This is a genomic window from Paenibacillus phytohabitans, assembly GCF_013141775.1.
GTDB classification, from domain to species: Bacteria; Bacillota; Bacilli; order Paenibacillales; family Paenibacillaceae; genus Paenibacillus_AQ; species Paenibacillus_AQ phytohabitans.
In genome coordinates, this window is sequence record NZ_WHOB01000059.1 from 1 (window position 1) to 115343 (window position 115343).

Here is a 115343-nt window from a genome sequence, read left to right on the forward strand (position 1 = left end):
GGATATCACAACCCATTTCATAATACTACTGAATAGTTTTATTGTTATATTTTAGGTTGTATTTGTCTATGAGAAAGACCGCTGACATTCATCCCGCCACTTAGAGAAGTGGGGGAATTCTGACAGCTAACTGTTAAACTAACTCCCCAAAACATATAAATTATCTTTTAAGAAACCTTTGCCCCGCGGCGGTCGGCTTCAAGAATCGCCTCCAGCACCTGCTGCGGTGTCACGGCAAACGGCATGTTGGCCATCGGACTGCCCTCGCTGCAGCTCGCCTCAGCGGCATAGAGCAGCCGGTCCTGTGCAACACCTGCCAACCCCAGCTCCGCCAGCGTTACAGGCAGACCTGCCCCCCGGCAGAAATCCACCGCCCCGGTGATCTCGGCTTCCGCTGCTCCTTCAAGGATCAGCTGCACCAGTGTGGTGAACGCCACTTTCTCCCCGTGAAGCACGGTCCGGCATTCCTCAAGCAGCGTCAGCCCGTTATGAATGGCATGGGCCGCTGCCAGTCCGCCGCTCTCAAAGCCGATGCCGCTGAGATATATATTGGCTTCGACAATATGTTCAACTGCGGCTGTGGCGCGTCCGTCAGCGGCATCCTGCAGCGCCTGCGCACCGTCGGCGAGCAGCGTATCCAGACATGTACGGGCTAGCGCCAGGGCAGCCAAAGTGCCTGTACCTCCCGCGCTGGTAACTGCTCCGGATCTGCTGCAGGCTCTTGCTTCGTAATACGTCGACAAGGCATCGCCCATTCCGGCAGCAAGCAGTCTTACCGGAGCTTTGGCGATAATCTCCACATCCGCGACCACGATATCCGGACTGCGGCGCAGCGGCAGATACCGGTCGAATTCGCCTGATTCGCTGTAGAGAACCGACAGGGCGCTGCAAGGCGCATCCGTTGACGCTACGGTCGGCACCAGCATCACCGGGAGCCCGGCGAAATGACTGACGGCTTTTGCCGTATCCAGTGTCTTGCCCCCGCCAATGCCCACGATGACATCCACACTACCGCTATCCAGCTCCGCCACAATCTGGTCCACCTGCGCAAGACTGCACTCGCCCTTGAATTCACGCAGCAGCAGCGGAATCTGCTCCAACGCGAAGCCCTTGCTGATCTCTTGTCCGTACAAGGAGAGAATATAGGGATCTACTATTGCGTAGGCTCCTTTCGCCCCCATCTGCAGGCAATACACACCCAGCCTTGTAATCTCCCCGCTGCCCTGAATATATTTCGACGGTGAATAGATAATCTGTGACATGACGAATTCCTCCTGTTCTAATTCATTTCATTCTAAGGAAGAATCTGGGATCCGGCAATGACCAAACTCCGCTAATCCCTATGTTAATAGCAGATACATAAATAGTAGTTATATACAATGTCGTTCACAGGGGCCGCATCCGCTCTGCAAAATTAACAATTGGAAAAACGTATCTTAATTCTGATCTTTTGGAGCATCTGAGGCAAGTAAGTGGATAAACATCAGTTAATCTCATGCATTCCCTCTATGCTGAACGATTTGCCGCATATTAAGTGCCGGTTTTCCAACTGTTGTCTGGGAGGGGCTCTTCCGGTCATGAGCAAGTGTTGAAAATCCACCTAATTCCTGCCGCCGACTTAGCAAGTCCATATTAATGCTGCTGTTCCCGGCGCTTTAGCCGCTTCATAGGAGTTATACACATTGTTCCATTGTATTATTTCCTGATAGGTGAGTTATCACGTGAAACAGCTGCATGCCTGCGTAATATTAGCAAAAAGCCCCACTCCAAAGTGATTTGGAATGAGGCTGTGCGGTAATAAGGTCAGCGTTTGCGGCGTTCAGGCATTTTGCGGGTATCGCCGGTCAGCTCACATGTCTGCGGTCCAAGATTGCCATGCTCAATCTTAGTGTCAATAAAATCCACAATCTGCTGCAGCGAAGCGATCTGTTCCAGGATCTTCTGTTTATGATTCAGGATCATCTCATGCAGCTCCGGATATTCGGACAGGTCTGAATCAAGAGACAGGTTGAGATATGGACGCATGTCGTCCAGCGACATCCCCGTCTTCTTGAGGCAACTGATCAGCTTCATCATCTCCAGATCCTGATCGCTGTAGATGCGGTGGCTGTTTCCCTTGCGCTGCGCCCGCGGCAGCAGTCCGATCTTCTCGTAATACCGGATGGTATCTTCCGGGATCCCGGTCCGCTCGGCTGTTTCTTTGATTGAATATCCTTGAATGATATTAGCATCAGCCAGACTCATAGGCCCACCTCATTTGAATTGTATGGTCTTCAGTTCATTCTATTGTATAACTTGGAGTCAGCTCCAAGTCAATCGTTAATTTCCGGCCTTGACTTGGAGTCGGCTCCAAGTTATACAATGGGCACCATTCACCATTACATTTCCAAAGGAGCCTTTATTATGACTATACAACAAGCACAACGCACTGCGCTGATCACCGGCGCGAATAATGGAATCGGACTCGCCTTGACCCGACGAATGCTGGGCGAAGGCTGGGAGATTATCGCGCTCATCCGTTCAGGTTTTCCAGAGGACGATTCCCTTATCCGTGAGGCGCTCAGCAGCAGACAGCTGCGGACGTACAAGGCGGACCTCTCCGATTTCGCCCAGTTGAAGCGTGCCTTGCAGGATATTACAAGCCATGAAAAGCAGATTGATCTGCTGTTCAATAATGCCGGCGGCAGCTTCCCGGAGTTAAGCTTCTCCAAGCAGGGACGTGAGCTGCACTACGAGCTGCAGACGGTTGTTCCGTATATCCTCACGATGGAGCTGAAGCCGCTGATCCTGAACGGCACACTGCGCACAGTGATTAATACCTCTTCCAACGCTTTTATGATGAAACGCAAATTCGACCCGGCCGCCCTGGAGCATCCTGCCAAGTTCCAAAAGCTGACCGGGCCTTATGCGGACACCAAGCTTGCCCTATCCTTGTGGACCAGCGAGATTGCCCCGGCGCTTGCGGCGGAAGGCATCCTGATCCGCAGTGCCGATCCCGGAGGTAACAATACGATCCGCGGGGGCAAGAAATCCGGAATTCCTTTTTGGCTGAGACCGGTTATCCGTATGTTCTTCCCTGAACCCACTCATGGAGCAGGCTTGTTATATCAGGCTGCACTCGGCGAGCACAGCCGCAAGCCCGGTGTGTTCCTGATCAAGAATCAGGTGACCCCGCTTAAATTCACAGAGCACAGCAGCACTATTCTGAAGAACGTCCAGACCATTTATCAGCAGGAGTTCCGCACGGCCGGCAGCAGCTCCTGATTCATTGGGAATGCTGCACATACCAAAGAGGCTGTCCCAAAATCCATAAAAACGGATGCTCGGGACAGCCCTCTGTTTTTAAGTAGGATCAACGTGAGCACGTAGGTGGACGCTCCACGAACGGACCGTTGTTACAATCGCTGTTGTGCCCAGATTCTATTTATTCTCCTTAGCGGTAAAAATCCGGGCACAAAGGCGAACGCTCCGCTTTTTCACAATCAGTCCGTCCTCTCCGCTGTTTAAGCGGAAAAAGCCTCCCTCTTAAAATCACAAAAAGAAATCGCCCCTCAAAAGGAGCGATTTCTTTGTACTTCAATAGTCAATGGACCAACTTTACTTACCGCTTGAGCTCGGGAGAATCTTCTGAGCGGTGAGAAACGCTATTGGACAAACCCAAAGATAAAGCCCTGAAAAAAGCCCCCGGAAGTTCGTCAGGATCAGCTGCTCTTTTGGTCCCTAATGCTCAGCTATCCGTCCAAACTCCCGCAGCAGCAGCATATTCTCTATAACAATATGTGCCTTCCACCAGTTCTCGCTGATAGCAAACTCCCGCTCATAACCGGCCCAGGTCCAGGTCAGGTTCCAGACCCCTTCGGGATTTCGGGTCTCCAGCAGATGATCCAGCTCCTGGTGCATCAGCCCGGCAAGCTCTGCATAACCCGGACTTTGCGGCGACTTCAGGAAAAAGGACGGTCTGCAGCTGTACCCGTTCCATTGCCCCTCATCGCTGCTGATGAGCTGAATGGTCTGCACCTTGACCGCTTCCTTCAAGGAAACATAGGGGAACTGCTCCTGCAGCTCCGCCCAGGCGATACATTCCAGCAGCGTGGCAACACATCTCAGCGGATGCATCTCAAGTGCGGGATCTTGCAGGAATAAATCAGTCAATTCACGGGCGATGCCCATCCCCCGTCCATACAGTGCACTGTCCCTGTCAGCATACTTCAGGATGAATCCGGCCAATATGGCTGTCGGATTATAGATACTGCGTGCGGTACTGTTCGAATCCGTGTGCCACCAAGGAGCATGCGGGTAATCATTGTTAGAGGCTACCACATTCCTCCAGGTCCGGTCTTCCATGTCCGCGCCGCTGTCCAGATACTTCAGAATGCCCTGCACCACCGGATGGCCACCATTTTCAAATTCCAATTCCAGCAGTCTCTCCACAGCCGTTGCCGCCATGACCGGTGTGGAATCCGGATTCCAGGCATCCGCTTCCAGGGCATGTCCGAAGCCCCCGTCTTCATTCTGATAGGCTGATAATGCTTCCAGCACAGGCGGTATTCCGCCCTTTTCAAAGTGAAACTTCCATCTCGCCAGGTCCAGCGGGCGGGCATTGCGGTACATCCATCGCCGTATAACCTCGTAATCCTCCAGCAGCAGCTTCATGAACAATCTCCTTTTGGCAAAATAGTAATGAACCGGCTCTCAGCAAGTGCTATGATTTCACACATATAATTCTAAGAGATTTCCAGTAAAATACAAGAGGACACTCATTGCCAAGGAGGATACATATGACTGAAGATTTCTACTGTGATGAAGTATTAAGCGGTAAAACAGTTGTGCAAAAAGTAATCGAAACGGACAATGTGCTAGCCTACCACCACACCAGGCCCTTTTATCCCGTTCATATTGTGGCTATCCCTAAGCGGCATATCTCCTCACTTATGACTCTTCAAGACAGCGATAATGACCTGCTGCTTGAGCTTATTGGAGTCATTAAGCAGGTGGCCGCCCAGGTAACCGGGGAATATGGGGCTTGCAGAGTGAGCACGAACCTTGGGAACTATCAGGATTCGAAGCATCTGCACTGGCATATCAGCTATGGCGAGCCGCTGAGATAAGTTCTACAGCTTCTCCGGATATTCATCCATCTCCCCCCAGCGGCTGCGCAGCATACGGGCGGCGGCTTTGGGCTGGCGCTGGCGGGTGAACACGCCTTTTTTGTTGCCGTTAATTCTAGTGATGCCCTGCTTGGTGGCAAAATCGGCAAAAGCCCAGACATGCTCCCCGATCACGAAATCCAGCCGGTCAAACACATTGTGGTAGCGGGTGAGCAGCTCTTCCTGATATTCCTCGGTGAACATCACCGGAGGGTCCTGATGAAATCCGGCGATGGCATCGGCGCCATATTCGGTCATGATGACCGGCTTGCCGAAATTCCGGTACCAGTTCGTCAGCTCCCATTCCACCTGATGCTCCACCAGCTCCAGGGCGCCCGGGTCCTGATACCAGGAGTAGTAACGGTTCACACAGATGACGTCAAAAAACTGCGCCACCTTACACTTATCCGGCAGCGGCCATTGCACAATCGTAATCGGACGCTGCGGGTCCAGCCTGCGGGCGGTATCGGCCAATTGGCGGAAATATGGCACCGCCTCGTCCTGGAAGGTGGCCGCTTCGTTAGCAAGACTCCACATGACTACGGATGGATGATTTTTGTCGCGGGCAATCAGATCGCTGAGAACGTCATGATGATGTGCCAGCGTCTCCTCATTGGCCTGATCCGGTGTATACACCTTGTCGTTATAATTGAAGAAAGTGAAGCCTACAGCCGGGACCTCGCCGATCACCACGATGCCTTCACGGTCTGCCAGCTCCAGCAGCTCTTCGGCATACGGATAGTGGGAGGTGCGGAAGGAATTGGCGTTAATCCACTTGAGCAGATTGAAGTCCTTCACGTTAACCGCATGATCCAGTCCCTTGCCCCTGATATCACTGTCCTCATGCTTCCCGAAGCCCTTGAAATAGAACGGCTCGCCGTTGATCAGGAACCGGGTCCCTTCCACCTTAACCGTGCGTATGCCCACCTGCAGCAGATAATGGTCAGCAAGTTGTCCGTCAGGATGAAGGAGCTCTACGTGAAGCGTATACAGATAAGCCTGCAGCGGCTTCCACAGTCTGGCTTTCTCCACCAGCAAGGTGCCTGAGCTTCCCTTCCCTGTTGCAGCTTCCTTGCCGTCCTCGTCCAGCAGCCTGACTCTTACCTCTCCTTCCGGCTGAGAGCAATCAACGGTGTATCCGATAAGCCCTGACTCACCTTGCACATCTGTAGTTACGGTTATATCCTGAATGAACAATCCGGAAGTCCGGTACAGCTTCACCGGCCGGTGTAGTCCCGCATAGTTGAAGAAATCATGAAAATATTCCTGCACCCGGTAACCCTCAGGATGCTTCTCATCCTCGAAGGTCTTGATCCGTCCCGGCGGCAGTGTCTGCCAGTTAAGCACATTGTTGACCACGATCGTTACGCGGTTCTCCCGCCCGGGCACTGCAATCCCTGTAATATCCGCTTCAAAAGGCAGGAAGCCTCCTTTGTGGGAGGCCACTTCCACTCCGTTCACCCAGACAACTGCATGATGGCAGGCACTGCCGACCCAGAGCATCATCCGGTCACCCGACCAGGAACGGGGGACGATGAAGGTCTGCTCATACCACACATCACCGATATGGTCGCGCAGCGCCGCATCCTGAGTAATGTCGTTATAGCTGGCGGGAACCGGCATAGGAATGGTATCCTGAAGCGGCTGATGATGCCACTTCTCTTCCCGGCCCCGGTTGCCGGGATCTGCCTTAAAGCGCCAGATGCCGGACAGATCCTTGATTTCGCGCGTCAATGTATCCTTTGGAAACAGCATGGTTTGTCCACTCCGATCTTCTATATATTATCTCTGACTTTCACTTATGCTCAGACTCATGCCCATGCTAGAACAGGCGTCACTGCTCAAGCCGAACAGTAACCCGATACTCTCTTCCTGCTTCATAAGGAAGCGTTGCATCCGCCCAGGCCTCTCCATCAACCGTCACCTTCACCGTTCCCCGGCTGATCCGGGCGGGATTGAGCACATGAATCCGGTATGATGCGGACCGGTATTTCCGTTCCACTATATACTCCGGCCATTCAGCGGGAATGCAGGGGTCGATCACCAGTCCATGAGCCGTAGCTCTGATTCCAAGCGCATATTCGAGCGTAGTCCAGAGCATCCAGCCTACCGTTCCGGTAGAGACATGATGGCTGGACTTGCCGTAGTTCGGGGAATCCGCCAGGCCGAAATAATAATTCGGCACAAAAATCGGCACCTGCCCGTTCTGCCCGGGCGGATTGTCCGGGTTCGTCGGCAGCGTCCGGCTGATCGTCTGCCAGGCTTCGCTTCCCCGGCCGGCGATGCAGTCGGCGAATGCTTTGAACATGGACGCATGGCAATAGACGGAGCCATTCTCGGTAGTGCCCGCCAGCTTAAGGCTGATCCGTCCCCATTTGGGATTCCAGCCGCTGAACGGCGGCTCCAGCAGCCGGGGGCCGAACGGTGTATCCAGGCTGTCGATCGCAGCCAGGCATTGCTCCAGCCTCTCTCCACCGGCAATACCGCTCATGATCGCCCAGGTCTGGGTGTTCAGGAACAGCTTGCCCTCTTCATCCTGCGCGGTTCCGAACGGCGTACCATCATCATCGAATCCGGCCACATACCAGGCTCCGTCCCAGCAGGTGCGGTTAACGGTATCCGCCAGCCGCCCGGCGATAGTATTCAGATGCTCTGCATTCTCCTTATCGCCAAGCTGCCAGCAGAAGGGAAGTAACGCCTGAATGGCATAGACCAGCGCCATGGTATTCCAGGCGGATTCCCCGCGGCCCAGCCGCCCCGGTCCGTTAATCGGGTCATTCCAGTCCCCGTCTCCCATCAGGCACAGTCCATGCGCTCCGGTCTCACCGGCCATATAATCCACTGCCAGCAGCAGGTGCTGATAGATGGTAGCGCTATCAGAAGATCCTTTGAAGCCCACCTGCCGCAACAGCAGCTCCGGATCTCCACACTGGTTCAGCAGTGCCGTCATACAGATGACCAGCCAGACCGGGCCGTCCGTATGCTTCAGCAGGCACAGATTCTTGGGCGGAGAGCCGTCGGTCATAATCCACTGCTGGATGAAGCCGCTGCGCTCCTGGCCCTGAAGCACAGAGATCATATACTCTGCCGCCCCGGCAGGATCAACCAGTGCATAGCCGAGGGCATCCTGAAGCTGGTTACGGACCGGGCAATAGCTGGACATACGGTTCGTACGGGTCTGCATGACGATCTGTTTTTTGAGCCAGATATTCATGAATGCATTCACATCCGAGTCCGGTGTCTCCACCCGGAACATGCCGGTGATCCCCTCCCAGTAGTCCTCAGTTTCCTGGAGCAGAACAGCATACCCCTTGGCTGACAGCTCCGCCTTGCTGCTGCGGATCTCTTCCAGGGAAGAGGTGCAGCCCACTACAAAATGACGCACTGCCTGTTCACCCGGCTGAAGAGTCATGGTCTGCTGGAGGGCTCCAAGCGGATTCTCCGCTTCTGCCTGCCGGCCCGAACAGCGCCCCTTCTGCACGGCTGCCGGAAGCTCGTAAATATCGTCGCCCCCGAAGAATGTGCGCTGGCTGCAATCATAGGAATCCGCCGGATAATCCGGGTACACGTACACCACGTTGGGATGGTCGTCGCACCCGGCCTTCTGCCCGTAAGTAACGTGATACGGGAAGGAATAGGAGGACAAGATTTGCGATTCCTGATCGAACTGGCATTTGCTGCCCATCACACCCCCATTCTCCAGCGAGAACGCGGTGAACAGCGATAGGCTCCTCGGCTTAACGCCCGTATTCGTAAGCGTTACTGTCCAGATCTCCTGCTGACCCGCGCGGGGTACAAAAACATGAATAGAGGACGCAATCTCCTGTGATACAGAGCGGATTTCGGTACTCCCCAAGCTATGAATACACTCATACGCCTCCGGCTCGGTCTTCAGCGGCTGATAGAGCGGCGACCAGGCTTCCCCCGTTTCCTGATCCTTCAGATAAATGTAGCGGAAGCCTCTGCTGATCGTTCGGTTATGGGGCTGAAATGCAATACTGTCCCCCTGTCCCGTCTGGGATACCTCCATATAATAAGTATCGTTAAACAAATAGTTGAACCATCTTGCCGGTGTCTGGGGAGTGGTAATGACATACTCTCTCCCCTGGTTCCGGAAATACCCGTAAGCACCGTTTGTGTTCAAATGAATTACACACCTTTCCTGTTCTCCTTAAGCTCCTGCTGCTTTTCCCTACACAACACAAACTGCTATTCCACCAGATTGGTCCGGTACTGTCCCGGAGTAATCCCTTCCATCTTACGGAAATAACGGATGAAATTTGCCGGATTATTGTATTTCAGTTTCATTGCGATCTCGGTGATCGTCAGATCGGTATCCTTAAGCCATCTTTTGGCCACGGTAAGCCGGTATTGCGCCAGATAATCGGTGAAGCTGGTCCCTGTCTCCTGACGGAACACACGGCTGATATACTGCGGATGATAATTCAGCCTGGCTGAGCATTTCTCCAGCGTCAGATCTGTGTCGAAGGCTTCAGCAATCAGCTGCTTCACCTCTTCTGAGATACTGTTGAACTGCGTCTCCTGCCGCTCTTTCAGCAGCCCGATAGCCGGCGAAACAATGACCTTTCCGAACCAGGCTTCTATATCACCGGGACTATGCATGGCAAGCAGCTCCTCGAACAGGGAATCCTCCCCTGCCCTCAGCAGGTGGTGGGAGATGCCTGCGTCCTGCAGCAGGCGGATCAGATCCATCAGCAGTCGGACCAGCGACATCTGATATTCCTGATGATCGGATTCCTCGCTTGCGAGCGCATTCATCACCAGGGACAGGAGTTCTTCTGCACGGCCGCTGTCATGTGATTTAATCGCTTCGCACAGCTCATCGGCGATTTTCTTAGGATAGACAATTTCCTTACGGCTTGCCGGCTGCACATCTTCAATGAACAGAATGACCTCTTCCCCGAGACGGGCCCGGTACTTCAGTGCATTCTCCCCTTCTTCATACCCCCGGCCCACTTCAGGCCAGGCTGTACAGGAGCGGCTGATACCGATGCTGGTCTGCAGCTCCAGGTAACGTTTCACGGAAGCCTGTACTTCAGCAGCCCTGGCATACACGGATTCCTTGAAGGCTTCTTCGGACTGCGTACTCGTGCCGGTCAGAATCACCACGGACTCCCGGATGACAATCGGCGGAAGGCGGTCCCCTTCCGGGACCACCTCCAGCGCGATATTGCTGATGGCAAACAGCAGCAGATCGCGGTCCTGCTCCGTAAACCGGCAGCTGTCCAGCCGGTCTATCTGCACAAGCAGCACCCGCATGACTGTCCACTGGCTGGTGTGCCCGTAACCATAGTCCATGAGCCGCTCCTGAATACCCTGGGATCGCGCTTCACCCAGCATCATTTTGCGGACCAGAAACTCCGCCAGCTGCTGCTGCTGTCCTGCAAGCTCAAACTGCAGCTTGGTCTGATCCGAGAGAATGCCCTGTATCCGGTCGGAGATGGCGATGAACTCATCCTTTCGGGGCCTCTGCTCCTTGTCAGGCAGCAAGGACGAGTAGATATGCCGCACGGGACTGTACATCCGGCGTGACCCGACCAGAGCCGTAAGCACCGTCGCTGCAAGCACACAGAGGCTAATCAGGATCGAGGTCCTGCCAATGGCAGTAGCCTGACGGGTAACCGCCTGGGTTGGAACGACCGATACATACGTCCAGCCGTTATAAGCTGACTTCCGGTAAGAGATGGAGGCTTTGCTCCCATCCGCTATGCCATTGAACACACCGGCGGTATCTTCCTTGTCCCGGATTGCAGCGATATAAGCTTCGGCTGACAGATCCTTATCCAGCAGGGAAGGGTTGGAATGGCTAATCGCCCGGCCATCCTCATCCAGTATGAATACGCTGCCCATGCCCGGCTCATTGGCGATCAGATCGTTCAGCTGCTGGGAGGACAGCACCACCGCGATCATGCCCCGGGGTCTGCTCGAATTAATCGGCCATTTCTTGATATTAATGACGGCGTGGTTCAGTTCAACCATGCCGTCGGCCCCCTGGATGCTGGCTGAATTGCCGCTGATCCACACCGATCCGTTAGGCATTCCGGCGAACGGCCGCAGCTTCTCCTTCAGACCCGGCTGGCTGTAAGCATCCATGCCGGAATTGGTAATCAGCCAGTCCTGTTCCAGACTGAACAAATAGACATCCTTAATCCCTAGCTCGAACGTCTGGATCGAGGAGAGATTTTTATACAGCTCATGGATCATTTCCATATCTTGTATGCCGAGCTTAGTCGCAATTGCATTGGTCACTGTCGGCAGACCCAGAAGCTGCGTGGTGGAGAAATCAATCATTTTAAGCGTCTGCTCCACCCGCAGCTGGCTCTGCCGGAGTACCTGGGAGTTGCGTTCTTCAACCTGCTGAAGCACCGACTGCGAGGAGTAGTGATAGGAATACCACCCTAAGATCAGCACCGGAAAAGCACCGATTACCAAGGTAAGAATGATTAATTTCAATAAATAACTGGATATCCGTATTCGCATGAATCCCTACCCCCGCAATCGTATGTTGCTTTTATTCTAGCATATGGGGTTTCTCAGGCACGCTTATTGCGCATTCGCTTTGTTGTACGCCGCAGTATATTCTTCAATCACCTTCGCGCCGCCGTCCTGCTCCCATTTCGCAACAGCCTGATTCCACCCGTTCTCGTCCAGATCCCCCATGATAAAGCGGACGCGGGCATCATCAATAATTTTGCTAAGCTCCGAGCCCCGTTCGCTGTAGGTATCGGAAATGAAAGGCTGAACCGGGTTGACCACGGCGATTTCCGCATTCTTTTTCCACATCTCATCACGCAGATGCACCAGCGGATTACCATAGGTCACCACTTTATCCCTTAGGACAGCCAGCTGGGAGGAGTCGCCCATGCCGTATTCAGCCAGCAGCTTGGAGTCTGTGGTCTTGACGTAATTCCCGTTATCCAGCGTGAACTGGCGTCCTTCCAGCCCGTTGACCAGCATATTCTGCATATCCTCATCCGACACTTTGTCAAAAAAGTTCAGGACCGCCTTGAGATCTTCCTCTGTCTTCACCGAAGTCTTGGGAATCATGAAGATGCCGTATGAGCCTGAACCGCCGGGACTGCGGAGTCCTTCCGGACCTTCCAGCGCGTTGACCATCGTAATCGAACCGGCTGGCGTAACCTTCTTCACACTCTCTTCAATGCCGTTGGCATCATTCAGATTCGCAATCCACGAGCCTGCTTTGCCTGCGTTAATCATCTGCTTGCCGTCTTTCACCACAGCGAAATCCAGGTTGATGAGCTTCTCATCATACAGCTTCTTGTAGAACTCCATCGTTTCCAAAAAGGCAGGGGACAGATGAGCCGGACTCGCCTTCCCGTCCTTGATCTCCCAGTCCGCCGGACCGCCCATCCAGGTCAGCATAGCCCGCCAGCCCGCTGCCACCTGCTGCTCAGCCAGGCCGATCGTATCGGCTTTGCCGTTCTGATCCGGATCCTCCTTCACGAATGCCTGCAGCACTTTATAGAAATCATCGACCGTCTTCGGCTCCTGCAGCCCGAGATTCTCCAGCCAGTCCTTGCGCAGCATCAGGCCGTCACGCGCCAGATCCCGTTCGCGGTAGATCCCGTACACTTTTCCGTCAATGGAAATAGCATTCAAGGCTACTTCGTTCATCCGGCTTAAGTTGGGATAATCCTTCAGGAAAGGACCCAGCTCCCAGAACATGCCGGAGCGTACCGAATTGACAATGTAGGGCAGCTTCTGGTCGAGCACAAGCACGGTGCTGGGCAGCTCGCCCGAAGCGATGGTGGCGCTGAGTTTATCCGAATAGGTGGTCGAAGGGACCCAGGTGATTTTGAGATCGGTATTCGTGCGCTCCTCCAGCTGCTTGTAAATCTCACCTTCCGGGTCCATCGGCTCCGGATTGTAGCTGGTCAGCATCATGGACATTTTGTAGGGTCCGGCAGGTGATGCGGTTCCGTCTGCGCCTTGAACGGCATTCTCTTCATTCTTGCTGTTACTGCCGCAGCCGGCTAATGCACCCAGCACCAGAGCTGCCGAGAATGTCGTCAGCGCCAGTCTTTTAAAGCCTTTTGCCCCTTTGGTTGTTTGCATGATTGATGTTCCTTCCTTAATATGAGGTGTGGTGGTGTAATGCGTCGAACTTAGAATTTTGTAAAAGGACTGGTCGCGGCTGCAGGGAATGTTTGGACTTCCGGCCGCTGTTAGGTTTGGATTTCCTGATTTTATACCGCTGGCTGCGGTTGAAATCCAAACCTAAAGGCGGACGCTACCGCTCCTACAGTTCCAAACTTCCCCTCCGCACTCCTGCCTTTTTATTATTTTCTCATGTTCTCCTTATTTGGGTGTGTGATAGCAATTTCAAGTGCAGGGCCGGAGCTGCAGGGAATGTTTGGTCCTCCGGCCGCTGTTCGCGGTGGGAATCCGCAGACAAAGGCGGACGCTGATGCTCCTACAGTTCCAAAATTCTCCTCCGCCACTTTTCCCTGTCTGTATGTTTTCAAGTTCAATCTATATAGCGGTTGAAATCCAAACCTAAAGGCGGACGCTACCGCTCCTACAGTTCCAAACTTCCCCTCCGCACTCCTGCCTTTTATTATTTTCTCATGTTCTCCTTATTTGGGTGTTGTGATAGCAATTTCAAGTGCAGGGCCATAGCTGCAAGGAATGTTTGGCCCTCCGGCCGCTGCCCGTCTGCAGATTCCCTGAATTGTACCGCTCTTCGCGGTGGGAATCCGCAGACTGATGAGGCTTCCGTAGCGATCCGGTAACTCTCCAGAAATCTTGCACATAATACAACATTCCCCTCACGAAATCGGTCAAAATCCAAAATTGTTGTACAAAATACAGGATTTCACCTTTTCCAAGCGGCTTTGCCGGATTATTATTGTATTTCGTACAACAATCGTCCCAAACACCTGGCTATCCGTGAATCAAAGTTGTACAACGTACAACATTTCTCTCTACACTGCCTCCTAAGAGGACTCAAATCAGCCGGTAACGCATCAAGTGTACTGAATTTCCGTGCTGCCAGTATCACAGCGACTGACCGGTAACGTGTATTGTTATTGTCCAGCTCACCGGCGGCTTCAAACTCCCCCTCCGCACTCCTGCCCTTCATGAACCTTCAGACCTCAGCCCTTAACCGATCCCAGCAAAGCGCCTTTGGCGAAATGCTTCTGCAGGAACGGGTATACGATCAGAATCGGAATCGTGGAGACTACGATGACCGCCATTTTGACAGCCTGGTCCGGAGGCACAAAGTTACTCTCCAGCGAAGACGTATCTCCCAGACTGCCGCCCTGGGACAGCATGACAATCTGCCGCAGCAGCACCTGAATCGGCCACTTGGTTGAATCGTTAATATAGAGAATGGAGCTGAAGTAAGTATTCCAGTGGCCTACGGCATAGAACAGCGAGAACGTAGCCAGCACCGGCAGGGACAAAGGTATGACAATCCGCACCAGAATGCCGGGATCGCTGGCACCGTCGATTTTGGCCGATTCCTCCAGATCCGGCGGAAGCTGCTGGAAGAAGCTGCGGACAATAATCAGGTTGAAGGCACTGATGGCACCCGGCAGCAGCAGCGACCAGTACGTATCCAGCATGCCCAGCTCCTTGACGACCAGGAAGGTCGGGATCATCCCGCCGCTGAACAGCATGGTGAAGATGACCATGAGCTGGATCGGTGAGCGGTAATCCATATCCCTGCGGGATAACGGATAGGCCATCAGGCAGGTCAGTGTAATGTTGATCAACGTACCTGCGACTGTGATGAAGATGGTTACTCCCAAGCTTCGCATCAGCGTATTGGTGGAGAAGATATAGTTGTACGCCTCCAGTGAAAACTCTGTAGGGAAGAGAATAAAACCTTTCTCCAGCAGCTCCCGCTGCGTTGCGAATGAACCGGCCACCACATAAATGAACGGAACAATAGTAATGAGCGCAATGACTGCCAGCACGATGATATTCAACAGATCAAACAGGCGGCTCGGCCATGATGTTTCTTTTACCACAATTCTACCTCCTTTCGCTGTTTATCCTAGAGAATTCCTTCCTCACCGAACCGTTTGGCCAGGAAGTTGGAGCCGAAGACCAGCACAAGCCCGACTACAGACTTGAACAATCCGACGGCAGTACTGTAGCTGTACTCTCCCTGCGAGATCCCCGTGGTATACACATAGGTATCGAAGACTTCGCCAACCTCCCGGTTGAGCGGATTCAGCATCAGGAAAATCTGTTCAAACCCCGTATCGAGGAAATTGCCCAGCCGCAGGATCAGCAGAATCACAATGGTCGAGCGGATCGCCGGAAGTGTAATATGCCATAGCTGGCGCATCCGCCCGGCTCCGTCTATTTTGGCAGCTTCGTAGAGCTGCGTGTCTACACCAGCCAGCGCCGCCAGGAAGATGATCGTTCCCCAGCCCGTTTCCTTCCACATAACTTCACCGGTGATGAAGGTCCGGAACCAGCCGGGACTAAGCAGGAACTGGATTTTCTCGCCCCCTACAGAGGCAATCGCTTCATTGACCAGCCCTCCCTCGGTTGTGAAGAACAGGTAGGCAATGGAGACGATAACCACCCAGGACATGAAGTGGGGGATATAGACCAGGGTCTGAATTGTCTTCTTGTACGTCTGCGATCTTAATTCATTCAGCATCAGTGCCAGCACAATCGGCAGCGGAAAAAAGAACAGAATATTGTAGGCCGCCAGCACGAACGTATTCTTCAGCAGCTTCCAGAACAGCGGGTCCCCGAAAAAGCGGTCAAAATGCTTCATCCCCACCCATTCGCTGTCGACAAACCCCAGGAAGGGCTGATAGTTCTTGAAGGCCAGCAGGATCCCATACATCGGTACATATTTAAAAGTGATAAAATACAGCAGTCCCGGCAGCAGCATGATATACAGCCAGCGGTTGCGGGCCAGACGCTTCAGCTTCTGCCTGCGGAATACAGCAGACATTGACGGCTTCGAAGCCGCTAATGGATTTCCCATGTTCCTTCCCCATTTCCGGCACCCTTGGATCAGTTATTTATGTTTATATAAGTGCACTTAAGATTTGAACTTGAAGCTTCATCGTCACTGCGGTGAACATTTGGACTTCCGGCCGCTGTTGTCTCCAGATTTCTTAATTTTGAACCGCTGTTAGCGGTAGAAATCCGGTGACAAAGGCGGTCGCTACCGCTCCTACAGTTCCAAATTTCCCCTCCGCTTCTTTTGCTTTTTGTTTATTTCTTTAGTGCTTATCTAGAACCTGATCCTTAAGTGCATTGAATTGCCCGGTTGCCCGGTTATAAATTTGATACCAGCCATTGTCGTCCCATACGGAGAAAGCAAACTGTCCAGCGATAGCCTTGTTCGCGATCTGCCGGTACGAATCCAGCAGCGTGTCCGTAATCACTCCCCGGTGCTCGTACCCGAATTCGCCCAGATACACCGGAATGTCATGCACATCGGAGAATTCCCGCTTCACATCGTCCACACGCTTCAGATGATCCGCCAGATTCTGAAAATACGAGTGATAAGTCCCCATAATATAGCGGTCCGTCCCCCCGCCCGGCAGGTCCTGCGGATTGCGGTACGTATCGTACAGCCCCCATCCGCTGTTGTAGTTGTACCCGCCGAAGATCACAATCCGTTTGGCATGCGGCTGCATGCCGCCCAAGGTGTAGCCGCGGATCGCCGCATAAGCCCGCTTGTTCAGCTCAATGACGCTAGCTTTGGCGGCTGCCCCCGTATTCAGGCTCAGATGCGGTTCATTGAACAATTCGAACACCAGCGTGTCCGGTTCATCCTTGAACAGTTCCGCGATCCCCGTCCAAATGGTCTCCAGCCGCTGCATGTTCGTTTCGAAGGCAGGCTCGCCCTGCACCGCGTTCATTGCCCATTCCTCATGATGTGCATTCACAATCAGAATGACAGGCGGCTTGCCCACGCTTGCCCGCTGAACATTCACATCCTTCAGTACATAATCCACCAGACGTTTCACCGTGGCCACATTCGGAGCGCTGAAGGAGAAATGCCCCGCTTCATCTGCCGTCGAAGCATATTTATCACCCCGTCCGCCCCAGTTGACCGGAATCCGGATGTTGGTATACCCCGCCGCAATAAAAGCGTCCACGGCCGCCTTCACATCCTCGTAACTCTGGCTGTTCCAGTTCCCTTCAAACGTGTTGCCCAGATTGGTTCCCCTGCCCATAAGACCGGCCATTTCCTCCGCCGTCAACGGAGTGGAAACGGCGGCTTCAGACGATGTCTCCGCCTTCGCACTGGCTCCACCGGTCAGCAGTGCAATCAACAGAATGGCACAGACCGGCCAGATCATTGCAGATTTGATGCTAATCGGGAATCTCATTAATCATGCCTCCTCAGGATGGTAATGGTTCAATAGAACGGTATACATCTAATGGAAAGCGTATTCATTTCACAGCTGGCAAGAGAGCGTTTTCTCCGGTCCAGCAGGTTCAGGCAGCAGCTGCTTGCTCTGCCACCAATATAGAGGAGCCTGTGAATTGCCGTCTATAGTCATCTTAGTACCACTGTGTGAAGCCTTGCTGCTACAGGCTTTGCGGCGCCCGGTTATTCATTACAGACTCTGCTGTTGTCATTATCTGACCTGACCTTTGGCTTCCCTGGAGGCGGTCCGTTTGCAGATATCTCTTCCCAAACGCCTATATGTCTTCTGCCGGACAGCAAAAAGGACCGGCCCGGCCATTCCCTGGCTCCGGGTCAGTCCTTGTCCATTCGATTACTTCAGATTGATCTCTTTAATCTTATCCAGCGGAATTTTCGGCTCGCGTGCCTCTGTCAGCAGACCGTTGATTTCCTGCTGCACATCGGTGAGCTGGGTATAGCAGTACCCGCAGATATAATCTACACTCTTGATCGCCTGAGTCAGGCTTGCGAAGCGGTTCAGGAATTCTTCCTCCGATGCCACCTGATGCCCGTATCCCCAGCCTTTATCGGACTGGAAGGCGATCCCGCCGAATTCCGATATAATGATGGGCTGGCCTCTGTACGCATACCCCTCCGCGAATGCATATTTCCATTGATTGCAGGTGATGTCTTTATTGACAATAGCTGCTTTATTGTCCGCATACCTGCTTAAGAGGCCGTCACCCATTTCAACGTAGTCATGCAGGGTCAGAATATCCGACACAGTATGCTCCCAGCCGTCATTCGTAATCACCGGTCGGTAGGGGTCAATCGCTTTGGTTAAGTGATAAATACCTTCTGTGAATTTCTGCTGCCTCTGGTCGTGCAGAATGTTCGGGACGCCCCACGACTCATTGAACGGCACCCAGGTAATAATGCTGGGGTGATTATACTGCTGCCGGACGATCTCCAGCCATTCATTCGTAAATCTCTCAACGGCGCGGTCATGAAATTCGAATGTTGCCGCCATTTCCGACCATACCAGCAGGCCCTTTACATCGCACCAGTACAGGAAGCGGGCATCTTCAATTTTCATATGCTTGCGTACGCTGTTGTAGCCCATCGCCAGAATATAATCAATATCTGCAACTATCGCTTCCTCGCTCGGCGGTGTCAGGTGGCTCTCTGTCCAGTAGCCTTGATCCAGAATAAGCCTTTGATAGATTGGCGCATTATTAAGCAGCACCTTGCCGTTCCCGATCGATACCTTCCGCATCCCGAAATAGGAATGCACGCGGTCCGCGACTTTGCCGTCCACATAGAGTATAAACTCGACATCATACAGATTGGGCTGTGCCGGTGACCAGTAGCTCCGCTTCCAGGGACCGCTTGCCTCATGCAGCAGATCGATTTCCATCGTCTGGCGGGGCCGGTCTATAATCTGGCTTGTGGTCTTAACCGGGACTCCCTTTAAAGTAACTGCGGCCTCCAGCAGGATCTTTCCTGCTGCCGTCTCCAGTCCGTGTACCTGAACATCGAACGAGACGCTGGAGCGGTCGATATCCGGAGTGATTTTCACAGAATCCAGCCTCTGTTCTTCCACATATTCCAGCCAGACGGTCTGCCAGATTCCGGTGCTCTGCACATAAAAGCATTCAAAATTATCCTTCGTCCAGCGCTGCTTCCCGCGGGGCTGGGTACAGTCATTACTGTCTTCTGCCTTTAACGTAATGTTATTATCCTTCCCGGACACAATGTAGGGGGTAATGTCGAAGGAAAAAGCAGCATATCCTCCCTGATGACTGCCTGCCAGTATGCCGTTCACCCATACTTTGGCGTAATAATCCACCGCCTGAAAGTGAAGGATCACCCGTCTCCCGGCAGCAGCCTCCGGAATGGACACGGATTTGTTGTACCATACCCGGGGATGAAATTCCTGAAGACCGACTCCGCTTGCCTGCGTCTCGTAAGTATAGGGAACGGTAATGGTATGGGTTGCGTTCAGCTGTTCCTGCCATTTCCCGCTTTCTCCGGTATTCTGGTCATCGAACCGGAAGCCCCATTCCCCGTTAAGTGTCTGCCACTCCCTGCGGACGAACTGCGGTCTGGGATAATCCTTGATATAAGCCTTGGTTGTCATTGTACTCCCCCGTCCTGTCTGGCGGACCCGGTTCTGAACTCCAGTGCATAGACTGATGCCGGACGCAGCAGCCAGCCCTTCCCCCATTCTTCAGCGGGAACCTTGCTTGCCTTGCAGGAGATGCGGTCTGGCGCAAAGACAGAATTAATCTCCTGTTCAGATTCTCCCGTTATTTCATATACAACTACAGTATCGTCAGCCTCGAATCCGTGCAGTGTGAAGGAAGCCTTCACTTCCTGCAGGCTCCGGTTAACGGCAAACACGGTGACGGTATCGCCGGACCCGTTCGTGAAGGCTGCGATATCCAGATCCGGCAGGGCGTCCAGATTGATTGGCGCCGGTTTGCCGGAGCTTACGGAGAAAGTGCCGCACTCCGTATCCACGGGCAGCAGGCGGGAAATATCACGGCCCGCATAGAGCTTCATGACTTCATAAGTTGGCGTGCCATAGACGGTTAACGGGTGCCCGCTCCAGCCCGGCAGCTTGCCGCAGTATTGATCGGCATAATAATCCCCCACCCGGATACAGCCGCCGAGCCATCCGTTCACCAGATCGGAGAAGCTGCCGATATGTACCATCTCACTGGCACGGAGCATCTCGTTCAAATTGGCAGCATTGGCTACCGCAGCGCCCAGCGTATGCTCGTCCGGCAGCCCTTTGCGTACCGTGTTGGGATAGTACATCGTATTGTATTCGGTAATTGCCAGCTTCACATGACCATGCTTCGGATTGGACCGGATCTGTCCCGCCGTCTGTTCTATATTGTAGCGGGTCCATTCCGGGAATGAAGCTATGGCTTTATAGCGTTCTTCTTCCGGAGTATCCTGGTCCATTGCAAAACGGTAGTAGCCATGATAGAGATGCAGGGTCAAATAATCGATCTGCTCACCTGCGATATCCAGTACGGCCCGGTTCCATTCCTGATCCGTATGTCCGCAGGCCAGAATAACAAGGGAAGGATCTGCCTGTTTCATGGCTTGAATGAAGGACACAGTCCGCTTGGCGAACGGCTCCGCCGTGGTTGTTCCGACCTGCCATGGTCCCCACACCTCGTTGCCGATCTCCCAATACTTCACATTATAGGGCTCCGCATACCCGTTCGCGGCCCGCTTCGCTCCCATGGGAGTTTCGATCCCGCCATTGCAGTATTCCACCCACCTCGCTGCCTCCTCCGGCGAGCCGGAGCCGTCATTCACACAGATGAGCGGTTCCACACCGAGCTCCCGGCAGAACCGGATGAATTCATCCGTGCCGAAGTATTTGCTGGTCCATCCTCCCCATGCCTCATTGAACATGACCGGACGCTCCAGCACCGGACCGACGCCGTGCTCGAAATGATAGGCGCTGATATAGTTGCCCGCCAGCCGCATCATCCCGGCGTTCAGGTCTTTCGTCATTTCGACCACCTCACGTTTTACGGTGCCGATGTGGTCTTCCGGGAGCAGAGAGACATGATCAATCCATAACATGCCGGTAGATACATGATCCCTCCATCTGGGGTGTTCGGCCGGCACATAGACACGAAACTCTGCATCTGCACTGTCCCGGCTGACGGGAAGCCGGGCTTCATACAGCTGCCAATTATGGCCCGCCAGTCCGACACGCTCAAGCCCCAGCCGGGCCTGGGTAATCCGGTCTATTGCTTCTATAATAATGTAATCCAGCTCAACGGAAGCTCTCAGCACCAGCTTAACCGTATACCTTCCTTCTTGGAGCGCGGTCCTCTGGGCGATGCCGGCATAGGCCTCATCATCACTCAGCAGCCGGATGCGCTGGGCGCGTCCCGAATGCTTCGGGGCGGGCGCTTCGAGTGCATATCCGGTATTCCGTCCATTCGTATAGGCATACCAGCTTCCCGGCACCCCTGCCGTACTCCCCGGCTCACTTTCGAAATCCATATCCTTCAGCGGATACGCCAGCATGGCTTCCATATGATCGCGGATATCCTCCACGAAATGTCCGAACAGGTACGGGTTGACCGTATGCTCGCTTGGTTGGCTGCAGTCGATCCTTATCGTTGCTTGGTTAGACAATTTCAACCCTCCGTTTCCGATTAACCTTTAATTGAACCAATCATTACCCCTTTAACGAAGTGCTTCTGAACAAAAGGATACATCAGCAGCACCGGCAGGCTGGACACGATAATGACCGCGTATTTAATGCTCTCGGAGAGCAGGATTTTATCCTCCAGCCCGACATTCCCCCCGTCTACAGAGGCAGCCTGGCTGATCATCAGTATTTCGCGCAGCACCAGCTGCAGCGGGTACCGGTCCTCGCTGCGGATATAAATCAGCGCATTGAAGAATGAATTCCAGTGTCCAACGGCATAGAACAGAACCATTACGGCAATAATCGGCTTCGACAACGGCAGAATGATAGTGATCAGCAGCCTCCAGTTGGAGCAGCCGTCGATGTGAGCCGCCTCCTGCAGCTCCCACGGGATACTGGATTCAAAGTAAGTTCTCATAACAATGAGATTGTACGTAGAAATGGCTCCGGGAATAATGAGCGCCCACATTGTATCGACCATCCCGAGGTTTTTGACCAGCAGATAACTGGGGATCAATCCTCCGCTGAAGAACATGGTCAGGGTCACAATCAGCATCAGCAGCTTGCGTCCGGGAAGATCCGGTCTGGACAACGGGTATGCGGCAAGCAGAGTCATCATAATATTGACACTTGTTCCAACAACTGTGTAGATCAACGTATTGCGGTATCCGGTCCAAATTTTATCGTTGTGCAAAATATTGCTGTAGGCTTCCAGTGTCACGCCCTTGGGCAGCAGCCATACTTCCCCGTTCAGGACCCTGGCGGGATCACTGAACGAAGCGCTGACCACAAATAGTAATGGATAGAGCACTAAAATAATGATTACCGCTGCGAGCAGGTATACGATAACGTCGAACCGCTTATCATCGGGTGGGGCTTTTATAATTACATCCTTAGGCATTGCCCGTCTCCTCCTCCATTACCACAGGCTCGTATCCGACGTTTTGCGCGCAAACCGGTTCACCAGCAGGAGCAGCGTCAGGTTAATCAGGGAGTTGAAAAGCCCTATTGCGGCAGTATAGCTGTATTCGCCCTTTAGAATTCCGGTAGTGTATACAAAAGTGGAAATCACGTCGCTTGATTCAAGATTCAAATTATTCTGCATCAGCAATATTTTCTCGAACCCGATGTTCATGAACTGCCCAATATCCAGAATCAGTAAAATAACGATCACCGGAATGATTCCGGGCAGAGAGACATGCCAGATACGCCGGATACGTGACGCACCGTCCATCTTGGCCGCTTCGTACAGCTGCGGATTAATTCCGCTAAGCGCAGCGATGTATATAATGGATTGCCAGCCCATGTTCTGCCAAATATTTGAGCTGATGAAGATCGTTTTGAACCATGCGGCCGATTCCATGAAGCGGGTCGGCGTACCGCCAAGCGCCTGAATCAGCATGTTGACCGGGCCGCTTGGTGACAGGAGCACAGTCAGAATGCCCACGATAACAACAACAGAGATAAAGTGCGGGATATAAGTGACGTTCTGCAGTAATTTACTGTATCTCTTGCTGCCGATTTCGTTGATCAGCAGTGCCAGCATAATCGGAACCGGAAAAGCAATCAGCAGGGAGAACAGGTTGATGGACAGCGTATTCCAGAGAAGCCTCCAGAAATAATAGGAGTCAAAAAACCGCTGAAAATGCTCGAATCCCACCCAGCTGCTGCCGAGAATCCCTTTGCCCGGATTGAAATTTTTGAAGGCAATCTGCAGCCCGTAGAGCGGGCCGTAATGGAACACTAAATACCAGGTGACCGGGATCAGCAGCATAAGATACAAGTCGTATCTTCTGGCAATTTGCCTGACCAGGCGGCGCCCCGGTTCCCGGCGGAACCGGGGCGCTGCAGCCGTATTATGAATCTCCGCCTTATTCATGAACATCCGCTCCTATCCAATAGGATCAGCCTATTTCTCCATCTTGTCGTAGGCTTCCTGATAAATTTGCTGAAGCTCTTCGACATTCATCTTTTGCAGGGTTGCCTGGAATTCATCCCATTTGTCGAAGCTGAGCGCACCCGCGATGAATTTGGTGCTTTGTTCTTCATAATATTTGTCGATGTCATTGCGCAGCATGTTCACCTTCTGGGCCGTTGCTTCGTCAAACATTGGAGCGGCATAGCGGATTGCGGGCATGTACGGATCCAGCGCCTTTTGCGCTTCCTGCACTTGAGGCGGATTGATATAAGAAGCTACATGCTCACTGATCAGATGCGGTGCCCCTCCGCCGGCGTACGGTGTGATTTTCGGCTGGGTCTCGGAAGTAGAATACTCTTCCTTGTAATAGGGAATCCCGTCCTTCAGCTCATAATGTTCGCCTTCCCGCCCGAACCGCAGCAGCGTCGAGCCTTCGTCGCTATAGAAATAGTCGACCCAGCGCATGGAGATTTCCGGATATTTATTGACTGAAGTAATGGCATACGCCCCAAAGTCACGCGGGATCGGAGCCGTCTGGCTCTGCATCCGGTCTCCGTGCGGACCTGCCGGCGGCGCAATGCCGATATATTGATCCGAGATCGGCAGGAAATTGTTATTCGTCTGGTCGAAGAACATGCCCGTTTTGCCTGAGCCCTGCTTGGCCAGGAACTGGGCCTCCGTATGGGAGAATACTTCCTGGTCCAGCAGCTTATCTGCATACAGCTTGCTCAAGTACATGAGCATTTCCTTGTTCTGTTCGCTGCCCATCCAGATTTCAACCTTATCATTCTCAAGATTGATGTTGTAACCGAACTGCTGATCCAGTCCGAACGATCCGCTCATCATCGTCACGACGCTGAGGCCGACGCGCGCGGTCAGCGGCAGCTCATCCTTTTGGCCGTTGCCGTTCGGGTCCTGATCGCGGAAGGCGACCAGCACATCGTACAGCTCATCCGTCGTCTCCGGCACCTTCAGGTTGAGCTTCTCCAGCCAGGCCTGGTTAATCCACTTCTTGTCTGTCCGTGCCGCACTCAGGGTAACGATGCCCGGAATCGCGTAAATATGGCCTTCCGGAGTCGTGATGCCCGCACGGATCTCCGGATACTCATCCATCAGCTTGTTGAAATTCGGGGCATAGTCGCGGATCAGATCCTCCAGCGGAATGAGCTGGCCGCCCGAGCCGTAACGGATGGCCTCCAGTTGGGTGATTCCGGAGCGGTACATCACATCTGGAAGCTCATTGGAGGCGAATAGGAGATTCTTTTTCTCCTGAAAGCCATCGGTTGGTGCTTCAGTGAACTCCACCTGCACATTGCTCAGCTTCTCGTAATCCTGAAAGACCGGCATATCCTTGAAGGGTCCGTTGACGGGAGCGATCCGGGTGAACATACTCAGCTTCACCGGTTCCTGCACGATCGGAAACCCGTCCTTGCTCACCGATTGGTCTGCGGTCGCCTTAGGTGCAGCCTCATTGCCGTTGCCTGCTCCTGAATTGCACCCCGCCATTGCCAGTGCGGCAATGACCATCAGGCTTAGCGCCGTTTTAGTTCGTTGTTTACGCATGTCTGTATAACCTCCTTTTAGATCTCGCTCAACTCATCGTTGTAAGCGCTTCCCTTGATGTGACTTTATTATAGCCGGGCCCGCAAAGAGGGGAATTCCACATATATGACTTTTTACTACACTTATCTTACTGTTTCATTTCGCAGCAGGCGGACGGCTCACAAAGGCATGCGGCGTCGTGCCGGTCAGCTCCTTGAATACTTTGAAAAAATAATTGTACGTAGTGAACCCGACCTGAATACTAATTTGCTTAACCGTGTATTTTCCGCTTTCGAGCAGTCTGCAGCTTGCATCAATACGGACACGGTTCAAATATTCGGAGAAGGTCGTCCGCGTCTCTTCTTTGAAAATCCGGCTTAAATAAGACGGGTTAAGCCCGATCAGGTCAGCGGTCAGCTCCAGCGTAATGTAACTCTGATAACGTTCCAGAATAAGCTGAACCGCCTGGGACACATGCCTCGAATAGGAGCCTTGCGCCTGTCTCCGGCGGAGCCGGTCCAGCAGACCTTCGTAATAAATTATCAGCCACCGTTCCAGCCCTGCTACGCTATTGATATTGCCGAGTTCTTCCCGGGACGGCAGTCCGCCATCTCCAGCTTCATCTCTTGTTAAGGTCTTTTCCCCTATGGCCAGCAGCTCGCTGACAATCATCTGCACACTTTGCGAATGAAGCGGATGCTTCTGGACAGAGGCGAACGCACCGGTAATTGACCGCTCTACCTCTTCCATATCCAGCCGCTCAATGGCTAGAAGCAGCTGCTTCTGATTCCCGATCGTCATCAGGAGGCGGGGATCGTTAAGACTGCTATCCGGCTCCTGCCGTGTAGCAGCGTTATCGAGGACACGTTCGGCCGAACGGTAACTGTCTTCGAGCTTGGACAGGCTGCTGCACATATGGCCTATGGCATAAGTGCATTTCAAATTCAGGAATAGCTCAAGCGAATGGCTGACATTGCTCATCAGCCGGCCAGCTTCGCTGGCGGCAGCCTGCTCGCTCCGTTCTCTGAAGGCGAACAGGATGGCCAAACGGCCATTTTCCACATAAACGGCCATCCGCTCGGGCAGATCGCCGAGACTCTGCTGCATTAGTTCTACTGCCTGCCGGACCAGACCGTTAATCTGCACATCACTGCGTGTCTGGGTCAACAGCAGGAAGGGGACGATTTGGACAGCGGCGGCCATATAACAGACCACACCAGGCGAAAGTCCGCTCAGCCGCATGCTCTTGTCAAGTATGGCGGCAGCCTCCGGCTGGCCGGCCAGCAGCCGGAGCGTCTGCTCACGTAAACTTTCAGTTCTGCTGCCCGCATCCAGGCTCCCGTCCTCCAGCCGCAGACCCGATGTTTCGGTCTCCTCCTCCAGCTCCCGGGCAGCCTTCTTCAGAATGGCGATCAGGGATTGGTCATTCAGGCGGTGCTTCAGCAAATAGTCGGCAGCCCCGTTCCTCAGGCATTCCCGTACATAATCATAATCATCATAGCTGCTGAGCATAATTGTCTTTACAGCCGGATACCGCTCCCGGATAGTCCGCTGCAGCTCCACTCCGTCCATACCGGGCATGCTTACATCTATAATTGCGATATGCGCCTGCAATTCTTCAAGAGCCTGGAGCGCCATCGGCCCGCTATAGGCTTCTCCGCAAATCTCAAAACCATGATTCCGCCAATCCGTCATCGTTGACAGATGATGATGTACCAGCGGTTCATCATCCACCAGCAGTACTTGAATCAACATTCAACCTGCCTCCTCTGCGGATCGTTCATCCGTACGAATCTCCGGCAAACGAATGACCACCTTGGTATACAATCCTTCTTCACTGAACAGCGTGATACCGTACGGCTCCCCGTACATTCTGCAGATTCGTTCATGCACATTCCGCACGCCGATTCCGCTGAAGCGCGACGCGCTTCCCTCCCTGCCGGATTCCAGAAGCAGCCGCATTTTCTCCCGCGACATCCCCGGCCCGTTATCCATGATTTCTATGAACAGATCCCCGCCCTCCCCGTATACTCTGATCAGAATAAGTCCGCCTCTGGCCGACGGGACAACCCCGTGCAGGATGGCATTCTCCACAATAGGCTGGAGCATCAGCTTAAGCACCCGGCATTCCAGCAACTCATCATCTTCCACTTGAACCTGAACCGTTATCGGCTCCATATACTTGTATTTCACAATCGACATATAGCAGTTCACATAATCCAGCTCTTCCCTGACGGTAAGAAATTCACTTGAATTCCCCAGCACCCCGCGCATAAGCTCGATTAAAGATCCAGAGACCTCTTCAATATTCGGCACACCGTTCAGATTAGCCAAATACTTGATGGTATTGAGCGTGTTGTACAAAAAATGAGGACGGATCTGCGCCTGCAGTGCCGTTAGCTCAGCTTCACGTTTCGCCTGCTCGCTGATCCGGATATCCTGCATCAGCCGCTTCAGATCATCAATCATGCTGATGAACACAGTGTAGAGTTCACCGATTTCGTCTTTCGAGTTAATCTCCATACGCGGAAAGGATAAATTACCGTCCTTCACCCGCATCATCATCGTTTTGAGCCGCCGGATTTGCAGTGTAGTCCGGGAGGACATCTGCATGGCTCCCAGCAAAACTGCGACAAAGACGATAACTGATACTTCAACCATCAGATTCCGGACCTTCACCGATTCACTCACGAGAGAATCCAGAGGAATAAGCGCCCGGGTAATCCAGCCGGTGTGCCCGGAGCGGCGGCTGACGACAATATAGGACTTACCGTCAATCTTCTGCTCTGCCGCCTCTTGAACAGCTGTTCCATCAAGCTGCGGAGCGGTATATATCGTTCTTGTCATTTGCGGCGAGAGTGATGCAGGGGCAGAATCAGACTGGTATACCAGCTCCATCTGTTCATCCAGTACATACAGGACACTGTCCGCTGTCGGCTTGACGCCATACGTGTTGCGGATGAAATCATAGTTCAAATCCACCATCACCACACCAATGGATTCCCTGTTATACCGGATGACACGGCCGACGGAAATCACATCCGGGCTGCCCTCTTGTTTGAAATAAGCGTGGCGTTCCCCGTTGTTTAACATGTAGTCCATCGCCTGCGTCTGCAGGAAATTACGGTCAATCCAAGGTCCCCCGGTGAAGAAAACCTTACCGTTCAGGCCTATTACAGCGATGCGTGTTATATAAGGCTTATAACCGATCAGACCTGACAGAAATTCATTAATCCGCTTTTGCTCCAGAAACCACTCGTAGCTGATTTCCTCGCTGGGGCTCAGCAATATATCAATTACCGTATTTTTATTCGTAACGGCAACCGTGTTCAGACGATCGATCTCCTCAAACATAAGATTCAGGGATTCGTCGGCTTGACGGATACTGTCCGCAACCGAAGTAATGGCGTTATGCTTAATCGTCTCACGCATATTCAGATAGATAATAGAGGTGATCGTTACAATAGAGAATAGACTGAGCAGTCCGAACGCGATGAATATTTTCCCCTGAATCCCCAGCTTCGGTGATATTTTATTGCGCAGAGCTGCAAATCTCATCTCGGTCTCTCCTTCACATGAGGGAAATGACTTTCGGTAAGCGCTATCATATTATGAGAAAACAAAACCGTGCCGTTATCCGCCTCCAGCCGAACGGGTATGCAGCGGTGAAGTCTTGTAATAGGACTTGAAAGCCCGGGTAAACGTATACAGGTTGGGATAGCCGAGTGACAAAGCGATTTCCGTGATTGAAGCATCGGTTTCGGCAAGCAGCCGTTTAGCCTTACCCATACGGATGTTCTGGATGTACTTTTGCGGAGATACGCCGGTCTGGCTTGTAAAAGCACTGGTGAAGTAGGATCGGTGTACACCCGCATACGATGCAACCTGCTGAACGGATATCCCTTCAGTAGCATGGAGGTTCATAAATTCCATACACTCCCCTACCCAGCCTGAAGGTGATGGTGTATCAGCGGGGAATGCTCCAGGCATCAGGCCGGCCAGCAACTCGCAGGTCTGTCCCTGAAGCTCCAAGGACACAGCCGGGTCCCACCGCCCGTACCTTGTCATTGCCCCGAATATACGTTCCAGCATATCCTTTATACGGGATGTCACCTTGCCAAGAGCAAACGGCTTCTCAGGCACCATCCCGGTCAGCCTCAGCAGCGGCAACACCCTGCTTCCATCCAGCGCAAGCCAGCTCATCTGCAGCGGTGATTCCGCGGGAATAATGTAATAATGATACGTCTGATCCGGAAACAGACAGAACATGTCGCCCTTTTGCAGTTCAATGTGCTCATCTCCATAGTTAAGGCCAACCTTTCCTTCATACACGAAATGAAGGCTATAGCACTCGATCCTTTTGGGACCCACCCTGTAGTTCGGCTTAGCCTGACTGCGGCCGGCACGGACAGGCCATAGCTGTCCCTCCCTATCCAAATAGCCGGGTGAATAATAGATAAACTCGGCATATTCATATTCGTATTCCTGCAGATTGCGCAACACTCCTGACATATCCCCACTCCCTCCATCTAACAAAATGACAATTCAGATCTAACATCAGGCTATTTAAAAAATGTTGTTTTTTCAATATTATCATAATAGGAGGCGATAACCATTGTCCAGTAGACCTAACATTTTACTAATTACCAGCGATCAACAGCATTGGAATACCATCGGTGCCTTCCAGCCCGAGATCTCCACCCCGAATCTGGACCGGCTGGCACAGCAAGGGACAACTTTCGGCCGGGCTTATTGCCCGAATCCAACCTGTACGCCAAGCCGTTCCTCTATCATCACGGGAATGTACCCGAGCCAGCATGGGGCATGGACACTCGGAACGAAGCTATTGGAGGACCGCCACACGGTAGGGGAAGACTTCAGTGAAGCGGGTTATCAGACCTCGCTGATCGGCAAAGCCCATTTTCAGCCCCTGAAGTCCACGGAGGAATATGAATCGAAGGAGGCTTACCCGCTGTTGCAGGATTTGGATTACTGGAGCGGTTTCCACGAGTCCTTCTACGGATTCGACCATGTGGAGCTTGCCCGGAACCATACGAACGAAGCTCATGTCGGCCAGCATTATGCCTTATGGCTGGAAGAACAGGGATGTCACAATTGGCGGGATTATTTCCTCCCTCCAACAGGGACAATGGACCCGTCTGTAACCTACACATGGCCCATTCCGGAGAAATACCATTACAACACCTGGATTGCAGAGCGGAGCAAGGCCCGCCTGGAAGAGCATCAACAATCAGGAGATCCGTTCTTTCTCTGGGCCAGCTTCTTTGATCCGCATCCTGAATATCTGGTGCCGGAGCCCTGGGATTCGATGTATAACCCTGACACGCTGACTATTCCTTCACTGACGCCCGGGGAACATGACCGGAATCCGCCGCATTTCGGCATGACACAGGAAGACAACCCCGACTTCTCGCAGTTCATGGAAACAGGCTTCGGCATTCACGGGTACCGCTCCCACCTGTATTATGAATACGGGGATAAAGCGCTCCTGACGGATTACGACAAAAAGAAACTGGTAGCGGTCTATTACGGAATGATCAGCATGATGGATAAGTATATTGGCAGCATTCTTGATAAGCTCGATGAACTGGGACTCGCCGAGAACACACTCGTCGTCTTTACAACCGATCACGGGCATTTCTTCGGACAACATGGTCTGCAGGCCAAAGGAGGATTTCATTACGAGGATTTAATTAAGCTTCCGTTCATCGTCAGATACCCCGGGCATGTTCCGGCAGGCAGACAGTCGGATGCAATCCAGTCACTTGTTGACCTGGCGCCTACCTTCTTATCCTTTGCCAATCTTCCTGTTCCTTCGTCGATGACCGGTGTGGATCAGAAGGACGTATGGCTGGGCCGCAAGAATCAGGCGCGTGACCATGCCATTTGTGAATTCCGGCATGAGCCCACGACCATTCACCAGAAGACTTATATTGATGCAAGATATAAAATTACGGTCTACTTCAATCAGCAGTACGGCGAAATCTTCGATTTAGTGCAGGACCCGCACGAACTTCATAATCTGTGGGACGAGCCGGAACACGGGCAGCTGAAGTCTGAGCTTCTGCTGAAATATATTTGGGCGGAGCTGGGCAAGGAACCGCTGCCTATGCCGAGAATACATCATGCCTGAAGCAGGCCGGTGCATGAAGAAATAAGAAAGCGTGAGCAAGGGTTCCTCCCTTCGCTCACGCTTTTTTTTGGAATAATATATTTAGTCAGAAAATAACAATGCCTGCTACCGCCGACAGGAGGATCACCGCAAACGGATGCACCTTATATTTGGCAACAAGAACGAGACATCCGCCGCAGATCAGCAGCGAGCCCGCCATAGTCCAGCTTAACCAGGACCCGCTTTGTCCGCTAAATGCGAAATGAACCGCCGCATAGAGAATCAAGCCGGTTACAATCGGACGCAGTCCGTAGAATGAAGATCTGACCCAGTCATTGCTCTGCAGCTTCAGAAAGAAGACAGCGATACAAATGACGATAATAAGCGATGGCAGAATAATGCCGACCGTTGCCGCTATCGCTCCCCCTAGCCCGGCTTTGGAGTATCCGATCAGGGTCGCGGTATTCGTCGCGATGGAGCCCGGAGCCATCCCTGCCAAAGAAACAATTTCCTGAAAAGCGCCGCTGCCCATCCATCCTTTTTCGGAAACCTCCCGCTGAATCAGCGTAATAACCGCATAACCGCCCCCAAAAGAAACTAACCCCACTTTTATAAAAACCAGCAACAGCTCCCACAGCATAAGATAATCACCCTTCAGATGTAGTATTCAGGAAACTGCAGGTCACGGCGTTCCTCCGTTCTCACCTTTTCCGTAACTACGCTCATCCCCTGTTTCTTTTTGTACAGAACCACCAGGACCCCGGCTGTCAGCCCGCCCACAATCAGGTAAAACGGATGAATCTGCGTGAACAACAGCAAGGCCAGCGATACAGCTACAAGCACAAACGTCGCCGCGTCCAGAACAGAAGCTTTCCACATCTTACCGGCCGCAACAATAATCAAGGCTGCTACCGCGGCATGAATGCCCTTCAAAGCAGCTTCTACCTTGACGTTGTCTTTGAATAAAAGCCTGAGCCCGCTGAGGAGGAACACGATCAGGAAGGTAGGCAGGGTTATTGCAGTGACGGCAGCCACGGCTCCCGCCACTCCGCCAAGACGATAGCCGATAAACGTTGCGCTATTGACGGCAACCCCTCCAGGAGCGGAACCGGACACGGATATCATGTCACCCATTTCCTCTTCATTCATCCAGCCCTTTTTTCGTACAATTTCTTCTTCGATGGTTGCAATCATGGCATAACCGCCTCCAAAGGTGGAGGGTCCAATTTTGAAAAATACGCAAAAAATACTCCAAAGCAAATTCATTTTCCTGCCGACTCTTTGCTTCATTCCCGTTCACCCTTACATTCTTTTCTGCTCTCCCAAGAGATGTCACTTGTATTTTAGCATAATTAATTTCATTTTGGATTAAAGTCATGAATTTTATTGTAAATATTCTGTTATTACTTCATAATCAGAGTGTATATAGACTTATTTTCGTTGTATAAATATCATTTTGGAATTATCTTAGGTATTCCTACTAATAAACTTGGAAATGGAGATAAGCCTGATGCTGCCCCACCCTAATACGTCTATCAAAAAACAGGTCTATGACCGCATATCCTATCTGGGAACTGCCTCCAAAGCCGATTTGTTGAATGATTTTGCACTGACCAGCAGCAGTATGACACGTCTTCTTGATGAGATGTCATCCCAGGGGTTAATTATTGCCTCCGGGCTGGGAACCTCCAAAGGCGGGAGGAAGCCCATCCTGTTCCAGTGTAACCCGGCATACAGGTATCTGTTCGGGCTGGAAATTTCCCGCATTCATTCTTCACTTGGCTTGTATGATATGCATTTCAATCTGCTGTCTATGACCCGGTGGACAATGGATGATAGCATGACGCCCCCGCTTTTCGCGGATCATGTTGCTGACAGTGCCCGGGCTCTTCTGTCGGAGTATGGAATATCGCCAGGCAGCGTTCTGGGGTTGGGGATAGGCTCTGTCGGTCCCTTGAACTCTGAACGCGGGATTATTCTGGAGCCGGAGCACTTTCCGGCCGCCTCCTGGACAAATGTCCCCATCTGCGAAATGCTGGAGGCACGGCTTGAAATACCGGTCAAGCTTGACAATGGCGCAAACTGCGCCCTCATCGGTGAGCACCGGGCTCTTAAGTCCAACAATTATCAGCACATCCTGTATGTACATGCCGGAACAACTATAAGATTCGCGATGATGTCCGGCGGCCATATCGTTCGGGGCGCCTCCGGGGCAGAGGGAGCGCTGGGACAGATGATTATCCAGACCAACGGCCCCAGACTGCACGGCAAAGGAAACTACGGAGCCCTTGAAGCCTTCGTGTCTGTTCCGGCGCTGGAAGAGCGTGTACGCACACAGTTAAAGATTGGACGCAGCAGCTTACTAGCGGAGATTTCTCCGGAACAGGTCACCTTTAACTCCATATCTGAAGCTCTCCAACAAGGGGACAAGCTCGTTACTGAACAATTCACGGAATCGTCTGCGTACCTGGGGATCGGGCTGGCTAATCTGATTAATACCCTTCATCCGGAGTGTGTCGTTCTGGGCGGCCCCCTGGTCCGGGCTCATCAGCTTGTATTCGACACATCAGTTGAGGTCGCCAGGAAGAACACTTATCCCTCCCCCGAGAACATTCCGTTTTTTACGCAAGGACATCTTAAAGAAGAGGCCGTAGCCACCGGAGCGGCCATCATGCTGCTAAATGACTGGTATGTGGAATAAATAGGAAGACAGGAGGGGATTGCTGTGTCTCTCAATTGCGCTGCCGGTTCTCAGTCCGGTTTAGGTGTCATGTGGAAGACGGTATCAGAGGATTGTAATCTGGCTTGTGACTATTGTTATTACAGTACCTGTGGAGGGAAGCCCGGACCGGCAATTAACCGGATCGATTCTTTCATTCTGGATAAATTCATCCAGGATTATATGCAGCACAGCTCAGGCAGTGCCACCTTCGCCTGGCAGGGCGGAGAACCGCTGCTGGCAGGCTACGAATTCTTCGAAGAAGTCGTATACCGCCAGGCTCTGCATGCCCCGCCGCATACGGTTATCAGTAATTCCCTGCAGACCAACGCCACACTGATCAACGGGCGGTGGGCTGCCTTCTTCAAAACTTATCATTTCCTGATCGGAGTCAGTCTGGACGGCCCGCAGCAGATTCATGACTCACGCCGGGTGAATGCCGCAGGCAAAGGCAGTTATAGCCAGGTGATGAACGGCATCGGCCATCTTCGCCGGCACCAGGTTGACTTTAATATTTTGACAGTAATTCATAAAGGCAATGTGGGCAAAGCCCGGGAACTGATGGCGTTCTACCGGGAGCAGGACTTCCGGTTCATTCAGTTTATCCCCTGCATGGACTTCAGAGCCCAGCAGGTTGATCAGCCGGGGGAATATGAAATTTCAGCGGACGAATACGGGGAGTTCCTGTGTGAAGCCTTCGACGAATGGTATCAGGACGGCAAGCCCGAAATATCGGTACGGTTCTTCGATAATATGCTCAGCGTCTACCTGGGCGGGGAAGCGGAATCCTGTGTACACCGCGCAGCATGTCCTTCAAGCCTGGTGCTGGAGCAGAACGGGGACGCCTTCCCCTGCGATTTCTACATCAATGAGGAGTGGAAGGTCGGCAACGTTGCCGAAGATTCCATTGCGGATATGCTTGCCCATCCCAACTTTAGGCGGTTCCACCGGATGAAGCCCGCTCTCCCGGACAAATGTCAATCCTGCGAATGGCAGCGGTTGTGTTATGGCGGATGCCCCCGGAACCGGAAATGGAACACGGAGGAAGGCCTCAGCGGTCCCGACTATTTTTGCCAGAGCTATATGCGCATCTACGCTTACGCTGATGAGAGAATGCAGAAGCTGGCGGACCGGCTGCGTCTTCCCAAGGTAATGCCTTAACCTGTTCCGTAATTAATAGTCTACCGCCATTCTGTTTCTTACCTCCCCCTGTGTTAAAATAAGACCAAGCTTGCTGATCCTAAGGATAATTTTGTGCGGGACACATATATATGGATATATTTTCATAAACAAGCCTATACCGCAATAAGTGAAGGAGGGCTATATGAGCAGAAGGACTGCCGGTTCCGGCGGCACATTCACATTCATCAAACAGCTGCTGCAAAAAATCAAAGCCGATGACGTCCAGGGGATCAGCGCACAGCTGACCTATTATCTGATTCTGTCGCTGTTTCCCTTTCTGATCTTCATTATGACCCTGATCGGGTACGCGAATATTTCCCTGGAGGACAAAATCCAGCAGCTGGAACAGGTGATGCCTGCCGAAGCCGTCTCTATTATAGAAGAGATTCTGCAGGATGTGTCCGAGGGACGCAGTCAGGCGCTGTTATCCTTCGGGATGCTGGCTACACTCTGGGCCGCTTCCAAGGGGGTCAATGCAATCATTAAGGGGCTCAACCGCGCTTACGACATTGATGAGAGCCGGGCCTTCTGGAAAATAAGAGGGATCGCCTTCCTCGCTACCCTGACGATCGGTTTTGTCGTACTGCTCAGCATTCTGCTGCTGGTCCTCGGTACATGGCTCAAGACACAGGTCTTCCTGTTGACCGATCTGCCTTACGGTTTCCAGAAGCTATGGGATCTGCTGCAATACGCCGTGCCGCTGCTGGTCATGTTCATTGTGTTCACCCTACTCTACTGGATCGCCCCAAGCCGCAGGCTGGCTCTGCGTGAGGTGGTGCCCGGTGCGCTGTTCTCGACCCTCGGCTGGATTATTACATCAGTTCTCTTCTCCATTTATGTCAATCAGTTCAGTGATTTCACCAAAACCTACGGCAGTCTCGGGGGCGTAATGATTCTGCTCATCTGGCTGTATATCAGCTCGATTATTATCCTCGCCGGCGGCGAGATCAACGCGATCCTACTCAAACGCAAGGTTGACGGAGCCACGGTAAAATAATAGGATTATCAGTATTTTTAACAGCAACTAACTTGGGGCTGCATCCGCTGGAATCAGAGGGATGCAGCCTCATTCGGCTCGTCTACTCTACCGTTGGCACATTGTATTCGGTTTTTCGCATACATTCGGCTCGTCCACCCTATCATTGGCACATTGTATTCGGTTTTTCGCATACATTCGGCTCGTCTACCCTATCATGGGCACATTGTATTCGGTTTTTCGCATACATTCGGCTCGTCCACCCTATCATGGGCACATTGTATTCGGTTTTTCGCATACATTCGGCTCGTCCACCCTATCATTGGCACATTGTATTCGGTTTTTCGCATACATTCGGTTCGTCTACCCTATCATGGGCACATTGTATTCGGTTTTTCGCATACATTCGGTTCATCTACCCTATCAGGGGCACATTGTATTCGGTTTTTCGCATACATTCGGCTCGTTAACCCTATCGTCTCTTAGGCCCCTCGTTAAAGCGTACGATTCCTGTACAACAAGACAGGCAACCCCCCGACGCCCGGGAGATTGCCTGCTTGGAAACAGCTATTAGCTAAGCATTATTTTGCTTCGTATCTCAGTGATACCTCACCGGTTTTCCCTCTTCTCCTGCCGCCGCACCCGGATCACCAAATCCTGTTCCGTCTGCGGGATCCGGCAGATAAGCGCCTTCCTCCTTCAGCCGCTTGCGCAACACAGCTACATCCACCGCATGCACATCATAATCCGGCAGATTCGCGGCAAGTGCTGCGGCTATCCCGGCCGCTTCGCCCATCGCCAGACAGACCGGCATCACCCGCACACTCCCCTGCACCTCACGGACACAGGAGATCGAGCGTCCCGCGACCAGCACATTCTTCAGTGTACGCGGCGTCAGGCAGCGGTATGGAATGCCGTGCGATTCTCCCGGACCGTAGCGTTTAATGACCTCCGGCTTGCCCCCGGCCTGCTTCTCTTCCTTCTCCGTCCCATGGATATCAATGAAGTAGCTATTGCGGCAGATTTCATCCGCAAAGCTGCGGCGGTTAACGTAATCCTCCACACTCAGCACATAATCACCGGTAATTCTCCGCGTCTCCCGTACGCCCATCAGCGAGCCGGTGTTGGCTACATAAGAACTGCCGAACGCGGCAGGCATGTATTCTGCCAGGGCATCCCTATAGACGGAGGCCAGCTTCCTTCCCTGCATCAATGCAGCGGATACGGAGAAGGCATCCGTATTATCCACATCCCATAGATGTCCCGCGTTGAAGCCCACCGTCCGGGGAGCAATGACATTGTTACAGATATGCGAGTCCGGAATTAAGGGGAATTTGCCGGAGCCCAGAATATCGAAGATCGGGCTGGTTTTGTTATTGTTATGCAGCAGCGGACCGTTCAGATAAGCATATTCATCGACATTGCCCAAGGTAAAACAGTGCGTGGCAGGCATCAGCTCACCGGTTGCCGTATTACCCTTGAGATATTCCGCTCCCGCCCAGGCCGCTACATCGGCATCGCCCGTGCAGTCGATATAGACCTTGGCCTTCAGCGCCTGCAGTCCATTCTTGCTGGCAGTAATCAGCGCCAGCACATTACCTTCCTCATCCGCCTCCACGGAACCCAGCTGCGTATTGAACAGCACCGTGGCCCCTGCTCCGGCTACCAGCTCATCATAGATGACCTTGAGCTTCTCGGGCTCGATCGGAACCCAGTCCATCGCCTCTTTGCTCACATGCGGCATCTGCGCCTTCAAGGCTTCAAACACCTTCATCGCCAGTCCCCGGTAGATGATCGTCTTCATGTCCGAGAACGGGCACCAGGCCGGCACTAGTCCCGATGTGCCCATTCCGCCCAGGCTGCCTGTTGCTTCGATCAGCAACGTCTTTGCCCCTTCCCGGGCTGCGGCAGCGGCCGCCGTACAACCCGCCGGCCCGCCGCCTGCAACGATGACATCCCAGGAATCCTGCAGCGGAATTTCACGGCTCCGCATCCTGTAGCTGTTCATTCTTTTACCTCCTAAAAAGTTTTCTTTGATTCTATTTCTTCACTGTAGCATACCAGTCATTTACCTCTTTGGTGCTGGCCTCTCCGCCTGCAGCTTTATATTTCCCGGCGAAATCAGCCACAGCATCCGGGGACTCTTCACCGACAATGACTTTGACGGCGAAATCATTAATCATCTGATTCAGCGAAGCGTTGTTCTTCGAATATTCCGGCAGAGATGGTGCCAGCGCCAGCGGATCGGCAATTCTCGCTTCCGCCGGAAGCTCATTGTTCAGATAAGAGAAGCCTGCAAACAGGCGGGCATCCTTCTGCACCCGGGCCTGCCAATAGATCGGGTACAGCTTCTCGTCTATACCGGTCAGATAATTGCTGGCGTTGCCGCGTTCGTCCGTGAACAGCGGCAGGATCGGACTGTAGACACCGTCTTTATACGTATGATGTTTGCCTTCTTCACCGATGGCAATCAGCTTGAAGGTTTCTTTTTCCAGCTTGGCATTGATCCATTTAATCGCATCTTCAGGATGCTTCGCAGATTTGGGAATGAAGGTGATGCGGTCGAACCCGCCGCTCATGCCGAGGCCCATTTGACCGTCTTTGCCTTTGAGGGCAGGAAGGTAAGCATATTTGGCATCAGGAAAGTTCTTGGTCAGGGCATCGGCAATTCCGGGAATATCATACCAAGGCAGCTGAATGACTCCAATTTTGCCGCTGGTGAATTTCTCCTTCAGAGTAGCATCCTTGTTCACGGCAAATTCTTTATCGAGCAGACCCTGTTTATACAAATCGGACATGTACGTCAAATATTCCTTGAAGCCCGGATGCAGCGGGGCCGGAACCAGCTGGCCGTCCACCGTATTCCAGCTCGTGCCTATTCCGAAGGCACCTGTAATATTCGCCGTTGTTGCCAGTGCACCATCGATTGACATCGGGGCGCCGCTGTTCCCGGTTCCGCCAGGATCTTTCTCCTTGAAGGCCTTCAGCACTTCGGTGAACTCCTCCAGTGTAGTCGGCGTCTTCAGCCCCAGCTTATCGAGCCAGTCCTGGCGGATCATCAGATCGGCACCGGCAAATTGTGAGGAGCTGTTGGGAATACCATAGATTTTGCCGTCAATTTTCATTGCATCGAAGGACGCCTGGGAGATGGAAGCTTTGATATTATCGCCGAACTCCTCGATGAGCGGGGTCAGATCCACCAGTGCGCCCATTTTGGCATAATCGGTATACACGGCTTTTTCACCGGAAATGGTAATGACATCATACGGCTCGGCAGAGGAGATCAGCAGATTGAGCTTATCCATCGCCTTGTCGGCGGGTAGCATCTCATACTTCACCTTATAGCCGGTCCGCTCTTCGATCACCTTGGCCAGCGGATACGTATTGTAATCATCCTTCGACCACAGATTAAGCGATTTCAACTCCGGCTTGGCAGCATTCTCTGACGTTCCCGGTGCGGCGGTTGCTTCTGCAGAAGCTGGTGCTGCTGTTGAAGCGTTCTCCCCGTTACTATTCGTGTTGTTAGAAGAACCACAGGCAGTTGCAGCGAGCAGCAGCCCGGTACTCAGCAGGAGTGACAGCCACTTCGTCTGTTTCATTAAGATAACCCCCTATAAGTTTTGTGAGCTTAAGCTTCCAGTCTTACTTCGTACAAAATCCGCCTCAGCCTTTAACCGAGCCAATCAGTACACCTTTGATGAAATACTTCTGCAGGAACGGATATACGAACAGAATCGGAACCGTTGAAGCCACAACAGTTGCGGCGCGTATGCCCTCCGGCGACATGTTCATCAGGTCATCCACACTTTTATTAACTGCGTTGGCTGCACTGGCGTCCATCACCACATCCTGAAGATAGAGCTGCAAGGTCTTAAGCGCGGTATCGTTGATGTAGATCATTGGCCCGAAGTAATCATTCCAGTACCCGACGGCATAGAAAAGCGCAATCGTAGCAATCACCGGCATACTGAGCGGCAGAATAATCCGGAACAGAATCGTATACGTCTTGGCTCCGTCGATCCGCGCCGACTCCTCCAGGGCTTCGGGAAGACTCTCATAGTAGCTTTTTATCACCAGCATGTTGAACACACTGATCATTCCGGGCAGGATAAGCACCCACAGATTATTGATCAGATGCAGCTGGCGCATCAGCAGGTAATTGGGAATAAGCCCGCCGCTGAACAGCATCGTGAAGATGAACAGCACCATGAAAAAGGAAATGCCCGGCAGATTCCGTTTGGATAACGGATAGGCCGTAAGTGCCGTCATTAAGATGGAGATCAGGGTGCCCACTACCGTGACGCCTACGGATACGCAGAACGCCCGGATGAACATTGAGGAAGAGATAACCTCCCGCAAGGTGTCGAGCTGGAAGCCTACCGGCAGAATGCCTACTTTTCCCGAAGTAATTGCCCATTCCTCACTGACCGATTTCGATAATACGTTAACCAGCGGCAGCAGCATCATCACTCCGAGCACAATCAGGAACAGGTAGACAAAGATATCGAGCAGCCTGTCGCCTTTGGTTCGTTTGGTCATGGATTATACTGTCTCCTTCCCGCCTACCAGATTCCGCGGTTCAGCAGCTTCCGGCTGATATAATTTCCCGAAACGATGAGGATGAAGCCTACTACCGAGTTGAACAGGCCCACCGCGGTGCTGAAGCTGTAATCCATTTTGCCCAGCCCGATGCGGTAGACGAAGGTGCCGATCACATCCGCCGTCTCATAGACTACCGGATTGTACATGGTCAGAATCTGCTCCGTTCCCGCATCGAGCACCGAGCCCAGCCGGAGAATGAACATCAGCACCACAGTCGGCAGGATACCCGGCAGTGAGATATGCAGCATTCTGCGGATTCGACCCGCCCCGTCAATGGCAGCCGCCTCGTATTGCTCCTGATCGATCCCGGCAATGGCGGCAATAAAGACGATCGCATTCCACCCTGATTCCTTCCAGCCGGCCGTAAAGACAACCACACTGCGGAAATAATCATTGCTGACAAAAAAGCTGACCGGTTCTCCGCCGAACCACTGAATGATATTATTGACCAGTCCGCCCGAGGTGGAGAGGATGGTGACGAACAACCCGGAAATAATCACCCAGGACAGAAAATGCGGGAGATAAATAATCGTCTGGATCGTCCGTTTAAAGAACATCAGCCTGACCTCGTTCAGCACCAGCGCGATGAGGACCGGCACCGGGAACAGCAGGACAATCTTGTACACACTGATAAGCAGTGTATTCATGAATACCCTTCCGAATTCGTCCGATTGAATAAGCTTATGGAATTGCTCCAGCCCTACCCATTCACTGCCTCTGATGCCCTCGAAAATGTTGAAATCCTGAAATGCGATCAGCACTCCGTACAGCGGTGTATATTTGAAGAGTAGCAGAAACAGCAGACCGGGTATCAGCAGTACATAATAATCCCTGTTTCTCCAGGCGAGCCTCCACTTGCTGGCGGACCTGATTCTGGTTGCCTGAAGTTTGCTCTTCCGGTTCAAATCCGTGACACTCCCACCCAATTTCATTCACCCCCATCTGTTTGTGAGTTGATTATACTGAGAAACCGGGGGGCGGTTGTAGATGGTAATCTGATTATTTCTGGTCTTACGCGACTGTATATCAGGCAATCTGCTTATTCGAATGGAACCGCTTTAATTCTGATGTTGATCACAGTTCCTTGGCCGGGTTCGGTTTCAATGGACAAGCCATACCGGTTGCCGGCAAAATATCGTATCCGCTCGTTGACATTATAGAGTCCGAAGGAGCCCGGCATCCCGTCACTGCGCAGCTCGGAGGAAGGCTCCAGCAGCAGCCGTCTGGCCTGCTCCGGACTCATGCCGATCCCGTCATCGGACACCGCCAGAAGGATGTCCTCCTGCTCCCGGCGGGCTGTTATGGCGATATTCCCCTGCTTCCTGCGGGTTTTGCGGATACCATGCAGCAGCGCATTCTCCACCAGCGGCTGGAGGGTAAGCTTGGGAATCATATACTGTTCAAGTCCCGGCTCTACTTGGACGCTGAAGGTGAAGGTGGACGGAAAGCGGTTCTGCTGAATCTCCATGAACACCTTGGCCAGATTCAGTTCATCGGCAAGGCTGACATTATCCCGCCCCTGATTCAGGCTAAGCCGGAAATAGCGGGCCAGCGCCTCAATCATCTGGCTGGTATCCTCCGCATCATGCGAAATTGCCGACCAGTTGATCATATCCAGCGCATTATAGAGAAAATGCGGATTAATCTGGGCCTGCAGGGTTCTCAGCTGCGCCTCCCGCTCCTGCATCTTCGCCTGATAAGATTCCTCCATCAGAATGTTGACCTTGTGAATCAGGTGGTCCACACTGCGTTCCAGCAGCCGGAAGTCCCCGTCCGGCATTGTCCTTCTATCCTCCAGCCAGCCGATGCCCTCCTTGCGGATCATCCGCAGAATCATCTGCACTCTGCGCTGCATGTTCTGCACGAGGAACATCAGCAGCACAAACACGAGTACCAGGAACATGACCGTGATCCCTGCCAGCGTGGCAATGCTGGTGAACTGGTTCATTGCAGTTGCCCGGTGAGAAATCTCGGATTCAGAGACTTGGGAGATCATTTTCCACCCTGAAGTACCGATCGTGGTATAGACCACATTAACCTCTTCACGCCCGAGGGTCCGCTTAACGATTCCCTCCTCCGATTGCTTAATCGTATCCAGCAGTTCTTCCGGCAGCATGCTGACTTCCTGCGGACCGTTCTCCCCGGTGCTGTAGATCAGCCGGCCCTCACTATCCAGAAGATAAGGGGCATAGCTGTCCGAGAAATGAAGCTCTGACATGACTTCTGCGATCAGATCCTGGGATACATCCATCACCAGTATGCCGATGGTCTCTTCATATGCCTTGGGATTGCGCAGCATCCTTGCGGCAGAGAAAATCTTTTTGTCACCGAAATCGATATAACTCTCCTCATACACCCCGGTCCAGACCATACCGCCCCCGGCCTCCAGCACCTGCCTGTACCACGGATAATGCTCTACATCAGATAGCGGATACAGATTCACCCGGTCCCCTCCGTACATCCGGGAAGGATCAACAAAAAACCGCAGCCGGAAAATATCCTCATTCTCCTGGGCGGTTTCGGCTAAATTGCGCAGCTCCTTAAGCTGGTTAAGCTCATCGGTGATGCTGTCCTTCTGCTGCAGATTACTGTAGAGTACCTGGTTCATGAACACCGAATTGCTGCTGTCACGGATATGATCCAGCTTATAGGTCAGATTCATCCCTGCCTGCTTAAGGGTCAGCTGCATCGTACTGGTGACTTCTTGCTCCAGAATGTCACTGGACCGCTGATAGAAGGAAGCCAGCATGACGGATACCGGCAGCAGAATGAGTATCACATAGGCAATCAGCCACTTTCTTGCCGCCAGAATCCCCTGGCCCAGTCCGGTCAAATAGCTCCAGCCCTTTTTCACTGCACAGCCTCCTTATATGGCATGCTTACATTCCTGTGCGGCCTGATCTTCATAGGATTGCCCCTGCTCATAGACTCTGCTCCCTGTAGGCGCTGGGGGTAATTCCGGTTATTTTCTTGAACAGCTTACTGAAATGGCTGGGATCGCTGTAGCCGACCGCATAACAGATTTCGTAGAATTTGTTCTGCGGGTCTCTAAGCAGCTTCTTCGCCTGCTCGATTCTGACCTTGGTCAGATACTCGAACAGCGTTTCGCCCGTTTCCTGCTTGAACAGCAGCCGGACATAGGTCGGACTGAGATAGACGCCTGCCGCAATATCCGCCACTGCCAGATTCTCCGGGTACCGTTCTCCAATCAGCTGACGGACCCGTTCTATCACTTCGCTTGTCTTGCCGCTGCGCTTCATCCCGACGAAATCACAGACCTCAAGCAAATAGGCTTCTGTATATCCCAGCAGATCCTGCATCGTCTCCTGGCGCGCAACCTGTTTCCAGGCGGCCGTCTCGCGCTTTTCCCATTCCTCCGTCATCCCGCCAAGCTCCAGCAGCACCTGGCCGGACTGCAGAATCAGATGCAGACTGACATTCTGCGCATACCGCGCCCCTTGTCCCCGGTTCTGCCCAAGCAGACTGAAGATGTCACCAAGCTCCGTCTGCAGACGTCCGCGGTCTCCGGATTTCAGGGCAGACCACACCCGCTCCCCCCACTCCGGCTCGTACCGGTAACGCAGATTCTCACCGCGCTCTCCGGACACGATATTGTCCATGGTCAGAATCCGGTTCTTGCCCAGATACCACTTCTGGTCAGCTGCATCCCTCGCCTGTTTGTAGGAGGACGGGATCTCCGGCAAGTGCTCAACCCCCTCGCCGACACCGATGGTTACACTGAGCTTCAGCCATTGCCGCAGATTGCTGCGGATTGATTCTGCCAGCACCAGCAGGTCATTCTCTGGAAATTCGCTGAACTCCTGCGCCTGCAATTGTCCGGCCAGCAGAATCCCGACGTACTCTCCCGGCTCCTTCTCGAAGGTCACACCGCGCATCTGCTTGTCAATCAGCTCCTGGATGATATTCAGCACCGTATAGGACAGCAGCTGTCTGTCCTGCTCGCTGCGGGTGTCCAGCACCTGCGGCACATCATCGAGCAGAATGACCATGAGGATGTAGCTGTCTGCTGCGAGCTGCTGCAAGCCCAGAAATTCCAGCTTGTCCTGAATATGCGCGGTATGAACACCATCGCTGATTACGGACAGCAGGAACTTCTCGCGCAGCAGCGGCATGCTCTGCGTCAGCTTCACCTGCATCTCCTTGATCCGCTTGCGCTCCTGCGTCTCCGCATCCAGCGCAGCAGTCACCTTGCCCATCACCACCGACAGCTCCTTGCGGCTAACCGGCTTAAAAATATAGTCCGCCGCATGCATCTGCAGCGCGGACTTAAGGTATCCGGCATCGTTGTGGCCGCTGATGAAGACGATCTTGGCCTCCGGCAGCAGCGCCCGGACCTCAGCCGCCATGCGGATGCCGTCCATGGACGGCATCTGGACATCCGTCAGTACGATATCCGGCTTCAGCTCACGGATCAGCGCCAGCCCCGTGTCCCCGTCATCTGCGGTTCCAACCAGCTCAATCCCCTGTGCCGCCCAGTCCACATAGGTCCGCAGCCCGTTCACCACCGACGGCTCATCATCCACAATCACCAGTCTTTTCATTTCCTTGTCCCCTTCAATAGTGAATCTGTCCAGGTTAGACGGAGTTTGACAATATAATGGTGCATATGGAGAGTAAATGGTTTTTACTGGATTGAATAACCTGCTGACCTGAATTTCTACATCCAAGGTGCATCTCCTGCAAGAAAGCAATAAATAAGGGGCCGATGATGCAAGTAGACCGCGAATAACAGCACATAGGCAGCACAAACAGCCGTTCCACCCGGACTCAGATTCCGTTATTTCGGGAAAAACAGCTGTTTTGCCGGCTTCGCGGACTGAGATTCCGCTATGCTCTGAATGATGGGTCTAATTCTGGTGTTCTAAGCTGAATAGGCGATTCTCAGTCCACTTCATCTCTAAATTTGCAGATGCCTGCAAAATAAGGTCCCTACAGTCCGTCACGGTTGGATGGGAGCAAACAGCATCTCAACTCTACATCACCAATCGCAACTCCCCTCCCCCGATCAGCGCCTCCACTCCACAGCATATAGCATCAAGCCCCCCGCTACCCTTCTTCACTCACCGTGTAAGCCAGGCAGGCAAGGGCTTCCGCCTGCTTGAAGCCTTCCCCAATATACAAAGCCTGCGCCCGTTCGTTCTCTGCATTCACACACAGGACGGTGCGCGCATACGACTGTTCTGCCGCGAACCGGAGTGCTGCCCGCAGTAGAATTCTGCCGAGTCCTCTCCCCTGAGCCTCCGGCAATACTGCCAGCGGCCCGATACTCATGGCAGGCTCATCCTCATACTCATCGGCGCAGCCGCGTACAATTCCCACGGGTTTTCCGTTATGGTACAGTATCAATAAGCCGCCTTCTATATAGTCGGCTCCGCTGATCATCTGCTTCACCATCGCTGGTGTGGCCGGCGTCTCGTTGCCCTGCAGCTTAGCGAAACCGGCATTTCGCACTTCACACCAGACGGCTTCATCCGTTCCGGCGCGGAAGGGAATGAGCTCGTAACCGGCGGGCAGGCTGACCTCAGGAATGTGCGGCTCCTCTCTTACGAGGACATAGGTATACCGCTCCACCGCAAACCGCACGGCTGCCAACGCCTCCATCGCCGCAGTATTTACCGCGGGAACAAACAGATTCAGCTTATCCATTCCGGCAGCATGGGGCAGAATCGCCTCTAGCAGATCCTGGTATACCTTCACATCTGGGGTGTCCGCATGAAGGATTCTGAATCTGGCCTTGCGCCCGGTGCTTCCGGCAAAAATTCAAAAACGCCTCCACTCTGCTATGTTCGAGTGCTTCAGCTTTCATCATTCTCATCCTTTCCCTTTCAGCAATTCCTTTTCTAAAATAACAAAATATTGATTTCGCGCAAAGGATAAAATAACACTATGAAACATTCACTGATTGCAGCCATTACTAAAAGCCCGCTCCGCACTTCGTTATACCACTTCACCCGGGCCCGGAATTTGCCCGCCATGGCTGCACTTGACGCATTATTCGCCCCAGCCGTATTAAGTCCAGATCATGCAGCCGGAGCACGCAGAACTACAGCCCTCCAGATTGAATACGCCGGTCAGCCGGTTGTCCTGAATTCCCATCTGCGCATCACACCTGAAGCGATGGACCCGGACACAACCCCTGAAGAATTCCGTCTCTGCCTTGACCGACATGTGTTCTTATGGCCGACCTGGCGGGATTGCCTGGCGATGGCGGCGATGTATTCCCGTAGAGAGCCCGGTGAAGTTTTTGCCATCCTGAAATTCGATGCCAGCGAGCTGCTCACCGGACAGTTTGATCAGATCAGGCTATCCAAATATGATTCCGGCAGCTCGCCCAGATTCCCGCACCGGATGTCCTACCGCAAAAGCTGCGGGATGCTGCTGCCCCTTACAGAGTTCATGTCAGCAACCGGGCAGGCGATACCCACCAAACCATCGGAGATCAAGGAAGTGCTGGTCGAAGGACAAATATCCCCGCTCAGCCGGTATTTGCAAACGGTTTATTGTTCGGAGCCGCAGCTGGTTCCTGATAGCTGGCAGCCTGTATGTCAACCGCTGACTCTGACGGCACATTAATTGCCCTAACCTTGAAACTTATGTCGCATCGTGATATAGTCACGTTATGACATAGTCACGGCAAGACATATTATATTGAAGGCCATGAGTTATGCACAATGAACTGGCGAAGCAGGTGAATGTGTTGTCCACAATGGATAAAGTGCTGAAAAAGTACGTGCCGATGACAGAGACGGCCTTCTATATTCTGTTGTCCCTAACCATACCCCGCCACGGATATGGAATCATCAAGCATGTGGATGAGCTGTCTGAGGGACGGCTTAGACTGGGTTCCGGTACGGTATATGGAACTTTGACGAAGATGAACAAGGATGGTCTGATTGTTATATTCGCTGATGAAGAGAGAAAAACGGTATACGAGGTTTCAGATCTGGGGAAAGCACTAATGCGCGCAGAAATCAGCAGATTAAAGGAACTTCACCGCAATGCCATTACCAGTGAGGAGGAATTTGTATGAAAAGGGTATTTCGGCCCTTCTGGAGCTACGACCTGCCCAAGTCAGAAGCCTGGCTGGCCGATATGGCTAGTCAGGGTTGGGTGCTGATGGAGTGGAATCTGCTACTCCGGCGGTTCACCTTCCGGCAAGATCAACCGGCACAACGTTCCTATCAGATCGGTTATGCTCCATCCTCGCAGCCTTCCATGTCTTCTTCTCTTGCCGCTCAAGGCTGGAGCAAGCACCTGCAGCAAGGCAAGTGGAGCGTCTACGAGAATGATCAGCAGCCGTCACAGATTAAGGCTTACCCTTCCCGCAAGGATGTCTTGAGGCGAAACCGCAAGATCTCATATCTTTTTATGGGAATACTTCTTTATTTGCTGCTCATTGCAATGATTCCGCTGATTGCTCTAGGCTTTTCCTTGACCCAGGATGCTCCACTTCAGGTACAGCCAAGCCCTATGTGGGCAGTAACCTGGGCCGCAGCAGCCTTGGCTGTGATCCTGCTCGTACTTGCAATCTATTCGATTATTAAGCTCCGGGCGGCCAGCAAGGGGTTACTCTTGAATCATGAGGACTTCAAGAAGTCACACGAACCGCAGAAGCCAGCGGGTGTTACGATGACGAAGTTGAAGTTAGGCTGGATGTACGCTCCTGACCGGCTGGAGGAATGGCTGGAGAATAAGGAACGGCTGGGCTGGAATCTGTATAAAGTCGGCCCGGGAGGCACCCTGTTCCATTTCAGCCAAGGCAGTCCACGTATCATGAAGTATCACGCCGACTATCAGGTCATTGGCGATGAAGAATATTTCGAGCTGCACCGGCAGGCAGGCTGGAATAAAGTCTATAGCTCGTCCTCTTCTCTGCAGAAATGGACCCTCTGGAGCCGGGAGGAGCTGGACCGTGCTGAACAACCGGAGATCTACAGTGACCCGTACCACCGCTTGAAGCACGCCCGTAAAATTGCCATCAGCTATACAGCATTGTTTCTTCCGGTGATTCTGCTCTACAGCCTGAATGTGACGGCATTTATTGACGGCATGCTGCAAGACGGAATCACCGCTTCCCGGGCATGGAATACTTCACTTATGTTCCTCAGTATCCTTCTCTTCGGCTCATTCGCAGGCAGAACCTGGCTGTATTACCGGCGGCTTAAGAAGCTGTAGGTATTGCACCGCAACAAAAGGCGTATACCGGAAGTCATACTCCAAACGGAGCAGGCTTCAAGGATACGCCTTAAACATATGCTTACCATATTTCAGAAAAATTGCGGGTATTGCTTGGACATCACCTGTACCCGTTCCAGCAATGTATTGGAATGCTCCATCACAATCTTGCGCATTCCCTCCACATCACGCTTGCGGGTGGCCGCTACCATCTTCACATGTTTATCAATATCGGATTGCTGCACGCCCTCCATCTTGCCATAGAGCAGACGGATACGGTTATAGTGCGAGGCTACCTCTTCAATCGTAAACCAGGATAGCTCTTCCCCGGCCGTCTGAAAGATCAGCTGGTGGAAACGATTGTCCTTGAAGTAAAATTCCCGGAAATATTTCTTGTCCATATATTTCTTCTGTTTGTTAATCAGTTCCTGCATCGTATCTGCTACAAGCTCACTGCACTTGCGGATGAATTCATCGATCACGGCAGATTCAAGCGATGTGCGGATGAACCATTCCTCACGGACCCGCTGCAGATCAATTTTTGAGACTACTGTTTTGCGCTGAGGATATATTTCCACCAGTCCAGACTGTTGAAGGCGGACTACTGCTTCCCGTACCGGTGTCCGGCTTACGCCATAGCGTTCAGAGAGCTTCTGCACACTGACATCCATTCCCGGCTCCAACGTCATATTCATGATGTCTTCTCTTATTTTATTGTAAGTTACATCATTTAGTGAATTACTGTTATTAATAATCTTCAACGGGTTCCCTACACCTTCCTGAACTCACTCCTAGTACATCACGATATATTTTCTCCGCACTGGCAGCATCATAGCTGTAATACAACAGAACATCCAGAATAAACGGCGCGTAGCTGAGTCTATTCAGTTCCTGTGTAAAGGCCATGGCTCCCACTTCACTCAAGGTGCGTATTGTAGAATAATTCTTGAACCCAAGCAGGTTCCATAGCAGAATCTTCTCAGTCCGGGTGTAGATTTCATGTGCAAACTGGTCTTCTACAAAATGAAAAATTTCGTGTCCAAGGATAGTATTCATTATACCAGCTTGCTGAAAAAGTTCAACTAGCGCCGGCTCTTCCTCCTGGACCAGCTCCGCCGCTCTGCGCACGGGCTCCTCCATAATTTCGATTGTGTACGGCGGGGTATAGCAGGCAAAAAGCACACGTTTCCCTGTCATAAGCGCACTTTGAAATTCTAGCTTCAGCTTCAATTTGTCCGCGATCACGCGGACATCACGGGTTCCGTATTCACGGATGATCCGCTGTGCATAGGCTTTACCGCAGGCTGTAGCTTTGGCAATCATCTCTGTCTTGGTTTCAGGCAGAATGCGCCGGTTCAGAATGTCCCTGGAAAAAGCGTACAGCCCCCAAGCCTCATCCTCTACCTGCAGCAAATCACGCATCATTACACCCAGCTTCATCTGCACCTGCATGCTGCCCCCATTCTTCATTCCTTCATTAATATGGCTATGAATAACTTCAATAGATTAGCGTTAGCTCTGCTTGACATTGGCAGCGACAACGATAACCTCCGTATCCGGCTCAAACGTGGAAATTTCGATATCCATCAGCAGCTCCAGCTGTTCGAAATCGGAAGCGGTAAAGTCCATCACCCGGGCACCGATACACAGATAGAAGTCCGGCCGGGCGATCAGTTCAGTCTGGTAGACGGCCATAGCCTCCCAGAGCTTTTTGACGGCATTCAGGTAATCTCCGGCAGTTGTCTTGAGGGCCATTGCCCGGCCTCGTTGCACCTTAATGAACCCTTTGGTGTCCAGAATGCGGACTGCACCCGCTTCACCGGCCTTCTCAACCTTTTCGCCGAAAATACTGACATACCTCGTTTTCTCAAGCAGCTGTGTCCGGTCGATGGAAATACGCATATCCTTCGCGGCCAGCTCGCGGAGCTCCGCTTCATCACATTCCTTCAGCAGCTCGGTCGTCTTCACTTCCGTGGAACCCGTAGCAATCGCGGTAACCTTGGACGTCTGCGGATCGATATCGATATGGATCTCGATGCTTTCCGGAGTGGCTCCGCTCTGAATCGCCTTGTTCATCGCTTCCATTTTGAGTGCGGCAATCACTTCTTTGGAAGGTGACGGAATGATCCGCTCTACCACGTCCCGCACCATGGACAGGGCAACACCAATGGACGAGATTACCTCAGCATTCTCAGGGATGCTGTATTTCAGGCCCATTTTCTCAGAGAAATAGACAATGAGCGAAGCGGCTCCCCCGCCAACTCCGACCAGAGAGATCTGGTCTTTCTCCAGTTTATATTTCTCGGCCAGCGACAGAATGATCGGTTCGATCTTCGCATACGCTTTTTCCATAATCTGCTTGGCAATATCTTCTACCGTCGTTCCGCAATAATCAGCCAGCGCCTGCATCGCCCGTCTGGCAGCTTCCACATTCCCGTAGGAGAAATGCTCCGGCTTCACAAGGCCCAGCACGTTCGCAGCACAGGAATTCGTGATCGTCACACGCTCCCCGTTCTCCAGACGGATGGCGACATAATCTGCCGGATCACCCGGTTTGGGCGAGAAAAATTCCACCTTGGCACCCTTAATCTTGTCCGGATCGGTAAATACCGAATAATCCAGGCCGCCGATATGTGCCGATCTCGGTCCGACATCCACCACTCCGCTTTTGTTCGCCCGGATCATTGAACCGCCCGCGACACCGAGGACGCGCACATCCAGTGAATTGACATAGGTCGGATGACCGCCGACGATGGAATAATCAATGGCCGGACGGCCGTTTTTGATAACCCCGATATTGGTTGTGGTTCCACCTACCTCGAAATACACACCGTTAGAGGCTCTCAGATACATCAAAGACCCCATGACTGAGGCCGCCGGACCCGACAGCATCGTAAGCACAGGACGTTTCTTCATTTCGCTGATTTCCATAACCCCGCCGTCGCCTCTCATGATCATCAGAGGTACATGGACGCCGGCTTCCCTTACAGACTGTTCGGTTGAATTGGCGGTATCCAGCATCTTGGGCAGAATGCTTGCATTGATTGCTGCTGTTCTAGTTCTGCGGGTGAGCCCGTACAATTTGGTGATATCGGACGCCATGGTGGTCGGGATGCCTTTTTTCTCCGCTTCTATATATACAAGCTCTTCAGGTCTGCCATTATCTACGCCAAAAGCCATGGAAGGCACAATCACCTGTGCTCCCTGACGCTTAAGATCATCGATGACCTGCAGCACGGAGGCTTCGGACATTTTCTTAATATTAATGAAGCTATTGTAGATTTTGATCTCTTTGCTGTTGCCCAGATCGATGTTCTGCAGTTTGGTCTGACGTTTGGCCAGCCACCCTTCAAGGCCGCCCTTAGCCATGCCAATGATGCCAACCTGTGCGATATCGCCTTCAATCAGCGCATTGGTTGCCTGCGTTGTGCTGTGTGCAACGAAGACTACATCTTCCGGCTTGATGTTATTTTCTTTCAGACAATTCTGAAAACATTTCACAACACCGGCGGCTACACCTCTCGCATGATCATGCGTAGTCTTGACGGACGATTTCCCGATAATTTCATGTGTTTCGTTGTCGATGGCAACTGCTTTTGTATGTGTTCCGCCGACGTCGATCCCCATTCTAACCATTTTACCCATATGATTTCTCCGTTTCTCTTCATTAAATTGTACTGAAGGTTGAATAACCGGCTCCTGACGGACAGGGACGCAGCAGCCGGTTCATTTGGACATAAGCGGTGCTACACCAAATTGCCGTACATGAAGAATACAATCGCACAGAGAATAATCCCGATAATCCAGCCTGTAGGAATGGACATCTTCATATATTCCTTGGCCGGAACCTTCGTATATCCGAAGCCCCAGGCTACCCAGGATTGGGTAACGTCCAAATGCTGCGGCGCTACTGTAGTGATGGCGAACAAAGGATACAGGAACTGTACAGGCCAGGCTGCGGTAGCCACAACTACTGCCAGAATGGCCGAACCGGAACCGACCAGGTTCATCGGGCCGCGGAAGAAGCCGAGCGGTGTCAGGATGGCGAATACGATACAGAGCAATAACGCCGTCTGAGGCATTGCACCGTCAAGCAAGGTTTTGAAATAAGGCGAAGCATAGGTTGCCGCATTATTGAACATGGACAATGTGAGCAAGAATCCGATCATCGGCGCCACATCGATGGCCCCGTCTGCGAATTGCTTAGACAGCATTCTGCAAACGCTTGCAAAACCACCCTTTAACTTGCCGCAGGTCAGTAAGGCGAACAGACCGGCAACGATAAATCCGAAGATAATCGGAAGCTTGAACACCACCACACCGATTACCGGCAGGATGATGGAAATCCAGGAGATTGCAGGGGCATCAACCGTAGTTCCGGCATCCGGAGTGGCTGCCCAGGCACGGGAGACCTTCTTGTTCATGGACAGGTTAGATACCACCAGAACAACGATCAGGGAGACAGCCATCGCAATCATGCCGAATTTGAAGTATGTATTGTAGTCGTAGCTGGCATAACTTTCATTGGCTGTGGCAAAAATAGCCTGATACTGCTTGAAGTTAACAATGTTCCCGAAAATACCGGCCATAATGGAGCCCATGAAGGAGAACAAGGCAATCGGTGAAGGTATTCCCAGTGACAGCATGATCGGCAGTACGATTACGGCAATGGAGATTACCGGACCGATACCCGTCATAGAGGTGAAGATTACCGCAGTAACAATACATAAGAGCGACATCGTAATTCTTGGTTTGTCTCCGCCGAGCTCTACCACCTTACGGATCAGCGTTGCAGCAATCCCTGTGTCGATCAAGACTCTGCCGAAGAAGGCGCCGAAGAAGATGTTAACCAGAATCGCTTTACCGTAGTTCTCCGGACCCGTCTGGAAGACGTTCGTCAGGACGTCAATAAAGGTCTTGCCCTCCATAACGGAGGTTGGATGAATAGAATTGCCGATCAGGGCAATCGAGGTCCACAGGACCGACATGACGAAGAAACCCACCATGAGGTTATACCCCTTGACGCAATACCACACCAATCCAAAAAATGATAATACCATAATGAAACCGATTACAACATTAGCCACATCCACAAAATAACCTCCTGTAATAGGAATATATGAATAACATGCTAACATGCTATATAGCCTCACTGACATGTTAGTTTGTCTCGGGAAAATATTAACATGTTAGTTACTCGGGCGTCAACACAATTCTGCGCGGTGAATTCCACTGCCTTGTCAGCCTCAAAAACACTGATAAACGTTGATTCTGCCGGGTGAACCAGTGACTTATCCGCAGGGAAAAAGTGCGAAATTAACATGATATCTCCTTATCAGGAGGAGTTACTGTCAGGAAGGACACACGGTGGGATAATTAGTGCTGGGTATGCTGGCGCTAGACCGGGTGGATGATTCGAGGCGGATCGGTGACCTGAGGCTAATAATGACATATGGCGGATGGATGACGTGTGGTGGGAATAGATGGATTGAAAACAGCTGGGTTGGAGCGATATTGATAGGGATGGTGTTAGCTTGGGTTGGTATGAAGAAAGTTGTTGGTGTTGGTGCTTCTGCCGCTGACGGTTGAGGTGGAGCTGGGAGCCCTGTTAGGGGTTGGGTGGGAGTTAGTTGGTTAGTTGAGGTTGGAAGTTTGAGTTATCGAACTATACGTCTATGCTGCCACTACTCCTTGCGGACACCAGAGACGTTATATCCGGAAAATAGGATGTTTTATGAGTCTTGCGGACTGAGATGCACTTATTCCTTCAATCTATCGCCCTTTCTTTGCCATTTATCCTAAATAACGCCCCTCATGTCCGCAAGTCCACCACATAATCGCGTAACGAACAAGCATGTCACATTGATTAAGCTCGTCCTCTGAATAAGATAATTCTGGTCGCAGACCGTACCGAAAAACACTTTAGAATGCACTTATATCCATGTTTGAAATGATTTATTGACCATCTTTACATTGTTCATTTTTGCCCAACTCTTTAAATCCGAGATACCTTTATCTTCATCCTTTGAATACCTGAATGCCATATCCAATGGGACGATCTTCCTCCTGTAAGGCAATATCCCAATAACAGGTTTAAAGTAACCCCTGATCATTATCACTTTAATATCCTTTGAATCAACAATATTCCCGTTTAATATAATTTGCTCATTAGATAAGCATAACTCGGTTAGTTTCTTAAAAAAGGTTCTGTACAATGCAAGTAATAGTAGAACTAAACCCAAAAGAACCACTGTTAACGAAGTGTAGAATACCCCACTCTGATTCCATAATCTCACTACAAGAACAGATTGACTCGATATCATAGCAATCATGCCTATAATGGTTCCAATCCTTGATGGATTTTTAACTGGATACTTTATTTCCGTCAACGTTGTCCCTCCTGGTCAAATCCCTTTATTAGAATACCATGCGAAACTCCCGGTGCTACGCTTCTTTGATTTTCCTTTCAATTACGTAGAATAATAAAAAACCGAACATCAGACCGCTAATTGTATGAGCTGTTGTTCCCGGAGTGATCACAAGGTAGCCCAAAGGTAAATCATAATAAGAAATAGATAGACCCGACCAAAATAATAATGGAAGTAAAGAGACATAGAGTGAAGGAATGCCGAATATACAGAGCTTAAGCCAATTTATTGTCCATTCTCCAGTCTTCCGTAGTAATTCAAAGAATCTTAGCAAACCGAGTAATAATCCAAAGAAAATCGGAAAGAGAACAGAAAAGACAACGCTGGTTTTAAGTTGATAGGTCTTAATTGCTTCCCGTTCGGCAGCCCAACAGGATTGACAATCCCCCATCGTCTTTCTCCCATTATAAAAACCTCCTCCTTCACATTTATATAATAATATTAAGTATTCCGCCGATTAGTTGATTAAAATAACATCATCCATCCATTTCATTCTAGTAGACTTGCTACTGAATTGGTATAGCTCTCTACCCAATGCGAAAATGGCAACTCATTATCCCAAGTAACCATATTCATTGCTTTTGCACAGCCCCAATCCAAGACTCGTTGATGAAGCATATGTACTTTGATACGTTTTTTTAAGGCTTCCTTTTCTTCTGAACCATCGAAATAAACTTTTAAAAGATGACTAGCGAGTTCGGCTTCACCGTTATCTAAATAGATCGTAATCATCTTTATCAAATCAGAAATAGGGTCTCCAAAATATGAATTAGTGAAATCAAATAAGCCGCTTATTTCCCAGCTGTTCATTCCTGGGTGTATGAGGAAGTTTCCAGGCTTGAAATCGCCCATCACGAAGCTTGGAGAGGTAAAATCATCAAAAGCCTCTTTGGAGTCCTCCATTAATAAATTGGCCCATCTTAAATCTTCATCTGTTATTACTGAATACTTCTTAGCATCTTCTAACCAAAACTTAATTCGATTATACAGCCATATCGTATAACTTCCCTCAAAGGCAGCAATATTGAGATTATTGGTATCGAGTTCGCCGAAGCGGGTAACTTTCCAGCTATGCAGATCAGCTAAAGTCTTCGCAATTGATTCTGCTATTTTGAACTTGTCTGCTGTACTTAGTGTGATCTTTAGATGTTCTGAATTCATATGTTCGCCTTGTAGGCAAGGCATTAAAGAGTAGCTCCATCCAAATATCTCTTCTGAATCATCGATTAGATAGGGAGTAGGAACAGTTACATTCGTTCTTTTATGTATGTTTTCTATAAAGTACTTTTCCTCAATGAATTGTCCGGGATACAATGGATTTCCTTTTAGAATAAATTCTCCTTCGTTTGAGGAAACATACATCGTTTGTCCCATAGCACCATTCACAGTTTTTTGGAAAGAAATAAGTTTACCTAAATTAAATTTATCAAGCATCAACTGCATTTGATCATCATGTACTACCCCTAACTTATTTGATGCAAAAATTATTGCAGCAGTCACATAATGACCTCCTTTTATTTGCCCAGTCTGTTGAGGCTTACATTTCTTCTCTTGCTTGAACCGATCGAATTGCCAGTAAAATTTTCCATGTGTATAATATTACCAGACAAATGTTGCCTAACACAATGCCTATACTGATCCATCTGGACTGACTCCGCCTGTATTCATTTCCAATTCTCCACAACAAAAGACCCGTACATTACCTATAAGGTAAAATGTACGGGTCTTTTGTTGAAATCAGTGATGCGGTCAAGAGGACTCGAACCTCCACGATATTGCTATCACTGGCACCTGAAGCCAGCGCGTCTGCCAATTCCGCCATGACCGCATATTAGGTTGACTTGCTTACGCAGTCACAAGATAGATCTTATCATGCTGGGATTTCAGAGTCAACCTTTTTATCCTTTTTTTAATTTTTGTTTATTTCCAATAATTTTCAAGATGAATATTGCATTTACTTACCCAAAGGATGTATAATGAGAACAAAGGTTCGCATACTATAAATGAGGTGATTTATATGGCGACTACCAAGAGAAACACCCTAATCACACCAACACTTCCTGAAGATATAACCAAAGACGAATTGTCCCTTGTCAGAAGCTATCTGCTGCTAACGTTTATCCATAAAGTGTTTGAGCGCGATTGCCGAGTTATTGGTAAGAGCGGTCTCTTCAAGACTCCACAGCTCTACATGGAGCTGGTCTCCAGCGCCACGAAGAAGACTTCGCTGATGCTGCAGGAGGTTACCCGTGAGCTTACGTCGCATCAGTTGAAGATCAATACCATCCGCCAGGATCAGCGCGGCGTTACGGCCGAGTATACCTGCCGGGGATACTCCGGGGATATCCATATCCTATGGCCCGGCTTCCGTAATGAGATGATGCTGCGCATGCGCGCTTATCTCGGGCTGGGTGCCGAGCTTGCCTCCGTTCTTCCCCGTGAAGAACGTGTCGAGCAGATGGCCTTGTCCTTTTAGGCCGTTACTGGTTAATCCACAAAGAGCCTCGTCCAATTTATTGGACGAGGCTCTTTTGTGTGCCTACACATCCCTACAGTTTCCATATAGTTTGAATTTGAACAAAAGCGGAACCATTCCATTTCCTCATACCTGTCCCGTTGTCCGCAGAGCGAGCCTGAGATTGTTAAATTAACACGATAAGCATAATTGTTGTACGTATTGCAACTTAGATACCTCGATACCTGGGCATTCGGACAGATTGTTGTATGAAATACAATAATTCCTCCACCAAACCGCTAGAACAAAGAGAGATGTTGCCTTTTATACAACAATTTTGGATTAGGGCCGAATTCCGGAGGAAAATGTTGTATTCTGTGCAGGATTTTTATAAGCAATGTGATCTCTGATACAAATATCGGGATACGAATTACTTGCGGCAATAGCGGCCGGAATTCACCTATTCTCTGTAGTCGCGGCTACCCCAAAATCGAAAATCAAAAGTTCAACCAGTATCGTGCGCGGCCCTCCTCTACTTAATGACCTTTTCAATCTCCTTCATCCCCGCAGCCGGGAACAGCTTCGCCACATGCTCAGCAATCCGTGACTTCGAGTCCGCAGGCTTATCAGCGTAACGCGAGGTAACCCATTCTTCCCCGTATACATGCTCACTCATCGCATACCGCCCGACTCCCCAGCCGTACGGACGCCCCTCTTTATCATGCTTGTATTCGAATCTGCTGGCTGTAATATAGGTCTGCATCTGCAGATGCGTCATTGCGGTATCGAAGCCCTTGGCCCCGTTTTTCCCGAAGCCGGCCAGCTGCTTGAGCTCATTGGAGAGCAGTCCCTCATTGTGTTCCATTAACACATCCATAATTTGTTTGCTGGGCATGGAGGCCAGTCCATCATCATATCTGGCGTCGAAGTCGTATCCGTCCCGGCGGTAATTGGCGAAGTCAGGGTACCATGCTTTGCTGATAAACCCGGCTTTTTTGTTAAAAAGCTTCGCATAAGCGATCTCGCCCCCTGCCGCAACTTCCTCACGCCACTCCCACGGTCCTTCCACATCCTTCACGAACCAGTAGCCCGCAGGAGTACACTCCTGCAGGGAGAAACCATCAATCTCACAGCGGAATAACGGAAGGAAACCGATCTCACGCACCAGATCAGCTAACTCCTGCGCATTCTTAATTACAGGCAGCTTCATGACCGACCTCCCGGTTCATACGTCCAGCCTTCGTCCCCGTGATAGATCATCAGCTTGGACATTCCGCCATCGATATTTATATTCTCCCCGGTGATGAACCCAGCAGCATCACTGCACAGGAAAAGCACCACAGCCGCGATATCCGGCGGTATTCCGACCCGTCCGGCCGGATGCTGCAGCCGGTCCGGTTCTGAATGAACCGGGTCCGCTGCTTCTCCCGTACCATGATAGGCAGTGGTATCAATCCAACCGGGGCTGATCGCATTCACCCGCACTTTACCGGCCAGACTTACACTAAGGCCGTGGGTCAACGCGCCAATCCCGCCTTTGGCGGCCGTATAGCTCTCGGTATCCGGCTGGGACATGCGCTCCCGGCTTGAAGATATATTCACGATGGATGCTCCCGGAGCAAAATATTCCTTAAGCCGCAGTGTCAAATAATACGGTGCAGTAACCCCGATCCGCTGCACATATTCGAAATCCTCGTAGCTGCACTCCGACAGCAGGCCTTTTTTGCTGATGCAGGCATTGTTAATCAGGTAATCCACGTGTCCGAATCTGCTGATAACCTGTGCGGTGAAATCCTCAATAACCGAACGCTCAGCAATATCTCCCTGATAGAAAAAAAGCCGCTTCGCTCCATACCGTTCCTCCAGCCAGTGTCCGGCCGCAAGATCAGTATCTATACAGGCAACCACCGCTCCCGCCTTCAGCAGCTCCTCCGTAATACAGCGTCCAATTCCGTTAGCACCGCCGGTGACGACAGAGATTTTATTCTGATGGTTCATATGCTCCTCCTTAGGCAGTTCAATGTAAGGGTCCTGCAAAATCAGCAAAAGTACGCTCTGGAGCGTACTCAGCTGAGTGTAAAGCTGTATTTAAAAACGGCATCTAGCGAATCCTGTTTGCTTTTTACAAAGAATCTGCTTCCGGTCTCGGCTCGCTGAACGGCTGATACAGGTAGTTCCGGTCCAGCTTCACAACACGCTTATTCGGACGCCGGATCATTACCTGGGACTCATCCCAGGCCAGCACAATCCCCTTGACATCATTGCTCTCCAGTCCATCCCGCACAACACGTATCCTTTCACCGGAAATCCGGTAGGCATCCAGCTGTTCATCACTGATCATTATTGTTCTACTCCCCTCTCTGTCCTTAGCTTGTCCAATATTTGCCTAAATCGAATCATGAAAAAGACCCAAATGATAAATCATCCGGGTCTAGTTACGAACTGGGTAAGTCTGTATGTCTTATGAAGTTCTTATATCAGCGCTTCATTCTTCTCAAACCAGAAGTCAAGAACTTTAGCGGACATCACCCGTTGTTCCAGATATTCTACCTGATGATCGGTGAATTTCTGTCTCCAGTTGAAGGACAGCTCTTCACACAAACTTGTGATTGTCAGAAGCTCCGACCAAGCTACGTAGCGTTTGTACCAGAAAAACTGAGGATGTTCGATCATATAGGGATACAAATCGTCGAACTCCGTATGTTTGCAATCCAGCGCACGTTCGAAGTGATCCTTAGCCTCGGTTAGTTTATCAATAAAAAATTGCTCTGTCACCGGTTCTTTCCCCATTGTGACGCCTCCTCTCTCATGTCTAATTTTTATTATAAAGGAAAACTTATAGGGTGAAAAGCAGATGTTTCAAAAATAGGCTATGTTCCTGTATTTGTCACTTTAATCTTACCCAAAAGTAATCGTCCCCTCACTAAGTGAGGTAATATCGACAAGCGACTCCAGACGGATACCCTGTTCCCGGATTGTACGGGCGCCAGCCTGGAAGCTTTTCTCGACCACTACGCCCAGACCCACAAGTTCGGCACCGGAACGCTGGATGATCTTGATCAGGCCGCGCGCGGCGTCGCCGTTGGCGATAATATCGTCGATGAAGAGGATTTTGTCATTCTCCGAGATGTATTGGCGGGACAGCATAATGTCCGTGACGATCCCTTTGGTAAAAGACGGCACCCGTTCGCATAAGGCATCGGGATCCGCGAGCAGCGTTTTTTTGCGCCGGGCAAAGACCAGCGGCACCTTCATCTCATAAGCGGTGGCAAATGCCACGGCAATACCCGAAGACTCCACGGTAACTACGCGTGTCACTCCAGCCTCAGCAAATCTGCGGGCAAACTCCCGTCCCATTTCCATCGTCAGCATCGGATCAACCTGGTGGTTGAGTAGACCGTCCAGCTTCAGCACCTGATCCGAAATGACGACCCCTTCCTCCAAAATCCGCTGTTTCAATATTTCCATGACTTTGAACCTCCATTACCTTTATAATTCCAGACGTTCCACTGTAATACCAGCTTATTCACAAGGCGGAAGTCATGTCCTTCTGTTCCTCATCATAACCTGTACTATGCGGACTGCACAAGGCAATCCTGCCCGCACCGCTATTTAAATCTTCGCAGCATTCAGAGGAGGAGAGCCATGAAGTCCCGAGTCCGCACATTGCAGATCGCTTTCACCTATATTGGCACCATTGTGGGTGCCGGCTTCGCCACCGGCCAGGAAATTCTCCGTTTCTTCACAAGATACGGCCACTGGGCCCTGCTGACCATCCTGTTCTCCACCGCGATATTTATTTGGCTCGGCACCAAAATGATGATTATCGCCCGGCGGATCGAGGCAGACTCCTACGAAGATTTCAACCGCCATCTGTTTGGAGAAAAGGTTGGCTCCAGCATCAGCCTGTTCACCATGATTATTCTGATTGGCGTGAACAGCATCATGCTGGCGGGTGCCGGGGCTATTTTTAAGGAGCATCTCGGAATGCCCTATCAGGCGGGGCTGCTGCTCACCATTCTCGGGTCCTACCTGCTCCTGAAGCGCGGCATTTCCGGAATCCTGCAAATCAACAGCCTGGTGGTCCCTTTGATGCTTACTCTGTCGCTGATTATTGTATTTAATACGCTGGGTGTACCCGGTGCAGAAAGATTCCTGTTCCTGCCGACAGACCACAGCTTCTTCAGTGCCTGGATGTCTCCGCTCCTGTATACCGCCTTCAATCTCGGCATGGCCCAGGCTGTGCTTGTTCCGCTGGCCCGGCATACTGAAGACGAACAGGCGCTTGTACGCGGAGGGATTCTGGGCGGAGCCGGAATCGGATTCATGCTGCTGGCAGCCCATTTTGCCATGAGCTCACAGATGCCGGGAATTCTGCAGTTCGAGATTCCGATGGGCAGCATCGCCTTCCGGCTGGGTCCCGTCGTGCAGACGATTTTTCTGCTGCTGATCTTCATGGAAATCTTCAGTACCTTCGTCGCTGACATCTATGGGGTTAGCGTTCAACTGCAGCAGCGCCTGCCGGTCGCTCCAGCCCTGGTAACCCCGCTGCTTATGCTGGTCTGTTATGTGTTCAGCCAATTCGGCTTCAGTTCCCTGCTCGGGGTATTCTACCCGATCTTCGGCGCCCTGTGCCTGGTGTGGGCGGTCATGCTGATGCGTGCCCCCATGTCACAGCCGCCGCGGCCAAGCGGTCCGCCTGCCTCTGGAAGCGGAGGTAAGGGCATAACCATTGTGGCGGTTAAGCCGGTGATCCGGACTACACGGAAATAACCGCAGCGGCAGGAATAATTCCTGCAACTGCTTCGGCTACATGCCGGTGGCAGGTCATCATCACAATCTGACGGGATACCGACAATTCGCCAAGCAGTCCGAGGGCCGCATGCAGGCGGTGTTCATCAAAATTTACAAACAGATCATCAAAGAACAGAGGCAGGTTCACCTGACTGCTCATGGTCTCTGAAAGGGCCAGCCGGATCGCCAGATACAGCTGTTCCGCCGTCCCCCGGCTAAGCAGCCCGCTGTCCATCAGCCCGGCATCCTTATGCTCCGCCTTAAGCTCCTTGTGCCCGAGAGTCATTACGATCCGGCGGTACTCCCCATGCGTCAGCTTGGAGAAATATACAGAGGCAAGCTGCAGCACCTGCGGCTGCTTCTCCTGTTCATAGATCCGCCGCGTCCGTCCCATAAGCTCGGCCGCCAGCGCCGTTACCGCATATTGCCCGGCCAGATTATGCAGCGCCGCCCGCTGTTCTTCCAGCTGCTGAAGCGCCGAGTCCTCCATGCACCGCCCCCTCAGGTCCTCCCGTTCCTGCAGCAGCTTGCCGCGCTGCTGGAGCAGGGAACTGCGTTCTTCCTCCAGGCTCAACACCACTTCTTCCGCCGCCATACGTTCCTGTTCAAGCAGCCGTGCATCGTGATGCTCCAGCAGCAAGAGCAGCTCTTCCTTGCCTTCCTGCTCCCATCCGCCAAACATCGCCAGCTCCCACTGCCGTACCGACCTCGTCAGCTCACTATGCCTCATCCAGGCGGATGAACGGCGCAGGAATTGTTCACCGTCCTCAGCGCCGCCTTCCTGAAGGAGCCTGCTGCTCCGCCCGTTCAGCTCCTTCTGCTCCCTCCGGTTCGCAGCCAGCTCCTCATGAACTTCAATCAGCCGCGCCTCTATACTCTCCCTGCGCAGCAGCTCTGTCTTCAGCACCTCCCATTCCCGCTTCCGCAGCTCCAGCCAGGTTAGCAGTGAAAGAGAATCCGGTGAAGCTTGAGTTGAAGCCTGGGCTCCGGCAGGAGGTTCAGCTTGGGGCTCCGGCTGCGGGCCTGATTGTGAGTCGGGATGTGCGGAAGAGATCAAAGTAACAGAGGAGTGATCCCTGCGGGCCTCGGCAGCAGCCTCAGTATCTCTAAGCAGAATCATCCCTTCCTGCTCATAAGCAGCGCACTCTGACTCCAGTCCGCTGAGCCGGAGGGATAATTTGCCCTGCTGGCGGAGCAGTTCATTGCCCTGCTCCGCCAGGGCGAAGATATCCGGCAGGCTGTCCGGTGACAGCCCTTCCGGCAGCCCCCGCTGGCGCAGCCATTCTTCATAACGAGCGGCCAGCTCTGTGAAGCTGGCTTCGGCATTGTCCAGCTCCTCTGCCAGTACCCGCTCCTGTCCGGCCAGCACCGCGAGCTCCGTGCGGCAGGCCTCGACTTCAGCCGTCTGCCGTTCGACGCGCTGGCGCCACGCATTCCACGCCTCCATCAGGCGGCGCAGCTCCTTCATCCCGGCCTCCAGCCCGCCGGCATCTTGCATCCCGCTCTCCGGCTTCGCCCCGGAGAGCATAAGCCCGCGCAGCCGCAGCATCTCCGCTGCGGCCTTGCCCGCCTCCCCGCCGCCCGGTGCAGGCGGCGGATTAACGGCCGCCGCTGCGCGCATGGCGGCCCACAGCCCCAGGTCCGCTGCGGCCAGCAGGCCGAGCGCGGACCACGCGCTGACCGGCGGCGCGCCGGTCAGCCATAGCGCAGGCGGCAGCAGCAGCGTAAGCGCTGCGCCCGCCTGCAGGAGGCGCCGGTAGCGCTGCGCCCGGCGCCCGTTCCCGCCGGGGCGGCTGTCCCCGGCGGCAGTGCCTCGGCGGCGCGGGACCTCCGCGCCGCCTGCAGAGCCGCTGAGCAGCGCTTCGCGCCAGCGCTCTGCGGCCTGCTGCAGCTCGTCCCACAGCTGCAGCAGTTCACGCGGGCTGCGCTTCGCAATGCCCGCGAAGTCCGCTGCGCCGCTGGCGTGTTCGCGCGCAAGCTGGCGCTCGGCCGCCTGCAGCGAAGCACTGGCGGCGGCCGTTCTGGCGCGGAGGCTCAGCAGCTCCGCGCCTCTGGTCTCCATTTGCCGGTCGTATCCGGCAAAGGACGCAGCGTAGCGCCGAGCGGCTTCCCGGTCCGCCGCGCTCGCTGCGAAGCCCGCCAGCTCAGCGGCGCTCCAGCCCGCGCCAATGCTGCGCAGGATTCGCTGGAGCTGTTCGCCCAGCGCGGCAAGCTCACCCGTCAGCCGCTGCCGCTCCGTGCGCTTGTCCTCATAGCTGCCCCGTCTGCGGTCCAGCGCTTCGAGAGCCGGCCCCTGCTGCTCCAGCAGGGAATCAGGCGGATTCGCGGCAAGCTCAGCCGCAAGCTCTGCCTGCAGCCGTTCCAGGCGGAACGCCGCGCCCTGCAACCCCCGCAGATCACCCTCCAGTGACTTCCAGCGGTCCACTCCAGCTTCAGGGAACGCATCGATCTGCGGAAGCTCTGCCAGCTCAAGCCGGGCTTCAGACCATTTCAGCCACAGCTCGCGGATTTCCTGTGCCTTCCGCAGCTTAAGCAGCCGGTCTGCCGCGGTTTCCCGGCTATCTTTCATCTGTAACAGCTTCTGCTCTACCGCTTCCAGAGCCAGGGTATTCTCATTATATCTGGGCAGATAGGAACGGCTCTCCGCTACCTCCCGTTCCAGCTTCTCAATAGACTGCAGAATCTTGGCGGCATCCTGTACCTTGCCCCGAGGCTTATAGAGCTTCTCGGCATCCTGGACCAGGCGTTTCTCCGCCCGCATAATCTCACCGCCGCCGCCCATCCCGGCATGGAACAGGTAGCTGCTCATCTCACCGGACTGCAGCGCGCCAAGCTCCTGCAGCTCGTCCAGCGAGACGGCGAACAGCTGGCGGAACATACTCCGCGAGATGCCGCCCAGCAGGCGGCGCTCCAGCTCAGCCTGCGGCAGCTCCTCAGTGGTTCCATCCGGATGGCTAAGTGTAATCTGCAGCTTCTCTCCTCTTCCCGGTCCTTCACCGCCGGAAGCAAACCGGCGGATCGTCCAGAGGGCGCCTGTATCGTCACGCGCATTCAGCACCCCGCCATGTGTTCCACCCTGCAGCGGCTCATACCGCTCGGCAGGATACGCCCTGCCGGGGATGCCGTACAGCATCGCGCGGATAAACTGCAGGGTAGTGCTTTTGCCGGCTTCATTACGCCCGAAGAGCACAGTGACCCCTTCGTTCAGCTTCATCTCCCGCCGGGCCAGACGGCCATAGCCGTCAATCCGCAAAGACTCAATTTTCATTCAGCATCCCCCCGCTCCCGCCATACAGTCAGGTCTGCCACTTCCCTGTCACTGTCCTCTTCCTCCGGCATCACCATATTCACCGCTGATCCGCCGGCTCCGTCTCTTTCCGAGGGTCCGTTGGCCCGGGCAGACACAACCTCTTCTCCTGCCGCAGGACTCTGCGGCACAGTAGCCTGCTCCTCTACTCCGCTGAGCAGCACAATGCCCAGCTCCGCAGCACTGCCCAGCCACTCCCGCTTCTCTTCGCTCCCTGTGGACATGAGCAGCTTGCGCAGCTCCTGATTCTCCATTAGCGGCCTTAGCGCGGTAGAGATCAGTTCCTCCAGCTCCTGCTCGTTCCCGCCGCTCCGTCCGGCAAGCCGCAGCATTTCGCCGAGGAAGCTGTCCTCCAGCAGCAGACGGCCCCGGTCAATAGCCAGTCCCGTTTCTATAGAGAAGCCTTCGGTCCATACGAGCCCCGCATACTCCTTACGTTCCGCACGGACCGTTTCCCTCCGCTGCAGCTCAACGAGCAGATCATCTGCAGCCCCCTTCTCCGTTAGCACCTTATGTATAGCTCCCCGCCCGGTCAGACGGAACCTTACGACAGACATCAGCTGAGGTGTTTCTGCCCGGAGGTCTTCAACCGCATTCTCAACGGCCCGCGTCCACTCAGCCTCATCCGCCAGACCCTCCACCGGGATCTCACGGACCTTCCAGCGCACACTGTCCAGTTCATGGAAGGTCAGCGACGCAGCACCTTCTGCATCCACGTGGACGGTATAGCAGCCTTTAGGGCCAGTCTCTTTAATACTTCGTCCCTGAATATTTCCCGGATAGACAATCGGCGGACGATCATGCAGAATACTGCGTTTATGAATATGCCCCAGCGCCCAATAGTCGTAGCCCCTGCCGATCAGATCCTTGCGGCTGCACGGAGAGTACGTCTCATGCTGGAGATCCCCGTCCACATTGCCGTGCAGTAAGGCAATGTGGAACAAGCTGCTGCCCGGCTGACGGTTATACCGCAGCGCCGTATTCTCAGTCACCTTGGCAGTTGGATAGGAGATTCCGCTGATCACGGCTACCTCCCTGCCATCCTCTCTGCGGCGGGCGATAGCCTGTTCCGGTTCGCTGCCGCCGAACACTGTAACATGATCAGGCGGTGCCTCTGCCAGACGCGGGCCGTCCAGCGGATCATGATTTCCGTGAATCAGGAATACCTGAATCCCGTGCAGCCCGAGTTCCTCCAGCGCTTCCCGGAACCGGAGCTGGCCCTGAAGAGAAGCATCGGAGACATCATAGACATCCCCGCTGATCACTACGAAATCTACCTTTTGCTCTATAGCTACGCCAACAAGCCGCCCGAGGGCGGCGAAGGTGGACTCCCGGAGATAGGAGCGTATGGCCTGCGGAAGATGGGACAGCCCTGCAAAGCGGCTATCCAGATGCAGATCCGCAGCATGCAGGAATCGAAAAGGAATCATAACCTCACCCCTTCATTCCCGGCTGAAACTGCAGGTAAGTCTTCTTCAGTTCATTGGCTACCCGGGTCAGGGAATAGAGGCTCTTGGCCTTATCCCAGGCCGAACGGGACAGCTCATAACGGTAGCCGGGATCACTGATCACTTTCTCAAGGGCATCCGCCAGGCCCAGCTCATCATCCGGATTCACCAGCAGCCCGTTGACGCCATCTTCAATCTGCTCGGGAATCCCGCCGACATTCGTCCCGACAAGTGCAAGGCAGCTGAGTGCAGCTTCCGCAAAAACTGACCCGAACGCTTCCGCCCGCGAAGGGAGGACAAAAATATCAAAGAACGGCATGAATTCCTCCGGATGCAGCGTATAGCCGTAAAAGATCGTTTCATTATAAATCCCCAGGTCCTGCGCCAGCTGCTCCAGCTCCGCCCGGCTCGGTCCATCCCCGATAATATGCAGTACATATTCATGGCCCCGCTTTTTGAGCTCGGCACAAGCCTTGAACAGTGTATCTATCCCTTTGGCCGGTACCAGACGGGTAACAGTGACCAGCTGCGGAATATCATTGTCATGCGGCACAGGCTTGAATCTCTTCTCGTCGAACCCGTTGGGAATGACACCGACGCTCGCAGGATGATCTATATATGGAGTTAAATATTCGGCAAAAGCGCGCGAAACCGTCATCAGCCTGTCGCTGACATGCTCCAGCTCCCGGTAAATCGAGACCAGAAACTGATGCTCCAGGCCGCCCTCCTGGATGGCTCCATTCAGAATCAGCTCGCGTTCATAGCTGGAGTGCAGCGTTTGAATTAAAGGAATTTCCGGATATATTCTCTTCATCGCCAGCCCGGCAATCGGGTGATGGGCATGGATCAGATCATAGCTTTTGCTCATCCGCAGCTTCGTCCACCAAATATAATCACGGTAGGTTTGGATATATTTTTGCACAACCGGACTTTCGCCGTACTGTGTCCAGTCAAAGGTTTCAAAGACAATCTCTTCGCGTCCCTTGCCCCGGATCCGTTTGGGCAGCCAGAACAAATCCATCTCCCAGCGGCTGGACCGGAAGCGTTCCTGCAGATAAGGGATCATAGAAGATACACCACCGGGCTGCTCCGGCGGGAAGAATAGCGCTTGCAGCAAGTTCATAAGGTACATCTCCCTTTACAATTGCCCTGATTACGGTGAGACCCGGCAATTATGATATAGTTGTGTATATGTAGAAGTACAATTACAGGTACGCTAAGGTCCATACTTTGATTTTATCGGTATCTACCTGAAACAGCAACTAAGATGACAGCTTTACTTATCTTGGATTTTGATTAGAGGAGAATGACGTATGAATGAAGAACGGCTGCCTGCCGCTTACACCGCTGACATTAGAGAGATGCTGGGGGATACGGCAGACGCTTTTCTGGAGAGCTATCATGCACGGCGGACCCAGGGTCTGCGGTTCAATGGTTTAAAAAGCATTTCAGATCCGGGCCGCACAGCTGCGGAACAAGCAATATCCCAATTTAGCCTGTCGCCGGTACCTTGGTGTCCTGCAGGATTTTATTATGAAGAGCCTGCACGGCCGGGGAGACATCCTTATCATACCGCCGGACTATATTATATTCAGGAGCCCTCGGCAATGTCCGCAGCTGAGCTGCTTGGACCGCTTCCCGGGGAGACTGTACTCGATCTGGCTGCCGCACCGGGAGGCAAAACCACCCATATTGCCGCGCTGATGCAGGGACAAGGCTTGCTGATATCCAATGAAATACATCCGGAACGGGCCAAAATACTCGCAGAAAATGTAGAGCGGCTTGGGATAGCTAACGCGCTTGTCACCTCGGCAACCCCGGGGGAACTCTCCAAGCGGTTCCCTGAAGTTTTTGACCGGATTATGCTTGATGCCCCTTGCTCCGGTGAAGGAATGTTCCGCAAAGATCCTGCTGCCGTAAGCGAATGGTCACCGAAGCATGTGGAGATGTGCGCGGCCAGACAGTGGGATATATTGCAGGATGCCTACCTGATGCTGAAGCCGGGCGGCAGTATGGTTTACTCGACCTGCACCTTTAACCGCAAAGAAAACGAGGAGACAATGGAACGCTTCGTACAGAGCTATCCCGATATGGAGCTGATCGTTACGAAACGGCTGTGGCCTCATTTGGAAAAAGGAGAAGGGCATTTCGTAGCCCTGCTGCGCAAGGCAGTTGTAGAGGAAGATGCCGAACCTGCACAGCGTCAGGGCCGCAGCAAACGCGGAGACCGCGGCAAGAACAGTCCGAAAGTAAGCTCCTCGCTCCGGGATGCCTATCAGCAGTTTATGAGCTGGTCGTCGGTAGAACTGCCCGGGTTTGCCGGAAGCGGCGTACCGCTTCTCTTCGGTGAATCCCTGTATCTGCTGCCTGAAACATTCAATGACCGGCTGCATACCGGCCTGCTCGACGGCCTTAAGGTTCCGCGTGCCGGACTGCATATTGCCCACTTGAAGAAAAACCGGATTGAACCCGCCCACGCTCTGGCTATGGCGCTGAGACCGGATCAGGCGGCGCGGAGCTATGATATGCCTGCCGGGGGTCCGGAAATTCAGGCCTGGTTGCGCGGAGAGAGTCTGCCCGTTCCGGCCAGCCTGCATGGCTGGACACTGGTCAGTGTGGATGGCTTGCCCGTAGGCTGGGGCAAAGCCAGCTCCGGCCAGCTGAAGAATCATCTGCCCAAGGGCCTGCGGATTCTGAAAGCCCATATTGATGAGGTTTAGGCTGCTGACCAGTTCAGGGAGCCTCCTTACGCATATGATGTCATTATCCCATGGAGCTCCGCTGAACTACTAACGCGGCAATGGGAACAGACATGAGTCAAGGGAGGAATCAGACATGGGTGCAGTTCCAGGCTTCACATCGACCGGTGCGATTTTGGTGCTCTTCATATTGCTCGTAATCATTTCCCGTTCGTTGTTTGTCTAATTCCGCTTAAGCAGCATAGCGTATAGACACAAGCGGCCCGGCCGTTCCTTTCAGGAGCGGCAAGGCTGCTTTTTTGCGTTTTTTATTTGCACTTTTCATTTGCACTTTTTATTTTCACTTTACATTTCCACTTTTTATTTGCGTCTTTATCTGAACGGAACTCCACAAAAAAAGCACAGCACAGAGCCGCCAAGGCACTGAACCATGCTTTATGTGGTCTTCGTCTTCTGCAAGCTTCACTGATCCTGAATGCGACGAAGCAGCCCGGGCTGTGGGAATAGTTGGATTTTCAACACTTAATCATTCCGTCTCTGCTGCTTTGCCAATAATAAGTGGATAATCGTCACTAAATCCGCCCATATTCCCGATATTCTCCAGAGGGAGTGGAATTAAGTGCCTTTTTTCCAACTGCTGCCCTGTGTCCGGAGATTTCTGCATAATTAGATGACGTTTTTCCACTTATCACACCGCCGGGGCCAATCAAGACAGAAGTCAGGAAGACAGGCAGTATTTCACCAGCGCATCGCGCACGCCATTGTCATTATTCGTTCCGGTAACCGCATCTGCTGCTGCTTTGACCTCAAGCGGTGAGTTGTCCATAGCAACACCCAGGCCTGCATACGTCAGCATAGAAATATCATTATAATAATTGCCGATCGACAGGACCTGCTCCTGGGGAATGCCCAGCTCTGCGGCCAGGTTTTTCAGGGCATTGCCTTTGGAGGCTTCCGGGTGCATGAAGTCCACGAAGAACTCTCCGCTGCGCAGAATGTTATACTGCTCTCCCCACGTAGACCATTCCCGCTGCGCTTCATCCAGAATATCAGACTGCGTGAACACGGTGAATTTCACAATCGGTTCGCGGAAATCCTCCCAGGCCGGCAGCGATGCAGGCATAATCCGGAAATGCTCATACATGAAGTTGGCTTCCTTGGTCAAGTTCTCGACATTATCGACATACATATCGAATGCAGTGTTAACGTCGAAATGAATATCATGTTCGCGGCAATACGCAATATACGGATCGAGCCCCCTGGCGTCCATTCCATATTGGTGCAGTACTTTGCGGTCCTTCACACTCACGGTCACCGCTCCGTTATGCCCCAGAACATATCCCGATAAGCCCATCTCTTCCATGAACGGAATCGAATTCTGCGGGCTGCGTCCTGTACACAATACGATCTGACCGCCCTGGCGGGTAACCTCGGCAATGGCCGCTTTATTCTCGTCACTTAAGTGATGATCATCGTTCAGCAGCGTTCCATCCACATCAAGTGCTATCAGCTTGTATTTCATACTCCACCATCCTTATCTCTCTGTATAATCTACAACACACTCTATATCAAAAGCTTACCTGTACCCATCAGCTACGATTCCGTTTATATCAAAGGTTGTGTAAATCCTTCACCCGCGCAGCTGCCCAAAATCGGCTGAATAGTAGGTGAGTCTCGTAGGTACGGTAAGCGAGACATCCGTCAGTTCAAAACTCCTGAACCAGTCCACGTGATTGTTCCTATCCTTACACGGCAACGCCTGTATTTACGCCAACAAGAATGTATTTTCGTGCTAAAGGACCTTAACGCTAACACGCACCTCCACAGCAGCTGGAATCGGCGTGAATGCCCGCATATAAAGGTACCCGACTTGATACACCGCCATCCAGATCTCCACAATAGTCTAACGTCAGATATAAACCAGTGAAAACTACGTTGGCCCATCGCTTACTGAGGGTTTGCATTGACCCGATTACGTCATGCAATATGCTTAATTGCACTTTGTACAACTAAAACGTCTGATTTACAACCAATACTCTATTTAGTTGTATTTCGTACAATTAAACTGTCATTGCGCCTTGGTTTTCACCCATTTGGGCAGATTTAGTTGTACAGAATACAGTTATAAGACGTAAACATCCCTTTTCGCTGTTTTTAATTGTACATTATACAACTATCTCTGAATCTTCATTTGGAATGAACACATCAAAAGCAGCATTGTTGAATACACTCACTTTTTCAGTTCTGAAGTTGCACTAGCTGGTATCCGCTACGGTCCGGTGTACGTGTACAGTCGTTTCAGCTATACTGCATGCAAGCCCAAGCCCCGGCGGTCCGCCGAAGTTGTATTAGCCTTCCACTCTTTAGAATCTGGCAATCTGCCAGGTCCGCTCTTCATTTGCTGGATACGCCGCTCCATCACTTATACCCGCCACCTTATTCTTCCGCTCCGCCCCCGCGCAGCAGCTCCAGCTCTTCAGCAGTCAGCTCCCGGCAGGCGCCAAGCGGCAGGCTCTCATCCAGCTTCAGCTCACCCATCGATACGCGCTTCAGGAAGACAACCTTCTTCCCGACCGCTACGAACATCCGCTTCACCTGGTGGAATTTGCCTTCCGTGATCGTGAGCGAGATATACGACAGCACCTTGCTGCCCCTTTCTCTGCTCAGAATCCTCAGGCTTGCCGGAAGTGTCACATACCCATCCTCCAGCTCCACACCGGCTGCAAAAGCGGCCACATCCGCCGCATCGACCTCACCTTCGACCGTAGCTTCGTAGGTTTTGGGTACATGCTTGCGCGGGGACAGCAGCTCATGAGCCAGCTTGCCGTCATTGGTGAGCAGCAACAAACCCACGGTATCCTTATCCAGCCGCCCCACCGGGAACGGCTCGAACAGCGCATACTCAGCTTTAAGCAGATCCAGAACAGTACGGTCGCGTTTGTCCTCAGTCGCGGACAGGACGCCCGGCGGTTTGTTCATCATCAGATAGATGTATTCACGGTAGAGAACCGGCTCACCGCCAACCTCGATCACGTCCTGCCCGGGGTCTACATGAAAGCCGCTGTCTTTGACGACAGCGCCATTCACCGTAATCAGCCCCTGCTTCGCCTGCTTGCGGATATCGCTGCGTGAGCCAATGCCCATATGGGACAATACTTTATCGATCCGCTGCTTCTTATTCGTATTTCCTGCTCCACTCATAACCTATGTCCACCTCCAGCCTGCGGGATATTCGTTCTTCAGCATACCGTCCTGCCATTTGCCCCAGCCTGCGCTGAAGCCGTCAATGCAGACGAGCATGTAACCCTTGGAGGCATGTCCGGCCTTAATGGACAGGCGCTCTTCCGGAATCGACAAGGTCTCTCCCTTCAGGTAGGAGACAGCTTCACCGCTTGCACTGGACAGCGACACACTTCGGCTGCTCTCCGCAGGATGCAAGGCTGTTGCCAGCGGATGGCCGGGAATGAATCGGCCGCTCTTCATATGTCCGACATACCAGCCCGGACGGATCGTCTTCAGTCCGTCCAGCGCTTCACGCGGCAGCGGCGAGATATACAAGTGATCTCCGAACCATATCGGATATCCGGCGGGCAGCTTCCCAAGCAGCTCCTGAATAAAACCAGCATACACCGCAAGTGATGCTTCTTCTCCGGTTCCCTGGACCTGCCGTCCGGCAGCAGCTCCAGTTTTGCCAGGCCCCCGTCCGCCCTTGCCTGCGCGCCCGCTATCTGCTCTGCCGGCTGACACTTTGGCAGGGGAAGCGGATCTGGTATCCCGGTTACGAGGAGATACGGATAGGGTCGCCTCTTTGAAGTCTGCCCTTGCTTCTTTGAAGTTTGCCCTTGCTTCTATGAGGTCTGTCTTTGCTTCTATGAAGTCTGCTCTCGCCTCTATATCTGCCACTCCAGCTATATCAGGACTTCCGTCATGCCGCAGCACGGCCATGAAGTGTCCTTCGCCCTTGACCTTATGCGGCCACAGCCGCGCAGCTCCCGGCAATGGACCTAATCCGGCAGCAAAAGAACCGCTGCCGCCCACCGGTACCAGCGAGAACTGCGGATGACCGGATAAGAAGCCGTCAATCATCTCTTCGTTCTCTTCCAAGGCGAACGTACATGTCGAGTATACGACCGTTCCGCCCGGCTTCAGGGCTGCCGCTGCCGCCGCAAGGATCTCCCGCTGCATACCCGCATATTTGGCCGGAGTTTCCGGTTCCCACTGCTTGACCATATCCTCGTCCTTGCGGAACATGCCCTCACCGGAGCAAGGCGCGTCAATCAGTATCCGGTCGAAGAACCCGGGGAATGCGGCTGCAATCCGCTCCGGGCTCTCATTCAGTACAATTCCGTTACGCACGCCGTACAGCTCCAGATTCTTGGCAAGTGCCTTCGTCCGTTCCGGATGCAGGTCGTTGGTAACCAGCAGACCTTCGCCTTGCAGCTTGGCGGCAATCTGCGTGGATTTGCCGCCGGGCGCGGCACACAGATCCAGTACCCGGTCACCCGGCTGAACGCCAAGCAATTCGACCGGTGCCATGGCACTGGGCTCCTGGATATAGTATAACCCGGCATGATAATACGGGTGTTTGCCGGGTCTGGCTCCCTCTCCGGTATAGAAACCGGTAGGGCACCAGGGAATAGGCTCCAGCCCGAAAGGGGATCGTCCGCGCAGCTCGTCCACAGTAATTTTCAGCGTATTTACGCGGATTCCTCCGTAGGGGGACTGCTTATATGTATCCACAAATTGATCGTACTCAGTTCCCAGCAATTCTTTCATGCGCTCCATGAAAAGCCCGGGCAGTTGTACCGCCATGATGCCGTCCTCCTGCTCAAATAATCAAGGAACACCCCTGCGGGTGCTCCTAATGTTGCCTTCCTATATTCAATCCGATCTATGCCTTGCTATATTCATTCTGCTCTGTGCCTGGGTCTATCCGGCCGCTGCGGCCCCCGGCGCTGGGGAAGCTGCGGCTTAAGAGACTGCGCAGTCATTCCCGCCGCTTCTTCCAGCACAGGATCAACAATACGGATCGTCAGATCATAATAGAGAAACGGCTGCTCTTCATAAGCTTCAAGCCGGGCGGCATACTCTCCCACTTCATGCACGAGCTTCGCCAGATCAATCCCCAAGGTAACCGCCGGATATCCACGCAGTACTTCATAGGACTGCCTCAGCATGATCCGTCCGCCGCGTACATTGGCGTTACGGAAATGATACAGCCCGACCGCTACCTGCAGCAATGCTTTGTAGAGCGGGTCGCGCTGCTGTTCCAGCCATAGCTCCTCAAGCACCTCATGACATTCGAAGTAATCCCTGTCCCGGTTGAAATAGATCAGATACTCCAGGTACAGCGGCTCATAGGCCATCCGGCTGGCTGCCCTTCTTGGCATTCGAGAGCAGCTCCCGCACATGATCCAGCAGCTCCCGCATAGCATCCATATCCTGCACCTGCCAGATGGCATTGAACCGCTCCTGGCACTCAATCGCTTCATTCACGAGGTGATAGAAATACAGCTGATGGATGGCTTTGAGCAGCTGGGTCGTCGTATTCGAGTTCTCCTCGAAGGTCTTCTGGGCTTCCAGAATCTCTTCACGGATACTGGACATCTCGCTGTCCAGGATCGATGCCGCTTCCGCTGCCGTCTTCAGGCGGACCCGCATTTCATCCGGCAGGCTCTCGCGGTATTTATAATTCAGCGAATGCTCAATGGTTGCCCAGAAGTTCATCGCCAGCGTGCGGATCTGAATTTCGGCCAGTACAATCTTTTGTCCAAGTGCAGTCTGTACCGGGTATCTGATAATCATATGGAAGCTGCGGTATCCGCTTTCCTTGTAGTTGGTGATGTAATCCTTCTCATATAACACTTCAAGGTCCTTGCGGGCACGGATGTATTCCGCCACTCTGCGGATATCCTCGACGAATTGGCACATAATACGAATGCCGGCGATATCCTCAATGCCCGTTTCCAGATCCTCCATCTTCACGTTTAACCGTTTGGCCTTTTCGAGTATGCTCGACAGCCGTTTCACACGTCCGGTTACGAACTCAATCGGTGTATATTCTTCTCTTTTCTTGAGTTCCGAGCGCATTGTCTTAAATTTAACCTTCAATTCCTCCACAGTCTGTTCATATGGAAGTAGAAAAGTTCCCCAGTCCCTGACGTCCATCGCCTTGTCCTCCTGTCCATTCATCCTTCAGTGATGATCAGCGCCCACCGCTTCTAGGATTTGACGGAAACCGTCCCGCCGCAGCAGCTGCCGTAATCCGGCATGCACTTTGCGGTTAACCTCCGGTCCTTCATAGATGAGTGCTGTATAAATTTCGACCAGGCTTGCGCCTGCCCGGATTTTGTCATAAGCATCCTGGGCTGTAAAAATCCCGCCCGAGCCGATAATCGGCAGCTTGCCGCCGGTCTGGCTGTAGATTCTGCGGATAATCTCTGTGGAGCGGTCACGCAGCGGCTGGCCGCTGAGTCCTCCCGTTTCCCCGGCTTTGTCACTCTTCAGCCCTTCACGGACGAGTGTCGTATTGGTGGCAATCACGCCGTCCATTCCAGCCTCTGTGATTGTATGTACCATATATTCCAGCTCGGCGTCGCTGACATCGGGAGCGATCTTCACCAGCAGCCCTTTGGCTTCTCCGGTCTTCACCCGCTGCAGCTCCATCTCTTCCTTCACCTGGCTAAGCAGGTTCGAGAGCTCACTGCCATGCTGGAGACTCCGGAGATCCGGCGTATTTGGCGAGCTGATATTGACCACAAAAAAATCACCGTACGGATATAGCGTACGGATACACTGGCGGTAATCCTCATGCGCCAATTCATTCGGGGTGGCCTTGTTGCGCCCGATATTGACCGCAACCGGAATCCTGCGCTTCTTCATCCCCTTCAGGCGCTCAGCCATGGCCGCTGCGCCTTCATTGTTGAAGCCCATCCGGTTAATCAGCGCCTTGTCCGGCAATAGGCGGAATAACCGCGGGCTGTCATTGCCCGGCTGGCCCAGCGGCGTCACTGTGCCTACTTCCATAAATCCGAAGCCGATTGAAGAGAAGCCTCCTACCGCTTCAGCATTCTTATCCAGTCCTGCAGCTAAGCCTACCGGTGTGGGGAAATGCACGCCAAACAGATCCACTGCCAGATCGGCAGTCTCAGGAACACCGTACATGAGGCGCATCGCCGCACTTCCGCCGGGAACTAAATTCGCTTTATTTAGTCCGCCTATGACGAGATGGTGCGCCTTCTCCGGGTCCATTTTAAAGAAAATTGGTTTACCAAAATGTCGATACAGCACCGTTCTCGCTCCTTCAAGGGAACCACAAATCGCAGGTTGACTCCCGTATCTATAGGTTTCTTCTTAATTTTATCCGTTTCCGGGTGAAAAGAAAAGTTTTTTGCCGCAGCGATTGTTCCAGCCTGTCCCTCAGAGTATAGTAATTTTCTTGTAAACGCATTACAATGTAAGGGTAATCACAGATAAAGAGAGAAAGAAGGATGACAATATGTCAACTAAACGCAAACCTCCTACCCTGCAGCAGAAAAAAGAAGAGGTTAACCGCAAGGCAATCCTATGGATCAGTGCAAGTCTGGTACTGCTGGTTCTTCTCATTGTCGTTTTGTTTCTCGTAGCAGGGAACTAATTCAACCAATGGTAGACCTTATGGGGGTTGGTCTGATTTGGGGGCGCATCCGAAGGGAACCGGTCCTCCGGCACGGCTAGCTCCTCAGGCAGAACCCCTTTACTAATCTGCACTTTCGTGCCCATCGGCACCATCGCGAACAGCTCCTCCACATCCTTCCGGCTCATCCGGATACAGCCCAGTGATTCATCCTTCCCGATGCTTTCCGGTTCATTCGTACCGTGTATCGCATAATTACTGTCCGAGAGCTGCATGCCCCGGCTGCCGAATTCTCCGTTATCACGTCCATTCGGATTGACCACTTTATCCCGAATGACGAAATTCCCCTCAGGTGTGTTGTCACCGCCAAGTCCAACTGCATAGTTCCGCAGAATAATATTGCCGCTGGTTACTGCCAGACGGTGTTTTTGTTTATCTACAATAATCGTGAGCGGTGCTGTAAAAAAGGGCATTTCCGTCCCACCGGCTCCGCTGCCCGCCTCAGGACTGCCCCCGCTTGTCTGACCTTGCCCCGTTGAACCGGCGGCCGGTGTTACGGCAGGCTGCGGAGAGGGGCTTGGCACTGCAGCAATTCCCGCTGCTGCCCCGCGGAGCGGACCGAACTCCTCCTTCATCAGCGGTGTCGTGCCGCCCAGCCAATTGGCCGGAAAAGGCTTCACCAGCTCCTGTAGCGAACCGGGAAGGGCCCCCTTGCCCGTCTTATAGGCACGCATGGCACTCCAGAGCACGGCAAGCTCCTCCTGCTTCTCCTGCCACAGCTCCGCCTGCTTCTTGATTTCCGCCGGATCAGGCGGCTGACAGTCACATACAGCCGGATTGTAGGACTGGTACACTACACGTCCGTCCCCGCTCTTGGCAAGCGTAGCCGCCAGCGGAAGCTTCTTCTTCCACACCAGCCACTTGCCCGCCCGCTCCATGCTTAGCATCGCCGTGGCGGAAGGCGTTTGTGCCTTCTGCAGGATACCCGCCAGTCCCTGGCCGCCGGAAACGGCATCTGCCCCTACAGCGGTGAAGGACAGGCTTGGCTGAACTGCCGGAGTCTCTTCTTCATCTGATGCCGGCAGCTCAGTCAGGGCAACAGCCGCATTCTCCCCGTCCGGTGCTTCAGAGCTTTCCTGGCTTACCCCCGGCGCCACTGCAGCCGGGATCAGCAACAGCAGCAGAAGCATCAAGGCCAGCAGTACACGGCGTTTCCTCAGCCTGCCTGCCTGGCGTTCCCGGGCGGATTGCAGCAGCCCATCCTCATATTGCTTCAGCATATCGGCCGGCACCTTGCTGTGCTCAAAAGCTTCATACACTTCGCCGGCCTGGTTGAAGCAGTAATTGGCTTTTCCCTGCTGACCGTTCTTATAGTATTCCTTACCGAGCAAGTACCATGCCATCTTGTTATCAGGATGCATCTGCACATATGCTTTAAGATGCTGCGAATTTTTCACATTGGCCTCCGGGAATCTATGATTCAACTTAGTTTCTTTATATTTTATATCGGTCAGGACATTAAAAAAAGACATCTCAAGCCGCATTTATCACGGTCAGGAGATGCCTTTATGTTAATGTAAGGATCAAATATAAGTATCACCCTATATCCGATCCTTACATTAGGTACTGATGAATTGAAGTCCGGACTTAGCCTTCTTTGTTGAACGGCGCATCCGCAATCTTAATGGAGTCTGTTGGACATCCGTCTGCGGAATCCTGCAGGTCATCGAACAAGTCGTCCGGAATCACTACATTCCCGTGGTTACCGTCATTCTCGTAGATCACTTCTGCCAAACCTTCGTCATCGTAATCAAAAATATCAGGGGCCGTCGCGCCACAAGCACCACAAGCGATGCATGTATCTTTTTCGACCCAAGTGTACTTAGCCATTTTATCTCTGCCTCCCGTTAAACAATACAGCCTGCAGTAGCAGCCTGTTATTTTTCTCATATTAATATAAATAGGATACAATTTCAATGAATTTTCAATGTGTTTACAGTATTGCCCTATTAAACGGCCGCATCCAGGCTGCAATTCCGGGCCGATATCTCAGTCGGTATCCCGGTCCGCACCACTGAGATTGTCCTTCTGCAGCGAGGTTCCCCGCTCCTTGTGATTGCGCAGCCGCGCCGAGTGGCTGTCGGTGAGCATCCCTGCTGTCAGCACCGCATTCTCGCCGAACTTGTTACGAAGCATATCCATCGCCTTATTCAGCGATTCCTTCTTCGGCTGCCGTTCGTAATCGAACAGATCCAGCTGAATGGCGGAATCCTCCTTGAGCGTCAGCCCCTGAAGGGTCACCCCCAGCAGCCGTACCGGCTTGTCGCCCTTCCAGTGGCGCGCGAACTGGTCCAGAGCAGCCTTATAGATGTCTTCAGCGCTCTCTGTAGGTGCCTCCAGCTGGCGCGAACGGGTAATCGTCTTCATATCCGGTGTACGGATCGTTAGCTGTACCCCTGCAGCGACCAGACCCTGCTTCCGCAGCCGCCGCGCCACCTGATCACTGAGATTCAGCAGGATCGGACGCGCCTCCGCCAGCCCCACCACATCCCGGGGCAGCGTAGTCGTGTGGCCGATGGACTTGCTCTGTTCCCGCTCAGGGTTCACTACCCCGTGATCGATCCCGTTGCCGGCCCGCTTCAGCCACGAGCCCATCACGCCAAAATGTCCGACCAGCATCGCCTCATCCGCTGCCGCCAGCTGTCCAATGCTGTAGATGCCCAGCTTCTTCAGCTTCTCGGCCGTCTTGCTGCCGATTCCGAACATCTCGTTGCAGGGTTTGTTCCATAGAATGGACGGCACATCGCGCAGGCGCAGCACGGATATACCATTCGGCTTTTTTAGATCAGAGGCAATCTTCGCCAGCAGCTTATTGGGGGCAATCCCGATGGAGCAGGGCAGACCCAGCTCTTCCATAATACGCCGCTGCAGCGCCTCGGCAATCTGCGGAGGGGTCCCGAATTGGCGCGAACCGGTAATATCCAGATAACATTCGTCTATCGATACCGCTTCAAGCAGCGGAGTATAGCTGTAGGCAATCTGCATAAATGCGTTCGAGTACTTGCGGTATAAATGAAAGTCCGGCTTAATAAGGATTAAGGATGGACAGATACGCAGCGCCTTCTGCACCTGCATCCCGGTTGAGATGCCCAGCCTGCGTGCGGCGTAGGAGCAAGTGACGATGATCCCCCGTCTGGACTCCACACTCCCGGCAACGGCCGTCGCTTTACCTTTATACTGCTCCGGATCCTCCGCCTCATGCACCGAGCAGTAAAAGGCATTCATATCCACATGTAGAATAACCCTGCCGCTTGCCGGATAATATTGATCCACATTCTGCATGGTATCTACCTTCTTATCTTCAGGGTTCCATTGTTATTGTCAGCATAACTCTTCACCTTGCGGGAGGTCAACTTGCAGAAGAGCCTCTTGTGGCGTTTAAGTGAAAAGTTCTTTGTTACTTTCCCGCGTAAAAATGCTATAATATAAAAATTAATTTCATACATGTGTATGCTAACTACAACTACAACTTAAGCTAATGCTTCCGAGGCCAGTTTTGCACGAAGCGGTTTCAAGGAAGTTATGCCAAACAACACTTTTAGGAGGACACTCATGTCTAAGTCTATCTCCATCTTCGATACTACCCTGCGCGACGGCACTCAAGGCGAAGGGATCAGTCTGTCGGCGGATGACAAGCTGAAGATTGCCAGGAAACTCGACGATCTGGGTGTCCATTATATTGAAGGCGGCAATCCGGGAAGCAACAGCAAAGACATCGAATTTTTCAAAAGAGTCCAGGAGCTCCATCTTAATGCCAAAATCACGGCATTCGGCAGTACCCGGCGCAAGAATTCAGTAGCGGAGCACGACGACGGGCTGCAAAGAATGATTGATGCCGGTGTTCCGGCAGCGACCCTGGTCGGGAAGTCATGGGACTTCCATGTCCATACTGCGCTGCAGACTACACTAGAAGAGAACCTGGCCATGATCGGCGACTCCATCTCCTACCTGAAACGTCAGGGACTTGAGGTCATTTTCGATGCGGAGCATTTCTTCGACGGGTATAAGAACAACCCCGAATATGCTTCTGCCGTACTCGCCCGTGCCCGCGAAGCCGGAGCTGACTGGCTTGTAATGTGCGATACGAACGGCGGCACCCTGCCGCATGAAATTCAGGAGATTGTCTCCGGCATGGGCATCCAGCTTCCGGGGGCTGCTCTGGGCATTCATACACACAACGATTGCGAGCTTGCGGTAGCTAACACTTTAAGCGCAATCGGCGCTGGTGTACGCCAGGTTCAGGGAACCATTAACGGCTATGGCGAGCGCTGCGGCAACGCCAATCTGTGCTCCATCATTCCAACCCTGCAGTTGAAGATGGGGTATTACTGTATACCTGGAGATTCGTTACCCCAATTAACCAACACCGCCCGGTTCATCAGCGAAGTCGCCAACGTGAACATGCCGGTAAACCAGCCTTATGTCGGAACCGCGGCTTTTGCCCATAAGGGCGGCATCCATGTCTCGGCTATTCTGCGCGATTCGCGCACCTATGAGCATATCGCTCCCGAGCTGGTCGGCAACAAACAGCGTGTGCTTGTCTCTGAACTCGCTGGGCAGAGCAATGTGCTGTCCAAAGCCCAGGAGATGGGGCTCAGTCTCGACCCAAGCAGCGAACAGGCCCGCAAGGTTATTGATAAGATCAAGGACCTGGAGCATCAGGGATATCAGTTCGAAGGGGCGGATGCCTCGCTTGAACTGCTGCTCCGGGAAGCTACCGGGGAGATGAACGAGCTGTTCACCTTCGAGTCGTTCAAGATGCTGGTAGAGAAAACTGCCGGCCGGCCCGTCGTCTCTGAAGCCTTCGTCAAACTGAAGGTCGGCGGCGAGAACCTTTACACTGCGGCAGAAGGCAATGGTCCGGTCAATGCACTGGATAACGCGCTGCGCAAGGCGCTGCAGACGTATTTCCCGCAGCTTAAGGATATGCACCTCTCCGACTATAAGGTCCGGGTGCTTGACGAGCAGGACCAGACCGCAGCGAAGGTTCGCGTACTCATTGAATCCAAAGACTACGGAGACACCTGGAGCACTGTAGGCGTATCCAGCAACGTGATTGAAGCGAGCTGGGAGGCACTAGTCGATTCTATGCGCTATGCCCTGCTCGGACAGATTTCGCTGGATCAGGGCACCCAGGCCAGCAGTGAGCCGAGAGGCTTAGTCAATCACTAACTGCCTTTATCCATAGGTTGTTCAAAAGCAAAAGCCCTCCGGTGCGGAAGTACATCCGCACCGGGGGGCTTTGCAGCACCTTGCTGCCGGCCTCGTCAGGAGCCGGTTAAGGCGATAATCTTCTGCTCCAGTTCCTCAGCGGTCAGGACACCCAGAATGATCTCGCTAATTACACCCTTCTTGTCAATTAGTACATTAGTCGGGAATACAGCTCCATTATATTTATCGAAGATCTGGCCTTTCAGATCATACATCACCGGAAAAGCCAGCATGTACTTTTTGACGAACCGTTCTGCGTTGGGTTTATAATCCTGGCTGGTAACATTGATGCCGTAAATATCCAGCACATCGCTGTATTTCATTGCCAGCTTGTTCAGCTCCGGAGCTTCCTGCTGGCAGGGATCACACCAGGAGGCCCAGAAATTCAGCATTACCGCTTTCTCCCTTGCTCCCCCGACTTCATACTGTTTGTCGCCTTCCTGCAGGATGAATGAAGGGGCTCTCAAGCCTGCGTAAGCACCAGTCTCCGGCTCCGCCTGCTGTTGAAGGACCGCGACCGCTTTCGGTTCAGCCTTGCTTCTATGCTCTATGGCAAGAACGGCCAGAAAAACAATCAGGGCCAGAACAGTCAAATTCCGTTTATGGACTGCTTTCATAGGAGTCAGTTCCTTTGCTTAGAGGATTTTCCTCTATTGTACCCCCACCTGCTGCAGTTTCAAACGTTATTTGCAATAAAAAAAGAGGATTCCGTCAAAGACGAAATCCCATGAAGAGAGAGGGGTGAAGATATGACAGCGAGCCAGGGAATCCCCCAGTCCATCAGACTGAGCTCTTCCGTACAGCATATGCTGGGGAAGCATCTGCTGTCCTGTTATCCGCAGGAAGCCTGCGGAATCCTGCTGGGAGCTGCCGCAGCGGGCGGCATGTGTATCGACAACTATGTGCCGGTACGCAACGTAGCGCCTGACCCGCTGCATTCTTTCGTACCTGATCCCGGAGAATGGATCAGAGCCGTATACCGTGAACCCGCACCTGTCGGATTCTTCCACTCCCATCCGCATGCTGCGCCCTGGCCTTCTCTTGCCGATCTGAACGGCCTGTCTTCGCTGGGGCCTGAGTTCAAGGTATACCTGATCGGCTCTCCGGGAACCGGCCATACCGGTACTCCGCTGTTGAACGGCTTCCTAATACAGCGTACGGACAGCAATGGCTCTGCACAGACACCTGCCTTACAGCATGTGCCCTTAAGTCCTGCTTAGATAAGCGTACAGATCGCCCAGTGTCTCCACCTGGTTCTTCTGGGAAATCTGCCGGAGATAAGCTACCCATAATTTCGCCGTCATTTTGGCATCCTCCAGCGCATGATGACGGCCTTCAATCGGGATCTCGTGGATGGCCAGCAGCTCATCCAGCGTGTAATTACTGCGGTGCGGCTCCAGCCAGCGGGCCAGCATCATCGTATCCAGTACCCGGTGGGTCAGCTGGACCTTGGAGGTTTTCCATAAGGCGGCATTCAGAAAAGATTTATCATGTGCACTTCCATGCGCTACCAGTACTCTCTGGCCTACAAAGGACATGAAATTGTGCAGTCCATCCATCAAAGACGGGGCACTGGATGTCATTTCTTCTGAAATCCCGGTCAGCCTGGTAATATTATCAGGAATAGCCGTCCCGCAATTCACGAGCGTATAGAAACATTCGTCTTCCTTAATCTCTTCCCCTACCACACGGATCGCCCCGAAGGACATAATTTCATCCCCGCCCTGATGAGAGAAGCCGGTAGTCTCAAGATCAAATATAACGGTCTCCAGCTCAGAGAGCGGAGTATGCAGCACTTCCGGACGCCGTTTTTCGCGCATAAGAGAACGGATAAAAGCCATCTGCTGTGCGGTTTGCTGCGCCGATTCTCCGCCTCTCATGGAAGCGATGGCGGATGGCATTCCGCCTTGTCTCAGGTTGTTCCAGAACCCTCCGCCTTTGTTCGGCTCCTTCATGGCTGTCTCCTTTCCGCGGACCGGAGCTGACGCTGCAGGGCCTTGTGCAGGCGCCTGACCAGCAGCAGACTTTCCCGCAGCTCACTTCTGAGCTGCTTATTCTTCAGATCATTCTCGGCATAGTAATCACTGCTTGCAAGCAAGCCGTCCTCTACCGTATAAGGCGTATTCACACGCATCTTCAAGGCCGTCAGAAATGCCCGCCGGATCTCTTCAAGATGCTGGTATTTGTCCAGTTCAGCCAAATGCTCAAGCCTCTTCAGCGTCGAAGAATCCTCTATCCCGTGCAGCAGCGACAAATGCCTGACAATATTGACAAGCGGGATATAAAGCCCATATTTGACATCAAAACCGCCTGCATAATCGCCAAACCGCTCCGTGAGCACCTGTCCAAGCAGATTAAGCGTTGCTTTATGACGCACGGTATTGCGCAGCACAGCCATTGTCAGTTTGTGATTGTCTGCAAACCCGGCATGAAAGGCTTCCTTCCACTTCGCGGACAACTCTACGCTGCCGGCCACATGGCGCATATCAGAAGCTATGATCAGGTAACGGACAGGCTCCCATTCCAGCTGCTCCATCCATCCCGCCAGCTGATGCTCCCATTCAGGCAGTGTTTTACGCCACAAAGGCTCGGAGCACATCACCTTGCCGTCGCATTTCTCGTAACCTGTAGTTTCAAGCACATCGGACAACATGGCTCCAAAGGCTTCGAAATAGCTTTTCTTGAGCCCATCCAGCTCTCCTTCTACAATCAAACCATTATCCTGATCACTCCACAGCGTAGCTTCCTGTCTGCCTGCACTGCCGAATACAATAAAGGAATAGGCGCAGGGAGGCAGGCCATAGCCCGCCTCCTTCATCTGCGCCTCACATATGTGTACCGCTGTTCTTGCAATCTGATCATGCATTGCATTCACCCGGCACATCCATTCCTCAACCGGAATAACGTTTAATTGCTCCAGAAGTACTTTTTGACAAGCGGTACGCCTGGCCTTAAGCTCCTGCGGCGAACCGGCCGTTACGATGGACAAGTATCTTTCATCTTCGTTCCAGTCTGCTGTCTCCATCGAAGCCACTCGGTCCGCCTCCCTATTGAGTAGAAGATATAATTATTTCAAGGGTTTGGATTCCGATTCTGTAATCAGTTTCATTTGTTCAGGATAACCGTAAGTACCATGCTCACTGATATCCAGACCCATCAATTCTTCTTCTTCCGTTACACGAAGTCCGATAACCATCTTCATCACATAGAGGATAATGAAGGACATCACTGCCACGAAAGCAAAGGTTCCGATGACACCAAGCGCCTGTACTCCCAATTGGTGTAGCCCGCCGCCGTAGAACAGGCCGGCCTTACCAACACCAACAGTTTCAACAAGCTCAGGTGTTGCGAACAAGCCTGTAGAAATCGCTCCCCACATCCCTGCAATACCGTGAACAGAGAAGGCGTAGATTGGATCGTCAAGTCCTGCACGTTCCAGCCACTGTGAAGTCATGAATGTGAAGGCACCAGCTACAAAGCCGATAAGAATTGCCGCCCAAGGCTCTACAAATGCGCAGGCACCAGTGATCGCAACGAGTGCAGCCAGTACACCGTTCAGCATTGCCGGAATGTCCGACTTGCCGAAGTACAGCCAGGAAGCAATCAGTGCTGCCAGACCGCCTGCCGCTGCAGCCAGGTTCGTTGTCAGAGCCACGTGGCCGAAGAATCCGCCCATCGGGGACAATGCACTACCCGGATTGAAGCCAAACCAGCCGAACCAGAGAATGATAACACCGAGTACTGTGAATACCTGGTTGTGACCAGGTATGATAACCGGTTTGCCTTCTTTATTGAACTTGCCCAGACGGGGTTTAAGGAGGATTGTTGCCACAACAGCTGCAGTTGCACCTGTAAGATGGACAACCGTGGAACCTGCATAGTCCTGCATGCCCAGCTCAGCCAGCCAGCCGCCGCCCCATACCCAGTGAGCTACAACCGGATAGATCACTACTGAGAAAAGAATTCCGAAGATGATGTATACGCTCAGCTTCGCACGTTCCGCCATACCACCGGATACGATCGCCAGAGAAACCGCTGCGAAAGCCATTTGGAACAGGAATTTAACATTTAGAGTGACATCGGAGAATAACAGGGATTCGAACGAGGAAGCCGTTGTATCTCCACCGTAGAAGAATCCTGTAGTACCGAAGAAGCTATTGCCGTTACCGAAGCCAAGACCAAAGCCCAGAGCCCAGAAACACAAGCTTGCAATGGCCAGTGTCAATACCGTCTTACCGGCAACGTGGCCTGCATTCTTCATCCGGACCGAACCTGCTTCAAGCATTGCAAAACCAGCTTGCATAAAGAATACAAGGATAAATGCTAGGAACGTAAACGCAGTGTCAAGTCCGATTTGCAGATCCGGTGTTGCCGGACCCTCAGCTGCAAATGCGCTGACCGGATAGATCATCAGTGTAACCATGGCCAGGAACATCATCAACATCTTTTTTTTCATACTTTACCCCACTCCCCAATGTTATATTTTCTAACAAAGCGTGAAACTCTTAATGTCATTATAATCAGAAGTCAGGGAAATTGACAAGACTATTTTTTTGAATGTTTTAATTTATTATCGGAAGCTCACGATTTATTCACTGTATGACAATTCCCCCGCCAGATCGCAGATAATCCGCAGAAACCGCCAACTTCCATACCAGTCAAGGATGCAAGCGCATACACTTCGTGTAGGATTCAAGATCTTTCATTATGTATTTTTATTAATATCAGTTAGTAAACATACCTTTTCACGCCGGATTTTACCTGACATCACCCTTGTTTATCTTCAACATAAAATATGTTTAACCGCTTTTCTTAAGCGGCTGATTAGAATATCCAGGATATTTTGGATTCTTAAGTCCATACATCACATGTCGTGTTATATATAAACTTTACCTTCCCTGTCTGAATCCCCACCATTATAGAAATTTGTGCTCCCGCACTCCGCAAAGAAGGTATCCCTCATATAAATAAACAGCGAATCTTTCAGAAATTACAGCATATACTTTAAGTAAGTGTGACGTTTGACTGTATGGTTTGCGATTTGGTATCATTAATTATAAGAATAATAAATGAAGCAGGGCACATCGCTGTATTACAGCCTGCCGCTTCGAGCGAGGTGAGATGACTTGGAGATATGACCCTTTACCGTATTGGTGAGCTGGCCAAGGCGGCCGGCACGAGTGAGCGTACCATTGATTATTATACGAAGCTCGGACTTATTACACCCGAATCAAGAAGCATGAAGAACTACCGGCTGTACAGTCATGAAACCTTGATCAATTTACAACGTATTAATCAGCTAAAGCAGGAGAAATATACATTGGAAGAAATCAAATCCCTGATGGGCAAATGGAACGCAGCTACACCGGAAGCCGAGGTCTCAGGCAAGCTGGTCCAGCTTGAGCTTCAGATGCAGCAGCTTGAGCGTGAAGTCAAGGCTCTTGAACCGGTAATTAGCGGTTTGAAGCCCGGACAGGCCAGCCGGGCATTAGCAGCATTAATTCCCCAAGGCGTTGCCTGCATGGAAGCGATCCGGCTTCTGCTGACACAGGGGCCGCCAATGTAACAGCTTGTAACTTAAAGTGGAGGAATGAGACATATGATGCCCCTAATGTATCTATTATTAATTATCGCTTTTATCTTCTCCGTGTGGGCCCAGTTCAGGGTCAAGGGTAATTTCAAGAAATGGGCCAAGGTGCCCAACATGAATGGATTGACCGGATATGAAGCCGCCCGCCGCATGCTTGACGCCAACGGATTGTACGACGTGCCTATTGAACCGGTACGGGGTACCCTCTCCGACCACTACGACCCGATCAACCGTGTTGTCCGGCTGTCTGAGCCCGTATATTATGAAAGCTCCATCGCAGCGGTTTCCGTCGCCTGTCACGAGATTGGCCATGCGATTCAGCATAAGGAACATTATCCGATGCTGACACTCCGCCACCGGATGTTCCCGGTTGTTAACTTCGCATCAGGTGTTGCACCCTTTATGCTGCTAGCCGGTTTTATTTTCAGCTCATTGAATCTTATTGGTCTGGGGATCATTTTCTTCTCGGCTGCAGTAGCCTTCCAGCTTGTCACGCTGCCTGTTGAGTTCAATGCCAGCAGCCGGGCACGCCAGATCATGGTCCAGCAAGGCTTCATCCGCAATGAAGAGGAACGCGGGGTCGCCAAGGTCCTGAATGCCGCAGCACTCACGTACGTGGCAGCAGCATTAGTCTCGCTGCTCGAGCTTATCCGGCTGATCCTCATGTTCCTGGGGAACCGCGACTAAGAGCGGACCCTTAGATAATTACAAACAATACCCCGGTAGGCTATGAGCCGACCGGGGTATTGTTTTGCTGTCTGTCTTTGAAATATGTTAGCAGGAAGGTACGGAATGAACGGGCCACCAGCGGCAGCTTGCCGTCCGCCCTGTGAATCAGCCCCACCGTTCTTGTAACCGAGGGTTCAACGACCCGGACCTGCGCCGGCTGCATCGGATTGGTCTGGTAGAACGCCATCTCCGGCAGCAGACTCACTCCCATCCCGGCAGCTACCAGACCGCGGATCGTATCTGTCTCCCCGCCTTCAAAAGCGATCTGCGGCTTGAACCCCGCCTGCAGACAAGCCTGCCATACAATCGGCCGCAGTGAGTAGCCTTGGCTGAATAAGACGAATTTCTCTTCCCGCAGCTGTTCCAGCCGGATCACTTCCTCTCCGGCCAGCGGATGATTCTGCGGCAGAATGGCGAACAGCTCTTCAGTCATCACAATATCTCCGGCCACATGCCCGTCATTCTCCGGAAATGGAGAAATGAAGGCCAGATCCACCTCACCCGAAATCACATCCTTAATTAACGACGGATAGGCCCCCTGCTTAAAGCGGAATTTAACATGCGGATAATGACGGCGGAATTCCGCAACAATGGAAGGAATGAGATGGGTCCCGAGGCTATGCGGGAAGCCGATGCGGATCTCCCCGCGCTCCGGATCAAGGAATTCATGAACCTCCGCCACCGAACGGTCCAGTTCATTAAGGAGCGACTCTACTCTTTTGCAAAAGAGCTGTCCGACGGGAGTAAGCTGCAGGTTCCTCCCTTTCTGCATGAACAGATCTACACCGAGCTCCTGCTCAAGCTGATGAATCTGGCGGCTTACTGCAGATTGTGCGACATGCAGCTCCTCCGCCGCTCTGGTGACATGTTCCTTTTGGGCAACCTTTAGAAAATACTGCAGCTGTCTAAGCTCCACATCTACACCCTCTCTTATCGTCGGTTTCGTTTGAACACGCGGATCATTAGTCCGTAAATGAAGAATCCGGCTATCAGACCGCCGATATGGGCCATATAATCTACATGCGGTGTGGCAAACGACATAATAATCCCCATCACCAGGAGGCCGTACAGCGTCTTGCGCGAGCCCTCATCCATCATCGTTCTTTGCAGTAACGCAATGTAGAGGAATGCGCCATAAACGGCGTAGATGGCACCAGAGGCGCCTACAGAGACAATCCCGATCTCTACTACTCCGCGGCCGCTGACGGCAACCCCCAGAAGGTTCGCCAGGAACCCGCCGGCCAGATACAGCAGCGCATACCGCCACCAGCCCATCAGCCGCTCCAGGGGAGGCGCAAATACCAGCAGGGCGAAACTGTTAAAGAACAGATGGGCAAACCCGTTATGCAGGAACATGGCCGCAGCGTAGCGCCACAGCTCCTCTTTCTCCGGTCCGACATTTACCGTTGCCCCGAACTTCACGAGAGTCTGCAGATTCGTTGAGCCGCCATTCAGCGACAGTACAATGAACATCAGCACATTGGCCAGAATCAGCACACAGGTTACCGGATAATACCGGAGATAACTTTTCCACTTCTCGTATCGTATGAAAATCATAGCACCCATCCTTTTATGTATGTTTGTCCGGCTCGACATTCAGCTTCTAAAAAGATTATAATTTATTGTGGCAGTAACAATCCAATATTGCAATCCAAGGAGGAAACAAGGACATGACGCAAGAAAGAACAGGTGTAGCTACTTTTAAAGGCAATCCCATTACTCTCGTAGGACCTGAACTGAAGGCAGGAGATTCCGCACCGGCATTCGTGGTAAGCAAGAATCTGCTGGAAGATGCTTCACTCGGTGATTATGCCGGCAAAATAAAGCTGATCAGCGTTGTGCCTTCCCTCGACACCGGTGTGTGCGATGCACAGACCCGCCGCTTCAACAGCGAGGCTGCCGGTCTCGGCGATGACGTGGTTATCCTCACTATCAGCACAGACCTGCCTTTCGCTCAGGCACGCTGGTGCGGCGCTGCAGGCATTGACAGTGTAATTACACTCTCCGACCACAAGGAAACCTCCTTCGGACAAGCCTACGGCGTACTGATCAAGGAATTCCGTCTGGATATGCGTTCCATCTTCGTTGTGGACAAGAATGACAAGCTGGCTTATGTTGAATATCTTGGCGAAATGGCAGAGCATCCGGACTATGAAGCTGCCATCTCTGCTGTTCGGGCACTGCTGTAACCGCAAGCGCACCATACTTATACATTTCCAGTCTTACTTTTGTGAAAAAAAGCGGCAGAAGGTCATCCTTCTCCCGCTTTTTGCGTATGATGAGCCCTATTTATTAATGCCCGGCACGGCTTGTACCGCGCTTAGAAACCGCATACAATCTCTGGACAGAAAAGTGCAGCTTGCTCTTAGTCAGCCTTATATTTGCCCAGCTTCTTATCGAGTGACTGGTACAAACGCTGAATGACACGGTAATTGGCACCCAAATCGCCAAGCGATCCTCTGGATGCGGAATACATATCTACGGCACAGCGTACCGGAGAGGTACTCAGCACAGATACGGTGATATCCAATGTGCGGCCGAATGCCGTTCTCTTCTCCAGGGTGATCTCCCCTACAGACTGTACTTCGTGAAGCACTTTGAATCCAGGAATCTTCTTCAGCGTTGCGGATACTTCATCCCACGCCTTGTCTCTTGAAAGAGTGTAATAACGTGTTTTGAGTGTCGGATCTTTTGCACGGTCGCTTGTTCCGTCATGACTGCGAAATAAACCGACCAAGGTTCTTTTCAACGACAAAATTCTTCCCCCTCTTCAAATCCCAAGTTCATTACTCTAAGTGTAACACTCTTATCCCCGGAACAAAAGAGCATAGCGCACTTTGTCCGGGTAAATAGCCCAGCCAGGCAGGGCAGTCCTAACATCCCGCTTCCATTAGCTGGCGGGTACAGCAATGCACTTACAAGTACTGCTCACAAAAAAACCGGAACACACACCATAAAAGGCACCCTACTCCTGCAGTGAGCAGGTAACAGGGTGCCTTGTCAAAAACAGTAGAAAACCCGCCTATGCCGTCCGGCTGCAGTGTCTTCTGAACCTGCTATAGCAGGTGGGTGACCGCAGAAGTCGTTTTTGAATTCCCCAAGTCGTATAGACAGGGCTGTTCAGCCGCGCTTCATGTAGATCTCCCAAGACATTATCATTGGTTCAAAACAACGAGCAACCATAACGTACATCGCAGGATTTATTAATATTATATTGCGTTTTAACGAAAAAGTAAACCTGTGTGCGCTTTAATTAACACTGGAATAAATTTCCGTCAAAATTATTGATCTTTCGGTTACCGGAATGTTAACTCTTCTTGAGGTTAATGCCCTCTTCCGCTTCCTCTTCATCCTCGTCAGAAGGCATGCCTTCATTCTCGGCTGCTTCCAGCGCCGCCTGCTCTTCAGCCAGCTTCTTCTTCTCCACCTGCAGCTGCAGCTTGTTGTAGGTTGCATAGAAGTTAAAGAAAGCAAGCATAGCAATGAATGTAGGAATACAAAGAGCGTAGAGCACCGGATACCGCAGACCTATATAGAGAAGAACCGCTGAACCAATTAGTGTAGAGAATACACGGATCGGCCGGGCGATGGTCAACAGAATGGAGTTGGTCACCACTTCCTTGAAGGTCATCTGGTAATGAACCACGATCGAGAAGAAATTGAACATGGAAACGAACAAAATAATCATCAGCACGAGCATCAGGATACCGACGATTTTGAAATTGGCCATTTGTGTCATGTATACGGTAACATCAACGTACATAATCACGAACAGCAGGGTGTAGATAATACCTCCAAGCATGCTTTTGAAATAATTCTCTTTGTACCCCTGAAAAAAAGTGCGGAATGTGCTTACATCTGTGTTGCCCATCACCCATTTGCGCACCACTGTAAACAACGCCGCCGTAGCGGGAAATACAGTGAATGGCGCGAGTACGCCAAGTACCCAGTTGAGCGTGATCTGCTCATTCGGTCCGCCTGCTTCCGAACCCAGCATAATCATCTTCATAACTCCTGCGAACAGAAATGGAACCGAACACAGTGCCCACAAAATATTACTGAAGGCAATACGTGATATCCATTCTGTGATGCGGTATAAACCGCCCATTGCTCCCTTAAACTCCAATTCCCTTCCTCCTGTCTATCTAGCGCATACTGCGTATCTTAACTATACCCTATTTGACCCGGACTTTTCCAGCGCCCAAGTTTACAAGTTATAGGTAAGTGTCTAAGCAAGCTCTGTGATCCGTCCATATATTAGAATCGTAACCACAACAACCACTGTTTAAAGGAGGTTAACCCCATGTCCGCACCCGGTTGCTGCAATCCTTGGACTTCCACCGGCACCATTCTGGTCCTGTTCATTCTGCTCGTCATTATTACCCGCACTTTCATCTAAACGTGCATGATAAGGATAAGGTATTACTCGAAGCATATAATTTCCTAATCTCTGCAAAAAAAGAAGACGAGAACCGCTCGCGGTCGCTCGTCTTCTTCCTATATCAAACGCAATGTTTAAACGTCGTAATCCTGTTTAGCAGGACGGGTGCTTGTGCTGCTTGGGCGTGCCGAAGGTTTACGGTCTGCGCTGCGGCTTGCACCGCCATCGCGTCCTGCTCCCGCATCACGGTTGCCTTTGTAGCCGCCGCCGTAGCTGCTGCCGCTGTTGCTGCCATAGCCGCTGCTGTAGCCGCCACGTGTGCTTCCGCCGCTGCTGGCATTATCACGGTTACCGCGATAGCCGCCGCCACTGCTGCTGCCAGTTCCGGAGCCTGTACGGTTACCGCCATAGCCGCCGCCGTTAGGCTTGCGTCCGCTGCGGATATCGTTCTTGCCTCCGCGGCGTTTCGCGCGGATCGGATCTTCAGGAGTCAGCTCGATTTGCGCATCCTTGTTATCGCCGGTAAGAAGCTTCATAGCTGCGGATAGCAGCTGTACAGAATCATATTGTTCCAGCAATTGAATGGCAATACCTTTGTATTCGTTCAGTTCGCCGCCGTCCTCAACCATTGCCAGCAAACGTTCAGCTGTAATGCGCTGTTTGCCTTCAATAGCCTCAGCCATAGTAGGAAGCGGTTTACGGGTAATGCGGTGACGGGTAACACGTTCGATCAGGTGCAGGTGATCCATTTCGCGAGGAGTCACGAAGGACCATGCAGTTCCTTCTTTACCGGCACGGCCGGTACGGCCGATACGGTGTACATAGCTTTCCGGATCCTGCGGAAGGTCAAAGTTGATTACATGAGTTACACCGGAAACGTCCAGACCGCGGGCTGCAACGTCTGTAGCAACCAGTACATCAATACTGCCGTCGCGGAATTTGCGCATTACAGCATCGCGCTGGTTCTGCGACAAGTCACCATGCAGGCCATCAGCGGAATATCCGCGTTTTTGCAATCCTTCAGCAAGCTCGTCTACCCGGCGTTTGGTACGGCCGAAGACGATAGCCAGATCAGGGGACTCCATATCAATCAAACGGCTGAGCGCTTCGAACTTCTGGCGTTCAGGAACTTCAATATAAGCCTGATCGATTAGCGGTGCGCTGATTTGCTTAGGAATTACGGATACATGCTGTGGATTCTTCAGGAACTGCTGGGCAAGACGTTGAATGTTAGGAGGCATAGTAGCCGAGAAGAGCATCGTCTGGCGTTCTTCCGGAACGAGCTTGAGGATCGTCTGGATATCCTCCATGAATCCCATATCCAGCATTTCATCAGCTTCATCAAGTACAATGGTCTGTACATCATCAAGACGGATGGTTTTGCGGTTGATATGATCCAGGAGACGTCCAGGAGTACCAATAATGATCTGTGGTTTCTTCTTAAGTCCGCGGATTTGACGGCCGATATCCTGCCCGCCGTAGATAGCCAGTGAACGAAGTCCCTTGAAGCGGGTCAATTTGCCGATTTCTTCTGCTACTTGGATAGCAAGCTCGCGTGTAGGCGTCATAATCAATGCAACAATTTTCTCTTCTTCCCGGGCGATCTTGGAAATGAGGGGAATCCCGAAAGCAGCGGTCTTACCTGTACCCGTCTGTGCCTGGCCGATCAGATCCGATCCGGCCATTGCAAGCGGGATAGCTTGCTCCTGAATGGGTGTTGCTTCCTCAAATCCTAGTTCAGTGATTGCCTGTAGCACTTTTGGCTCCAAGCCGAATTCTGCGAATGTTTTCAAATTATTCATGCTCCTTCTATACAGTGGACATTCCACATGCTTGTCTGTATTCTTAAGTAGCGGTAAACACATTTATAGGCTGTCCAATCATGCCGTATTTCCTGCATGGTTTAGCGCGTATTGGGACAAAAAAATGTCCTATGATCAGGCCACTACATATACCTGACAACTGTAACTTCGCATTCTAAGCAATGCAAAAATACCATTGTAACGTCCTACTCAAGAATATCCTATACATTATATCACAAACCCGATCAGGAATACCAGTACATTCCTTTCTTTCATTACTTACATTAAACATAGAGGTGAATTTGTTTGTTGAAACTCAGACTATTCGGGAGTTATCTGGCCGTAATCTTCGGTTCTGCGATGATTGCCTGCGGCTTCAATCTGTTCCTGATCCCGCACAGACTGCTCAGTGGAGGAGTATCGGGCCTTGCCATGCTGGTCGGTTACTTCACTCCATTTAATATCAGCCTGCTGTATTTACTATTCAATGTGCCGCTGCTTGCCGCCGGCTGGTTCCAGCTCGGACGGAGGTTCATCATCCTCAGTATCCTCTCTGTCGGAGCCACAACCTGGCTGATGACCCTGGTACCGGTGCACCAAGTATCCTCGGATATGCTGCTGGCTTCTGTCTTCGGAGGGGTGCTTGTTGGTGTCGGGGCCGGAGTATCCTTCCGTGTGGGCGGCTCGTCCGGCGGTTTCGATATTCTGGGCTCGATTATTACACGTTACCGCGATTTCCCGATTGGCAATGTCCTGGTCGGCCTTAACGGGCTCGTTATTCTGGCCGCAGCTTATTTCGATAACAACTGGAACCTGGCACTTGCTTCCATGGTCTCCATTTATGTAAGCGGCAAGGTCGTCGATCTGATTCATGTCAGCCACATCAAAGTCACCGTCTATATAGTAACAACCCGGACGGATGAGCTTCTGCAGCAATTGCTGGGGCTTCAGCGCGGTGTCACAAAGATTAAGACGGAAGGTGCTTATTCTCATGTGGAACGGGACATGCTAATGACAGTGACCACACGGTACGAACTCGCAGAGCTCAAACGGATCATCAAAACAAGCGACCCGCAGGCTTTTGTGAACATCGTTGAAACAGTCGGGGTTATGGGGTCTTTCCGCAAAAGATAGGCTCCGAAAAAAATGCGCATATTTTAAAATTGTGATATATTAGTACCACGCAGGACCCTAATTTCATGAAGATTGTGATTTACCCCTCTTTTTTCCAGGCACTTCGTTTTTCCGGGTGGACCCTGAATTCTAATTCAGTTCGATTCGAAAAAGGAAAGGGTGATTTTTGTGGAAATGGAAACGGTAAAACTGTCAGCAATCGTCATGAGGTGGTATCCCGATATGATACCGTTTCTGAAGCAGGACGAACTCAATTCTGTAATCGTTCTGCGTGACGGTCTGAGTATTCTGGAACCGGCAGATGCCATGGATATCATCCATTACAGCATTTGCGAGCATCAGAATTCTGCGTATCTTCACTGAGCAAGCTGCCCTAAGAGCAAGTTTTTATAGTTGCCGCTTCGGATTTGGCCTTCGTGCCGGATCCGAGCGGCATTTACTTTTTAATTCAGCGGTTCAAAATCCGTACATCCCGTTTATAAACAACAAGAGCGGTTTTTTATGACACCAAAAATTACGGGGATTGTTACAAGTCTGTTCTTTTTGAGTGCATCCGTTACTTTATACTTTAAGGGAATGTACATAAAGGGAGCGAATAACGAATGAACATCACCTGGGCATTACTGATGATGGCCCTGGGAGGCGTTGGTGTGCCGAATAACGGCCACGACGCTGATGTGGCAGCAGCACTGCAGAGCGCCATGAATCCCCCCATCGTCGCAGAACACACTACGAATCCAGAATCAACAGCGATTACACCGGGTGGAGCTGGCAGCACGGCAGCGCCGGAACCTTCACCAAGCGCAACACCAGACGCAGCACTTCATACCGATCCGCAGCCGGATGCACCTAAGGTTAAGGGGATTTATGTAACAGCCTACAGCGCCGGGGGCGAACGCATGGAAACCCTGCTCGCTCTGCTCGACAAGACGGAACTGAATTCCATGGTCATCGATATCAAGGATGACGCCGGTTACATCACATACAAAACGGATAACACAGAGCTCCAGCAAATGGGACACCCCCAGCCGTTCATTGGAGATATCAACAAGCTGATGACTCGTCTGAAGGAGCATGACGTATATCCGATTGCCCGGATTGTTGTTTTCAAGGACTCTGTATTGGCTAAGAAGAACAAGGAATTATCCTTTGTAAATACCGACGGCTCAGTCTGGGCTAACAAGGGCGGAGACAGCTTCGTGAATCCTTATAATGAAGCGGTGTGGAAATACAATGTGGATATTGCCAAAGAAGCCGCGAAGCTCGGATTCAAGGAAATTCAATTTGACTATGTACGCTTCCCTGAAGGCTTCGAGAAACGTGCAGATACACTGAAATACACCAAGAGTGACAGACCGCGTGTAGAAATCATTGCCGACTTTGTCAAATATGCCAAAGCAGAGCTCGCGCCGCTGGGCGTACGTGTATCTGTTGATATCTTCGGCTATGCAGCGTCAGTTCCTGCAGCAGAGGGCATTGGCCAGGATTTCGTCAAAATATCGAAGAATGTGGATGTCATCAGCCCGATGATCTATCCAAGCCATTACTCTACCGGCTGGTTTGACGTCAAAGATCCGGATAAGGACCCTTATGCTACAATCAAAGGCTCAATGGTCGATACGCACAAGAAGCTTGATCCGCTCGGCAGCTACAAGCCTGTAATTCGTCCATGGATTCAGGATTTCACCGCCAGCTGGCTCGGCAGTGGCCATTATGTCAAATACGGCAAGAAGCAGGTTGAAGACCAGATCCGCGCCTTGAAGGACGAGAACGTGGATGAATTCCTGCTCTGGAACGCCAATAACCGTTATACCTCGGAAGTGGATTACGAACAATAAGCTTACAGCAATTATCTGATGTATCCAATCACCATAAGACATCACCATAAGACGATCCGGAACCCGGCAGCTGCCGGGTTTTTTACTGAGAATTAAGCATGTACATCCTACAACTACTATTAAGATAACGGGGCACCCACTATTATGAAACAGACATCCTCCATTAAACAAAAAGCCGGACAGTTTCTGCATATCCTGCTTCCGATCCTTATTACACAGATCGCCTTGTCAGCCATTACTTTCTTCGATACGAACATGTCCGGTAAATTCGGCACGAACGATCTCGCCGGTGTTGCTATCGGCACAAGCTTGTGGATTCCGATTCAGACCGGACTCAGCGGGATTCTAATGGGAATCACCCCGATTGTCTCCCATCTGATCGGCAGCCGCCGCAATAAAGATGTTGCCCATCAGGTCATGCAAGGCATGTGGCTCTCCTTGCTCGTATCGGTGCTGGTGCTCATTCTGGGCGGATTGGCCCTATCGCCGGTACTCAATTTCATGAATCTGGAGCCAGAGGTACGGGATATCGCCTTCCGGTTCCTGCGGGCGATTTCTTTTGGCATCATTCCGTTGTTCGGCTATACCGTAGTCCGCAGCTGCATTGACGCACTGGGTCAGACCCGTGTCTCGATGTTCATCACACTGATCGCTCTTCCGGTTAACGTGGGACTGAATTACCTGCTGATCTTCGGTAACTTCGGCTTCCCCCGCCTTGGCGGAGCAGGCGCCGGTGTAGCCTCAGCCATTACATACTGGGTAATCTTCCTGATTGCCCTGGTCTTTATCTATCGAGCCGAGCCTTTCAGGGGTCTGCAGCTCTTCCGCAAATTTCATGCCATGTCGCTGAGCAGCTTTAAGGAACTGCTGAAGATCGGTGTACCTATCGGCTTCTCAATTTTTTTTGAAACTGCGGTTTTCTCAGCCGTAACGCTGCTTATGAGCCGCTTTGATACGGTTACTATTGCAGCCCACCAGGCAGCGATCAATTTCGCGTCCACCCTGTATATGATTCCGCTGAGCATCTGTATGAGTCTGACGATACTTGTCGGCTTCGAGAGCGGCTCCGGCCGGCTTAAGGATGCCCGCCAGTACGGGATCATGGGCATTGGAACGGCAGCGGTCCTCTCCCTGCTTACCGCGCTGGTGCTGCTGTTTGCCGGCAGCCATGTCGCCGGGCTGTATTCGGATGAACCTGAAGTGATATCGCTAATTCAGCATTTCCTGATCTATGCAATCTTTTTCCAAATCTCCGATGCCATCGCAACTCCTATTCAAGGTGTACTGCGGGGGTATAAGGATGTCAACCCTGCCTTCATCATTTGTTTCATTGCTTACTGGGTGATTGGTCTTCCAGTCGGATACCTGATTGCAACTTATACTGATCTGGGCGCTTACGGCTACTGGATTGGGCTGATTACGGGTCTGGCTATCGGAGCTATTCTGCTGCTGTCGCGGCTGGTGAGAGTGCAACGAAGATTCGCGCTTGAGAAGGCTTGAACTTTATAAAGGCATTTGGCAGGAATAGTTCACAGAAACAGTTCACAGAATTGTGGCAAGTAAGTATAGTGCAAGTGATTAGTTAGATCCGATTAGTTAGCTCAGACGAAGAACATCCCTTGCTGCCAAGTTGGCGGAGGGATGTTCTTTTTTTAGCCCAGAAGTCCGGGCGTTGGATCCTTAGAACTCCGCGCAGCAGCAAAGTGAGTTTCTTAAGCCCATTCAGAATAGTTGAAATGTTGCAGTTTTTACAACTTGGGTCCATACATTTCTGGAATTTAGGAAGGATTGTTGTATGAAATACAAGAATTGTTTCGATAATCTGCTTGGAGGAGGGGAAATGCTGCATTTCATACAACAATTCATTAATATAGTCGATTTACTGCGGGGATTGTTGTATTTAGTGCAGGAATTCAGAAATGGTGAAGGTCTTGGGTCCCTAAGATGCAACAAACCCGCCTGTCTCCAGGCGGGTTTAAACATATTAAATAATAGTTCGCTGTTTCTATTGGGACAACCGGGAAGCCAATTCATACAGATCCGTGTCGAAGTCTTTCTTCGTGTTAACTACGGTATCGATATCAGTAAGAGTCAGTTCACCCTTGATAATTCCGCATGCTTTGTCCGATTCGCCTTCAATCAGCTTGCGGACTGCGAAGTCACCCAGACGGCTGGCCAGGTTGCGGTCACCAGGAGTAGGTGTACCTCCGCGCTGGATATGTCCAAGAACCGTTACGCGGGCATCCAGAGAAGCATGGCGGTCCTTGAGCGCCTGTGCCACATCTTCGCCTTTGCCTACGCCTTCAGCAACAATTACAATACTGTGGCGTTTGCCGCGGGCAAAATTGTCCTTCATCCGGTCCGCTACTTCATTCAGGTCATACGGCATTTCAGGTACAAGAATCGTTTCTGCACCGGAGGCAAGACCTGCATGCAGCGCGATGTCTCCGCAATGGCGGCCCATAACTTCCACGATCGAAGAACGCTCATGGGAAGACATGGTGTCACGCAGCTTATTAATCGCATCCACTACAACGCCAACGGCTGTATCGAAGCCAATCGTGTAATCAGTGAAGGAAATATCATTATCGATGGTACCCGGCAGAGCCATGGTGTTAATACCCAGCTTGCTGAGCTTGTTGGCTCCTTTGTAAGAACCGTCACCGCCAATGACTACTAGGCCGTCAATGCCCATTTCATTAAGAATGTCAGCACCTCTCTGCTGGCCTTCAGGCTTCAGGAACTCCAGACAGCGTGCAGATTGCAGAATGGTACCTCCGCGCTGGATAATGTCACCCACACTGCGCAGATCCATCGGGAAAATATCACGGTTGAGCAGACCCTGATATCCGCGCTGAATGCCGAACACTTCAATTCCGAAGTAGATCGCACTGCGGACAACCGCACGTACAGCGGCGTTCATGCCCTGTGAATCTCCTCCACTGGTTAGTACTGCGATTTTTTTTACGTTTGCCATTCTGTTTGTTCCTCCTTAAATTTGCGCCGGATGTCCTCCGTGTCGGAAAGAGCCCCGGCAGCATCTAGTGCGACTAATACATGTGTTTGCGTATCCAGCGGCTGTTAACGAAGAAGAATAGCCGGGTCAGCGGGCTTTTTCTCATCAGCCGTTTGGATACAGAGCGAACCTCCCGCTGTTCGCTGACTTTCGGATCGGATAAATAAAGTGCCAAGAGCCCCTCGATGACCATACGATGCATTGAGGTCTCGGGAAGAGTCCGGACATCCTTGCGGGCCCACTCCACGATGGAAGCGATCCGATTCAGCATAGTATCAGTGTCATCATAATAATTGCAGAAATTGAGGTCTCCGCCTGCCCGGTCTTCGTCCTGGTCAATCAGATAATCCAGCATAATGTGCAGTCCGCACACATGCGGAAAATAAGCAGCACGAATCGAAGCCGATGCGTTCAGGCTCAGCTTGGGATCACATGAGGCCAAAAAAAGCATAAAGACGCCAAGGGTTGAACCGGTTGCGGCTGCAAACTCATTCCACCCGAGATGAGGTGCACGATGGCCCTCTCTCTCCCACCATTCCTTCAGGGCAGCTTCCCTGAGCTCTGGACGAATGTGCTTGTAGACCTGAAGATCGGTGTACAATACGGCCAGATCATGAATCTCAGCAGCGGCGGCTGCGTATCCGGGAAGCTGAGAGGTCATCTCCTGGCATTTGCGGACCAGCCTGTACAAATATCCGCCGTCATTCTGTTCATTGCGCAGCGCGTAGTAATTCACCGGCTCCGCCTCAGGGTTAATAGCATCAAGCATGGATTGATGCAGCAGCCGGAAATCGGCAGGGTCAAGCGAAGTACTGCGATCACATAGGTTGTCCAAATAATCACTGATCGTCTGATAAGCAACAATTAGCGGAATCAGTATATGTCTCATCGACAAATTGCCGGCGGCATAAATACCGCCGCCTTCGCAATGAAACTGCTTCGTTTCAATGCTGGCAAGCGCTTGCTTGCGGAGCTCGGGATCGGGAATCCCTTCTGCATCCTGGCGCCAGAAATCGAGGCATGCCCGCACTTCCGGCAGCACGTACTTGTAGACCCTGTTCATCAGTCCAATGGGACCGCGCGGACTAAGGTAACGGCCTTGCTCAAATTCATTCAATGACAGTGCCTCCACATTGTTGTCTCCTTATCCAAATCATCATTATTATAATATGCAGAGCGTATTTGTACAAACAACAAAATCACTTTCGCAAAACCTTGAAAGATTCAGAAAAACGTTTTTCCACGTAACCCCTGCCTCACCAGCTTTATGCTATACTATTACCCGTTCGACATTAAATGTATGAGATTAGGCTTATTTCATATCCGGAGGAGTGCAGGTTCATGTATGCAGGACGGAGCGGCGGCCAATATAGCGATCAAAACTGGCTGCGATCCTTTATGTTCACCCTATACGGCACCAGTGTGCTGGTTGTATCCTATTTCCCTTTATTCTATTCACATCTGGGCTTCAGCAGCCCGCAGATGGGTCTGCTCTACTCTGTCGGCCCGCTGATCTCCATTCTCTCCAATCTGTTCTGGAGCATGATGAGTGACCGTCTGGGCACTGTCCGGAAGATCATGGCTCTCCTGCTCGGAGGCCAGCTGGTAACCGCTATCATTCTCGCCAGAGCCGCAGATTTCTCGAGTGTTATGCTTATTTTGTCCGTTTTCTATTTCTTCTATTACCCTGTATTTCCGCTTGCGGACACCATGGCTATCAAAATTGCCCAGCGTCACGGCCGGAACTTCATTGCAATCCGTGTATTCGGCTCGCTCGGGTATTCGTTCTTCGCCCTAACGATCGGTTATGTGCTGAGAGCACTTGGTCCTGAATATAGTGTAGGCATTTGCATCGTGATTGTCGTGACCGCACTGCTTATTACCTTCGGACTGAAGGATGTGAAACGCAGCGAGCCAGCTCCCGCACCCGTAAGCGGGGACGCTTCCGGCAAACCCCTTAAAGGCGGCGGACTTAAAGAAATTCTTTTTCAAAAAGAAGTGCTGTGGTTCTTCAGCTGTGTCTTCCTGCTCGCTATCGGTTACCGCATGAATGAAGCCTTTCTGACCATCAGCCTCAAGGGAATGAATGCCGGGGATGAGATTATCGGCTGGGCATTGCTGGCTTCTGCTCTTAGTGAGATCCCGATCTTCTTCCTGCTGAGCAAATACGGTGACAAGTTCAAGGAACTGCCGCTGCTTGCTTTCGCAAGCCTGATGTTTGCCTTGCGGTTCCTGTTCATGTCACTGGCTCAGGAGCCGGGAGCTGTAGTTGCCATTCAGGCTATGCACAGCGTCTCCTTCGGCATCTATTATGTAACCGCCGTCCGTTATATCACGCGGATTATCCCGGATCATCTCCGGGCAACGGGAATGGCACTGTTCACGGTTGTATGGTCCAGCGGTGCCGGTCTGCTTAGCGGTACCTTCGGCGGCCTGATCTATCAGGATGCCGGACGGATTGTATTCTATATGGTGGCTACCGGATTCTCGATTCTTGCTTTTATCGGCTTCCTGTCCAAGCATCTGATGGATGTGGGGGGAGGCCCCGACCGGCCGTTCCGGAGAAAAGCCAGGACTCCGCTCTGAGTATTGTATTGTGACAGGCTATGATGATAATCCGCTTCCGTATACCTGCAATTATAAAATCAGCCATGCTATCCCTTCCCGGGAACAGCATGGCTTTCTTAATTCTATAGAAGAAATAAAAAAACACAGTTCCCGGGAGAACTGTGTGCTGCTTAAGTTGCTTGTTGCTACTCATGCAAATGCGTGTTGCATCAAATATATATATTGCGGCTGGCAGAAGCTCTGCCTGACCGTATCTTATAATTTAACTACGTTCGCTGCTTGTGGACCACGGTTACCGTCCGTAACATCGAATTCAACCGCTTGGCCTTCATCCAAAGTCTTGAAACCGTCGCCTTGAATTGCTGAGAAGTGAACGAATACATCTTCGCCGCCTTCTACTTGAAGGAAACCATAACCCTTTTCTGCGTTAAACCATTTTACTGTACCTTTCAAATGAACAACCTCCTAAAAATACCGCCATATATGGCGTATGCTTACATTATACTCCATCTATACTTGTAAAGCAATCCATCTTTTCCCTGTATTCGTGATTTAATTTGCTTTTCCCTTCTCCGGTGCGTTATCATTGAGCCAAAAGCCAAAAATCGCCAGGGTGGTAATGATAATGATCAAAAAACATGAAATATACAAAACAGACAAATGGAATATGATGACAGTGGAAGTTCAGGGACGTTATATTATCCTCCGTGAAATTTCCGATCAATGGGGAGAAGAAACACATACCTTCATGAGCCGTCCGGCCATGATGCAGTGGGTCAACAACCGCTTCAACAAAGAGTCCTACAAAGACAATGAAGAAGAGTACAAGAATATCATCGCTGCCTTCAAACAGGTATAAGCGGGAATGAACAATGAGAACCTTGTAATCTATGTAATTGTCGTTCTGTGTCTGGGTGCCGTGCTCGTTATGAGCAAGGACAAGATGCCGCCGCGTCTGAAACGCGGCATGGCCTTAACTGCAGTCATCATGATTGCACTCGCTTTTGTCTTCATTATTTACAGCATGCTCGCATAATTTCACTACAAGTAACTTTAAGATTAATAATCAGGATTTGGCAGGACATACTAAGCCTACTTTAAGATTCAGGAGGCTGCTGTCATGTCGTTTACTTCCAAATCCCTCCCGCTGCTGCTTGTTCTCGGCCTGCTGCCGGGGAATGTGTCCGCAGCAGTGCCGCAAGCCGAGACTATGTCTGCTGCATCCCATCAACCGAGGAGGATTATTTCTATGGAACAATTACCCAAGAGAAGTGAAGTGCCCGCCGAGAACCGCTGGAAGCTTGAAGATATGTTTGCTTCAGAGGAACAATGGGATGCCGAATACAAGGAAGTGAAGGAGCTAATCACAAGCGCCTCTGACTTCCAGGGCAAGCTTGATTCTCCGCAGGCCCTCAAGAAATGCTTCGAGCTGGACGATAAGTTGTCTCTGCTGACTGAACGCCTCTATGTCTATGCGCACATGCGCCAGGATGAAGATACGGCGGCTCCTAAGTATCAGGCACTCTCCTCAAAAGCCAAGAAGCTGGGCGTTGAAGCCGGGGAAGCTCTTTCTTTTGTCACACCGGAAATTCTGGCCCTGCCAAACGAAACACTGGACCAGTTCATTGCCGATCCTTCTCTCTCTGACTACACCTTCACCTTAACGGAAATGAAGCGTGAGAAAGCGCATGTCCTCTCCAAAGCGGAAGAAGCATTGCTCGCTCAGGTGGGCACTCTTGCCCAGGCTCCGCAGACTGTGTTCGGCATGCTGAACAACGCGGATCTGAAATTCCCGAAGGTCAAGAATGAAGATGGCGAGGAAGTTGAGCTCACCCACGGAAGCTACATTCAGTTCCTGGAAAGCCCGGACCGTGAAGTGCGCAAGAATGCCTTCAAAGCGGTCTATGAGACCTACGGCAAGCAAAAGAACACCATCGCTGCTACGCTTAGTGCGAATGTGAACAAGAATGTATTTTACTCGCGCGTGCGCAAATACCCTTCCGTGCTGGAAATGTCCCTCTACGGTGACAATATTCCGAAGGAAGTCTACACTAATCTGATCGACACCATCCATGAGAGCCTGCCGCTGATGCACCGTTATATGAAGCTGCGCCAGAAGCTGCTTGGAGTAGATGAGTTACATATGTACGATTTGTTCGCTCCGCTCGTGGACGAATACAAGCTGAATATTACTTTTGAGGAAGCCAAGAAGATCACTAAGGAAGGCCTTAAGCCGCTCGGCGAGGATTACCTAAGCGTGCTGCAGGAAGGCTACGACAAAAGCTGGATTGACGTTTATGAGAATGAGAACAAACGCACCGGCGCATACAGCTGGGGAGCTTACGGCACCCACCCTTACGTGCTGCTGAATCATAATGACAACCTCAACAGCATGTTCACACTGGCGCATGAAATGGGCCACGCCCTGCATTCCTACTATTCAGACACGACGCTTAAATACCGGGATGCCCAGTACACCATTTTCCTGGCAGAGGTAGCTTCGACCACTAATGAAGCCCTGCTGATGGACTATCTGCTGAACAAGTCGACCGATCCGAAGGAAAAAATGTACCTGCTCACCTATTATGCCGACCAGTTCCGCACTACCGTGTTCCGGCAAACGATGTTCGCCGAATTCGAGAAGATTATTCACCAGCGTGCTGAAGAAGGCGAATCGCTTACTCCTCAGGACCTCTCTGCAATCTACTACGACCTGAATGTGAAGTATTACGGTAAGGATATGGTCGTGGATAAGGATATCGAGATGGAATGGGCGCGGATTCCGCATTTCTATAACAGCTTCTACGTCTACAAATATGCTACCGGATTCTCGGCGGCGACCAGCTTCGCCAAACAGATTCTGGAGGAAGGCAAACCGGCGGTTGACCGTTACCTGGGCTTCCTGAAGAGCGGCGGCAGTGATTATTCCATTAATATCCTGACCAAAGCCGGCGTCGATATGTCTTCACCTGAACCGATCCGCGAAGCAATGAGCGTCTTTGAAAGTGTGATTGAACAGATGGAACAGTTGACCAAGTAAGGCAGAAAGCTTAGTATTACAGTAATCCCTTGCCCTTTGCGGGCAGGGGATTTGTATTGTCAATATGGCCCGAGGAGGAAGTACTATGAAATTTCAATGGTCACTTATATTAGGTTTATTCTTTGCACTGCTGACCGCTGTTTTCGCAGTCATGAACGTGGATACGGTACCGGTTAATTTCGGCTTCGACGTTGTCAGCATCCCGCTTATTCTGGTCATTCTTGGCTGCGCGCTGATCGGCGGCGTTGTTGTAGGTTCCTACGGGATTTTCCGCCAATATAAGCTGCAGAAGCAGATTAAAAGCTTGAACGCAGAGCTGACCAAGCTCCGTGATGCAGGCAATGCCATGGATTCTCTGACTGTCCCTAATGATGTCCTCTCTACAGAAGGATCAGCCCAGGTATAACCATACACCGAATAGGAGGAACACCCCTTGCTTAACATTCAGCCTAATGAAGAATATATCCTTACCCTGCTCAAAAAACTGCTCGACACCCCCAGTCCCAGCGGCTTCACCGCCCAGGTGATGACTCTTGTGGCCGAAGAAGCGGCTGCACTGAATATTCCGCTGAGCTGGAATGAGAAAGGCGGGGCGATCCTGACTGTTCCCGGACTTGATCCTTCGCGTACCATCGGGATCAGTGCCCATGTAGATACACTGGGCGCCATGGTCCGCTCCATTAAACCAAACGGCTCCCTGCGCTTAACCTCTGTCGGCGGATTCAGCATGCAGAGTATCGAGAATGAGTACTGCACGATTCATACGCGCAGCGGATTAACCTACACCGGTACAATCCTGAGCAGCCACCCTTCCGTGCATGTGTATGCCGATGCGCGCGATTTCAAACGCGTAGAAGAGAACATGGAAATTCGTATTGACGAAATGGTCTCGACCAAAGACGATGTGCTAAAGCTGGGCATTGCTGTGGGTGATTTCATTTCTTTTGACGCCCGTGCGGTATTGACGCCAAGCGGTTATGTGAAGTCCCGTCATCTCGATGACAAAGCCAGCGTAGCGGCCATCTTCGGCCTCCTGGAGAGCATCCGGCGCGAAGGCTGGAAGCCGCTCCATAACCTGTCCCTATTGATCTCCAATTACGAAGAAGTCGGACACGGTGCAGCCTGGATTCCAAGCGGAATTAACGAGATGATCGCAGTGGATATGGGCGCTATGGGTGATGATCTGAGCTGCAAGGAGACCGATGTCTCCATCTGTGCCAAAGACTCCTCCGGACCTTATGACTATGCCATGACCAGCAAGCTGATTGAGCTCGCGAACGGGCTGGCCATTCCTTTTGCAGTAGATATCTATCCGCAGTATGGCTCCGATGCCTCAGCGGCGCTGCGTGGCGGGAACAACATCCGGGCCGCGCTGATCGGTCCGGGCGTGCATGCCTCCCACTCTATGGAGCGTACACACAAGCAGGCCGTGCTGAATACAGCTAAGCTGCTTGCCGCTTATGTTGGGGCGCACTGAACTAGAGAAATGGCTGCAGAGTTTGCGGAGAGCTTAGGCTGTGCGGACTGAATCATGGAGACTTTGAAGGCTATTAGACATGCTGCGGAGTTTGCGGAGGGATGCTTGTGTCGGCGCGATTTGAGTTTGGGGGATGGCTGCAGAGTTTGCGGGGGCATCGCAGGTGGTGGATTGTGGTTACCACAGTTGTCCTGCTGGTGTTGTTTGCGGTCATCCTGGCTGCGCTTAGGCTGACGGATGATGATGAGCATGAGGTCTTTGACGGCCTCCCTCATAGTTACACCTATGCGGAGAGTTCAGGCGAGATTCAACTGCATATGATGGCGGTGAAGCCGGAGGATATTGTGCTGCGGCGCGCAGGGCAGCCGCTGCGACAGATTGCCGCCTATGGGATCAATGGCGGCTTCTTCTATGGCGATGACCTGCTGTCCATCGCCATCATGAACGACGTGCCGGTGAACGGCGCACCGCAGGGCTACGGCTCCGGCTGGTTCAACGCGAAGTACGAGCGTGGAACCCTGGTGTGGGATGGAGCCGCGGGAGCGTTCAGCGTACAGGTCGTTGCCTCCGGCGGCGACCTGGCGGTAAGTGACCGCGGCAATTACTGGGCGCAGGGCGGGATCAGCATGAACCTGCAGCATGAAGAGCTGTGGGCAGCTGCGGCGGCCGCAGAGCATCTTCCCTTTGAGGGCGAGCGGCGCCTGCGCTCCGGGCTGGTCTACGACCAGTCCGGCAAGCTGTGGCTGCTCGTCACGAATTCGCTCTGCACGGCGGCGGAGTTCCGCACCGCTGTGCAGCGGGCCGTCCCCGGCGAGGGACGGGAAGGGATCTTCCTCGACGGAGACGGTTCATCGCAGATGAACGCTGACGAGGTGGTGCTGACCGGCGACTCGCGGCCGGTCGTGCAGATGATTGCCGTGGCGGGCTGGAAATAACCGGGGCCCCGGGGGCTATACCCGGGCACTGACCTTCCTGCTCGCCACAGCGCTTAAACCTATGCTATAACACCAAAGAGTGCTGTGCCAGTTCTATTCATAACTGGCACAGCACTCTTTCTGTTAACTGAATAAGATCAGCTGAACTAAGGAAAGTATCTGCGAGAGACACGTACACCTTTTTTCACTATAGAATAATAATTCCCGGGTGAAGAGGACTGAAAATCCGCTATTTGAGGCAGATCCAGCAGATTCGCTGTCCAAGCGGACTCAGTGCCCTTATATGACCGATTATGCCTCATTTCGGGCTTAAATGAATAAGATAACGGAAACTCAGTCCGCTTCACTCTCAGGTTTGATTTATTAACAACTGATCCTACAGTAGAATGTAATGTTTTGAAATTTACCGGGATGGCACAAGTTCAATTTGCGGTGTATCCCCGTTCTTATAGACCGGAATGAGCTGCACGGGGCTTTTGCCAGAGTCAACTACAGCTATAGTCAGATTCTGTTCTGAAGCTTCCTCATGCCTCCGGGACAGCTTATTATCAGTTGAAATAGGGTGAGCTATAACTGGTGCAGAGCTATTATTGTAATATTTGAGCGCCTCTTCATTATGTTCACTGGCTTCATTGGGCGCATCAGGCCTTCCGATGAAGAAAACAGCAGAAACAAACAAAACACTTAAGCCTATATCTCTGAGCCGTATGTTCATCATTCACGCCTCCGCAACAATAGATTAAAGCCACAATTATTCTATATTTAAGCACATATACACAAGAACATTCTACCATAAATTTACTATATAAGACGCACTTAGGATTTGGATTTGAAGCTTAGTCGTCACTGCGGTGAACCTTTAGACTTCCGGCCGCCGCCCGCCCCCAGATTTCTTGATGTTTACCGCTGTTCGCGATGGATATCCGGTGACTGATTATGCTTCTTTCGCTTTTTGTTATTTTTTTAGTGCGTCTTATATAGTACATAGCTATTCCGGGGAAATCTAATGTTGTATTTCCGTCTACAGCGCAAAAAGAAACCCGGCCTCTGAACTTCAGGTGCCGGGTTTCCTATTACGCGTTCATATCACCATACCTGCTCCAGCTTATCTGCATAGAACATAATAGCCTTACTGTAACTATGAATACCTGCATCGGCAGAGGTTTCGGACAACAGCTTAAGCAGCAGCTCCATCGCCTCTGCATGCGCACCCAGATTATGCAGTGTCATGGCGAGGAAAGCTTTGAACTCCGCACGATGCGGAAATTCAAGCACACCTTGCTCCAGTAGCTCCCGGGACTGTGAGTACGCCCCAAGCGTCCGGTACGTGCTTCCCAGTCCCAGCATTGCGCCTGCCTTCTGCTCCTCATCCGGAAGACCATGAGCAAGACTCTGCTCATAATAGGACACGGCCTCGCGTTCCATGCCGAGCACATCATGTGTCCAGGCCAGCTGATAGTACAGCTCGGCATTGCTGTCATCCGCTGACAGCAGCTGAAGCAGCATGACTCTCGCTTCCTCCGCTTGTCCGGAGGTCCGCAGCGCTATGGCAGCCTCAATTGTAATTGTCACTGGCAGCGTCCTCCTTCTTATGATTTAACTCTGACAGGGAAAATTAATAACTATATAACCGCTCTTTAGATAACAACCCTTCAAGTTACCGGCCAGTTGCTGAGAGACTGGCGGAGATACGACAATCGTCAATTCCCCACACTTGATCCGTTGCAGGCTAAATTGAAACTTCTTAGAGTTATGAAGCAGCAGCGCGGACATAAATGTTGTACGTTTTGCAACTTTGATTCATGAATAACCAGTTGTTCAGGAGGATTGTTGTACAAAATACAAGAATAATCCTGCCAAGCCGCTTGAAAAAGTTGTAATCCTGCCTTTTATACAACAATCGGGGATTTGGGCCGATAAAATGAGGGAAATGTTGTATTTTGGGCAGGATTGTATATCGCAACGAAGGAGAGCAGCAGAGATAGGTTTGTCACAACCTCAACCCAGCCCCGCAGCGCTGCAAAACTCACGCCTTACCCGCGATCTTCTCCGCCAGCTCATTCAGATACGTCCAGCGCTCCATCAGGCGCTCCAACTCCGCTTCGGCCTGCCGCTGCTTATCCACTAGCTCCTGCAGCTTACCGGAGTCGGCAAAGGCCGCCTCCATCTGTGCCGAGATATCTACGAGATGCTGCTCGGCCTGTTCGATGGCCTCGTCGATGCCCTCGTATTCCTTCTGCTCCTTGAAGGTGAATTTCAGCTTCTCGCGTGACGGCGCGGCTGCTGGCGCATTCCCGCTCTGCTCTACAGGTGCAGTAGTACTGCGGCCTCCAGCGCCTTCAGACTTGCCTGAGCCCCCACTGCCGGAAGGTACGTTCTTTGCCAGCCATTCTTCGTATTCACTATAGTCACCGACATGCAGCCGGATCGATCCGTCCTCGAAGGCAATCAGCTTATCTATGGTACGGTCCAGGAAGTAACGGTCATGCGATACGGTAAAGACTACGCCGGGGAATTCATCCAGATAGTCCTCCAGCACGGCCAGCGTTCCGATATCCAGATCATTCGTCGGCTCATCCAGCAGCAGTACATTCGGCGCTCCCATAAGCACGCGCAGCAGGTAGAGGCGTCTCTTCTCGCCGCCGGACAGCTTGGAGATCGGGGTCCACTGCATCGCCGGCGGGAAAAGGAACCGTTCCAGCATCTGCCCGGCGGTGATGACACTGCCATCGGCAGTCTTGATGATTTCCGCTTCTTCCTTCACATACTCAATTGCGCGCATGCTGAGATCCATATCCTGATGCTCCTGGGTGAAATAGCCGAGCTTCACGGTTGTCCCCAGCTGAACCTCGCCGCTGTCCGGCGTAAGCTGTCCGGCGATCAGGTTGAGCAGGGTCGACTTCCCGCTGCCGTTCTTGCCGACAATGCCCACCCGGTCCTGTGGCACCGCGATATAGGTCAGGTCCTTAATCAGGGTCCGCCCGTCCATGGATTTCGTGAGATCCTGGATCTCGATGATTTTGCGGCCCAGCCTGGTGGAGGCCACGGAAATATCCATCGAGGCTGATGAAGCGCCGCCTGTACTCTCCTTCAGCTTCTCGAAGCGGTCGATACGCGCCTTCTGCTTCGTGGATCGTGCTTTGGCACCCCGGCGGATCCACGCCAGCTCGGTGCGGAGCAGATTCTTGCGCTTCTGCTCCGCCGAGGCTTCGCGCTCTTCGCGGTCAGCCTTCAGCTCCAGGAAGCGGGAGTAGTTCGCTTCATAGCGGTACAGGCTCCCTCCATCCAGCTCCAGCATTACGCTGGCTACGCGCTCCAGGAAATAACGGTCATGCGTAACCATCAGCAGCGCCCCGCGCCGTTTCTGCAAATATTGCTCCAGCCAGGCTACGGAATCCGTATCGATATGGTTGGTAGGCTCATCCAGAATCAGCAGCTCTGAAGGCGTGATCAGCGCTGCTGCAAGCGCTACACGCTTGCGTTGGCCGCCGGAGAGGTTCTCCATCAGGGCATCAAATTGTGTAATTCCAAGCTTGGTCAGAACAATCTTGGCTTCACTCTCCAGCTGCCAGGAGCCGGTGGCATCAATGGCCTGCCCGATCCGCACAAGTCTGGCTTCCAGCCCGGAATCACCCGGCTTCTGCTCCAACAGAGACATAATCTCCATGTACTCCCGCATCGTGGCCAGCTCCGGATCATCTCCGGCAAACACCTGCTGCAGCACGGTATTACCAGGCTCATACGGCGGATTCTGCGCCAGATACTGCACACGCACGTCATTGCCGATGGCAATCTGTCCGGCGTCCGGTGTATCCAGCCCGGCGATAATCTTCAGAAAGGTCGATTTACCCGTTCCGTTGACACCAATGACGCCAATCTTGTCCCTGTCGTCCATGCCAAAGGATGCATCAAGGAATAATGTTTTCTCCCCGTAACTCTTGGAGAGGTGTTCCACGGTCATAATATTCATCAGTTGTCCTCGCTTGCCTTATATTTATAAACCAGGTCTGGCAGTATCTCTTAGGATTATTCAGACGGAAGGTCACCGAGTGCCGAATTCAAGCTGCCCAGCGCCCCTGTGATGAAGAGGTTCGCAGCAAACTTTGCCCGCTTATCCGCATCTTCTTCCGCAAAGCCGGGGTTAAACAGGATATCCATCTTCAGACGGTCCAGCATACCGATATAAGACTGCGCCATCAATTCCGGCTCGGATGCCCCGCCTTCCAGCAGCACCTTTACTACCGCCTGCATATAGGCTTCCATGAACTGCGCCATATAGTCTACCAGCTCAGGATTATTATTGGGTGCCCGGAAGAACAGCTTCGTATGCTGCTTGCGTTCATAATAATAGAACAGATGGTGCTCGGCAATAACGGAGAGCTTATCCGCCAGTCTGGAGCAGGTGCCCAGCTTGCCTTCAAGCTGCTCCAGGAACCCTTCACAATCCCGGCGGGTTACCGCCATGAACAGCTCTTCTTTGCTTTTAAAATATAAATAGACCGTGCCCTTGGCAATTCCGGCCCGCTCTGCCACTTCCGACATCTTCGTTTCGTAGAAGCCGCCTGAACCGAAAAGCTCGTAAGCGGCATCCAGAATAGCTGCATGTTTGTGTACGGATGCGCTGCTCAACGGTTCACCTCCCAACCTTGTATAATAAAATTGTAGCCGGATAACGTAACTAAGGCCCGCCTATCTCCTATCCCGCTCCTATGTAGCTGGCCAGCAGGGCCACCACGCCGCCTATAATTGAACTTACAGCATTCACAGTATCATTGTCCATCCAGCGCCAGCCCCGGGCGTACACGGTCGGCTTACCGCAGTGCATCGAGGCTTCCACCTCGCGGCCGCAGACCGCGCAGCGGTTCATCCGCTGCACGGTTGCCCCCAGCACCGAGTCGGCAAAAGCTCCGGCAAGTCCGCCCAGCAGTCCCGCCAGCACCAGCGTAAGCAGAGAATGCGGCGGCATGCCGGAGGCTGCCCGCAGCAGCCAGGAGGCCGCGCCGATCAGCGCACCCCCGGCAGCGGCGGCCAGCGTGCCCGGGAGCGATACGCCGCCGGAGGTGCCCGCCTGCAGCACCTTCCCGGTCAGTACAGACCGGGGAGGCCGCTTAGCGAGCGTCCCAATCTCTGTTGCCCATGTATCGGAGGTCACGGTAGCCATGACTCCGATAAACAGAAAGCCCCAGATTTCCAGCGGATAAATCGCGTTAAGCAGCACCAGCAGCATGCCAAGTCCGCCGTTGGCGAAGACCTGGCCGGCATCCCGGCGCCCTGTTTTATCATAGGTGGCCTCAAGCTCGGCCTTATTCTCATGATGAAGCTTCGACAGCAGGCTGGAGGAGATGAAGAACAGCAGCAGAATGCCGAACCAGAAGGCATTGCCTGCCCCAAAGTAGATCGTCCCCATCACAATCGCCGCCAGCATGCCCGAGAGGCTCAGCGACTGCTTCCAGTAAGCGGCCCCGGCGACCAGCAGCGCACCGCAGGCCCCGATCAGCCATTGCAGCACTTCAAGTCCTGATAGCATCGCCCTAACCGATCAGGCAGGTGCCCATTAGCGTATCGCCCCAGAACAGCTCGAACGAATCGCCGGGCACTACAGGTCCCACGCCAGCAGGAGTTCCGGTGAAGATGATATCATCCTTGCCGAGCCCGTAGCGGGAGGCAATGAATTCAACAATTTTTTGCAGCGAGAAAATCATGTTCTGCACGTTCCCGCGCTGGACCTCAATTCCGTTCTTGCGGACGGTGAAATCCGTTGCTTCCAGCTCCTCCTGTTCCGGAAATGCAATGTAGGGAGTCAGCGGAGCCGCATTCTTGAAGCCCTTGGCCG

The 115343-nt window shown here is 52.2% G+C and carries 101 protein-coding genes, 1 tRNA gene and 1 other RNA gene (1 of these 103 running past the window's edge); 31 read left to right on the forward strand and 72 right to left on the reverse strand.

The features are described from left to right. Positions 1-167 precede the first annotated feature (167 nt). Both GC101_RS18150 and GC101_RS18155 read right to left on the reverse strand, forming a co-directional pair. Complete coding sequence (locus GC101_RS18150) at positions 168-1262, reverse strand: glycerol dehydrogenase (protein ID WP_171718385.1); 1095 nt, start codon at positions 1260-1262, stop codon at positions 168-170. Positions 1263-1803: 541 nt separating this feature from the next. Next, positions 1804-2244 (reverse strand): MerR family transcriptional regulator, encoded by a 441-nt coding sequence (locus GC101_RS18155; protein ID WP_042135848.1) that lies wholly within the window; start codon positions 2242-2244, stop codon positions 1804-1806. 159 nt (positions 2245-2403) lie between these two features. Here GC101_RS18155 and GC101_RS18160 point away from each other — a divergent pair, with 159 nt between their 5' ends. Beyond that, positions 2404-3264, forward strand: a complete 861-nt coding sequence (locus tag GC101_RS18160) for an SDR family NAD(P)-dependent oxidoreductase (RefSeq protein ID WP_171718386.1) — start codon at positions 2404-2406, stop codon at positions 3262-3264. A 456-nt stretch (positions 3265-3720) separates the two neighbouring features. On the opposite strand, the gene GC101_RS18165 is transcribed toward GC101_RS18160, so the two are convergent. Next, positions 3721-4653 carry a hypothetical protein gene (locus GC101_RS18165; protein ID WP_171718387.1) on the reverse strand — a complete coding sequence of 311 codons (933 nt, stop codon included), beginning with the start codon at positions 4651-4653 and terminating at the stop codon, positions 3721-3723. Positions 4654-4778: 125 nt separating this feature from the next. Between GC101_RS18165 and GC101_RS18170 the strand changes: the two genes are divergently transcribed. Next, positions 4779-5108 (forward strand): HIT family protein, encoded by a 330-nt coding sequence (locus GC101_RS18170; RefSeq protein WP_171718388.1) that lies wholly within the window; start codon positions 4779-4781, stop codon positions 5106-5108. A gap of 3 nt (positions 5109-5111) precedes the next feature. Here the strand turns inward: GC101_RS18170 and uidA are convergent, their stop codons facing one another. The 15 genes from uidA to GC101_RS18245 form a co-directional block, all read right to left on the reverse strand. Next, entirely contained in the window at positions 5112-6902 is a 1791-nt protein-coding gene (gene uidA, locus GC101_RS18175; protein ID WP_171718389.1) for a beta-glucuronidase, read from the reverse strand. Between the two features lie 79 nt (positions 6903-6981). Then, positions 6982-9291 carry a 3-O-beta-D-glucopyranosyl-beta-D-glucuronide phosphorylase gene (locus tag GC101_RS18180; RefSeq protein WP_171718390.1) on the reverse strand — a complete coding sequence of 770 codons (2310 nt, stop codon included), beginning with the start codon at positions 9289-9291 and terminating at the stop codon, positions 6982-6984. Between the two features lie 65 nt (positions 9292-9356). Then, positions 9357-11648 (reverse strand): AraC family transcriptional regulator, encoded by a 2292-nt coding sequence (locus tag GC101_RS18185; RefSeq protein ID WP_171718391.1) that lies wholly within the window; start codon positions 11646-11648, stop codon positions 9357-9359. 63 nt (positions 11649-11711) lie between these two features. After that, positions 11712-13244, reverse strand: coding sequence for an extracellular solute-binding protein (locus GC101_RS18190; RefSeq protein WP_171718392.1), 1533 nt, complete (start codon positions 13242-13244; stop codon positions 11712-11714). Positions 13245-14284: 1040 nt separating this feature from the next. Further along, complete coding sequence (locus GC101_RS18195; protein ID WP_171718393.1) at positions 14285-15166, reverse strand: ABC transporter permease subunit; 882 nt, start codon at positions 15164-15166, stop codon at positions 14285-14287. Positions 15167-15192: 26 nt separating this feature from the next. Further along, entirely contained in the window at positions 15193-16113 is a 921-nt protein-coding gene (locus tag GC101_RS18200) for an ABC transporter permease (RefSeq protein ID WP_269323272.1), read from the reverse strand. Between the two features lie 274 nt (positions 16114-16387). After that, positions 16388-17506 (reverse strand): glycoside hydrolase family 5 protein, encoded by a 1119-nt coding sequence (locus GC101_RS18205; RefSeq protein ID WP_171718394.1) that lies wholly within the window; start codon positions 17504-17506, stop codon positions 16388-16390. Between the two features lie 393 nt (positions 17507-17899). After that, positions 17900-19666: a glycoside hydrolase family 2 protein gene (locus tag GC101_RS18210; RefSeq protein ID WP_171718395.1), complete on the reverse strand. Its 1767-nt coding sequence runs from the start codon at positions 19664-19666 to the stop codon at positions 17900-17902. Next, a complete protein-coding gene (locus GC101_RS18215; RefSeq protein WP_171718396.1) occupies positions 19663-21699 on the reverse strand; it encodes an alpha-L-arabinofuranosidase C-terminal domain-containing protein in 2037 nt (678 codons plus the stop codon). The genes GC101_RS18210 and GC101_RS18215 overlap by 4 nt, the downstream gene beginning before the upstream one ends. Before the next feature lie 20 nt (positions 21700-21719). After that, positions 21720-22616 carry a carbohydrate ABC transporter permease gene (locus GC101_RS18220; protein ID WP_171718397.1) on the reverse strand — a complete coding sequence of 299 codons (897 nt, stop codon included), beginning with the start codon at positions 22614-22616 and terminating at the stop codon, positions 21720-21722. An 18-nt stretch (positions 22617-22634) separates the two neighbouring features. Beyond that, on the reverse strand, positions 22635-23594 hold the full coding sequence (locus GC101_RS18225) for an ABC transporter permease (protein ID WP_171718398.1): 960 nt from the start codon (positions 23592-23594) through the stop codon (positions 22635-22637). A 30-nt stretch (positions 23595-23624) separates the two neighbouring features. Next, the gene (locus GC101_RS18230) at positions 23625-25196 is read right to left on the reverse strand and encodes an extracellular solute-binding protein (protein WP_171718399.1); all 1572 of its coding nucleotides are present in this window, start codon (positions 25194-25196) and stop codon (positions 23625-23627) included. A 135-nt stretch (positions 25197-25331) separates the two neighbouring features. Next, positions 25332-26930 (reverse strand): response regulator, encoded by a 1599-nt coding sequence (locus GC101_RS18235; protein ID WP_246354392.1) that lies wholly within the window; start codon positions 26928-26930, stop codon positions 25332-25334. Continuing rightward, positions 26931-28733: a sensor histidine kinase gene (locus GC101_RS18240; RefSeq protein WP_171718400.1), complete on the reverse strand. Its 1803-nt coding sequence runs from the start codon at positions 28731-28733 to the stop codon at positions 26931-26933. A 75-nt stretch (positions 28734-28808) separates the two neighbouring features. Beyond that, the gene (locus GC101_RS18245; RefSeq protein ID WP_343049748.1) at positions 28809-29687 is read right to left on the reverse strand and encodes an AraC family transcriptional regulator; all 879 of its coding nucleotides are present in this window, start codon (positions 29685-29687) and stop codon (positions 28809-28811) included. A 103-nt stretch (positions 29688-29790) separates the two neighbouring features. Here GC101_RS18245 and GC101_RS18250 point away from each other — a divergent pair, with 103 nt between their 5' ends. Then, positions 29791-31329, forward strand: coding sequence for a sulfatase family protein (locus GC101_RS18250; protein ID WP_171718401.1), 1539 nt, complete (start codon positions 29791-29793; stop codon positions 31327-31329). Between the two features lie 85 nt (positions 31330-31414). Here the strand turns inward: GC101_RS18250 and GC101_RS18255 are convergent, their stop codons facing one another. Both GC101_RS18255 and GC101_RS18260 read right to left on the reverse strand, forming a co-directional pair. Then, complete coding sequence (locus GC101_RS18255) at positions 31415-31948, reverse strand: chromate transporter (RefSeq protein ID WP_171718402.1); 534 nt, start codon at positions 31946-31948, stop codon at positions 31415-31417. A 14-nt stretch (positions 31949-31962) separates the two neighbouring features. Beyond that, entirely contained in the window at positions 31963-32598 is a 636-nt protein-coding gene (locus GC101_RS18260; RefSeq protein WP_171718403.1) for a chromate transporter, read from the reverse strand. Between the two features lie 220 nt (positions 32599-32818). Between GC101_RS18260 and GC101_RS18265 the strand changes: the two genes are divergently transcribed. From GC101_RS18265 to GC101_RS18275, 3 genes are all read left to right on the forward strand, one after another. Next, on the forward strand, positions 32819-34009 hold the full coding sequence (locus GC101_RS18265) for an ROK family protein (protein ID WP_171718404.1): 1191 nt from the start codon (positions 32819-32821) through the stop codon (positions 34007-34009). 24 nt (positions 34010-34033) lie between these two features. Beyond that, positions 34034-35188, forward strand: a complete 1155-nt coding sequence (locus GC101_RS18270) for an anaerobic sulfatase maturase (protein WP_343049749.1) — start codon at positions 34034-34036, stop codon at positions 35186-35188. Between the two features lie 163 nt (positions 35189-35351). Next, positions 35352-36206 carry a YihY/virulence factor BrkB family protein gene (locus GC101_RS18275; RefSeq protein ID WP_171718405.1) on the forward strand — a complete coding sequence of 285 codons (855 nt, stop codon included), beginning with the start codon at positions 35352-35354 and terminating at the stop codon, positions 36204-36206. A gap of 577 nt (positions 36207-36783) precedes the next feature. On the opposite strand, the gene GC101_RS18280 is transcribed toward GC101_RS18275, so the two are convergent. The 7 genes from GC101_RS18280 to GC101_RS36775 form a co-directional block, all read right to left on the reverse strand. Beyond that, on the reverse strand, positions 36784-38193 hold the full coding sequence (locus GC101_RS18280; protein WP_171718406.1) for an FAD-dependent oxidoreductase: 1410 nt from the start codon (positions 38191-38193) through the stop codon (positions 36784-36786). 31 nt (positions 38194-38224) lie between these two features. Continuing rightward, a complete protein-coding gene (locus tag GC101_RS18285) occupies positions 38225-39784 on the reverse strand; it encodes an extracellular solute-binding protein (RefSeq protein ID WP_171718407.1) in 1560 nt (519 codons plus the stop codon). A gap of 64 nt (positions 39785-39848) precedes the next feature. Beyond that, complete coding sequence (locus GC101_RS18290; protein WP_171718408.1) at positions 39849-40724, reverse strand: carbohydrate ABC transporter permease; 876 nt, start codon at positions 40722-40724, stop codon at positions 39849-39851. Positions 40725-40747: 23 nt separating this feature from the next. Then, positions 40748-41719: an ABC transporter permease gene (locus GC101_RS18295; protein ID WP_171718409.1), complete on the reverse strand. Its 972-nt coding sequence runs from the start codon at positions 41717-41719 to the stop codon at positions 40748-40750. 107 nt (positions 41720-41826) lie between these two features. Beyond that, positions 41827-43641, reverse strand: a complete 1815-nt coding sequence (locus GC101_RS18300; RefSeq protein WP_171718410.1) for a histidine kinase — start codon at positions 43639-43641, stop codon at positions 41827-41829. A 67-nt stretch (positions 43642-43708) separates the two neighbouring features. Next, a complete protein-coding gene (locus GC101_RS18305; protein ID WP_171718411.1) occupies positions 43709-45349 on the reverse strand; it encodes a response regulator transcription factor in 1641 nt (546 codons plus the stop codon). Positions 45350-45854: 505 nt separating this feature from the next. Then, on the reverse strand, positions 45855-46505 hold the full coding sequence (locus GC101_RS36775; protein WP_171718412.1) for a GNAT family N-acetyltransferase: 651 nt from the start codon (positions 46503-46505) through the stop codon (positions 45855-45857). A 189-nt stretch (positions 46506-46694) separates the two neighbouring features. Between GC101_RS36775 and GC101_RS18315 the strand changes: the two genes are divergently transcribed. From GC101_RS18315 to GC101_RS18325, 3 genes are all read left to right on the forward strand, one after another. Continuing rightward, positions 46695-47381 carry a DUF7002 family protein gene (locus GC101_RS18315; protein WP_171718413.1) on the forward strand — a complete coding sequence of 229 codons (687 nt, stop codon included), beginning with the start codon at positions 46695-46697 and terminating at the stop codon, positions 47379-47381. A gap of 91 nt (positions 47382-47472) precedes the next feature. Beyond that, positions 47473-47838, forward strand: a complete 366-nt coding sequence (locus GC101_RS18320; protein ID WP_246354393.1) for a PadR family transcriptional regulator — start codon at positions 47473-47475, stop codon at positions 47836-47838. Further along, entirely contained in the window at positions 47835-48983 is a 1149-nt protein-coding gene (locus tag GC101_RS18325; RefSeq protein WP_171718414.1) for a DUF2812 domain-containing protein, read from the forward strand. The genes GC101_RS18320 and GC101_RS18325 overlap by 4 nt, the downstream gene beginning before the upstream one ends. Positions 48984-49075: 92 nt before the next feature. Here the strand turns inward: GC101_RS18325 and GC101_RS18330 are convergent, their stop codons facing one another. The 8 genes from GC101_RS18330 to GC101_RS18365 form a co-directional block, all read right to left on the reverse strand. Further along, entirely contained in the window at positions 49076-49744 is a 669-nt protein-coding gene (locus tag GC101_RS18330) for a GntR family transcriptional regulator (RefSeq protein ID WP_039309052.1), read from the reverse strand. Continuing rightward, a complete protein-coding gene (locus GC101_RS18335; protein ID WP_425497152.1) occupies positions 49731-50423 on the reverse strand; it encodes a hypothetical protein in 693 nt (230 codons plus the stop codon). The genes GC101_RS18330 and GC101_RS18335 overlap by 14 nt, the downstream gene beginning before the upstream one ends. Before the next feature lie 72 nt (positions 50424-50495). Further along, positions 50496-52628, reverse strand: coding sequence for a hydantoinase/oxoprolinase family protein (locus GC101_RS18340; RefSeq protein ID WP_171718415.1), 2133 nt, complete (start codon positions 52626-52628; stop codon positions 50496-50498). A 101-nt stretch (positions 52629-52729) separates the two neighbouring features. Further along, positions 52730-54076 (reverse strand): citrate transporter, encoded by a 1347-nt coding sequence (locus GC101_RS18345; RefSeq protein WP_218639448.1) that lies wholly within the window; start codon positions 54074-54076, stop codon positions 52730-52732. Between the two features lie 840 nt (positions 54077-54916). Beyond that, entirely contained in the window at positions 54917-55372 is a 456-nt protein-coding gene (locus GC101_RS18350; protein ID WP_171718416.1) for a hypothetical protein, read from the reverse strand. Between the two features lie 55 nt (positions 55373-55427). Continuing rightward, positions 55428-55802, reverse strand: a complete 375-nt coding sequence (locus tag GC101_RS18355) for a hypothetical protein (protein ID WP_171718417.1) — start codon at positions 55800-55802, stop codon at positions 55428-55430. Between the two features lie 98 nt (positions 55803-55900). Continuing rightward, positions 55901-56911, reverse strand: coding sequence for a phosphotransferase (locus GC101_RS18360; protein ID WP_171718418.1), 1011 nt, complete (start codon positions 56909-56911; stop codon positions 55901-55903). A gap of 244 nt (positions 56912-57155) precedes the next feature. After that, positions 57156-57239, reverse strand: a tRNA-Leu gene (locus tag GC101_RS18365). Between the two features lie 189 nt (positions 57240-57428). Here GC101_RS18365 and GC101_RS18370 point away from each other — a divergent pair. Beyond that, a complete protein-coding gene (locus tag GC101_RS18370) occupies positions 57429-57887 on the forward strand; it encodes a YhjD family protein (protein ID WP_042135775.1) in 459 nt (152 codons plus the stop codon). Positions 57888-58398: 511 nt separating this feature from the next. Here the strand turns inward: GC101_RS18370 and GC101_RS18375 are convergent. The 5 genes from GC101_RS18375 to GC101_RS18395 all read right to left on the reverse strand — a co-directional run bounded on the left by GC101_RS18375 (position 58399) and on the right by GC101_RS18395 (position 61334). Continuing rightward, the gene (locus tag GC101_RS18375) at positions 58399-59076 is read right to left on the reverse strand and encodes an AlkZ-related protein (RefSeq protein ID WP_171718419.1); all 678 of its coding nucleotides are present in this window, start codon (positions 59074-59076) and stop codon (positions 58399-58401) included. Continuing rightward, a complete protein-coding gene (locus GC101_RS18380; RefSeq protein WP_171718420.1) occupies positions 59073-59864 on the reverse strand; it encodes an SDR family oxidoreductase in 792 nt (263 codons plus the stop codon). The genes GC101_RS18375 and GC101_RS18380 overlap by 4 nt, the downstream gene beginning before the upstream one ends. Before the next feature lie 124 nt (positions 59865-59988). Then, positions 59989-60207 carry a hypothetical protein gene (locus GC101_RS18385; protein WP_171718421.1) on the reverse strand — a complete coding sequence of 73 codons (219 nt, stop codon included), beginning with the start codon at positions 60205-60207 and terminating at the stop codon, positions 59989-59991. 131 nt (positions 60208-60338) lie between these two features. Next, positions 60339-60656 carry a hypothetical protein gene (locus GC101_RS18390; protein ID WP_039309077.1) on the reverse strand — a complete coding sequence of 106 codons (318 nt, stop codon included), beginning with the start codon at positions 60654-60656 and terminating at the stop codon, positions 60339-60341. Between the two features lie 108 nt (positions 60657-60764). Next, complete coding sequence (locus GC101_RS18395; protein ID WP_042135769.1) at positions 60765-61334, reverse strand: xanthine phosphoribosyltransferase; 570 nt, start codon at positions 61332-61334, stop codon at positions 60765-60767. 177 nt (positions 61335-61511) lie between these two features. Between GC101_RS18395 and GC101_RS18400 the strand changes: the two genes are divergently transcribed. Beyond that, positions 61512-62639 carry a YkvI family membrane protein gene (locus GC101_RS18400; protein ID WP_171718422.1) on the forward strand — a complete coding sequence of 376 codons (1128 nt, stop codon included), beginning with the start codon at positions 61512-61514 and terminating at the stop codon, positions 62637-62639. Here the strand turns inward: GC101_RS18400 and GC101_RS18405 are convergent. The 3 genes from GC101_RS18405 to GC101_RS18415 are packed head-to-tail and all read right to left on the reverse strand — an operon-like array spanning position 62626 to position 68538. Next, entirely contained in the window at positions 62626-65928 is a 3303-nt protein-coding gene (locus GC101_RS18405) for an AAA family ATPase (RefSeq protein WP_171718423.1), read from the reverse strand. The two genes, GC101_RS18400 and GC101_RS18405, sit on opposite strands and share 14 nt — an antisense overlap. Next, positions 65925-67397, reverse strand: a complete 1473-nt coding sequence (locus GC101_RS18410; protein ID WP_246354394.1) for a metallophosphoesterase family protein — start codon at positions 67395-67397, stop codon at positions 65925-65927. The genes GC101_RS18405 and GC101_RS18410 overlap by 4 nt, the downstream gene beginning before the upstream one ends. A 4-nt stretch (positions 67398-67401) precedes the next feature. Next, the gene (locus GC101_RS18415; RefSeq protein WP_171718424.1) at positions 67402-68538 is read right to left on the reverse strand and encodes a glycosyltransferase family 4 protein; all 1137 of its coding nucleotides are present in this window, start codon (positions 68536-68538) and stop codon (positions 67402-67404) included. A gap of 190 nt (positions 68539-68728) precedes the next feature. Between GC101_RS18415 and GC101_RS18420 the strand changes: the two genes are divergently transcribed. Next, entirely contained in the window at positions 68729-70135 is a 1407-nt protein-coding gene (locus tag GC101_RS18420) for an RsmB/NOP family class I SAM-dependent RNA methyltransferase (protein WP_171718425.1), read from the forward strand. Between the two features lie 115 nt (positions 70136-70250). Beyond that, positions 70251-70340 carry a sporulation protein YjcZ gene (locus GC101_RS35825; protein WP_197073075.1) on the forward strand — a complete coding sequence of 30 codons (90 nt, stop codon included), beginning with the start codon at positions 70251-70253 and terminating at the stop codon, positions 70338-70340. Positions 70341-70640: 300 nt separating this feature from the next. On the opposite strand, the gene GC101_RS18425 is transcribed toward GC101_RS35825, so the two are convergent. The 7 genes from GC101_RS18425 to GC101_RS18455 all read right to left on the reverse strand — a co-directional run bounded on the left by GC101_RS18425 (position 70641) and on the right by GC101_RS18455 (position 77404). Next, positions 70641-70799 (reverse strand): hypothetical protein, encoded by a 159-nt coding sequence (locus GC101_RS18425; protein ID WP_171718426.1) that lies wholly within the window; start codon positions 70797-70799, stop codon positions 70641-70643. 33 nt (positions 70800-70832) lie between these two features. Then, entirely contained in the window at positions 70833-71636 is an 804-nt protein-coding gene (locus tag GC101_RS18430; RefSeq protein WP_042135759.1) for a Cof-type HAD-IIB family hydrolase, read from the reverse strand. A 914-nt stretch (positions 71637-72550) separates the two neighbouring features. Continuing rightward, complete coding sequence (locus GC101_RS18435; RefSeq protein ID WP_171718427.1) at positions 72551-73315, reverse strand: pseudouridine synthase; 765 nt, start codon at positions 73313-73315, stop codon at positions 72551-72553. 3 nt (positions 73316-73318) lie between these two features. Further along, positions 73319-74926, reverse strand: a complete 1608-nt coding sequence (locus tag GC101_RS18440) for an RsmB/NOP family class I SAM-dependent RNA methyltransferase (protein WP_171718428.1) — start codon at positions 74924-74926, stop codon at positions 73319-73321. A gap of 95 nt (positions 74927-75021) precedes the next feature. Continuing rightward, positions 75022-75504: a DUF309 domain-containing protein gene (locus GC101_RS18445; RefSeq protein WP_343049751.1), complete on the reverse strand. Its 483-nt coding sequence runs from the start codon at positions 75502-75504 to the stop codon at positions 75022-75024. Then, positions 75470-76282 (reverse strand): GTP diphosphokinase, encoded by an 813-nt coding sequence (yjbM, locus tag GC101_RS18450; protein ID WP_039299775.1) that lies wholly within the window; start codon positions 76280-76282, stop codon positions 75470-75472. Before yjbM ends, GC101_RS18445 begins: the two co-directional genes overlap by 35 nt. 27 nt (positions 76283-76309) lie before the next feature. Then, complete coding sequence (locus tag GC101_RS18455) at positions 76310-77404, reverse strand: quinone-dependent dihydroorotate dehydrogenase (protein WP_171718429.1); 1095 nt, start codon at positions 77402-77404, stop codon at positions 76310-76312. A gap of 208 nt (positions 77405-77612) precedes the next feature. Here GC101_RS18455 and GC101_RS18460 point away from each other — a divergent pair, with 208 nt between their 5' ends. Then, a complete protein-coding gene (locus GC101_RS18460) occupies positions 77613-77750 on the forward strand; it encodes a hypothetical protein (protein WP_171718430.1) in 138 nt (45 codons plus the stop codon). Here the strand turns inward: GC101_RS18460 and GC101_RS18465 are convergent. The 3 genes from GC101_RS18465 to GC101_RS18475 all read right to left on the reverse strand — a co-directional run bounded on the left by GC101_RS18465 (position 77747) and on the right by GC101_RS18475 (position 81071). Further along, positions 77747-79186, reverse strand: a complete 1440-nt coding sequence (locus GC101_RS18465; protein ID WP_171718431.1) for a L,D-transpeptidase family protein — start codon at positions 79184-79186, stop codon at positions 77747-77749. The genes GC101_RS18460 and GC101_RS18465 overlap by 4 nt on opposite strands. Before the next feature lie 190 nt (positions 79187-79376). Next, the gene (locus GC101_RS18470) at positions 79377-79619 is read right to left on the reverse strand and encodes a ferredoxin (RefSeq protein ID WP_036702186.1); all 243 of its coding nucleotides are present in this window, start codon (positions 79617-79619) and stop codon (positions 79377-79379) included. Between the two features lie 159 nt (positions 79620-79778). Continuing rightward, positions 79779-81071 carry a DNA polymerase IV gene (locus tag GC101_RS18475; protein WP_171718432.1) on the reverse strand — a complete coding sequence of 431 codons (1293 nt, stop codon included), beginning with the start codon at positions 81069-81071 and terminating at the stop codon, positions 79779-79781. 270 nt (positions 81072-81341) lie between these two features. On the opposite strand from GC101_RS18475, the gene cimA reads away from it, so the two are divergent. Continuing rightward, positions 81342-82961: a citramalate synthase gene (gene cimA, locus GC101_RS18480; protein WP_171718433.1), complete on the forward strand. Its 1620-nt coding sequence runs from the start codon at positions 81342-81344 to the stop codon at positions 82959-82961. 95 nt (positions 82962-83056) lie between these two features. Here cimA and GC101_RS18485 read toward each other — a convergent pair whose 3' ends face one another. Further along, complete coding sequence (locus tag GC101_RS18485) at positions 83057-83617, reverse strand: TlpA family protein disulfide reductase (protein WP_171718434.1); 561 nt, start codon at positions 83615-83617, stop codon at positions 83057-83059. A gap of 132 nt (positions 83618-83749) precedes the next feature. On the opposite strand from GC101_RS18485, the gene GC101_RS18490 reads away from it, so the two are divergent. After that, positions 83750-84220 (forward strand): M67 family metallopeptidase, encoded by a 471-nt coding sequence (locus GC101_RS18490; protein ID WP_052421788.1) that lies wholly within the window; start codon positions 83750-83752, stop codon positions 84218-84220. Here GC101_RS18490 and GC101_RS18495 read toward each other — a convergent pair. From GC101_RS18495 to GC101_RS18505, 3 genes are read right to left on the reverse strand one after another with little or no spacing between them, the layout of a single operon-like run. Then, positions 84206-84955, reverse strand: a complete 750-nt coding sequence (locus tag GC101_RS18495) for an exonuclease domain-containing protein (RefSeq protein WP_042135741.1) — start codon at positions 84953-84955, stop codon at positions 84206-84208. The two genes, GC101_RS18490 and GC101_RS18495, sit on opposite strands and share 15 nt — an antisense overlap. Continuing rightward, complete coding sequence (locus GC101_RS18500; protein ID WP_216626677.1) at positions 84952-86025, reverse strand: DUF294 nucleotidyltransferase-like domain-containing protein; 1074 nt, start codon at positions 86023-86025, stop codon at positions 84952-84954. The genes GC101_RS18495 and GC101_RS18500 overlap by 4 nt, the downstream gene beginning before the upstream one ends. 42 nt (positions 86026-86067) lie before the next feature. Next, positions 86068-87456: an ammonium transporter gene (locus GC101_RS18505; RefSeq protein WP_171718436.1), complete on the reverse strand. Its 1389-nt coding sequence runs from the start codon at positions 87454-87456 to the stop codon at positions 86068-86070. 678 nt (positions 87457-88134) lie between these two features. Here GC101_RS18505 and GC101_RS18510 point away from each other — a divergent pair. Further along, a complete protein-coding gene (locus GC101_RS18510; RefSeq protein ID WP_171718437.1) occupies positions 88135-88566 on the forward strand; it encodes a MerR family transcriptional regulator in 432 nt (143 codons plus the stop codon). Positions 88567-88599: 33 nt separating this feature from the next. Beyond that, complete coding sequence (locus GC101_RS18515; protein WP_371916272.1) at positions 88600-89277, forward strand: zinc metallopeptidase; 678 nt, start codon at positions 88600-88602, stop codon at positions 89275-89277. Positions 89278-89317: 40 nt separating this feature from the next. Here the strand turns inward: GC101_RS18515 and gltC are convergent, their stop codons facing one another. Both gltC and GC101_RS18525 read right to left on the reverse strand, forming a co-directional pair. After that, the gene (gene gltC / locus GC101_RS18520; RefSeq protein ID WP_039299738.1) at positions 89318-90235 is read right to left on the reverse strand and encodes a glutamate biosynthesis transcriptional regulator GltC; all 918 of its coding nucleotides are present in this window, start codon (positions 90233-90235) and stop codon (positions 89318-89320) included. 14 nt (positions 90236-90249) lie between these two features. Further along, complete coding sequence (locus GC101_RS18525; RefSeq protein ID WP_171718438.1) at positions 90250-90876, reverse strand: rhomboid family intramembrane serine protease; 627 nt, start codon at positions 90874-90876, stop codon at positions 90250-90252. Positions 90877-90989: 113 nt separating this feature from the next. Between GC101_RS18525 and tpx the strand changes: the two genes are divergently transcribed. Beyond that, the gene (gene tpx, locus GC101_RS18530) at positions 90990-91508 is read left to right on the forward strand and encodes a thiol peroxidase (RefSeq protein ID WP_171718439.1); all 519 of its coding nucleotides are present in this window, start codon (positions 90990-90992) and stop codon (positions 91506-91508) included. A 176-nt stretch (positions 91509-91684) separates the two neighbouring features. On the opposite strand, the gene GC101_RS18535 is transcribed toward tpx, so the two are convergent. The 3 genes from GC101_RS18535 to GC101_RS18545 all read right to left on the reverse strand — a co-directional run bounded on the left by GC101_RS18535 (position 91685) and on the right by GC101_RS18545 (position 93445). Beyond that, complete coding sequence (locus tag GC101_RS18535; protein WP_039299722.1) at positions 91685-92074, reverse strand: DUF1499 domain-containing protein; 390 nt, start codon at positions 92072-92074, stop codon at positions 91685-91687. A 256-nt stretch (positions 92075-92330) separates the two neighbouring features. Next, a non-coding RNA gene (gene ssrS, locus GC101_RS18540) (6S RNA) lies at positions 92331-92522 on the reverse strand. 104 nt (positions 92523-92626) lie between these two features. Further along, positions 92627-93445, reverse strand: a complete 819-nt coding sequence (locus GC101_RS18545) for a YesL family protein (RefSeq protein ID WP_171718440.1) — start codon at positions 93443-93445, stop codon at positions 92627-92629. A 177-nt stretch (positions 93446-93622) separates the two neighbouring features. Here GC101_RS18545 and GC101_RS18550 point away from each other — a divergent pair, with 177 nt between their 5' ends. Continuing rightward, positions 93623-93718: a hypothetical protein gene (locus tag GC101_RS18550; protein ID WP_039299719.1), complete on the forward strand. Its 96-nt coding sequence runs from the start codon at positions 93623-93625 to the stop codon at positions 93716-93718. A gap of 116 nt (positions 93719-93834) precedes the next feature. Here the strand turns inward: GC101_RS18550 and cshA are convergent, their stop codons facing one another. Beyond that, a complete protein-coding gene (cshA, locus tag GC101_RS18555; protein ID WP_042135729.1) occupies positions 93835-95493 on the reverse strand; it encodes a degradosome RNA helicase CshA in 1659 nt (552 codons plus the stop codon). Between the two features lie 318 nt (positions 95494-95811). Between cshA and GC101_RS18560 the strand changes: the two genes are divergently transcribed. The 4 genes from GC101_RS18560 (at position 95812) to GC101_RS18575 (ending at position 99974) form a co-directional block, all read left to right on the forward strand. Next, positions 95812-96636 (forward strand): YitT family protein, encoded by an 825-nt coding sequence (locus GC101_RS18560; protein WP_039299805.1) that lies wholly within the window; start codon positions 95812-95814, stop codon positions 96634-96636. Between the two features lie 174 nt (positions 96637-96810). After that, positions 96811-96999: a hypothetical protein gene (locus GC101_RS18565; RefSeq protein ID WP_171718441.1), complete on the forward strand. Its 189-nt coding sequence runs from the start codon at positions 96811-96813 to the stop codon at positions 96997-96999. Between the two features lie 239 nt (positions 97000-97238). Beyond that, the gene (locus GC101_RS18570) at positions 97239-98474 is read left to right on the forward strand and encodes a putative glycoside hydrolase (protein WP_171718442.1); all 1236 of its coding nucleotides are present in this window, start codon (positions 97239-97241) and stop codon (positions 98472-98474) included. A 144-nt stretch (positions 98475-98618) separates the two neighbouring features. After that, positions 98619-99974 carry an MATE family efflux transporter gene (locus tag GC101_RS18575; protein ID WP_171718443.1) on the forward strand — a complete coding sequence of 452 codons (1356 nt, stop codon included), beginning with the start codon at positions 98619-98621 and terminating at the stop codon, positions 99972-99974. Positions 99975-100479: 505 nt separating this feature from the next. Here the strand turns inward: GC101_RS18575 and pfkA are convergent. Together pfkA and GC101_RS18585 are read right to left on the reverse strand one after the other, a co-directional pair. After that, positions 100480-101451, reverse strand: coding sequence for a 6-phosphofructokinase (pfkA, locus tag GC101_RS18580; RefSeq protein WP_042212012.1), 972 nt, complete (start codon positions 101449-101451; stop codon positions 100480-100482). A 73-nt stretch (positions 101452-101524) separates the two neighbouring features. Further along, positions 101525-102607: a tetraprenyl-beta-curcumene synthase family protein gene (locus GC101_RS18585; protein ID WP_039299802.1), complete on the reverse strand. Its 1083-nt coding sequence runs from the start codon at positions 102605-102607 to the stop codon at positions 101525-101527. A gap of 224 nt (positions 102608-102831) precedes the next feature. On the opposite strand from GC101_RS18585, the gene GC101_RS18590 reads away from it, so the two are divergent. Then, positions 102832-104076 (forward strand): MFS transporter, encoded by a 1245-nt coding sequence (locus GC101_RS18590; RefSeq protein ID WP_171718444.1) that lies wholly within the window; start codon positions 102832-102834, stop codon positions 104074-104076. 237 nt (positions 104077-104313) lie between these two features. On the opposite strand, the gene GC101_RS18595 is transcribed toward GC101_RS18590, so the two are convergent. Continuing rightward, positions 104314-104511, reverse strand: a complete 198-nt coding sequence (locus tag GC101_RS18595; RefSeq protein ID WP_036725228.1) for a cold shock domain-containing protein — start codon at positions 104509-104511, stop codon at positions 104314-104316. A 172-nt stretch (positions 104512-104683) separates the two neighbouring features. Between GC101_RS18595 and GC101_RS18600 the strand changes: the two genes are divergently transcribed. From GC101_RS18600 to GC101_RS18625, 6 genes are all read left to right on the forward strand, one after another. Then, positions 104684-104917, forward strand: coding sequence for a hypothetical protein (locus GC101_RS18600; RefSeq protein ID WP_036702226.1), 234 nt, complete (start codon positions 104684-104686; stop codon positions 104915-104917). Positions 104918-104923: 6 nt separating this feature from the next. After that, positions 104924-105094, forward strand: coding sequence for a hypothetical protein (locus GC101_RS18605; RefSeq protein WP_042212004.1), 171 nt, complete (start codon positions 104924-104926; stop codon positions 105092-105094). 213 nt (positions 105095-105307) lie between these two features. Then, positions 105308-107098 carry an oligoendopeptidase F gene (pepF, locus tag GC101_RS18610; RefSeq protein ID WP_042141004.1) on the forward strand — a complete coding sequence of 597 codons (1791 nt, stop codon included), beginning with the start codon at positions 105308-105310 and terminating at the stop codon, positions 107096-107098. Positions 107099-107183: 85 nt separating this feature from the next. Further along, positions 107184-107504 carry a LapA family protein gene (locus tag GC101_RS18615; RefSeq protein WP_171718445.1) on the forward strand — a complete coding sequence of 107 codons (321 nt, stop codon included), beginning with the start codon at positions 107184-107186 and terminating at the stop codon, positions 107502-107504. A gap of 27 nt (positions 107505-107531) precedes the next feature. Next, positions 107532-108575, forward strand: coding sequence for a M42 family metallopeptidase (locus tag GC101_RS18620; protein ID WP_171718446.1), 1044 nt, complete (start codon positions 107532-107534; stop codon positions 108573-108575). A 173-nt stretch (positions 108576-108748) separates the two neighbouring features. Then, a complete protein-coding gene (locus GC101_RS18625) occupies positions 108749-109510 on the forward strand; it encodes a hypothetical protein (RefSeq protein ID WP_343049754.1) in 762 nt (253 codons plus the stop codon). A 403-nt stretch (positions 109511-109913) separates the two neighbouring features. Here the strand turns inward: GC101_RS18625 and GC101_RS18630 are convergent, their stop codons facing one another. The 6 genes from GC101_RS18630 to GC101_RS18655 form a co-directional block, all read right to left on the reverse strand. Next, on the reverse strand, positions 109914-110228 hold the full coding sequence (locus GC101_RS18630) for a hypothetical protein (protein WP_171718447.1): 315 nt from the start codon (positions 110226-110228) through the stop codon (positions 109914-109916). Positions 110229-110596: 368 nt separating this feature from the next. Then, positions 110597-111082 (reverse strand): tetratricopeptide repeat protein, encoded by a 486-nt coding sequence (locus tag GC101_RS18635; protein ID WP_342423458.1) that lies wholly within the window; start codon positions 111080-111082, stop codon positions 110597-110599. Between the two features lie 454 nt (positions 111083-111536). Beyond that, positions 111537-113480, reverse strand: a complete 1944-nt coding sequence (locus GC101_RS18640) for an ABC-F family ATP-binding cassette domain-containing protein (protein WP_171718448.1) — start codon at positions 113478-113480, stop codon at positions 111537-111539. Positions 113481-113536: 56 nt separating this feature from the next. Then, entirely contained in the window at positions 113537-114139 is a 603-nt protein-coding gene (locus tag GC101_RS18645; RefSeq protein ID WP_171718449.1) for a TetR/AcrR family transcriptional regulator, read from the reverse strand. 67 nt (positions 114140-114206) lie between these two features. Further along, positions 114207-115016 carry a DUF92 domain-containing protein gene (locus GC101_RS18650; RefSeq protein ID WP_171718669.1) on the reverse strand — a complete coding sequence of 270 codons (810 nt, stop codon included), beginning with the start codon at positions 115014-115016 and terminating at the stop codon, positions 114207-114209. Between the two features lie 25 nt (positions 115017-115041). Beyond that, positions 115042-115343: the 3' portion of a fumarylacetoacetate hydrolase family protein gene (locus tag GC101_RS18655; protein ID WP_039310261.1), read on the reverse strand. The gene runs 322 nt beyond the window's last position; 302 of the gene's 624 nt are visible here — the last part of the coding sequence; its start codon lies beyond the right edge, outside the window; it ends in the stop codon at positions 115042-115044.

Bases quoted from the DNA above. Each gene is read 5' to 3' on its own strand.
- GC101_RS18150 (WP_171718385.1), bottom strand. From the start codon at position 1,262: ATGTCACAGATTATCTATTCACCGTCGAAATATATTCAGGGCAGCGGG.
- GC101_RS18155 (WP_042135848.1), bottom strand. From the start codon at position 2,244: ATGAGTCTGGCTGATGCTAATATCATTCAAGGATATTCAATCAAAGAA.
- GC101_RS18160 (WP_171718386.1), top strand. From the start codon at position 2,404: ATGACTATACAACAAGCACAACGCACTGCGCTGATCACCGGCGCGAAT.
- GC101_RS18165 (WP_171718387.1), bottom strand. From the start codon at position 4,653: ATGAAGCTGCTGCTGGAGGATTACGAGGTTATACGGCGATGGATGTAC.
- GC101_RS18170 (WP_171718388.1), top strand. From the start codon at position 4,779: ATGACTGAAGATTTCTACTGTGATGAAGTATTAAGCGGTAAAACAGTT.
- uidA (WP_171718389.1), bottom strand. From the start codon at position 6,902: ATGCTGTTTCCAAAGGATACATTGACGCGCGAAATCAAGGATCTGTCC.
- GC101_RS18185 (WP_171718391.1), bottom strand. From the start codon at position 11,648: ATGCGAATACGGATATCCAGTTATTTATTGAAATTAATCATTCTTACC.
- GC101_RS18190 (WP_171718392.1), bottom strand. From the start codon at position 13,244: ATGCAAACAACCAAAGGGGCAAAAGGCTTTAAAAGACTGGCGCTGACG.
- GC101_RS18200 (WP_269323272.1), bottom strand. From the start codon at position 16,113: ATGTCTGCTGTATTCCGCAGGCAGAAGCTGAAGCGTCTGGCCCGCAAC.
- GC101_RS18205 (WP_171718394.1), bottom strand. From the start codon at position 17,506: ATGAGATTCCCGATTAGCATCAAATCTGCAATGATCTGGCCGGTCTGT.
- GC101_RS18210 (WP_171718395.1), bottom strand. From the start codon at position 19,666: ATGACAACCAAGGCTTATATCAAGGATTATCCCAGACCGCAGTTCGTC.
- GC101_RS18220 (WP_171718397.1), bottom strand. From the start codon at position 22,616: ATGCCTAAGGATGTAATTATAAAAGCCCCACCCGATGATAAGCGGTTC.
- GC101_RS18225 (WP_171718398.1), bottom strand. From the start codon at position 23,594: ATGAATAAGGCGGAGATTCATAATACGGCTGCAGCGCCCCGGTTCCGC.
- GC101_RS18230 (WP_171718399.1), bottom strand. From the start codon at position 25,196: ATGCGTAAACAACGAACTAAAACGGCGCTAAGCCTGATGGTCATTGCC.
- GC101_RS18235 (WP_246354392.1), bottom strand. From the start codon at position 26,930: ATGTTGATTCAAGTACTGCTGGTGGATGATGAACCGCTGGTACATCAT.
- GC101_RS18240 (WP_171718400.1), bottom strand. From the start codon at position 28,733: ATGAGATTTGCAGCTCTGCGCAATAAAATATCACCGAAGCTGGGGATT.
- GC101_RS18245 (WP_343049748.1), bottom strand. From the start codon at position 29,687: ATGTCAGGAGTGTTGCGCAATCTGCAGGAATACGAATATGAATATGCC.
- GC101_RS18255 (WP_171718402.1), bottom strand. From the start codon at position 31,948: ATGCTGTGGGAGCTGTTGCTGGTTTTTATAAAAGTGGGGTTAGTTTCT.
- GC101_RS18260 (WP_171718403.1), bottom strand. From the start codon at position 32,598: ATGAAGCAAAGAGTCGGCAGGAAAATGAATTTGCTTTGGAGTATTTTT.
- GC101_RS18265 (WP_171718404.1), top strand. From the start codon at position 32,819: ATGCTGCCCCACCCTAATACGTCTATCAAAAAACAGGTCTATGACCGC.
- GC101_RS18275 (WP_171718405.1), top strand. From the start codon at position 35,352: ATGAGCAGAAGGACTGCCGGTTCCGGCGGCACATTCACATTCATCAAA.
- GC101_RS18280 (WP_171718406.1), bottom strand. From the start codon at position 38,193: ATGAACAGCTACAGGATGCGGAGCCGTGAAATTCCGCTGCAGGATTCC.
- GC101_RS18285 (WP_171718407.1), bottom strand. From the start codon at position 39,784: ATGAAACAGACGAAGTGGCTGTCACTCCTGCTGAGTACCGGGCTGCTG.
- GC101_RS18290 (WP_171718408.1), bottom strand. From the start codon at position 40,724: ATGACCAAACGAACCAAAGGCGACAGGCTGCTCGATATCTTTGTCTAC.
- GC101_RS18295 (WP_171718409.1), bottom strand. From the start codon at position 41,719: ATGAAATTGGGTGGGAGTGTCACGGATTTGAACCGGAAGAGCAAACTT.
- GC101_RS18305 (WP_171718411.1), bottom strand. From the start codon at position 45,349: ATGAAAAGACTGGTGATTGTGGATGATGAGCCGTCGGTGGTGAACGGG.
- GC101_RS18315 (WP_171718413.1), top strand. From the start codon at position 46,695: ATGAAACATTCACTGATTGCAGCCATTACTAAAAGCCCGCTCCGCACT.
- GC101_RS18320 (WP_246354393.1), top strand. From the start codon at position 47,473: ATGCACAATGAACTGGCGAAGCAGGTGAATGTGTTGTCCACAATGGAT.
- GC101_RS18325 (WP_171718414.1), top strand. From the start codon at position 47,835: ATGAAAAGGGTATTTCGGCCCTTCTGGAGCTACGACCTGCCCAAGTCA.
- GC101_RS18335 (WP_425497152.1), bottom strand. From the start codon at position 50,423: ATGAAGCTGGGTGTAATGATGCGTGATTTGCTGCAGGTAGAGGATGAG.
- GC101_RS18340 (WP_171718415.1), bottom strand. From the start codon at position 52,628: ATGGGTAAAATGGTTAGAATGGGGATCGACGTCGGCGGAACACATACA.
- GC101_RS18355 (WP_171718417.1), bottom strand. From the start codon at position 55,802: ATGGGGGATTGTCAATCCTGTTGGGCTGCCGAACGGGAAGCAATTAAG.
- GC101_RS18370 (WP_042135775.1), top strand. From the start codon at position 57,429: ATGGCGACTACCAAGAGAAACACCCTAATCACACCAACACTTCCTGAA.
- GC101_RS18375 (WP_171718419.1), bottom strand. From the start codon at position 59,076: ATGAAGCTGCCTGTAATTAAGAATGCGCAGGAGTTAGCTGATCTGGTG.
- GC101_RS18380 (WP_171718420.1), bottom strand. From the start codon at position 59,864: ATGAACCATCAGAATAAAATCTCTGTCGTCACCGGCGGTGCTAACGGA.
- GC101_RS18385 (WP_171718421.1), bottom strand. From the start codon at position 60,207: ATGATCAGTGATGAACAGCTGGATGCCTACCGGATTTCCGGTGAAAGG.
- GC101_RS18390 (WP_039309077.1), bottom strand. From the start codon at position 60,656: ATGGGGAAAGAACCGGTGACAGAGCAATTTTTTATTGATAAACTAACC.
- GC101_RS18395 (WP_042135769.1), bottom strand. From the start codon at position 61,334: ATGGAAATATTGAAACAGCGGATTTTGGAGGAAGGGGTCGTCATTTCG.
- GC101_RS18400 (WP_171718422.1), top strand. From the start codon at position 61,512: ATGAAGTCCCGAGTCCGCACATTGCAGATCGCTTTCACCTATATTGGC.
- GC101_RS18405 (WP_171718423.1), bottom strand. From the start codon at position 65,928: ATGAAAATTGAGTCTTTGCGGATTGACGGCTATGGCCGTCTGGCCCGG.
- GC101_RS18410 (WP_246354394.1), bottom strand. From the start codon at position 67,397: ATGATTCCTTTTCGATTCCTGCATGCTGCGGATCTGCATCTGGATAGC.
- GC101_RS18415 (WP_171718424.1), bottom strand. From the start codon at position 68,538: ATGAACTTGCTGCAAGCGCTATTCTTCCCGCCGGAGCAGCCCGGTGGT.
- GC101_RS18420 (WP_171718425.1), top strand. From the start codon at position 68,729: ATGAATGAAGAACGGCTGCCTGCCGCTTACACCGCTGACATTAGAGAG.
- GC101_RS35825 (WP_197073075.1), top strand. From the start codon at position 70,251: ATGGGTGCAGTTCCAGGCTTCACATCGACCGGTGCGATTTTGGTGCTC.
- GC101_RS18430 (WP_042135759.1), bottom strand. From the start codon at position 71,636: ATGAAATACAAGCTGATAGCACTTGATGTGGATGGAACGCTGCTGAAC.
- GC101_RS18435 (WP_171718427.1), bottom strand. From the start codon at position 73,315: ATGAGTGGAGCAGGAAATACGAATAAGAAGCAGCGGATCGATAAAGTA.
- GC101_RS18440 (WP_171718428.1), bottom strand. From the start codon at position 74,926: ATGGCGGTACAACTGCCCGGGCTTTTCATGGAGCGCATGAAAGAATTG.
- GC101_RS18445 (WP_343049751.1), bottom strand. From the start codon at position 75,504: ATGCCAAGAAGGGCAGCCAGCCGGATGGCCTATGAGCCGCTGTACCTG.
- yjbM (WP_039299775.1), bottom strand. From the start codon at position 76,282: ATGGACGTCAGGGACTGGGGAACTTTTCTACTTCCATATGAACAGACT.
- GC101_RS18460 (WP_171718430.1), top strand. From the start codon at position 77,613: ATGTCAACTAAACGCAAACCTCCTACCCTGCAGCAGAAAAAAGAAGAG.
- GC101_RS18470 (WP_036702186.1), bottom strand. From the start codon at position 79,619: ATGGCTAAGTACACTTGGGTCGAAAAAGATACATGCATCGCTTGTGGT.
- GC101_RS18475 (WP_171718432.1), bottom strand. From the start codon at position 81,071: ATGCAGAATGTGGATCAATATTATCCGGCAAGCGGCAGGGTTATTCTA.
- cimA (WP_171718433.1), top strand. From the start codon at position 81,342: ATGTCTAAGTCTATCTCCATCTTCGATACTACCCTGCGCGACGGCACT.
- GC101_RS18485 (WP_171718434.1), bottom strand. From the start codon at position 83,617: ATGAAAGCAGTCCATAAACGGAATTTGACTGTTCTGGCCCTGATTGTT.
- GC101_RS18490 (WP_052421788.1), top strand. From the start codon at position 83,750: ATGACAGCGAGCCAGGGAATCCCCCAGTCCATCAGACTGAGCTCTTCC.
- GC101_RS18495 (WP_042135741.1), bottom strand. From the start codon at position 84,955: ATGAAGGAGCCGAACAAAGGCGGAGGGTTCTGGAACAACCTGAGACAA.
- GC101_RS18500 (WP_216626677.1), bottom strand. From the start codon at position 86,025: ATGGAGACAGCAGACTGGAACGAAGATGAAAGATACTTGTCCATCGTA.
- GC101_RS18505 (WP_171718436.1), bottom strand. From the start codon at position 87,456: ATGAAAAAAAAGATGTTGATGATGTTCCTGGCCATGGTTACACTGATG.
- GC101_RS18510 (WP_171718437.1), top strand. From the start codon at position 88,135: ATGACCCTTTACCGTATTGGTGAGCTGGCCAAGGCGGCCGGCACGAGT.
- GC101_RS18515 (WP_371916272.1), top strand. From the start codon at position 88,600: ATGATGCCCCTAATGTATCTATTATTAATTATCGCTTTTATCTTCTCC.
- GC101_RS18525 (WP_171718438.1), bottom strand. From the start codon at position 90,876: ATGATTTTCATACGATACGAGAAGTGGAAAAGTTATCTCCGGTATTAT.
- tpx (WP_171718439.1), top strand. From the start codon at position 90,990: ATGACGCAAGAAAGAACAGGTGTAGCTACTTTTAAAGGCAATCCCATT.
- GC101_RS18550 (WP_039299719.1), top strand. From the start codon at position 93,623: ATGTCCGCACCCGGTTGCTGCAATCCTTGGACTTCCACCGGCACCATT.
- GC101_RS18565 (WP_171718441.1), top strand. From the start codon at position 96,811: ATGGAAACGGTAAAACTGTCAGCAATCGTCATGAGGTGGTATCCCGAT.
- GC101_RS18570 (WP_171718442.1), top strand. From the start codon at position 97,239: ATGAACATCACCTGGGCATTACTGATGATGGCCCTGGGAGGCGTTGGT.
- GC101_RS18575 (WP_171718443.1), top strand. From the start codon at position 98,619: ATGAAACAGACATCCTCCATTAAACAAAAAGCCGGACAGTTTCTGCAT.
- pfkA (WP_042212012.1), bottom strand. From the start codon at position 101,451: ATGGCAAACGTAAAAAAAATCGCAGTACTAACCAGTGGAGGAGATTCA.
- GC101_RS18590 (WP_171718444.1), top strand. From the start codon at position 102,832: ATGTATGCAGGACGGAGCGGCGGCCAATATAGCGATCAAAACTGGCTG.
- GC101_RS18600 (WP_036702226.1), top strand. From the start codon at position 104,684: ATGATCAAAAAACATGAAATATACAAAACAGACAAATGGAATATGATG.
- GC101_RS18605 (WP_042212004.1), top strand. From the start codon at position 104,924: ATGAACAATGAGAACCTTGTAATCTATGTAATTGTCGTTCTGTGTCTG.
- pepF (WP_042141004.1), top strand. From the start codon at position 105,308: ATGGAACAATTACCCAAGAGAAGTGAAGTGCCCGCCGAGAACCGCTGG.
- GC101_RS18615 (WP_171718445.1), top strand. From the start codon at position 107,184: ATGAAATTTCAATGGTCACTTATATTAGGTTTATTCTTTGCACTGCTG.
- GC101_RS18630 (WP_171718447.1), bottom strand. From the start codon at position 110,228: ATGATGAACATACGGCTCAGAGATATAGGCTTAAGTGTTTTGTTTGTT.
- GC101_RS18640 (WP_171718448.1), bottom strand. From the start codon at position 113,480: ATGAATATTATGACCGTGGAACACCTCTCCAAGAGTTACGGGGAGAAA.